At 67.4% G+C, this 113625-nt stretch carries 98 protein-coding genes and 2 tRNA genes (1 of these 100 only partly in view); 47 read left to right on the top strand and 53 right to left on the bottom strand.

Going from position 1 to position 113625, the window contains the following annotated elements:
* Together BDO18943_RS12140 and BDO18943_RS12135 are read left to right on the top strand one after the other, a co-directional pair.
* Window positions 1-854, top strand: the 3' end of a protein-coding gene (locus BDO18943_RS12140; RefSeq protein WP_175022473.1) for an autotransporter assembly complex protein TamA. The gene continues 961 nt to the left of window position 1, outside the view; 854 of the gene's 1815 nt are visible here — the last part of the coding sequence; its start codon lies off the left edge, out of view; it ends in the stop codon at window positions 852-854.
* A 25-nt stretch (window positions 855-879) separates the two neighbouring features.
* Window positions 880-4962 (top strand): translocation/assembly module TamB domain-containing protein, encoded by a 4083-nt coding sequence (locus tag BDO18943_RS12135; RefSeq protein ID WP_175022472.1) that lies wholly within the window; start codon window positions 880-882, stop codon window positions 4960-4962.
* 57 nt (window positions 4963-5019) lie between these two features.
* Here BDO18943_RS12135 and metG read toward each other — a convergent pair whose 3' ends face one another.
* Entirely contained in the window at window positions 5020-7176 is a 2157-nt protein-coding gene (gene metG, locus BDO18943_RS12130; protein ID WP_175022471.1) for a methionine--tRNA ligase, read from the bottom strand.
* A 375-nt stretch (window positions 7177-7551) separates the two neighbouring features.
* Window positions 7552-8196 carry an OmpA family protein gene (locus tag BDO18943_RS12125; RefSeq protein ID WP_043189806.1) on the bottom strand — a complete coding sequence of 215 codons (645 nt, stop codon included), beginning with the start codon at window positions 8194-8196 and terminating at the stop codon, window positions 7552-7554.
* 351 nt (window positions 8197-8547) lie between these two features.
* On the opposite strand from BDO18943_RS12125, the gene apbC reads away from it, so the two are divergent.
* The 5 genes from apbC to BDO18943_RS12100 all read left to right on the top strand — a co-directional run bounded on the left by apbC (window position 8548) and on the right by BDO18943_RS12100 (window position 14179).
* A complete protein-coding gene (apbC, locus tag BDO18943_RS12120; protein WP_043189804.1) occupies window positions 8548-9639 on the top strand; it encodes an iron-sulfur cluster carrier protein ApbC in 1092 nt (363 codons plus the stop codon).
* A 133-nt stretch (window positions 9640-9772) separates the two neighbouring features.
* On the top strand, window positions 9773-10309 hold the full coding sequence (gene sodC, locus BDO18943_RS12115; protein WP_175022470.1) for a superoxide dismutase [Cu-Zn]: 537 nt from the start codon (window positions 9773-9775) through the stop codon (window positions 10307-10309).
* A 112-nt stretch (window positions 10310-10421) separates the two neighbouring features.
* Window positions 10422-10991, top strand: coding sequence for a dCTP deaminase (gene dcd, locus BDO18943_RS12110; RefSeq protein WP_006398615.1), 570 nt, complete (start codon window positions 10422-10424; stop codon window positions 10989-10991).
* An 81-nt stretch (window positions 10992-11072) separates the two neighbouring features.
* A complete protein-coding gene (locus tag BDO18943_RS12105) occupies window positions 11073-13352 on the top strand; it encodes an arginine/lysine/ornithine decarboxylase (RefSeq protein WP_043189799.1) in 2280 nt (759 codons plus the stop codon).
* Window positions 13352-14179 (top strand): lysozyme inhibitor LprI family protein, encoded by an 828-nt coding sequence (locus BDO18943_RS12100; RefSeq protein WP_175022469.1) that lies wholly within the window; start codon window positions 13352-13354, stop codon window positions 14177-14179. The genes BDO18943_RS12105 and BDO18943_RS12100 overlap by 1 nt, the downstream gene beginning before the upstream one ends.
* 82 nt (window positions 14180-14261) lie before the next feature.
* Here BDO18943_RS12100 and BDO18943_RS12095 read toward each other — a convergent pair whose 3' ends face one another.
* The 3 genes from BDO18943_RS12095 to BDO18943_RS12085 all read right to left on the bottom strand — a co-directional run bounded on the left by BDO18943_RS12095 (window position 14262) and on the right by BDO18943_RS12085 (window position 17401).
* On the bottom strand, window positions 14262-14945 hold the full coding sequence (locus BDO18943_RS12095) for an HAD family hydrolase (RefSeq protein ID WP_175022468.1): 684 nt from the start codon (window positions 14943-14945) through the stop codon (window positions 14262-14264).
* Window positions 14946-15039: 94 nt separating this feature from the next.
* Window positions 15040-16449 carry an argininosuccinate lyase gene (gene argH, locus BDO18943_RS12090; protein ID WP_175022467.1) on the bottom strand — a complete coding sequence of 470 codons (1410 nt, stop codon included), beginning with the start codon at window positions 16447-16449 and terminating at the stop codon, window positions 15040-15042.
* A gap of 142 nt (window positions 16450-16591) precedes the next feature.
* Window positions 16592-17401 (bottom strand): helix-turn-helix transcriptional regulator, encoded by an 810-nt coding sequence (locus tag BDO18943_RS12085; protein ID WP_043189788.1) that lies wholly within the window; start codon window positions 17399-17401, stop codon window positions 16592-16594.
* A gap of 215 nt (window positions 17402-17616) precedes the next feature.
* Here BDO18943_RS12085 and BDO18943_RS12080 point away from each other — a divergent pair, with 215 nt between their 5' ends.
* The gene (locus BDO18943_RS12080; protein ID WP_175022466.1) at window positions 17617-18369 is read left to right on the top strand and encodes a class I SAM-dependent methyltransferase; all 753 of its coding nucleotides are present in this window, start codon (window positions 17617-17619) and stop codon (window positions 18367-18369) included.
* A gap of 127 nt (window positions 18370-18496) precedes the next feature.
* On the opposite strand, the gene ppc is transcribed toward BDO18943_RS12080, so the two are convergent.
* Entirely contained in the window at window positions 18497-21511 is a 3015-nt protein-coding gene (gene ppc / locus BDO18943_RS12075; protein ID WP_175022465.1) for a phosphoenolpyruvate carboxylase, read from the bottom strand.
* A 207-nt stretch (window positions 21512-21718) separates the two neighbouring features.
* Between ppc and hemC the strand changes: the two genes are divergently transcribed.
* Genes hemC through BDO18943_RS12060 form a run of 3 tightly spaced genes read left to right on the top strand, consistent with a single transcriptional unit; the run spans window position 21719 to window position 25883 of the window.
* Window positions 21719-22723, top strand: coding sequence for a hydroxymethylbilane synthase (gene hemC, locus BDO18943_RS12070; RefSeq protein WP_043189779.1), 1005 nt, complete (start codon window positions 21719-21721; stop codon window positions 22721-22723).
* A complete protein-coding gene (gene hemDX / locus BDO18943_RS12065; protein ID WP_175022464.1) occupies window positions 22723-24693 on the top strand; it encodes a fused uroporphyrinogen-III synthase HemD/membrane protein HemX in 1971 nt (656 codons plus the stop codon). Before hemC ends, hemDX begins: the two co-directional genes overlap by 1 nt.
* Before the next feature lie 2 nt (window positions 24694-24695).
* Entirely contained in the window at window positions 24696-25883 is a 1188-nt protein-coding gene (locus BDO18943_RS12060; protein WP_174941658.1) for a heme biosynthesis protein HemY, read from the top strand.
* 113 nt (window positions 25884-25996) lie between these two features.
* Here BDO18943_RS12060 and BDO18943_RS12055 read toward each other — a convergent pair whose 3' ends face one another.
* The 5 genes from BDO18943_RS12055 to BDO18943_RS12035 form a co-directional block, all read right to left on the bottom strand.
* Window positions 25997-27223, bottom strand: a complete 1227-nt coding sequence (locus tag BDO18943_RS12055; RefSeq protein ID WP_175022463.1) for an alpha/beta fold hydrolase — start codon at window positions 27221-27223, stop codon at window positions 25997-25999.
* A complete protein-coding gene (locus BDO18943_RS12050; RefSeq protein WP_175022462.1) occupies window positions 27220-27633 on the bottom strand; it encodes a helix-turn-helix domain-containing protein in 414 nt (137 codons plus the stop codon). The genes BDO18943_RS12055 and BDO18943_RS12050 overlap by 4 nt, the downstream gene beginning before the upstream one ends.
* A 218-nt stretch (window positions 27634-27851) precedes the next feature.
* Window positions 27852-29156 carry an MFS transporter gene (locus BDO18943_RS12045; protein ID WP_043189766.1) on the bottom strand — a complete coding sequence of 435 codons (1305 nt, stop codon included), beginning with the start codon at window positions 29154-29156 and terminating at the stop codon, window positions 27852-27854.
* 128 nt (window positions 29157-29284) lie between these two features.
* Window positions 29285-30043: an SDR family oxidoreductase gene (locus BDO18943_RS12040; RefSeq protein WP_043189764.1), complete on the bottom strand. Its 759-nt coding sequence runs from the start codon at window positions 30041-30043 to the stop codon at window positions 29285-29287.
* Window positions 30044-30135: 92 nt separating this feature from the next.
* Window positions 30136-31575: an aldehyde dehydrogenase family protein gene (locus tag BDO18943_RS12035; protein WP_175022461.1), complete on the bottom strand. Its 1440-nt coding sequence runs from the start codon at window positions 31573-31575 to the stop codon at window positions 30136-30138.
* A gap of 469 nt (window positions 31576-32044) precedes the next feature.
* On the opposite strand from BDO18943_RS12035, the gene ppa reads away from it, so the two are divergent.
* Window positions 32045-32572, top strand: a complete 528-nt coding sequence (ppa, locus tag BDO18943_RS12030) for an inorganic diphosphatase (RefSeq protein ID WP_011352863.1) — start codon at window positions 32045-32047, stop codon at window positions 32570-32572.
* 54 nt (window positions 32573-32626) lie between these two features.
* On the opposite strand, the gene BDO18943_RS12025 is transcribed toward ppa, so the two are convergent.
* Window positions 32627-33472 carry a GIY-YIG nuclease family protein gene (locus tag BDO18943_RS12025; protein WP_175022460.1) on the bottom strand — a complete coding sequence of 282 codons (846 nt, stop codon included), beginning with the start codon at window positions 33470-33472 and terminating at the stop codon, window positions 32627-32629.
* Between the two features lie 49 nt (window positions 33473-33521).
* Entirely contained in the window at window positions 33522-34556 is a 1035-nt protein-coding gene (locus BDO18943_RS12020) for a helix-turn-helix transcriptional regulator (protein ID WP_175022459.1), read from the bottom strand.
* A 151-nt stretch (window positions 34557-34707) separates the two neighbouring features.
* Between BDO18943_RS12020 and BDO18943_RS12015 the strand changes: the two genes are divergently transcribed.
* Entirely contained in the window at window positions 34708-36957 is a 2250-nt protein-coding gene (locus BDO18943_RS12015; RefSeq protein WP_175022458.1) for a glycoside hydrolase family 3 C-terminal domain-containing protein, read from the top strand.
* A 71-nt stretch (window positions 36958-37028) separates the two neighbouring features.
* Here BDO18943_RS12015 and BDO18943_RS12010 read toward each other — a convergent pair whose 3' ends face one another.
* Entirely contained in the window at window positions 37029-38207 is a 1179-nt protein-coding gene (locus BDO18943_RS12010; protein ID WP_175022457.1) for a GNAT family N-acetyltransferase, read from the bottom strand.
* Window positions 38208-38317: 110 nt separating this feature from the next.
* On the opposite strand from BDO18943_RS12010, the gene BDO18943_RS12005 reads away from it, so the two are divergent.
* Both BDO18943_RS12005 and BDO18943_RS12000 read left to right on the top strand, forming a co-directional pair.
* A complete protein-coding gene (locus BDO18943_RS12005; RefSeq protein WP_175022456.1) occupies window positions 38318-40024 on the top strand; it encodes an NAD+ synthase in 1707 nt (568 codons plus the stop codon).
* Window positions 40025-40107: 83 nt separating this feature from the next.
* Entirely contained in the window at window positions 40108-40446 is a 339-nt protein-coding gene (locus BDO18943_RS12000) for a P-II family nitrogen regulator (protein ID WP_006398637.1), read from the top strand.
* Window positions 40447-40582: 136 nt separating this feature from the next.
* Here BDO18943_RS12000 and BDO18943_RS11995 read toward each other — a convergent pair whose 3' ends face one another.
* Together BDO18943_RS11995 and BDO18943_RS11990 are read right to left on the bottom strand one after the other, a co-directional pair.
* Window positions 40583-41662, bottom strand: coding sequence for a porin (locus BDO18943_RS11995; protein ID WP_011352857.1), 1080 nt, complete (start codon window positions 41660-41662; stop codon window positions 40583-40585).
* Between the two features lie 563 nt (window positions 41663-42225).
* Window positions 42226-43152 carry a LysR family transcriptional regulator gene (locus BDO18943_RS11990; protein WP_175022499.1) on the bottom strand — a complete coding sequence of 309 codons (927 nt, stop codon included), beginning with the start codon at window positions 43150-43152 and terminating at the stop codon, window positions 42226-42228.
* A 133-nt stretch (window positions 43153-43285) separates the two neighbouring features.
* Between BDO18943_RS11990 and BDO18943_RS11985 the strand changes: the two genes are divergently transcribed.
* Window positions 43286-43783, top strand: coding sequence for a GNAT family N-acetyltransferase (locus BDO18943_RS11985; protein WP_043189745.1), 498 nt, complete (start codon window positions 43286-43288; stop codon window positions 43781-43783).
* Between the two features lie 87 nt (window positions 43784-43870).
* Here BDO18943_RS11985 and BDO18943_RS11980 read toward each other — a convergent pair whose 3' ends face one another.
* From BDO18943_RS11980 to BDO18943_RS11965, 4 genes are all read right to left on the bottom strand, one after another.
* Complete coding sequence (locus BDO18943_RS11980) at window positions 43871-44650, bottom strand: ABC transporter ATP-binding protein (RefSeq protein WP_043189742.1); 780 nt, start codon at window positions 44648-44650, stop codon at window positions 43871-43873.
* A gap of 18 nt (window positions 44651-44668) precedes the next feature.
* Window positions 44669-45382, bottom strand: a complete 714-nt coding sequence (locus BDO18943_RS11975; RefSeq protein WP_043189740.1) for an ABC transporter permease — start codon at window positions 45380-45382, stop codon at window positions 44669-44671.
* Window positions 45379-46068 carry an ABC transporter permease gene (locus BDO18943_RS11970; protein ID WP_175022455.1) on the bottom strand — a complete coding sequence of 230 codons (690 nt, stop codon included), beginning with the start codon at window positions 46066-46068 and terminating at the stop codon, window positions 45379-45381. The genes BDO18943_RS11975 and BDO18943_RS11970 overlap by 4 nt, the downstream gene beginning before the upstream one ends.
* Before the next feature lie 229 nt (window positions 46069-46297).
* Window positions 46298-47080 carry an ABC transporter substrate-binding protein gene (locus BDO18943_RS11965; protein WP_043189736.1) on the bottom strand — a complete coding sequence of 261 codons (783 nt, stop codon included), beginning with the start codon at window positions 47078-47080 and terminating at the stop codon, window positions 46298-46300.
* Between the two features lie 369 nt (window positions 47081-47449).
* On the opposite strand from BDO18943_RS11965, the gene BDO18943_RS11960 reads away from it, so the two are divergent.
* The gene (locus tag BDO18943_RS11960) at window positions 47450-48145 is read left to right on the top strand and encodes a pirin family protein (protein WP_175022454.1); all 696 of its coding nucleotides are present in this window, start codon (window positions 47450-47452) and stop codon (window positions 48143-48145) included.
* Between the two features lie 71 nt (window positions 48146-48216).
* Here the strand turns inward: BDO18943_RS11960 and BDO18943_RS11955 are convergent, their stop codons facing one another.
* Window positions 48217-48768, bottom strand: coding sequence for a periplasmic heavy metal sensor (locus BDO18943_RS11955; protein WP_175022453.1), 552 nt, complete (start codon window positions 48766-48768; stop codon window positions 48217-48219).
* A 224-nt stretch (window positions 48769-48992) separates the two neighbouring features.
* On the opposite strand from BDO18943_RS11955, the gene BDO18943_RS11950 reads away from it, so the two are divergent.
* Together BDO18943_RS11950 and BDO18943_RS11945 are read left to right on the top strand one after the other, a co-directional pair.
* The gene (locus tag BDO18943_RS11950) at window positions 48993-49718 is read left to right on the top strand and encodes a response regulator (protein ID WP_009693256.1); all 726 of its coding nucleotides are present in this window, start codon (window positions 48993-48995) and stop codon (window positions 49716-49718) included.
* Complete coding sequence (locus BDO18943_RS11945) at window positions 49702-51018, top strand: ATP-binding protein (protein ID WP_175022452.1); 1317 nt, start codon at window positions 49702-49704, stop codon at window positions 51016-51018. Before BDO18943_RS11950 ends, BDO18943_RS11945 begins: the two co-directional genes overlap by 17 nt.
* Window positions 51019-51060: 42 nt before the next feature.
* Here the strand turns inward: BDO18943_RS11945 and BDO18943_RS11940 are convergent, their stop codons facing one another.
* Window positions 51061-51324, bottom strand: coding sequence for a double-stranded DNA-specific endonuclease (locus tag BDO18943_RS11940; protein WP_011352846.1), 264 nt, complete (start codon window positions 51322-51324; stop codon window positions 51061-51063).
* A gap of 508 nt (window positions 51325-51832) precedes the next feature.
* On the opposite strand from BDO18943_RS11940, the gene BDO18943_RS11935 reads away from it, so the two are divergent.
* The 3 genes from BDO18943_RS11935 to BDO18943_RS11925 all read left to right on the top strand — a co-directional run bounded on the left by BDO18943_RS11935 (window position 51833) and on the right by BDO18943_RS11925 (window position 55698).
* A complete protein-coding gene (locus BDO18943_RS11935; RefSeq protein WP_175022451.1) occupies window positions 51833-53590 on the top strand; it encodes an ABC transporter permease in 1758 nt (585 codons plus the stop codon).
* 22 nt (window positions 53591-53612) lie between these two features.
* Window positions 53613-54950 carry an ABC transporter ATP-binding protein gene (locus BDO18943_RS11930; RefSeq protein ID WP_039368511.1) on the top strand — a complete coding sequence of 446 codons (1338 nt, stop codon included), beginning with the start codon at window positions 53613-53615 and terminating at the stop codon, window positions 54948-54950.
* A gap of 277 nt (window positions 54951-55227) precedes the next feature.
* Window positions 55228-55698 (top strand): hypothetical protein, encoded by a 471-nt coding sequence (locus tag BDO18943_RS11925; protein ID WP_175022450.1) that lies wholly within the window; start codon window positions 55228-55230, stop codon window positions 55696-55698.
* A gap of 98 nt (window positions 55699-55796) precedes the next feature.
* Here BDO18943_RS11925 and BDO18943_RS11920 read toward each other — a convergent pair whose 3' ends face one another.
* Both BDO18943_RS11920 and BDO18943_RS11915 read right to left on the bottom strand, forming a co-directional pair.
* On the bottom strand, window positions 55797-56291 hold the full coding sequence (locus tag BDO18943_RS11920) for a hypothetical protein (RefSeq protein WP_175022449.1): 495 nt from the start codon (window positions 56289-56291) through the stop codon (window positions 55797-55799).
* Window positions 56288-56839 (bottom strand): hypothetical protein, encoded by a 552-nt coding sequence (locus BDO18943_RS11915; RefSeq protein ID WP_043189694.1) that lies wholly within the window; start codon window positions 56837-56839, stop codon window positions 56288-56290. Before BDO18943_RS11915 ends, BDO18943_RS11920 begins: the two co-directional genes overlap by 4 nt.
* 288 nt (window positions 56840-57127) lie before the next feature.
* Between BDO18943_RS11915 and BDO18943_RS11910 the strand changes: the two genes are divergently transcribed.
* The 3 genes from BDO18943_RS11910 to BDO18943_RS11900 all read left to right on the top strand — a co-directional run bounded on the left by BDO18943_RS11910 (window position 57128) and on the right by BDO18943_RS11900 (window position 59477).
* Complete coding sequence (locus BDO18943_RS11910) at window positions 57128-57328, top strand: hypothetical protein (RefSeq protein ID WP_175022448.1); 201 nt, start codon at window positions 57128-57130, stop codon at window positions 57326-57328.
* Window positions 57329-57469: 141 nt separating this feature from the next.
* Window positions 57470-58891, top strand: a complete 1422-nt coding sequence (gene otsA, locus BDO18943_RS11905) for an alpha,alpha-trehalose-phosphate synthase (UDP-forming) (RefSeq protein WP_175022447.1) — start codon at window positions 57470-57472, stop codon at window positions 58889-58891.
* Entirely contained in the window at window positions 58884-59477 is a 594-nt protein-coding gene (locus BDO18943_RS11900) for an AAA family ATPase (RefSeq protein WP_175022446.1), read from the top strand. The genes otsA and BDO18943_RS11900 overlap by 8 nt, the downstream gene beginning before the upstream one ends.
* Before the next feature lie 31 nt (window positions 59478-59508).
* Here BDO18943_RS11900 and BDO18943_RS11895 read toward each other — a convergent pair whose 3' ends face one another.
* Together BDO18943_RS11895 and BDO18943_RS11890 are read right to left on the bottom strand one after the other, a co-directional pair.
* Entirely contained in the window at window positions 59509-60876 is a 1368-nt protein-coding gene (locus tag BDO18943_RS11895) for an MFS transporter (RefSeq protein WP_043189681.1), read from the bottom strand.
* Between the two features lie 159 nt (window positions 60877-61035).
* Window positions 61036-61416, bottom strand: coding sequence for a DUF5594 family protein (locus tag BDO18943_RS11890; protein ID WP_175022445.1), 381 nt, complete (start codon window positions 61414-61416; stop codon window positions 61036-61038).
* 117 nt (window positions 61417-61533) lie between these two features.
* Here BDO18943_RS11890 and BDO18943_RS11885 point away from each other — a divergent pair, with 117 nt between their 5' ends.
* On the top strand, window positions 61534-61935 hold the full coding sequence (locus tag BDO18943_RS11885; RefSeq protein WP_011352835.1) for a hypothetical protein: 402 nt from the start codon (window positions 61534-61536) through the stop codon (window positions 61933-61935).
* A gap of 194 nt (window positions 61936-62129) precedes the next feature.
* Here BDO18943_RS11885 and BDO18943_RS11880 read toward each other — a convergent pair whose 3' ends face one another.
* Window positions 62130-62462 carry a hypothetical protein gene (locus BDO18943_RS11880; protein WP_043189673.1) on the bottom strand — a complete coding sequence of 111 codons (333 nt, stop codon included), beginning with the start codon at window positions 62460-62462 and terminating at the stop codon, window positions 62130-62132.
* A 142-nt stretch (window positions 62463-62604) separates the two neighbouring features.
* Between BDO18943_RS11880 and eco the strand changes: the two genes are divergently transcribed.
* Window positions 62605-63105: a serine protease inhibitor ecotin gene (eco, locus tag BDO18943_RS11875; RefSeq protein WP_089451084.1), complete on the top strand. Its 501-nt coding sequence runs from the start codon at window positions 62605-62607 to the stop codon at window positions 63103-63105.
* Between the two features lie 33 nt (window positions 63106-63138).
* On the opposite strand, the gene BDO18943_RS11870 is transcribed toward eco, so the two are convergent.
* Window positions 63139-63762 (bottom strand): TetR/AcrR family transcriptional regulator, encoded by a 624-nt coding sequence (locus tag BDO18943_RS11870; RefSeq protein WP_175022444.1) that lies wholly within the window; start codon window positions 63760-63762, stop codon window positions 63139-63141.
* Window positions 63763-63877: 115 nt separating this feature from the next.
* Here BDO18943_RS11870 and BDO18943_RS11865 point away from each other — a divergent pair, with 115 nt between their 5' ends.
* A complete protein-coding gene (locus BDO18943_RS11865) occupies window positions 63878-64618 on the top strand; it encodes an SDR family NAD(P)-dependent oxidoreductase (RefSeq protein ID WP_175022443.1) in 741 nt (246 codons plus the stop codon).
* Window positions 64619-64669: 51 nt separating this feature from the next.
* Here the strand turns inward: BDO18943_RS11865 and BDO18943_RS11860 are convergent, their stop codons facing one another.
* Together BDO18943_RS11860 and BDO18943_RS11855 are read right to left on the bottom strand one after the other, a co-directional pair.
* Window positions 64670-64963, bottom strand: coding sequence for a hypothetical protein (locus BDO18943_RS11860; RefSeq protein WP_235995957.1), 294 nt, complete (start codon window positions 64961-64963; stop codon window positions 64670-64672).
* Between the two features lie 252 nt (window positions 64964-65215).
* Window positions 65216-65292, bottom strand: a tRNA-Met gene (locus BDO18943_RS11855).
* Window positions 65293-65533: 241 nt separating this feature from the next.
* On the opposite strand from BDO18943_RS11855, the gene BDO18943_RS11850 reads away from it, so the two are divergent.
* Window positions 65534-65869 (top strand): hypothetical protein, encoded by a 336-nt coding sequence (locus BDO18943_RS11850; protein WP_235995955.1) that lies wholly within the window; start codon window positions 65534-65536, stop codon window positions 65867-65869.
* A 273-nt stretch (window positions 65870-66142) separates the two neighbouring features.
* Here the strand turns inward: BDO18943_RS11850 and BDO18943_RS11845 are convergent.
* Both BDO18943_RS11845 and BDO18943_RS11840 read right to left on the bottom strand, forming a co-directional pair.
* A tRNA-Arg gene (locus BDO18943_RS11845) sits at window positions 66143-66217 on the bottom strand.
* Window positions 66218-66384: 167 nt separating this feature from the next.
* Window positions 66385-66567 carry a rubredoxin gene (locus tag BDO18943_RS11840; protein WP_011352822.1) on the bottom strand — a complete coding sequence of 61 codons (183 nt, stop codon included), beginning with the start codon at window positions 66565-66567 and terminating at the stop codon, window positions 66385-66387.
* 199 nt (window positions 66568-66766) lie between these two features.
* Here BDO18943_RS11840 and BDO18943_RS11835 point away from each other — a divergent pair, with 199 nt between their 5' ends.
* The 5 genes from BDO18943_RS11835 (at window position 66767) to BDO18943_RS11815 (ending at window position 74752) form a co-directional block, all read left to right on the top strand.
* Complete coding sequence (locus tag BDO18943_RS11835) at window positions 66767-67171, top strand: DUF4399 domain-containing protein (protein ID WP_175022441.1); 405 nt, start codon at window positions 66767-66769, stop codon at window positions 67169-67171.
* A 306-nt stretch (window positions 67172-67477) separates the two neighbouring features.
* Window positions 67478-69427: an ATP-binding cassette domain-containing protein gene (locus BDO18943_RS11830; protein ID WP_456151295.1), complete on the top strand. Its 1950-nt coding sequence runs from the start codon at window positions 67478-67480 to the stop codon at window positions 69425-69427.
* A gap of 241 nt (window positions 69428-69668) precedes the next feature.
* Window positions 69669-71651, top strand: a complete 1983-nt coding sequence (gene parE, locus BDO18943_RS11825) for a DNA topoisomerase IV subunit B (protein WP_175022439.1) — start codon at window positions 69669-69671, stop codon at window positions 71649-71651.
* 69 nt (window positions 71652-71720) lie between these two features.
* Complete coding sequence (gene parC / locus BDO18943_RS11820) at window positions 71721-74042, top strand: DNA topoisomerase IV subunit A (RefSeq protein WP_175022438.1); 2322 nt, start codon at window positions 71721-71723, stop codon at window positions 74040-74042.
* A gap of 251 nt (window positions 74043-74293) precedes the next feature.
* Window positions 74294-74752, top strand: a complete 459-nt coding sequence (locus BDO18943_RS11815; RefSeq protein ID WP_043189083.1) for a CopD family protein — start codon at window positions 74294-74296, stop codon at window positions 74750-74752.
* Window positions 74753-74803: 51 nt separating this feature from the next.
* On the opposite strand, the gene BDO18943_RS11810 is transcribed toward BDO18943_RS11815, so the two are convergent.
* Complete coding sequence (locus BDO18943_RS11810; protein ID WP_043189081.1) at window positions 74804-75688, bottom strand: LysR family transcriptional regulator; 885 nt, start codon at window positions 75686-75688, stop codon at window positions 74804-74806.
* Window positions 75689-75801: 113 nt separating this feature from the next.
* On the opposite strand from BDO18943_RS11810, the gene BDO18943_RS11805 reads away from it, so the two are divergent.
* Window positions 75802-76248 carry a multidrug/biocide efflux PACE transporter gene (locus BDO18943_RS11805; protein WP_175022437.1) on the top strand — a complete coding sequence of 149 codons (447 nt, stop codon included), beginning with the start codon at window positions 75802-75804 and terminating at the stop codon, window positions 76246-76248.
* Window positions 76249-76296: 48 nt separating this feature from the next.
* Here BDO18943_RS11805 and BDO18943_RS11800 read toward each other — a convergent pair whose 3' ends face one another.
* From BDO18943_RS11800 to BDO18943_RS11770, 7 genes are all read right to left on the bottom strand, one after another.
* Window positions 76297-77505 (bottom strand): chromate transporter, encoded by a 1209-nt coding sequence (locus BDO18943_RS11800; RefSeq protein WP_175022436.1) that lies wholly within the window; start codon window positions 77503-77505, stop codon window positions 76297-76299.
* A 196-nt stretch (window positions 77506-77701) separates the two neighbouring features.
* Window positions 77702-80041, bottom strand: a complete 2340-nt coding sequence (locus tag BDO18943_RS11795; protein WP_043189074.1) for a bifunctional diguanylate cyclase/phosphodiesterase — start codon at window positions 80039-80041, stop codon at window positions 77702-77704.
* Window positions 80042-80259: 218 nt separating this feature from the next.
* Window positions 80260-81141, bottom strand: a complete 882-nt coding sequence (locus BDO18943_RS11790) for a PhzF family phenazine biosynthesis protein (RefSeq protein WP_175022435.1) — start codon at window positions 81139-81141, stop codon at window positions 80260-80262.
* 13 nt (window positions 81142-81154) lie between these two features.
* Window positions 81155-81613, bottom strand: a complete 459-nt coding sequence (locus BDO18943_RS11785) for a RidA family protein (RefSeq protein ID WP_043189069.1) — start codon at window positions 81611-81613, stop codon at window positions 81155-81157.
* A 42-nt stretch (window positions 81614-81655) separates the two neighbouring features.
* Window positions 81656-82837: an aminotransferase-like domain-containing protein gene (locus tag BDO18943_RS11780; RefSeq protein WP_043189067.1), complete on the bottom strand. Its 1182-nt coding sequence runs from the start codon at window positions 82835-82837 to the stop codon at window positions 81656-81658.
* Between the two features lie 152 nt (window positions 82838-82989).
* Window positions 82990-83898 carry a DMT family transporter gene (locus BDO18943_RS11775; RefSeq protein ID WP_175022434.1) on the bottom strand — a complete coding sequence of 303 codons (909 nt, stop codon included), beginning with the start codon at window positions 83896-83898 and terminating at the stop codon, window positions 82990-82992.
* 55 nt (window positions 83899-83953) lie between these two features.
* Window positions 83954-84646, bottom strand: coding sequence for a VOC family protein (locus BDO18943_RS11770; RefSeq protein WP_175022433.1), 693 nt, complete (start codon window positions 84644-84646; stop codon window positions 83954-83956).
* A gap of 230 nt (window positions 84647-84876) precedes the next feature.
* Here BDO18943_RS11770 and BDO18943_RS11765 point away from each other — a divergent pair, with 230 nt between their 5' ends.
* The 4 genes from BDO18943_RS11765 (at window position 84877) to BDO18943_RS11750 (ending at window position 89475) form a co-directional block, all read left to right on the top strand.
* Window positions 84877-86337 carry an aminotransferase-like domain-containing protein gene (locus BDO18943_RS11765; RefSeq protein ID WP_043189062.1) on the top strand — a complete coding sequence of 487 codons (1461 nt, stop codon included), beginning with the start codon at window positions 84877-84879 and terminating at the stop codon, window positions 86335-86337.
* Window positions 86338-86495: 158 nt separating this feature from the next.
* Entirely contained in the window at window positions 86496-88394 is a 1899-nt protein-coding gene (gene htpG / locus BDO18943_RS11760; RefSeq protein WP_175022432.1) for a molecular chaperone HtpG, read from the top strand.
* A gap of 8 nt (window positions 88395-88402) precedes the next feature.
* The gene (locus tag BDO18943_RS11755; protein ID WP_175022497.1) at window positions 88403-88999 is read left to right on the top strand and encodes a chorismate--pyruvate lyase family protein; all 597 of its coding nucleotides are present in this window, start codon (window positions 88403-88405) and stop codon (window positions 88997-88999) included.
* Complete coding sequence (locus tag BDO18943_RS11750) at window positions 88999-89475, top strand: DNA-deoxyinosine glycosylase (RefSeq protein WP_175022431.1); 477 nt, start codon at window positions 88999-89001, stop codon at window positions 89473-89475. The genes BDO18943_RS11755 and BDO18943_RS11750 overlap by 1 nt, the downstream gene beginning before the upstream one ends.
* Before the next feature lie 19 nt (window positions 89476-89494).
* Here BDO18943_RS11750 and BDO18943_RS11745 read toward each other — a convergent pair whose 3' ends face one another.
* Together BDO18943_RS11745 and BDO18943_RS11740 are read right to left on the bottom strand one after the other, a co-directional pair.
* Window positions 89495-89749 (bottom strand): hypothetical protein, encoded by a 255-nt coding sequence (locus tag BDO18943_RS11745; RefSeq protein ID WP_175022430.1) that lies wholly within the window; start codon window positions 89747-89749, stop codon window positions 89495-89497.
* A gap of 163 nt (window positions 89750-89912) precedes the next feature.
* A complete protein-coding gene (locus tag BDO18943_RS11740; protein WP_175022429.1) occupies window positions 89913-90953 on the bottom strand; it encodes a hypothetical protein in 1041 nt (346 codons plus the stop codon).
* Window positions 90954-91328: 375 nt separating this feature from the next.
* Here BDO18943_RS11740 and BDO18943_RS11735 point away from each other — a divergent pair, with 375 nt between their 5' ends.
* The 3 genes from BDO18943_RS11735 (at window position 91329) to mctP (ending at window position 94234) form a co-directional block, all read left to right on the top strand.
* Entirely contained in the window at window positions 91329-92246 is a 918-nt protein-coding gene (locus BDO18943_RS11735) for a class I SAM-dependent methyltransferase (RefSeq protein WP_175022428.1), read from the top strand.
* A 198-nt stretch (window positions 92247-92444) separates the two neighbouring features.
* Complete coding sequence (locus BDO18943_RS11730; protein ID WP_175022427.1) at window positions 92445-92687, top strand: DUF3311 domain-containing protein; 243 nt, start codon at window positions 92445-92447, stop codon at window positions 92685-92687.
* A complete protein-coding gene (gene mctP, locus BDO18943_RS11725; protein WP_043189048.1) occupies window positions 92684-94234 on the top strand; it encodes a monocarboxylate uptake permease MctP in 1551 nt (516 codons plus the stop codon). The genes BDO18943_RS11730 and mctP overlap by 4 nt, the downstream gene beginning before the upstream one ends.
* 67 nt (window positions 94235-94301) lie before the next feature.
* Here the strand turns inward: mctP and BDO18943_RS11720 are convergent, their stop codons facing one another.
* From BDO18943_RS11720 to BDO18943_RS11700, 5 genes are all read right to left on the bottom strand, one after another.
* Window positions 94302-94757 carry a VOC family protein gene (locus BDO18943_RS11720; RefSeq protein ID WP_089450997.1) on the bottom strand — a complete coding sequence of 152 codons (456 nt, stop codon included), beginning with the start codon at window positions 94755-94757 and terminating at the stop codon, window positions 94302-94304.
* Window positions 94758-94997: 240 nt separating this feature from the next.
* A complete protein-coding gene (gene tal, locus BDO18943_RS11715; RefSeq protein WP_043189043.1) occupies window positions 94998-95951 on the bottom strand; it encodes a transaldolase in 954 nt (317 codons plus the stop codon).
* A gap of 168 nt (window positions 95952-96119) precedes the next feature.
* Window positions 96120-97331, bottom strand: a complete 1212-nt coding sequence (locus BDO18943_RS11710; RefSeq protein WP_175022426.1) for a benzoate/H(+) symporter BenE family transporter — start codon at window positions 97329-97331, stop codon at window positions 96120-96122.
* Between the two features lie 54 nt (window positions 97332-97385).
* The gene (locus tag BDO18943_RS11705; protein ID WP_175022425.1) at window positions 97386-98561 is read right to left on the bottom strand and encodes a vWA domain-containing protein; all 1176 of its coding nucleotides are present in this window, start codon (window positions 98559-98561) and stop codon (window positions 97386-97388) included.
* A gap of 28 nt (window positions 98562-98589) precedes the next feature.
* A complete protein-coding gene (locus BDO18943_RS11700; RefSeq protein WP_043189037.1) occupies window positions 98590-99432 on the bottom strand; it encodes an AAA family ATPase in 843 nt (280 codons plus the stop codon).
* Between the two features lie 245 nt (window positions 99433-99677).
* On the opposite strand from BDO18943_RS11700, the gene BDO18943_RS11695 reads away from it, so the two are divergent.
* Together BDO18943_RS11695 and BDO18943_RS11690 are read left to right on the top strand one after the other, a co-directional pair.
* The gene (locus tag BDO18943_RS11695) at window positions 99678-100037 is read left to right on the top strand and encodes a c-type cytochrome (RefSeq protein ID WP_043189035.1); all 360 of its coding nucleotides are present in this window, start codon (window positions 99678-99680) and stop codon (window positions 100035-100037) included.
* Window positions 100038-100076: 39 nt separating this feature from the next.
* Window positions 100077-100436, top strand: coding sequence for a c-type cytochrome (locus BDO18943_RS11690; RefSeq protein ID WP_011352792.1), 360 nt, complete (start codon window positions 100077-100079; stop codon window positions 100434-100436).
* A gap of 99 nt (window positions 100437-100535) precedes the next feature.
* On the opposite strand, the gene BDO18943_RS11685 is transcribed toward BDO18943_RS11690, so the two are convergent.
* The gene (locus BDO18943_RS11685) at window positions 100536-100970 is read right to left on the bottom strand and encodes a DUF1841 family protein (protein ID WP_175022424.1); all 435 of its coding nucleotides are present in this window, start codon (window positions 100968-100970) and stop codon (window positions 100536-100538) included.
* A 244-nt stretch (window positions 100971-101214) separates the two neighbouring features.
* Here BDO18943_RS11685 and BDO18943_RS11680 point away from each other — a divergent pair, with 244 nt between their 5' ends.
* Entirely contained in the window at window positions 101215-102144 is a 930-nt protein-coding gene (locus BDO18943_RS11680) for a DMT family transporter (RefSeq protein WP_175022423.1), read from the top strand.
* Window positions 102145-102294: 150 nt separating this feature from the next.
* Here BDO18943_RS11680 and nth read toward each other — a convergent pair whose 3' ends face one another.
* Complete coding sequence (gene nth / locus BDO18943_RS11675) at window positions 102295-102939, bottom strand: endonuclease III (RefSeq protein WP_011352789.1); 645 nt, start codon at window positions 102937-102939, stop codon at window positions 102295-102297.
* Window positions 102936-103844, bottom strand: coding sequence for an electron transport complex subunit RsxB (rsxB, locus tag BDO18943_RS11670; RefSeq protein WP_407649804.1), 909 nt, complete (start codon window positions 103842-103844; stop codon window positions 102936-102938). The genes nth and rsxB overlap by 4 nt, the downstream gene beginning before the upstream one ends.
* A 251-nt stretch (window positions 103845-104095) precedes the next feature.
* On the opposite strand from rsxB, the gene BDO18943_RS11665 reads away from it, so the two are divergent.
* Window positions 104096-104728 carry a TetR family transcriptional regulator gene (locus BDO18943_RS11665; RefSeq protein WP_175022421.1) on the top strand — a complete coding sequence of 211 codons (633 nt, stop codon included), beginning with the start codon at window positions 104096-104098 and terminating at the stop codon, window positions 104726-104728.
* A gap of 88 nt (window positions 104729-104816) precedes the next feature.
* Here the strand turns inward: BDO18943_RS11665 and BDO18943_RS11660 are convergent, their stop codons facing one another.
* Together BDO18943_RS11660 and BDO18943_RS11655 are read right to left on the bottom strand one after the other, a co-directional pair.
* Window positions 104817-106298, bottom strand: coding sequence for a polyhydroxyalkanoate depolymerase (locus tag BDO18943_RS11660; RefSeq protein ID WP_043189018.1), 1482 nt, complete (start codon window positions 106296-106298; stop codon window positions 104817-104819).
* Window positions 106299-106510: 212 nt separating this feature from the next.
* The gene (locus BDO18943_RS11655; protein ID WP_043189016.1) at window positions 106511-108340 is read right to left on the bottom strand and encodes a glycoside hydrolase family 15 protein; all 1830 of its coding nucleotides are present in this window, start codon (window positions 108338-108340) and stop codon (window positions 106511-106513) included.
* Window positions 108341-108506: 166 nt separating this feature from the next.
* Between BDO18943_RS11655 and BDO18943_RS11650 the strand changes: the two genes are divergently transcribed.
* Window positions 108507-109751 carry a lactonase family protein gene (locus BDO18943_RS11650; RefSeq protein WP_175022420.1) on the top strand — a complete coding sequence of 415 codons (1245 nt, stop codon included), beginning with the start codon at window positions 108507-108509 and terminating at the stop codon, window positions 109749-109751.
* A gap of 97 nt (window positions 109752-109848) precedes the next feature.
* On the opposite strand, the gene BDO18943_RS11645 is transcribed toward BDO18943_RS11650, so the two are convergent.
* On the bottom strand, window positions 109849-113625 hold a 3777-nt coding region (locus BDO18943_RS11645; RefSeq protein WP_235995953.1), incomplete at its 5' end, for a DNA translocase FtsK.

The raw sequence follows: 113625 nt of genomic DNA, 5'->3' as shown, positions 1-113625 counted from the left end.
TCGACACGTTCGGCGCCGCGTGGCCGCTCACCGTGTCGGGCCGGCTCGACCAGATCCAGCAATACGGGCAGGTCCAGCTGTCAATGCCGCCGGGCGAGAAGGGCTGGACCAACAGCGTGCTCGCGTCGTACACGAACACCAACGTGTCGGACACGCGCATCTACAGCGCGCGGGTCGGCGCGCAGCGCACGCGCACCGGCCAGTTCATCGACTATTCGTATTCGCTGATGTTCTACCAGGACCGGCTCGACCAGAACGGCGCGGGGCCGACCACGAGCCGCGCGCTGGTGCCGCAATGGGCGTGGACGCGCCGCAACGTCGACGATCCGTTGTTCCCGCGTTCCGGCAACCTGATCCACGCCGAGGCCGGCTTCGCGGTCAAGGGCGTGCTGACCGACCAGTCCTTCGTCCGCGGCTACGCGCGCGGCCAGCAGTACCTGCCGATCGGCAAGCGCGACCTGTTCGTGTTCCGCGCGGAGCTCGGCGGCGTATTCACGAGCGGCAGCTCGACCGGCGTGCCGGCGTCGCTGCTGTTCCGCGCGGGCGGCTCGAACTCGGTGCGCGGCTACGGTTACCAGAGCATCGGCAACAACGTCGACGGATCCGTGCTGCCGACCAAGTACCTGATGACGGGCACCGCCGAATACCAGCACTGGTTCAACCGCGACTGGGGCGCCGCGACGTTCTTCGACATCGGCACCGCCACCGATGCGTGGGGCGAGCGCGTGTTCTACCCGGGTGTCGGCGTCGGCGCGCGCTGGCGCAGCCCCGTCGGCCCGATCAACGTCGACCTCGCATACGGGTTGCGCAACCATAGCGTGCGCCCGTACCTGACGCTCGGCATCGCTTTCTGACCGTACCGCTTCATCGACAAACCGCATGACGAAGGACCCGAACGACACGCCGCCGCCTCACGATCCGGACTCGCCCGACGGCGCGCCCGACGCGCCGCCGCGCGTGCCGCGCAGCGGGCCCGTTGCGCGCATCGGGCGGTTCGTCGCGTGGACGCTCGCGACGGTCGTGCTGCTCGTCGTGCTGGCGGCCGGGCTCGTGCTGGCCGCGGTGACGACCGAGCACGGCACGCGGCTCGCGTGGCAGGTGGCCGAGCGCGTGCTCGGCGCGCGGCTCGCGGGCACGCTCGACGGCGGCTCGCTCGCGACCGGCGTGCGGTTGCGCGGGTTCGCGTGGACGAGCCCCGACGGCACCGGTACCGAAATCCGCATCGACCGGCTCGACGGCCGCTGGGCCCTGACCCGCGCGCCGTGGCGGCTGTCCATCGCCTATCTTCGCGCCGGCACGATCGACGTGCGGATCGCACCGGGGCCGCCGACACCGAGTGCGACGCCGCAGGACCTGAGCCTGCCGCTGCAGTTGCGGATCGACGACCTGCGCGTCGATCGCCTGGCGATCCACGACGGCGGCTCGACGACCCAGCTCGACCATCTCGCGCTGAACGGCCGCAGCGACGGCCGTCACCATGAACTTGTGCTCGACGGCGTCGATACGCCGTACGGCGCGCTGACCGCGCGCGCGAAGCTCGACGGCGTGAAGCCGTTCGCGCTGACGGGCGAAGCCACGTATGCGGGCAAGCTGTCCGACGAGCCGGTCGATGCGCGTGCGCGGGTGTCGGGCTCGCTCGAGGCGCTCGTCGCCGACGTCGACGCGAGCGGGATGAAGCTGAACGGGCGCGCGCACGTCGAGGCCGCGCCGTTTGGCGCGGTGCCGCTCACGCGCGCGTCGCTCGCGTTCGATCACGTGAACCCGCAGGCGCTCGCGCCCGGCGCACCGGCCGCCGATCTCGCGGTGCGCGCGGAACTCGCGCCCGTGACCGCGCCGGCCGGGTCCGCGCCCGCGAAGGGTTTCGCGGTGACGGGCCCGGTGTCGATCGTCAACGCGAAACCCGGCACGCTCGGCGACCATCTGCTGCCGGTGATCGACGCGCACGCGAACGTGCATCTCGACGCGCACGCGCAGCGGATCGACGCGCTCGCGCTGAAGCTGATCCGCGACGGCAGCGTGACGGGCAACGGCACGCTTGCGGGCGGCAAGGGCCGCTTCGACCTGAACGTCGCGAACCTCGACCTGAACGCGTTCGTCGCCGAGCTGCGGCCGATGCGCCTGGGTGGCCCGCTCGGCGTGACGCTCGCGGGCGACGTGACGACCGTCGACTTCAACCTGAACGACCCGAAGCTCGCGCTCGGCGCACGCGCGAAGGTCGCGCTGACGCCGCAGCAGACCGTGCTGACCGACGCACGCGTGACGGCGGGCAAGGGCCGGATCGACCTGACGGGCGTGTTCCGCCACGATGCGCATTCGAGCTACGACGCGAAGGCGACGCTGACCGCATTCGATCCGCTGCTGCTCGCCGCGATGAGCGCGCCGAAGGCGGGGGGCGGCAAGGCGCCCGCCAAGGTCGCGAAGGCGCCGGCCCAGCGCGGCGAGACGCGCGTGTCCGGCACGCTGACGGCGTCGGGCGCGTTCGCGCCGCAGGTATCGACGAAGGCGACCTTCAAGCTCGGCGACAGCCTGTACGACGGCGTGCCGCTGACCGGCGCCGGGGTCGTGCAGCTCGCCGGCTCGCGCATTCTGCCGAGCAACGCGAACCTGTCGATCGCGGGCAACCACGTCGACCTGCGCGGCAGCTTCGGCGCGCCCGGCGACCGGCTGCGCTTCGTCGTCGACGCGCCGCAGCTCGACCGGCTCGGTTTCGGCGTGGAAGGGCTCGTGCAGGCGCAGGGCGACCTGACCGGCAGCTTCGCGCACCCGAACGTGACGGCCACCTACAAGGCCGAGCACGTCGTCGTCGGCTCGAACCGGATCGGTACCGCGCAGGGGCGTGCGGACATCCGCGACGGCGCGCACGGCGCGCTCGTGTTCACGGCCGACGCGTCCGACATCGCGCTCGGCTCGCTGAAGCTGAAGTCGCTGCGCGCGAACCTCGACGGCACGCGCGCGAAGCACACGCTCGACGCGTCGGCGCTCGGGATGGCCGACGGCCGCGTGATCGACCTGACGCTCGCGGCGAACGGCGGCGTGGTCGAGAACCGCAACGGGATGCGCTGGGACGGCACGGTGACGCGTCTTGCGAACCGCGGCACGCCGGCCATTGCGCTGCAGTCGCCGCTGACCGTATCGGCCGGCGCCGGCCGCGTGACGCTCGGCGCGACGCGGCTCACGCTCGAAGGCGCGGCGATCGATCTGAAGTCGTTCGTGTTCGATCACGGCCAGATGCGCTCGGCGGGCTCCGTGAGCGGCGCGTCAGTCGCGCGTTTCCTCGAGGTCCGCCAGGAGCTGACGGGCCAGCGGCCGCCGGTGCGGACCGACGTCGTGCTCGATGCCGACTGGGATTTCTCGCTCGGCGCGAACGCGACGGGCTACGTGCAGGTGAAGCGTCGCGGCGGCGATGTGACGATCGAGAGCGGGCGCGGCATCGCATCGCTGGGGCTGACCGACCTGTCGGCGCGCGCGAGCTTCACACCGGGTAACCGGCTCAACGTGACGGCGCTCGCGAAGGCGAACCGGATCGGCACGCTCGACGCGAACGTCATCGTGCCGTTCGCGCTGCGCGACGGTATGTTCGGCGTGGTCAACGATGGCCCGCTGTCGGGCCGCATCGACGCCGACATCCCGGCGCTGAAGACGACTGGCAACCTGTTCGGGCCGAGCTACCTGCTCGGCGGGCGCGCGGCGCTGAAGCTGACGGTCGGCGGCACGCCGGTGAAGCCGAACCTGTCGGGGATGCTGACGGGCGACGATTTGTCCGCGACGCTCATCGACCAGGGCGTGCAGTTGAAGGACGGTATCGTGCGCATCAAGCTGTCGGACAACCTCGTCGAATTTCAGCAGGTCGAATTTCACGGCGGCGATGGCACGCTGCGCGCGCTTGGCCGTGTGCGCCTCGACGGCGAGGCGCCCGACCTGACCGCGAGCATCGTCGCCGACAAGCTCGAACTGTTCGCGGCGCCGGACCGCAAGCTGTCGCTGTCGGGCAAGGCAACCGTCGCGAACGACGGGCCACGCGGCGCGCTGTCGATCGACGGCAAGTTCGTCGTCGACCGCGCATTGTTCGACCTGCCCGAGGAATCGGCGCCGCACCTGTCGGACGACGTCGTGATCGTGCAGCCGGGCGGCACGGTGCGCGGCGAGACGCCGACCGGCACCGCGGTCGCGAAGCCGAAGCCGGCCGAGGACAAGCCGGCGCCGTCGCTCGCGCCGCGCGCGAACATCGACATCGGCCTCGGCAACAACTTCCGCTTCAAGGGCCACGGCGCGGATCTCGGGCTGCGCGGCACGATCACGGTGATGAGCGCGCCGGGCGTGCCGCTGCGAGCGGTCGGCAACGTGCGCGTGACCGAAGGATCGACGTATACGTCGTTCGGCCGCAAGCTCGCGATCGAGAACGGCTTCTTCACGTTCAACGGCCCCGTGTCTAACCCGGGCGTCAACATCCTCGCGATGCGGCGCAACCAGGAGGTCGAGGCCGGCGTGCAGGTGACGGGCACGATACAGTCGCTGACGGTCAAGCTCGTGTCGGAGCCGAACGTCACGGACAACGAAAAGCTGTCGTGGCTGCTGTTCGGGCACGGCACCGACCAGGGCAACAACGTGGGCCAGCAGGGGGCGATGACGGCAGCGCTCGGGCTGCTCGGCAGCGTGACCGGCAAGCGCGTCGCGCAGACCTTCGGTCTCGACGAGGTCTCGGTCGGCCGCAGCGAAGTCGGCCTGACCGATCCGCAGGTCGTGCTGGTGTCGAAGGCGATCAACGAGCGGTTCGTGCTCGGCTTCGAGCAGGGGCTGCAATCGGCGGCCAACGCGTTCAAGGCGACGATCAACCTGACGCGCTTCTGGTCGGTGTCCGCGTACGGCGGCACGTTCCAGGGCGTTGACCTGAACTACACGCGGCGCTTCGATCGCTGGTTCGGCAGTGACGCCGCGCGCGCGCGGCGCGCCGAACAGCCATGAAAAAAGCCCCGCACGGATCGTGCGGGGCTTTTTTTCGCAAGCGGCAGGGCGTGCGGCTTACTTCACGCGCATGCCGGGCTTCGCGCCGCTGTGCGGCTCGAGGATGTAGAGGCCCGGTTCCGCCTTCTCGTCGGTGGCCGACGCGGCAAGCACCATCCCTTCGGACAGGCCGAACTTCATCTTGCGCGGCGCGAGGTTCGCGACCATCACGGTCAGCTTGCCGACGAGCTGCTCGGGCTGGTACGCGGACTTGATGCCCGAGAACACGTTGCGGGTCTTTTCCTCGCCGACGTCGAGCGTGAGCTGCAGCAGCTTGTCCGAGCCCTCGACGGCCTGGCACGCGACGATCTTCGCGATGCGCAGGTCGATCTTCGCGAAATCGTCGATCGAAATCGGTGCGTCGTCCGCGCCGTTCACGACCGCATGCTTCGCATTCGCCTTCGCGTTGTTCTTCGCATCCTTCGCGGCATTCGCGCTCGCGGCGGCCGCGCCGGTGGCTTCGGCCTGCAGCGAATCGCGGTTCGCGGCGAGCAGCGCTTCGATCTGCTTCGGGTCGACGCGCGTCATCAGGTGCTGGTACGCCTTGATCGGCTGTGCCGACGACAGCGGCTTCGTGGCATCGGCCCAAGCGAGCGGCGCGATCCCGAAGAACGATTCGACGGCTTCGGCCACACGCGGCATCACCGGCTTCAGCGCGAGCGACAGCAGGCGGAAGGACTCGAGGCTCACGCTGCAGGTTTCGTGCAGCGCGACTGCGTTGGCCGGATCCTTCGCGAGATCCCACGGCTTCGCGCCGTCGACGTACGCGTTCACTTCGTCCGCGAGTTCCATCGTGTGGCGCAGCGCGCGGCCGTACTCGCGTGCTTCGTAGTGCGCGGCGATCTGCGGAATCGCATCGCGCAGCTTCGCGACGAGCGGATGGTTCATCGCGCTGTCCTGCACGCGGCCGTCGAAGCGCTTGATCAGGAAGCCTGCCGCGCGGCTCGCGATGTTCACGTACTTGCCGACGAGGTCGCTGTTCACGCGCGCCTGGAAGTCGTCGAGGTTCAGGTCGATGTCTTCCATCGTCGCGTTCAGCTTCGCGGCGAAGTAGTAGCGCAGCCATTCGGGGTTCAGGCCCGTGTCGATGTAGCTCTGCGCAGTGATGAACGTGCCGCGCGACTTCGACATCTTTGCGCCGTCGACCGTCAGGAAGCCGTGCGCGAACACGTTGGTCGGCGTGCGGTGGCCCGAGAACTCGAGCATCGCGGGCCAGAACAGCGTGTGGAAGTACAGGATGTCCTTGCCGATGAAGTGATACTGCTCGGTGGTCGAGCCCGGGCGGACCCACGCATCGAAGTCGATGCCGTTGCGGTCGCACAGGTTCTTGAAGCTCGCGTAGTAGCCGACCGGCGCGTCGAGCCACACGTAGAAATACTTGCCGGGCGCGCCCGGGATCTCGAAGCCGAAGTACGGCGCGTCACGCGAGATGTCCCAGTCGGCGAGCTTGGCTTCGCCAGCGTCGCCGAGCCATTCGCGCATTTTGTTGGTCGCTTCGGGTTGCGCGAGGCCGCTCACCCATTCGCGCAGGAACGTTTCGCAGCGCGGATCGGACAGGCGGAAGAAGTAGTGCTTCGACGTCTTGCGCACCGGCGTCGCGCCCGACACGACCGAATACGGGTTCAGCAGTTCGGTCGGCAGGTAGGTCGAGCCGCACACTTCGCAGTTGTCGCCGTACTGGTCCTTCGCGTGGCACTTCGGGCACTCGCCCTTGATGAAGCGATCCGGCAGGAACATCTCCTTGACGGGATCGTAGGCCTGCTCGATCTCGCGCTCGGCGATGAAGCCGGCTTCCTGCAGCGCGACGTAGATCTTCTCGCTCAGCACGCGGTTCTCGTCCGAATCGGTCGAGTAGAAGTTGTCGAACGACACGCCGAAGCTGTCGAAGTCGCGCTTGTGTTCGGCCCACACGCGATCGATCAGCTGCTTCGGGGTCAGGCCTTCCTTCTCCGCGCGCAGCATGATCGGCGTGCCGTGCGTATCGTCGGCACCGATGTAGTAGACCTCATGGCCATGCATTCGCAGCGTCCGCACCCAGATGTCGGTCTGGATGTACTCGACCATGTGGCCGATGTGGATCTGCCCGTTGGCATAGGGCAGTGCGGACGTAACGAGGATCTGGCGGCCACCTTGCGGCGCCGCAGCCTGCACGGAAGTGAGGTCGGATGCGGACATAGGGTCTGTAGAGGACGGCGGAAAAACGACGGGAAACTGCGATTCTAGCAGGGGCGCGCGTCAGCGACGCGGGCAGGCGCCCTCGAACGGGCGCCGAAACGGGCGGGGCCGCGCAAGCGGCGGGCCCGACGGTGATGTGCTGCGATGCAGCACGAATTCTGCGGGCAAAAAAAACCGGGGCGGATACGGCCCCGGAGCAACAACGACAAGAGGAGAATGGTGACGCGCCGGCAACACCAGCCGCGTACCGTAAATACTGACCACGGGCCGCGACAGAAGTTCGAAATTTTTTTCGATTTGTTACCGGCTCCGCCGGAAGCCTTGCCCGGCGGGGTGGCGCGAGCGGCGGGCCCGCGCCTTCTCCTCGTCGTGCGCTTACTGCGCCTGTGCTGCGCGCAGGTAGATTTCGACGCGGCGGTTCTGTGCGCGGCCGGCTTCGGTCGCGTTGTCCGCGATCGGGTTCGATGCGCCCATGCCTTGCGCCGACAGGCGGCCGCCGTTCACGCCGCGCTGTGCCAGTGCGTTCACGACGCTTTGCGCGCGGTTTTGCGACAGCGTCTGGTTCAGCTGGGCCGAGCCCGTGCTGTCCGTGTAGCCGACGATCGATGCCGTCACTTGCGGGTTCTGGTTCAGCGTCGTCGCCAGGTCGTTCAGCAGCGGCGTGAAGGCCGGCGTGATCGCGTACTGGTTCGTCGCGAACGTCACCGAGCTCGGCACGTTCAGCTTCAGCGAGCCGTCCGGCTGCTCGGTCACTTGCGTGCCCGTCTGCGCTGCCGACGGTGCGAGCTTGTTCTTGATCGCCTGCCAGTTGTAACCCGTCACGCCGCCGACCAGTGCGCCCACACCCGCGCCGATCGCCGCGCCCTTGCCGCCACCTGCCAGCGCGCCGATGCCTGCGCCCAGCGCCGCACCCGTGCCGGTACCGACGGCCGCGTTGTTGCCTTGCTGCGTGGCGCAGCCTGCCAGCAGTGCGCCGGCCAATGCGAAGACGGACAAGCGGGTCGCGATTTTCATGTTCATCTTGGATTCCTCTCTTGGTTGAACGAGTCGACAACGACGACAACAACAGTTACGGCTCCCAGTGCGGGCCGCCCGAAAAAGGAGGGCAGGCCTGCACTCGCGGCAGCCGCCGAGGTGGCCGCATGCCCTGTCCGTCAGCGTGGCTGTTGGGACAGTGCGACGCGTCAGCCTCTACAATATAGGCGGTAAGTGGCCGATTTGGCCCTATAGCATGCCGCACGCGAAGAGTGCGCCGGGTCGCGCGTTCGCGCAATGGCGTGCAACAGATTCTTTCACTTTTCCCGATTTTCGCAGCGTAATTTGATATTTTTTGACGTTTGCGCGCGAGAAAAACGTTTTCACGGAGTTTCGATGAGCATTGACCGGGCACAAGTCGACGCCGCTTTGGCGGCTGTCGTCGACCCCAATACCGGCCGCCCGTATGCGGCGAACAAGGGCGTGCGCAACGTCGCGATCGACGGCGACGTCGTGGCGCTCGACGTGGTGCTCGGTTATCCCGCGCGCAGCCAGCACGACGACGTGCGCGCACGCATCACCGCGGCGCTGCAGGCCGTGGCCGGCGTGCGCGATGCGCGCATCGCGGTGTCGCAGGAGATCGTCGCACATACGGTGCAGCGTGGCGTGAAACTGCTGCCGAACGTGAAAAACATCGTGGCGGTCGCGTCGGGCAAGGGCGGCGTCGGCAAGAGCACGACGGCCGTCAACCTCGCGCTCGCGCTTGCCGCGGAAGGCGCGTCGGTCGGCATCCTCGACGCCGACATCTACGGTCCGTCGCTGCCGACGATGCTCGGCATCCACGGCCAGCGTCCCGAGTCGCCCGACAACCAGTCGATGAACCCGCTCGTCGGCCACGGGCTGCAGGCAAACTCGATCGGCTTCCTGATCGAGGAAGACAACCCGATGGTGTGGCGCGGCCCGATGGCGACCTCCGCGCTCGAGCAACTGCTGCGCCAGACCAACTGGCGCGAGCTCGACTACCTGATCGTCGACATGCCGCCCGGCACCGGCGACATCCAGCTGACGCTCGCGCAGCGCGTGCCGGTCACGGGCGCGGTGATCGTCACGACGCCGCAGGACATCGCGCTGCTCGACGCGAAGAAGGGCCTGAAGATGTTCGAGAAGGTCGGGATTCCGATCCTCGGCATCGTCGAGAACATGAGCATCCATATCTGCTCGAACTGCGGCCACGAAGAGCACATCTTCGGCGCCGGCGGGGCCGAGCGGATGGCGAAGGACTACGGCGTGAACGTGCTCGGCAGCCTGCCGCTGGACATCGCGATCCGCGAGCGCGCCGACAGCGGCACGCCGACGGTCGTGGCGGATCCGGACGGCGCGCTGGCGCGCCGCTACCGCGAGATCGCGCGCGGGGTCGCGCTGGCAATTGCCGAGCGATCGCGCGACATGACGTCGAAGTTCCCGTCGATCGTTGTTCAAAATACGTAAAACCCTTGCGGGGCGGGGCCTCACGCTGTTTACGGCGCCGCGAGGCGCGGTATCATGGCGACTTTTCCCGGGTCCCTTTACCCGCCCGGCGCGGCCGTCGTGTCAAACGGCCGCCAGCCGGCATGAGGATCGAATGAAACAACGACATCACGGCGTGCGCGCCGGCCGCGTGCGGTGCGCGCTGCTGGCCACCGCCGCGCTGGGCCTGCTGGCCGGCTGCACCTCCTTTTCCTCGTCGCACGAAAAACGGGCCGACGCACAACTGCTGCCGACGGTCGGCTCGCAAGCGCGCGGCGCGGTGACCTTCGTCGAGCGTCCGGACGGCGTGCAGGTTACCTACAACCTGGCCGGCCTGCCACCGAACAGCGATCACGCTTTACAGGTACACGAACGCGGCGACTGCAACGCGGGCGACGGCTCGAGCGCCGGCCAGGTGTTCGCGCCGGCCGCCGACCGGCTGCGCGCGGGTGCCCGCGTCGCCGGCGATCTCGGCAACATCCACGCGGACGCGAATGGCGTCGCGGCCGGCTTCATCGTCGCGCCCGATCTGGCCCTCGATGGCGTGCGCTCGGCGATGAACCGCGCGGCGCTGGTGCACCGCGAAGCGAGCGATCCCGCGTTTCCGCAACATGGCGCGGGACCCGCGCTCGCTTGCGGCGTGATCCGTTGACGGGCGCCGCGTGCGCCGGTCGATGATCGCGTAAAATGTGCGCCTTTCCTGGCCGCCGCCTCGCGGGTCTGGCCCTCACCGACTGTCACGCAGCGTTTCCAGGCGCCCTGATATGAGCATCAAGTCCGACAAGTGGATTCGGCGCATGGCCGAAGAGCACAAGATGATCGAGCCGTTCGTGCCCGATCAGGTCCGCGCGTCCGAGGACGGTCGCCGGATCGTCAGCTACGGCACGTCGAGCTACGGCTACGACATCCGCTGTGCAGACGAATTCAAGATCTTCACGAACATCAACTCGACGATCGTCGATCCGAAGAACTTCGACGAGGGTTCGTTTGTCGATTTCAAGGGCGACGTGTGCATCATCCCGCCGAACTCGTTCGCGCTGGCCCGCACCGTCGAATATTTCCGCATCCCGCGCACCGTGCTGACGGTCTGCCTCGGCAAGTCGACCTATGCGCGCTGCGGGATCATCGTCAACGTGACGCCGTTCGAACCCGAGTGGGAAGGCTACGTCACGCTGGAATTCTCGAACACCACGCCGCTGCCCGCGAAGATCTACGCGAACGAAGGCGTCGCGCAGGTGCTCTTCTTCGAGAGCGACGAAGTGTGCGACGTGTCGTACGCGGATCGCGGCGGCAAGTATCAGGGGCAGCGCGGTGTCACGCTGCCGAAAACCTGATCTGGTTGCATAACGTCTCACCAGTTTCCGGGTGACCGCTGCGCGTGACGCGCCGCGGTCGTTCTTTTTGGAGAATCGCCCATGAAGTTTCGTTTCCCCGTCGTCATCATCGACGAAGATTTCCGCTCCGAGAACATCTCGGGCTCCGGCATCCGGGCGTTGGCCGAAGCGATCGAGAAGGAGGGTGTCGAAGTCCTCGGTCTCACGAGCTACGGTGATCTGACGTCGTTCGCGCAGCAATCGAGCCGTGCGTCGTGCTTCATCCTGTCGATCGACGACGACGAACTCATGCTCGGCGAGACCGGCCCGGACGGCGAACTGCCCGAGCTCGCGACCGCGATCATCGAGCTGCGCGCGTTCGTCACCGAAGTGCGCCGCCGCAACGCGGACATCCCGATCTTCCTGTATGGCGAGACGCGCACGTCGCGCCACCTGCCGAACGACATCCTGCGCGAGCTGCACGGCTTCATCCACATGTTCGAGGACACGCCGGAGTTCGTCGCGCGCCACATCATCCGCGAGGCGAAGGTCTATCTCGACTCGCTCGCGCCGCCGTTCTTCAAGGAACTCGTCAAGTACGCGGATGAAGGCTCGTACTCGTGGCACTGCCCGGGCCACTCGGGCGGCGTCGCGTTCCTGAAGAACCCGCTCGGCCAGATGTTCCACCAGTTCTTCGGCGAGAACATGCTGCGCGCGGACGTTTGCAACGCGGTGGACGAACTCGGCCAGCTGCTCGACCACACGGGCCCGGTCGCGGCGTCCGAGCGCAACGCGGCGCGCATCTTCAGCGCGGACCACCTGTTCTTCGTGACCAACGGCACGTCGACGTCGAACAAGATCGTCTGGCACGCGACGGTTGCACCGGGCGACATCGTGCTGGTCGACCGCAACTGCCACAAGTCGATCCTGCACGCGATCACGATGACGGGCGCGATCCCGGTGTTCCTGACGCCGACGCGCAACCACTTCGGGATCATCGGGCCGATCCCGCGCGACGAATTCAAGCCGGAGAACATCCGCAAGAAGATCGAGGCGAACCCGTTCGCGCGCGAAGCGATGCGCGAGAACCCGGACATGAAGCCGCGCATCCTGACGATCACGCAGAGCACGTACGACGGCGTCGTCTACAACGTCGAGATGATCAAGGACCTGCTCGGCGACCTGCTCGACACGCTGCACTTCGACGAAGCGTGGCTGCCGCACGCGACGTTCCACGACTTCTACCGCGACATGCACGCGATCGGCGACGGCCGTCCGCGTACCGGCGCGCTCGTGTTCGCGACGCACTCGACGCACAAGCTGCTCGCGGGCATCTCGCAGGCATCGCAGATCGTCGTGCAGGATTCGGAGAACCGCACGTTCGACAAGCACCGCTTCAACGAGGCGTACCTGATGCACACGTCGACGAGCCCGCAGTACGCGATCATCGCGTCGTGCGACGTCGCGGCCGCGATGATGGAGCCGCCGGGCGGCACCGCGCTCGTCGAGGAATCGATCGCCGAGGCGATCGACTTCCGCCGCGCGATGCGCAAGGTCGACGCCGAATACGGAGACGACTGGTTCTTCAGCGTGTGGGGCCCGGACAACCTGTCGGAAGAAGGCATCGGCTCGCGCGAAGACTGGATGCTGAAGCCAAACGACCACTGGCACGGCTTCGGCCCGCTGGCGGAAGGCTTCAACATGCTCGACCCGATCAAGGCGACGATCATCACGCCGGGGCTCGACGTCGACGGCGAGTTCGGCGAGACCGGCATTCCGGCCGCGATCGTCACGAAGTACCTGGCCGAGCACGGGATCATCGTCGAGAAGACCGGCCTGTACTCGTTCTTCATCATGTTCACGATCGGCATCACGAAGGGCCGCTGGAACTCGATGGTGACCGAGCTGCAGCAGTTCAAGGACGACTACGACAACAACCAGCCGCTGTGGCGCGTGCTGCCGGAATTCGTCGCGCAGCATCCGCGCTACGAGCGCGTCGGCCTGCGCGACCTGTGCGCGCAGATCCACGACGTGTACCGTGCGAACGACATCGCGCGCCTGACGACGGAGATGTACCTGTCGGACATGGAGCCGGCGATGAAGCCGTCGGACGCGTTCGCGAAGCTCGCGCACCGCAAGATCGACCGCGTGCCGCTCGACGAGCTCGAAGGCCGCGTGACGAGCATCCTGCTCACGCCGTACCCGCCGGGCATCCCGCTGCTGATCCCGGGCGAGCGCTTCAACAAGACGATCGTGAACTACCTGCGGTTCGCGCGCGACTTCAACGAGCGCTTCCCGGGCTTCCACACCGACATCCACGGCCTCGTCGCGGAAGAGGTGAACGGCCGTGTCGAGTACTTCGTCGACTGCGTGCGCGACTGATGGCGACGCACGGACGAATCCAGGCGATGCGCGCGGCGCTGGCCGCGCTCGTCGTCTGGACGGCAGGGTCGGCCGGGCTGGCGGGCGTGGGTGTCGCGCATGCGGAAGTCGCGGCGGCCGACCCGATCGACGTCGCGATGCGGCAATGCCTCGCGCGGCGCGACCGGTCTTCGCCGGCCGGCCAGATCCAGTGCATGGGCGAAACGCAGCAGCAGTGGCAGGCCGTGGTGGACGGCGCGTATCAGCGCCTGTTGAAGGATGCGCCGGCCGACGCGAAGCGTGGCTGGCAGGACAGCCAGCGCCATTGGCTCACGTGGCGCAAGGACGAAGTGCATCTGCTGAAGGCCGTGTATGACACGACGCGCGGCACGTCGTACGCGATGTCGAGTGCCGACCTGCAGCTGCAGCCCGTGCGCGATCGCGCGCTGGCGCTGCGCGCCGCGGCGGATCGCTATGCGCCGCCGCCCGCTGCCGTGCCGGTCGCTGCGACGAGCGGCGCGCAGGGCAGTCCGAGCGATGCCCCGAGCGCGGCCAAACCGAACGGCAAGCCGGCGAACGCCCCGCGCGATCCGGCCGTGCGCCGCGTGCGGCCGTGCGAACAGGACGCCGCATGCGAGCACGCGCTGTTCGACCTGAACCGCTATTACCAGAAGTTGCGCCGCAAGATGCCCGCGCATTCGGCCGCGACGCTCGTCCGCGCGCAGCGCGCGTGGGTCGGGTTCCGCGATGCGACGGCGCCGCTCGTCGGCGAAGAGGGCCGCGTCGACCTGATCGGCGCGCGCATCGCGACGATGAAGCGGCTGTCGGAAACGGCCGGCAACCAATAAGCGCAAGCGCGACGCCGATTGTGCGCCGATACGGCAAAACGGGCACCCTCGGGTGCCCGTTTTGCATTGAGCCGCAGGTGATCTACGCGGGCCGCTGCGTATCGTGCCCGCCGAACCACGACGGCACGAGCGCGACCGCATCGTCGAGCGAGGCGAGCACATGCAGGCTCAGCGCGACGATTTCGGGCGTCGGCGCCTTCAGGTCGGGCACGGTGACGACCGATGCGCCGGCACCGGCGGCCGACTGCGCGCCGAAGTCGCTGTCTTCGAATGCGACGCATGCGTGTGCCGGCACGCCGAGGCGTTCGGCCGCGAGCCGGTAGACCGCCGGGTCGGGCTTGCCGCGCGCGACTTCGTCACCGCCCGCGATTGCGCGGAAGAACGGCAGCACACCGACCGCGTCGAGCCGCGCGCGGATCACGTCGCACGCGGACGACGACGCGACCGCACACGGAATGCCGGCCTGCGCGAGTGCGTCGAGCAGCGCGAACGCACCGGGCTTCAGCGGAAACTTCGGATGCGGTTCGGGCGCCGCGAGCTGCTCGCGCACGCGGGTGCGCACCGCGTCGAACGTATCGGGGTTGCCGATCAGCCGCGCCAGGATGACCTGGCCCTCGGCGAACGAGCGGCCGACGATCTGCAGGTAGTCGGTGGTGGTCAGCGTGACGCCGTGTGTATTCGACACGTCGATCCACGTGTTCATGATGGTCCGCTCGGAATCGACGAGCAGGCCGTCCATGTCGAAGAGCGCGGCGGAAAAGGTCATCGGCGGCATTCGGGAAGCAGGGAAGGCGATGGGCGGCGCGACGGCCGCCCGAATGAAAAACGGACGCCGAAGGCGTCCGTCCGGAACAGCGGGCTTACTGGCCGAGCGCGGCGCGCGCAGCCTTGACCGCTGCACGTACCTGGTCGGGCGCGGTGCCACCCGGGTGGTTGCGGCTGGCGACCGAACCCTCGAGCGTCAGGTAGCTGAACACGTCTTCGCCGATCAGGTGCGCGACGTTCGGCAGATCCTGCTTCATCTCGTCGAGCGTCAGGTCGGCGAGATCGATGCCGCGGTCGTCGCAGATCTTCACGGCGTGCGCGACGGCTTCGTGCGCATCGCGGAACGGCAGGCCGCGCTTCACGAGGTAGTCGGCGAGGTCGGTGGCGGTCGAGAAGCCCTGCAGCGCGGCCGCGCGCATCGCGTCCGGCTTCACGGTGATGCCGGCAACCATCTCGGCGAAGATCCGCAGCGTGTCGGCGACGGTGTCGACCGTGTCGAACAGCGGTTCCTTGTCTTCCTGGTTGTCCTTGTTGTACGCGAGCGGCTGGCCCTTCATCAGCGTCAGCAGCGCCATCAGATGGCCGTTCACGCGGCCCGTCTTGCCGCGCGCGAGTTCAGGCACGTCCGGGTTCTTCTTCTGCGGCATGATCGAGCTGCCGGTGCAGAAGCGGTCGGCGATGTCGATGAAGCCGACACGCGGGCTCATCCACAGCACGAGTTCTTCGGAGAAACGCGATACGTGCGTCATCACGAGCGCGGAGGCGGCCGTGAATTCGATCGCGAAGTCGCGATCGGACACCGCGTCGAGCGAGTTCGCGCAGATACCGTCGAAGCCGAGCGTCTTCGCCACGGCGTGACGATCGATCGGGTAGCTCGTACCGGCGAGCGCGGCCGCGCCGAGCGGCAGGCGGTTCACGCGGGTGCGGCAGTCGCGCATGCGCTCCGCGTCGCGCGAGAACATCTCGACGTACGCGAGCAGGTGGTGGCCGAACGTGACGGGTTGCGCGACCTGCAGGTGCGTGAAGCCCGGCATGATCGTGTCGGCGTTCTGTTCCGCGAGGTCGAGCAGCGCGCCGCGCAGGTCGTTCAGCAGGCCGCCGATGCGGTCGATCTCGCCGCGCAGCCACAGGCGGATGTCGGTCGCGACCTGGTCGTTACGCGAGCGGCCCGTGTGCAGGCGCTTGCCGGCGTCGCCGATCAGCGCGGTCAGGCGCGCTTCGATGTTCAGGTGGACGTCTTCCAGGTCGAGCTGCCATTCGAATTCGCCGCGCTCGATTTCACCCTTGATCTGCGCCATCCCGCGTTCGATCGCGGCCAGGTCGTCGGCGCTGATGATCTTCTGCGCGGCGAGCATGTTCGCGTGCGCGAGCGAGCCGGCGATGTCGACGAGCGCGAGGCGCTTGTCGAAAAATACCGACGACGTGTAGCGCTTGACCAGCTCCGACATCGGTTCCGAGAAGCGGGCCGACCAGGCCTCGCCCTTTTTGTGCAGTTGGGACGTCATGGCGATTCTTCGAAGGGAGATTGAGCGGCGTGCGCCGCCGAGGGATCCCGCGATTCTAACATTCGCGGGCCTGCCCGCCGCGGCGCGCGGCCGTTCGCGGCGGCTTGCCGGCCGTGGCCGGCGCCGGCGCAGGCCGGCCCGTTCAGTCGCGCACCAGCACCACCAGCTTCAGGTCCTCGCGGTGCGCGGGCTTCAGCGTGATCTGCTGGTACACGAGGCGGCCGTCGGCCGGATGGTCGAATTCGCGCAGGCCGCCTTCGCGTTCGAACACGTCCTGCGATGCCCAGTACTGCGCGAAGGCGTCGCTGCCGGCGGTCAGCGCGTCGATCAGCGCGCGCGTGGGCGCATCGGTCAGGTGACGGATCGAATCGGCGCGGAATTCGGCCGCGAGCCGCCGCGCACGGGTTTCCCAGTCGACGATCAGCGTGCGCGCGGCCGGCGACATGAACGTGAAGCGCAGCAGGTTGCGGTCGTGCTCGCCATCGAGCCAGCCGGAGAACAATGCGGCGGCCGGTGCGTTCCATGCGAGGGCGTTCCATTGCCGGTCGAGCACGTACGCAGGTGTCGCGATTGCCGCGACGGTCGCGGCGAGCGTCGGCGGCAGGTCGCCGCCCGCGACGTCGGGCTCGGCCGGGTCGCGCTGCGCGGCCAGTTCGAACAGGTACGCGCGCTCGGCCTTCGACAGCTGCAGTGCGACGGCGATCCGCGCGAGCGCGTCGGCCGACGCGGACACGGGGCGGCCCTGTTCGATCCACGTGTACCAGGTCGGACTGACGCCGCACAGCTGCGCGACTTCCTCGCGCCGCAGCCCCGGCGTGCGGCGGCGCGGGCCGGGCGGCAGGCCGACGGCCTGCGGCGACAGCCGCTCGCGGTGGGCACGGATGAATTCGCCGAGCGCACGGGCGGGCGTGGCGTCGAGCGGCAGGACGGGGGCGGAGGACGGGTGGTTCATGCGGAAACGGCGAAAGGGAAGCGGGGATGCGGCAACGATCAGACAGGTGTATCGAATACCAGAATAACTGCTTAACTTGTACTGGTACAAACGCAGGCCTATTGTAGCGGCTCGCGCGCTGGCACGGCAGCGGGCGTCCCACAAAACGCGTTGCATGGGGCCGGAACAGGCACTGAGGCGTCTGTCGCACCGGCAACGGTACCAAGGAGAGAACGATGAAACACCACGACCAGGTCGCCGACGCATTCGGCACGACGGCCGCCGCCTATCTGACGAGCACGGTCCACGCGACGGGCGCCGATCTGCAGACGCTCGCCGACGCGGTGCGCGCGACGCCCGATGCCGCGGTGCTCGATCTTGGCTGCGGCGCCGGCCATGCGAGCTTCGCGGTCGCGCCGCACGTGCGCGACGTGGTCGCCTACGATCTCGCCGCGCAGATGCTCGCGACCGTCGACGCCGCTGCGCGCGAGCGCGGGCTCGCGAACATTCGTACGCAGCAGGGCCCGGCCGAGCAGCTGCCATTCGAGACGGCGACGTTCGACCGGGTCGTGAGCCGGATGAGCGCACACCACTGGCACGACATGCGCGCGGCGCTCGCCGAGGTACGCCGTGTGCTGAAACCGGGCGGTCGCGTGCTGATGATCGACATCGCCGGCAACGACCATCCGCTCCTCGATACGTACCTGCAGGCCGCGGAAGTGCTGCGCGACGCGTCGCACGTGCGCGACTACCGCGCGGACGAATGGCTCGCGATGTTCCGCGATGCCGGCTTCGACGCGCACGTGCACAGCCGCTGGCGCCTGCCGATCGATTTCGATACGTGGGTCGCGCGGATCCGCACGCCGGCCGACAGCGTCACCGGCATTCGCGCGCTGTGGGCGCATGCGCCGGACGAGGTGCGCGGCTACTACGCGGTGCAGCCCGACGGCTCGTTCGAACACGACGCGCTGCTGATCGACGCGCACTGAGCGCGCGGTGTGCCGCTACTGTTTCGCCGGCGCATGAAAAAAGCCGCGATACGCACCGTGGGTACGGTGGCGTATCGCGGCTTTCACGATGCCGGTTGGCGCCGAATCACGCCGCGCCGCATGCGGGTCAGCCCGTGTTGCGCAGGCCGGCCGCGATCCCGTTGATCGTCAGGTGAATCCCGCGGCGCAGCCGCGCGTTCGTGTCGCCCGCGCGGTGGCGCTTGATCAGCTCGACCTGCAGGTGGTTCAGCGGATCGAGATACGGGAAGCGGTTCTTGATCGAGCGCGCGAGCAGCGGGTTGGTCGCGAGGCGGCCTTCGTGCCCGGTGATTTCCGCCAGCGCCTGCGACGTGCGCTCCCATTCCGCGACGATCCGCTCGAACACGTGCTTGCGCAGCTTGCGGTCGGAAACGAGCTGCGCGTAGCGCGACGCGACCGCGAGGTCGGTCTTCGCGAGCACCATGTCCATGTTCGACAGCAGGTTCGCGAAGAACGGCCAGGTCTTGTTCATCTTCTTCAGCAACGCGACGCGCTTCGTGCGTTCGGCGTCGTCCTGCGCGCCGTCGAGATACGCGCTCACCGCGCTGCCGAAGCCGTACCAGCCGGTCAGCAGCAGCCGGCACTGGCCCCACGAGAAGCCCCACGGAATCGCGCGCAGGTCCTCGATCTTGCGCTGCTTCGGATCCTGCAGCTTGCGCGAAGCCGGGCGACTGCCGATGTTCAGCTCGGCGATCTCGGTGATCGGCGTCGACGAGAAGAAATAGTCGGTGAAGCCCGGGGTTTCATAGACGAGCGCGCGGTACGCGGCCATCGCCGAATCGGACAGCGTCTGCATCGCGGCCTCGAACGCCGGCAGTTGCGCGGGCGCGTTGTTCTGCGGCAGGAGCGTCGCCTCGAGCGTCGCGGCGACGACCGTCTCGAGGTTGCGGCGGCCGATCTCCGGGTTCGCGAACTTGCTCGCGATCACCTCGCCCTGTTCGGTCAGGCGGATCTGGCCGTTCACGGTGCCCGGCGGCTGCGACAGGATCGCCTGGTAGGTCGGGCCGCCGCCGCGGCCGACCGTGCCGCCGCGGCCGTGGAACAGGCGCAGCGTGATCTTGCGGTCGCGGAACAGGTCGACGAGCGCGAGTTCCGCGCGATACAGCTCCCAGTTCGACGTGAGGAAGCCGCCGTCCTTGTTGCTGTCCGAATAGCCGAGCATCACTTCCTGCTCGGCGCCCTGGTGCGCGATCAGCGCGTCGATGCCCGGCAGTGCGAAGTATTCGCGCATGATGCGCGCGGCGTCGCGCAGGTCGGGAATCGTCTCGAACAGCGGGATCACCATCAGGCTGTTCTTCGCATCGCTGCCCGGTACGCCGAGCGCGCCTTCGAGCAGGCCCGTCTCCTTCTGCAGCAACAGCACTTCGACGAGGTCGCTGACGGTTTCCGTATGCGAAATGATGTAGTTGCGTACCGCGCGTGCGCCGAATTGCGCGCGGACTTCGCGCGCTTTCTCGAACACGCCGAGCTCGCTCTGCGCGAGCGCCGAGTATTCGAAGTACGGCGAGCGCAGCGGACGCGGATCGGCAAGCGCGGCGAGCAGCACGCGCAGCTTGTCTTCCTCCGCGAGCGCCGCGTAGTCAGCCTCGACGCCCGCGCGCGCGAACAGTTCGGCGACCACGGCTTCGTGGACGTCGGAGCTCTGGCGCAGGTCGATGCTCGCGAGATGGAAGCCGAACACTTCGGCCGCGCGCACGAGCGGCGCGAGGCGCGGCGCGGCGAGCGACGTGCCGTGGTGTTCGTCGAGCGACGCGGTCAGCACCTTCAGGTCGGCGACGAACGCTTCGGAATCCGCATACGGGATCGCGCGCACCGGCGGCGCGCCGCGGCCCGCGCTGCGCACGGGCACCGTGCCTTCGCCGAGGCGCACACGCGCGCTGGCGGCGAGGCGCGTGTAGATGCCGATCAGCGCGCGGCGATACGGCTCGTCGACGCGGTGCGGCGACTGGTCGGGGGACGCTGCCGCGAGCGCCTTTACGGCGTCGTTCGCGCCGACGAGCAGGTTCGACACCGACAGCTCGGCGCCGAGCTTGTGCACCTGCTCCAGATAGTGCTCGAGGATCACCGCGGCCTGGCGGTTGATCGCCTCGTCGAGCGTCGGGGCCGTGACGTTCGGGTTGCCGTCGCGGTCGCCGCCGATCCAGCTGCCCATCTGGAAGAACGCCGGCACGCGCGCGGACAGGCCGTGCTCGGCGAGCGCGGCCTCGATGTCGCCGTACAGCGCGGGCAGTTCGTCGAGGAACGTCGCGCGGTAGTACGACAGCGCATTTTCGATTTCGTCGCCGACCGTCAGGCGCGCGTCGCGCAGCATGCGCGTCTGCCACAGCGTGGTGACGCGGGCGCGCAGCATCGACTCGTTGTACTGGCGCTCACGGCCGGTCAGCTCCTGGTCGCGCTCGGCGAGCAGGCGCGCGATGTCGTGCTGCGCATCGAGGATGCTCTTGCGCTGCACTTCGGTCGGGTGCGCGGTCAGCACCGGCACGATCAGGGCATCGTCGAAGAAGCGCTGCAGCAGGCGCTTCGACGCGTTGCCGGTCGTCTTCAGCTGTTCGAGCGCGTACGCGACCGTGCCGGGCTGCGATGCCGAGCCGGCCAGCGCGTGGATGCGGCGGCGGCGGTTGTGATGACGGTCTTCGGCGATGTTCGCGAGATGCGAGAAATAGCTGAACGCGCGCACGACGCTCACCGTCTGCTCCGGCGTCAGCTTGCGCAGCTTCTTCTCGAGCGTCTGCGCGGCTTCGCTGTCGTCCTCGCGGCGGAATTTGACCGCGGTCTGGCGAATCGTCTCGACGACGTCGAACACGGTGTCGCCTTCCTGCTCGCGCACGACGTCGCCGAGCAGGCGGCCGAGGAAGCGGATGTCGTCGAACAGCGGGCCGTCCTTGTCTTCGCGCGTGCGCGTGCCGGACTTCGTCGCACCGGCCGTGCGGGCCGCCGGGCCGGCGGTTTTCGCCGGGCGTTTTGTCTGACGTATCGGGTCTTTCGGTTTCGTTGCCGTTTTCGCACGGCCGTTCGCGGCGGTGGCGACGGTGTCCGTCGAGGCGTCGGAGGAGGACAGGGCAGCATTGCGGCGCGCCGTACGCGCCGATCCGGAAGACTTCACGATGGGTTTCCTTGGGAAAGCTCGAGTCAAAAGGAACTGCGGAAACTGCGAAACTGCGGTCAAGCAACCAGCTACGTGCGGCACATCCGCACATCGGCGCCGCGACCCGCTCGGCGGCAGGCCGGGCGCAGGCTCCGGGCCCGGGCGGGCAGGGGCGTGCGTGCTACCATTGTTCGATCTTCAATCCCGTTCTTCGATGTTCCAGCAATGAATTCCGAGACCCCTGCGGCCGGGCCGCAACAGGCACTGTCGCCCACGACGTTGACGATTGCTTCGCGCGAAAGCCGCCTGGCGATGTGGCAAGCCGAACATGTGCGTGATGCGCTGCGCAAATTATATCCAGCTTGTGACGTGAAAATCCTCGGGATGACGACGCGCGGCGACCAGATTCTCGATCGCACGCTGTCGAAGGTCGGCGGCAAGGGCCTGTTCGTGAAGGAACTGGAGGCCGCGCTGGCCGACGGCCGCGCCGATCTCGCCGTGCATTCGCTGAAGGACGTGCCGATGGCGCTGCCCGACGGTTTCTCGCTCGCCGCGATCATGGAGCGCGAAGATCCGCGCGATGCATTCGTGTCGAACGACTACGCGTCGCTCGACGCGCTGCCGGCCGGCGCCGTGGTCGGTACGTCGAGCCTGCGCCGCGAGGCGATGCTGCGCTCGCGCTACCCGCACCTGGACGTGCTGCCGCTGCGCGGCAACCTCGACACGCGCCTGTCGAAGCTCGATCGCGGCGACTACGCGGCGATCATCCTCGCGGCCGCCGGCCTGAAGCGCCTCGGCCTCGAAGCGCGGATTCGCGCGCTGCTCGACGTCGACGCGAGCCCGCCCGCCGCGGGCCAGGGCGCGCTCGGCATCGAGATCGCATCGCACCGCAGCGACGTCGCCGCGTGGCTCGCGCCGCTGCACGACCCGCAGACCGCGCTCGCGGTCGAGGCGGAGCGGATGGTGTCGCGCGCGCTTGGTGGCAGCTGCGAGGTGCCGCTCGCCGCGCACGCGGTGTGGCGTGCGGGCGAGCTGTACCTGACGGGCCGCGTGTCGACGACCGACGGCAAGCGCGTGCTGACGGCCGAGGAGTGCGGGGCCGTCGTGACCGTCGCCGATGCGCTCGCGCTCGGCCGCGCCGTGTCCGACGAACTCGAGGCGCAAGGCGCGCTCGACATCGTCCAGGCGCTGCTCGCGGGCTCGCCGGCCGCCGGCAAGGGCGACGCCTGATGGCGGGCGGCGCGCGCGCGTTCACCGCTGTCCTGACGCGCCCGGACGGCCAGTCCGGCGCGCTTGCGTCGCAACTGGCCGAGGCCGGCTGCGACGTGCTCGAATTTCCGTTGATCGACATTGCGCCGGTCGACGATCCGGCGCCGCTCGACGCGGCGTTCGCGGCGCTCGCCGACTACGCGCTGGTGATTTTCGTGTCGCCGAACGCGATCGACCGCGCGCTCGCGCAGTACGGCGCGATCTGGCCGAACGCGCTGCCGGTCGGCGTGGTCGGGCCCGGCAGCGTCGCGGCGCTCGAGCGGCACGGTATCGCGGCACCCGCGCATCGCGTGATCGCGCCGCAGGCGCCGGCCGACGGCGGCGTACCCCATTACGATTCGGAAAGCCTGTTCGCGTGCATCGAGGCCGCGTTCGGCGGCGCGCAGGCGCTGGCGGGCAAGCGCGTGCTGATCGTGCGCGGCGACGGCGGGCGCGAATGGCTCGCCGAGCGGCTGCGCGAGGCCGGTGCGGACGTCACGCTCGTCGCCGCGTACCGGCGCGTCGTGCCCGAGCCGCGCGTCGGCGCGTGGGAGCGCGTGCATGCGCTGCTCCACGGCGAACCGCATGCGTGGCTCGTCACGAGCTCGGAAGGCGTGCGCAACCTGCACGAACTTGCGCGGTCGCACCTGAACGATGCCGAGATCGATGCGCTGAAGCATGCGCCGCTCGTGACGCCGCATCCGCGGATCGAGCAGACCGCGCGTGCATTGGGTTTTGATAGGATTACGCTGACCGGCGCGGGCGATGAGCGCATCGTCCGCGCGTTTCGAACGATGGCCGACGAGGCCGTCCAACCGGCGACAGCCGCACCGGTGACTAAACGCATGACAGATACCAACGATTCCAAAAGCGTCGCTTCCCAGCCGGCCGCTGCATCCGCACCGCCGTCCCGTCCTGCCTATATGGCGTCCGAACCGCCTGCGCGCCGCGGCGGCAGCGCGGTGCTGTGGTTCTTCGTCGTCGTGCTCGGCTGCGCGGCGGGCGTCGGCGGCTACGCGCTGAACCGCAAGATCGACCGGCTCGACGGCACGTTCGTCGCGCGCCAGAAGGCGCTCGATGCGCAGACGGCCGAGACGCGCACGAAGACCGAGCAGGCGCTCGCGAGCGCGCATCAGGTCGACACGCAGCTCGCGCAGCTCGACGGCAAGCTTGCCGACGCACAGAGCGCGCAGCAGGCGCTGCAGCAGCAATACCAGGACCTGTCGCGTAACCGCGATGCGTGGATGCTCGAAGAAGTCGACCAGATGCTGTCGAGCGCGAGCCAGCAGCTTCAGCTGACCGGCAACACGCAGCTTGCGCTGATCGCGCTGCAGAATGCCGACGCACGCCTCGCGACGTCGCAGAGCGCGCAGGCCGTCACGGTGCGCAAGGCGCTCGCGCTGGACATCGAGAAGCTGAAGGCCGCACCGGCGGCCGATCTCACGGGTCTCGCGATCAAGCTCGACGACGCGATCGCGAAGATCGACGCGCTGCCGCTGTCCGGCGAGGCGATCGTCCCGCACGAAGCGCCGAAGGCCGCGCCGGCTGACGCCGCGTCGTCGGCCGTGGCCGGCGAGCCGCGCTGGAAGGTGTGGTGGCACGACTTCTCGGCCGGCCTCGGCCAGCAGTTGAAAGGGCTCGTGCAGGTGCGCCGGATCGACAACGCGGACGCGATGCTCGCGTCGCCCGACCAGGGCTACTTCGTGCGCGAGAACGTGAAGCTGCGCCTGCTGACCGCGCGCCTGTCGCTGCTCGCACGCAACGACGGCGCGATGAAGACCGACCTGCACGCCGCGCAGGCGTCGCTCGGGAAGTATTTCGACCAGGCATCGAAGGACACGCAGACCGTTGAGGATCTGCTCAAGCAGGTTGACGGTGCATCGCTGACGGTTGCGGTGCCGAACCTGAACACGAGCCTGAACGCCGTTCAGCAGTTCAAGAGCCGGGGGTAACGATGACGCTTCGAGGAATCGTCTGGCTCGCGGTCCTGTTCGCGATCGCCGCTGCGCTCGCCACCGTCGGCCGTTTCGACGCCGGGCAGGTGCTGCTTGTCTATCCGCCGTACCGGATCGACGTGTCGCTGAACCTGTTCGTGATCGCCATCGTCGTGCTGTTCATCGTTGTGTATGCGCTGCTGCGCATCGTGCGCAACATCTGGCGCATGCCGCAGCGGGTCGCCGCGTATCGGGCGCGTTCGCGCAACGAGAAGGCGCAGGCATCGCTGCGCGACGCGATCGCGAACCTGTACGCAGGCCGCTTCTCGCGCGCCGAGAAGGCCGCGCGTGAAGCGCTGTCGGTCGATGCGAACCAGGGCGCGGCGAGTCTCGTCGCGGCCACCGCCGCGCACCGGATGCACGAGTACACGCGCCGCGACGACTGGCTGTCGAAGGTCGACGCACCTGAGTGGCAGGATGCACGGCTGCTCGCCGCGGCGGACATGCGCGCGGATGCGCGCGATGCCGACGGCGCGCTCGCCGCGCTGGCCGACCTGCAGGCGGGCGGCAAGCGCATTCATGCGCAGCAGGTCGCACTGCGTGCGCAGCAGCAGCTGAAGAACTGGGCCGAGGTGCTGAAGCTCGCGAAGGCGCTCGAGAAGCGCGAGGCGCTGCATCCGGCCGCGGCCGTGCGGCTGCGCCAGCAGGCCGCGGAAAACCTGCTGCGCGAACGTCGGCACGACCCGGACGCGTTGCTCGAAGTGTGGCAGTCGCTGTCGCCGGTCGAGCGCCAGTCGCCGCGTCTCGCCGATCTCGCGGCCGATCTGCTCGTGCCGCTCGAACGTCGCAACGAAGCGCGCCGCATCGTCGAGGACGCGCTTGCGCACAACTGGGATGCCCGTCTGCTGCGCCGTTACCCGGACACGGCCGGCGCCGATGCGCTGCCGCTGATCCAGAAGGCGGAAGGGTGGAAGAAGGATCACCCGGAGGATGCCGATCTGCTGTTCGCGCTCGGCCGCCTGTGCCAGCAGCAGCAACTGTGGGGCAAGGCGCAGTCGTTCCTCGAATCGGCACTGAAGCTGGCCGACAACGAGGCGCTGAAGGTGCGTGCGCATCGCGCGCTCGCACGCCTGTTCGAGCATCTCGGTGAATCCGACAAGGCTGCGAAGCATTATCGCGAAAGCGCGCTCGCGATTACCGTGGTCTGATGCGGGCGATGTGGCTGCCTGCTGCAGGCGGCTCGCGCCACTCGCGCAAAAAAGCCCCGAATGCCGGAAGGCATTCGGGGCTTTTTTTCGTCCAGGGTGACCTGGACGACACGTCATGCACCGAGCTTGCGCAGCAGGTCGTCCTCGTTCGCGACGAACCACACCGATGCGCCGCGATTGGACTCGCGAACGAGCGCGCGAAGCGCTTCGCTGCGTGCAAGCCAGCGGTCGATATCACCGACCACACCGAGCCGGACGCCGTAGTTGACGAGTTTCTGCAGTACCGCGCCCGCCAGCCCGCTGTCGAGCCGGTAGAAATCGTCGTGCAGCGCGTCGGCGGGGAGCGCGATCCAGTCGGCTTCATGCTCGTGCGCGAGCGCGACGAGGTCGAGTGCATCGCTTTCGCGCTGGACGAGACTGGCGGCAGGATCTCGGACCAGCACGCGATGGCCGGCTGCCTGGACGATTCGGTGGTGCATGCAGGTTGGCTCCGTCGACATGAGAAATGCGAGCACGGTGTCGCGCTGCCCGCGGATGAAGTGGTATTGATCCGGAAGAAACCGGACCTGCGCGTGCGGCACGAGACGCATCAGGCGATCGCACGTATCGCGCGAATCGAGCATGACGTCGCGACCGCCGACGATCGCCAGCATCGGCGGGGACAGCGTGCGCAGCGCGCCGTCGCCGAACACCGGGATCGTTTCGAGGCGCGGCCGAAGGCCGCGATCCACGGCGCGCATGAGCGAGAATGCGTCGCGCTCGGCCGGCGTCGACGCGGGCGGCAGACGGCCGAGCACGCGCCGTCGTACGCACGCGCGTCCCGCATCGCCGAACAGCAACAGCGGCAGCGCCCACCACAGAAACGGCTTCTGTCTGCCGATGCCGGATGGGCAGAGCAGCGCAAGCCGCGTGACGCGCGCCGGCCGGCGCAACGCGAAATCGAGCGCGGTTCGCGCACCCAACGAGATGCCGACGAACGCGGCGCGCGACACGCCCAGGCCGTCGAGCACGTCGTCGAGCCATTGCGCGTACGCGTCGCTCGCGAGCGATGGTCGCGACGGGGCGCTGGGTCCTGCTTCACCGATCACGTCGATCGCGTAGAGCCGGAAGTGCGTCGACCATTCGGCCGCGAAGTGCTGCCAGCTTGCCGCTGTCGTCTGCGCGCCGTGGATCAGCACGACCGGCGGCGCGTGCTCGGGGCCGCAGGCGATCACGTGCGTTGCGCCATGGCGGGTCTGCACCGTGATGCGCCGATGCCCGGCCGGCCAGTGCGACAGCGCAGCCTCGTAAGCCGCGCGAATCGCGCGGGCGTGGCGGGTCGACCTGAAGATCGCGCTCATGTCCCGCTTTGCTGCAGCAAAGCGTCGACCGACGACATCAGCGCGGCCGTGTCGGCCGGCGTCGCGGCGACGATGATCTTGACCAGGCTCGCGGCGGGATCGAACGTGACGTCGATTCGCACCGGGTCGACGTACGACGTGCGGCCGGACGCCATCGCTTGCAGCGATCGCGACAGGTACTGGTGCAGCGATTGCGACGCGTCTGGAACGTCGACGATGCTGGTGACGCGCACCGCACGCGGCACGGGCGCGGCCGGCTTCGTTTGCGCGAACGCGGCGAGGTCGGTGTCGAGGATGCGGTATGCACGGCCGACCCGCGTGGCGTGCAGCTTGCCCTCGCGGATGAAGCGCAGGACGGTCTTCGGGTGGAGGCGCAGGTGTGCGGCGGACTCTTCGACGGTATGGAACATGATCGGCCAGTGGTGCTCAAAATGTTCCTTATTGTTCCATGATAAATGGATCAATAGGGAGTATTTTAAGAGAAGGGCATCACCATTGGCGAGTCACCGAACCGCATCGTCCGGGCGGCGTGCGTGGAAGCAGAAACGCCCCGCCGACCGGATCGGTTCCGGCCAGCGGGGTGTTTCAGGTGCCGGTCATCAACCGGCGGGCGCCCGTGCGCCCTGCGTTATTTGTCGACCAGCCGCTTCGGCACCGACAGCGCCAGCAGCCCGCCTAGCACGAGGAACCCGGCGAGCATGTACATGCCCGAATCGTTGGCCCCGGTTGCCTGCTTGAGCCAGCCCATCATGTACGGGCTGAGGAAGCCCGCGAGGTTGCCGATCGAGTTGATCATCGCGATGCCGGCTGCGGCTGCCGTGCCGCCGAGGAACGCGGTCGGCAGGCTCCAGAACAGCGGCAGCGTCGTCAGGATGCCGATCGTCGCGAGCGTGAGGCCGAGCATCGCGAGCGCGGTCTGGTGCGCCCAGATCACCGAAAGCACGAGCCCGAGCGCGCCGATCGCGGCCGGAATCGCGACGTGCCAGCGGCGTTCGCGGTGCTTGTCTGCGCTGCGTGCGATCAGGATCATCGCGACCACCGCCGCCGCATACGGAATCGCCGACAGCAGGCCGATCATGAACGTGTCGGTCACGCCGGTGGCCTTGATGATCGTCGGCAGCCAGAAGCCGACGCCGTAGAGCCCCATCACGAACGAGAAGTAGATCAGCGCCATCAGCCACACACGCGGGCTCGACATCACGGCGCCGAGCGGCAGATCTTCCTTGGTCGCTTCTTCCGCATCGACGTTGCGCGTGAGCAGCGCCTTTTCGTCGTCGGTCAGCCAGTTCGCCTTCGCGATCCGCTCGTCCAGCTTGAGGAACACGATCACGCCGACCAGCACCGACGGGATACCTTCGAGCAGGAACAGCCATTGCCAGCCGTGCCAGCCGCTCATGCCGTCGAACGCCTTCAGGATGAAGCCCGAGAGCGGCCCGCCGATCACGCCGGACAGTGCGACGGCCGTCATGAAGAATGTCGTCATCCGGCCGCGCCGGTGCGCGGGATACCAGTAGGTGAGATAGAGGATCACGCCGGGGAAGAAGCCCGCTTCGGCGACGCCGAGCAGGAAGCGCATCACGTAGAACATCGTGGGCGTCGTGACGAACATCGTCAGGATCGAGATCACGCCCCACGTCGCCATGATCCGCGCGATCCACACGCGCGCGCCGACCTTGTGCAGGATGATGTTGCTCGGCACTTCGAACAGGAAATAGCCGAAGAAGAAGATCCCGGCGCCGAGCCCGTAGACGGTGTCGCTCAGGTTCAGGTCGCTCGCCATCTGCAGCTTCGCGAAGCCGACGTTCACGCGGTCGAGATACGCGACCACGTAGCACAGCAGCAGGAGCGGCACGAGCCGCCACGACACCTTGCGGTAGGTTGCTTCCTCGAATGCGCCGGACGAACCCGGCAGCGACTGCGTCGATATTGCCATGTTGTCTCCTGTCCTTGTAATTGACCGGGGCAGGCGTATCGGCGCCAGGCCCGGTTTCGTGCGAAGCAATGCGTGGATGTCGAGCCGGCCGGTGAAACCCGGCACGGCGCGCGAACAGCACGGTGCGGCTAGATGCAGCGCCCGCCGTCGACTTCGAGGCAGACGCCCGTGATGAATTCAGCTTCGTCGGATGCGAGGTAAAGCGCCGCGTTCGCGATGTCCTGCGGCGTCGAGAAGCGGCCGAGCGGGATCGTCGCGAGGAAGCGGCTGCGGTTCTCGGGGGTATCCTCGCAGCCCATGAATTCGGTCATCAACGCCGTCTCGCCGAGCACGGGGTTGATGCAGTTCACGCGGATGCGGTCGGCGCCGAGTTCGGCCGCGAGCGACTTGCTCGCGGTGATCATCGCGCCTTTCGTGCTGTTGTACCAGACGAGGCCCGGCCGCGGCCGCACGCCGGCCGTCGATGCGACGTTCACGAACACGCCGCCGCCCTGTTCGCGGAAGTACGGCACGAAGGTTTGCACGCACCAGAACAGGCTCTTCATGTTGACCGCGTACACGCGGTCGAATTCGGCTTCCGTCACGTCGAGCACCGGCTTGTTGCGGTGCGTGGTGCCCGCGTTGTTCACGACGATCTGCACCGTATGGAAATCGTCGAGCGCGGCCTGCAGCAGCGCATGCCAGTCGTCCTCTTTCGATACGTCGCCGGCCACCGCGATCGCCTTGCCGCCCGCGAGCGCGATCTCGCTCGCGACGCGCTCGGCTGCCGCGCCGTTCAGGTCGTTGACGACGACGTTCGCGCCTTCGCGCGCATACGTCTTCGCGATGCCTTCGCCGAACCCCGAGCCGCCGCCCGTGACGATGGCTGTCTTGCCGCTCAACCGCATGATGTGTCTCCTCTGCTGGATATGAGTGTCGTCGTGCTTCGGCATGCGGCCGGGCGCTGCCGGCCGCGTGCCGCTTGCCGTTTTCCGCGCGTTCAGCCGTGCCGGATCGCGATCGTCTTCAGCGCGGTGAAGCCGTACAGTGCCTCGAAGCCTTTCTCGCGGCCATGCCCCGAGTGGCCCACGCCGCCGAACGGCAGCTCGACGCCGCCGCCCGCGCCATAGTTGTTGATGAACACCTGGCCTGCGCGCAGGCGTCGCGCAAGACGCATCTGGCGCGCGCCGTCGCGCGTCCAGATGCCCGCGACGAGGCCGTACGGCGTGCCGTTCGCGAGCGCGACGGCTTCGTCTTCGTCGACGAAACGCATCGCGGCGAGCACGGGGCCGAACACTTCCTCCTGCGCGAGCCGGTGTGACGGCGGCACGTCGCGCAACAGCGCGGGCGCCTGGTAGAAGCCGCTTTCGGGCGCGTCGGCGACGACCTGCCCATGCGCGGCCATCGGAATGCCGTCGTGCTGCGCGTCGGACAGGAAATCCCACACGCGCTGCTGCTGCTTCGCATTGATCAGTGGGCCGCAGTCGAGATCGGCGCGGCTCGGGCCGACGCGCAGCCCGTTGAACGCGGTGGCGAGCCGCTCGACAAGCGGCTCGTACACCGCGCGCTCGATCAGCACGCGGCTGCCGGCCGAGCAGGTCTGCCCGCCGTTCTGCACGATCGCCGACACGAGCACGGGCAGCGCCGCTTCGAGATCGGCATCGGCGAACACGATCTGCGGCGACTTGCCGCCGAGTTCGAGCGTGACGGGCACGTGGTTCTCGGCCGCCATCTGCGTGACCAGCTTGCCGGTGGCCGGCGAACCCGTGAACGAGATGTGGTCGATGCCGGGATGACGAGCGAGCGCGGCGCCCGCTTCATGGCCGTAGCCGGTGACGATGTTGAGCGCGCCGGCCGGCAGCCCGGCCTCGGCGGCCAGCTCGGCGACGCGCAGCAACGACAGGCACGCATCCTCGGCCGGCTTGACGACGCAGGCGTTGCCGGCCGCGAGCGCGGCGCCGACGCTGCGCCCGAAGATCTGCATCGGATAGTTCCACGGCACGATGTGGCCCGTGACGCCGTGCGGCTCGCGCACCGTCAGCACGGTATAGCCCGCTTGATAGGGGAGGGTTTCGCCGTGCAGCTTGTCGGCGGCGCCCGCGTAGAACTCGAAGTAGCGCGCGAGCGCGGCTGCGTCGGCGCGTGCCTGTTTCAGCGGCTTGCCGGTGTCGCGCGCCTCGATCGCGGCGAGTTCCTCGAGGGAATTAGCCACGCGCGCCGACAGTCGCATCAGCACGCGGCCGCGCTCGGCGGCGCTGGCGGCGCCCCACGGGCCCGCGAATGCGTCGCGGGCTGCGGCGACCGCACGCTCGATGTCGGGCGCGGTGCCGCGGGCGATCGCTGCGAATGGCTGGCCGTCGGATGGATCGACGACCGCGATGGTTTCCAGTTGTGCGGGCAACGTCCATTCGCCCGCGATGAAGTGCTTCGCCTCTTCCATGCCAGCTCCTGTCGACCCGAGTTAGCGCTTCAGCGCTTACTCGGGTCCCATGCTTTGCGGTCGACCCGAGTTGGCGCTTCGGCGCTTACGCGGGCCCCATGCTTTGCGGTCGCCCCGAGTTAGCGCTTCAGCACTTACGCGGGCCCCATGCTTTGCGGTCGCCCCGAGTCAGCGCTTCAGCACTTACTCGGGCCCCATGCTTCACGGTCGCTCCGAGTCAGCGCTTCAGCACGTACTCAAGCCCCATGCTTCACGATCGCCCGGCGACGGCGCATCGGCGCCGACGCCGATTCCATATAACGCGGCCAGTGGTTCGACGGCCGGGCATCCGGAACGATTATCGGCCGATCGTCATCCGGACGCCACCGGTCGATTGGCTATAATGGCGCATTCCTTTGCGGGACGCCTGCGGCGATGCATCGGCCGCGGCGCCCTGTCCCGAATTCCCATCGACCTACAGAGAGTGCTCATGAGCTTCAATCATGTTCCGGCCGGCAAGGACCTGCCGCAAGATTTCAACGTGATCATCGAGATTCCGGCGCAAAGCGATCCGGTGAAGTACGAGGCGGACAAGGAACTGGGCCTTCTCGTCGTCGACCGCTTCATCGGTACGGGCATGCGCTATCCGGTGAACTACGGCTACATCCCGCAGACGCTGTCGGGCGACGGCGATCCGGTCGACGTGCTGGTGATCACGCCGTTCCCGCTGCTGGCCGGCTCGATCGTGCGTTCGCGCGTGCTCGGCATGCTGCAGATGACCGACGAGTCGGGCGTGGATGCGAAGCTGGTCGCGGTGCCGCACGACAAGGTCTGCCCGATGACGGCAAACCTGAAGTCGATCGACGACGTGCCTGAATACCTGAAGGACCAGATCAAGCACTTCTTCGAGCAATACAAGGCGCTCGAGAAGGGCAAGTGGGTGAAGGTCGAAGGCTGGGCCGGCATCGAAGCCGCGCACAAGGAAATCACCGACGGCGCAGCGAACTACAAAAAGTAAGCGGCGTACCGGCCGACGGCCGGTTCGTGCGAAACGCAAACCGCGCGTGTCTCCTCAGGAGGCCGCGCGGTTTTGTTTTGTGCGCGGCGGGTGTTTGCGCGCGGCGGTGGGCACGGACGCTGGCGACGTGGCAGTGGACGGCGCGTCCTTCGTGCGCTTCGCGCGGCGAGGGGCAACGGAGGCCGCAATGGCCTCGGCGGCTTTGGTTGCTTTCGAGGCAGACGGGCGGCGGCGGGCCGGTGCGGGCGAGGCGCCTTCGCGTCCGTTCGTGGCGGGTTTGCCGCTGGCTGCCGATGTTTTTCCTTTCGACGAAGCGGGCACGGCCGGCTTGTACTTTTTTACCGGGGTGTCGCGCGATGCAGTCTTTCTTGCGACCGCATCGCTGTCCGGCTTCGTGCGCTTCGCGACCGGTGTGGCTTTTGTTGCCTTGGGAGGCTTGGCAGCTTTTCCGGACTTGTCGACCTTCTCGGCTTTCCCTGCCTTTCCGGCCTTCCTGGTGCCTTTGTCCGTCTTCGCCGTCTCAACCGTCTTCGCCGCGCGCTCGACGTTCTCCGCCTTCGCCTTCTTCCGCCCGCGCGCATCGACCTTCTTCAACCCGGCCGCATCGCCACTCGTATCGACGGCCACCACGGCAGGCAGCACCGACTCCAGCGTTCGCACCCCGGCGGCCAGTTCCCGCTTCTGCGCCGCCGTGAGCCGCTTCACCCAGTATTCGGCGCGCGACGCGCTCGACCGGTCGGGCAGCGGAAACGACGCGAGCACCGCACGCGGCTTGCGCGAGCGCGTGTAGCGCGCGCCCTTGCCGGATGCGTGCTCGTCGAAGCGCGCGGCGACGTCGGTCGTGATGCCCGTGTAGACGCTGTCGTCGGCGCATTCGATCAGATACAGAAACCAGGACATGGCAGGGCGGCGGGATGCGAAGCCGCCAGTGTCTCAGAAAAAGCGCCCGTCAACGCCACCGATCGCCGTGTCCGTCACGGAAGCGGCTCGGCGCCGCACCGAGTTCACGCGTGAAGAAGCGCGTGAACGCGCTCGTCGAGCGGAAGCCGACCCGCACGCCGATCTCGCCGATCGGCAGTTGCGTGTTCAGCAGCAGGTCGCGCGCTTCACCGAGCCGTGCCTGTGCGACGAGCGCATGAAATCCGACCGCTTCGCGATGCAGCCGCCGGCGCAGCGTCCAGCGCGACATCGCGAAGCGCGTGCAGACGTGCTCCATCAGCGTGTCGGCCGGCACGTCGACTTCGTCGGACGTGCGCAGCCAGTCGCGCACACATTGCTCGACCGACGAGCCGAATGTCGAGCGGGCGCGCACGCGCTCGCGTGCGGTGTCGGCCGCGTGACGCTGGATGCCGGCGAGCGGCGCGTTGTAGCGCTCGAACGGCGTGTCGAAGCGCGTGGAGCGCAGCACGAGGCGGTTGTGCGCGGCGTCGAACGACACCGGCGCACCGAGCATGTCGCGCAACACGGCGGCGGGCGCGAACGCGCGGCCGGCGAATGCGGCGTCGTCGATGCGCACGTGCGGATCGTATAGGCGCGCGAGCGCCGCAAGGATCGCGAGGTTGGCGAATGCGCTGCCGTCGTGCCGGCCGTCTCCTTCGTTCACGTATTCGAGTGCGATCGCGTCGCCGTTGTCGTGCGCGAAGACCCAGTCGACGTTGCCGATCAGTTCGCGATAGTGCAGGTAGCCGTACAACGCGTCGCGCAGCGTCGCCGCGTTGCACGTGACGCCCGCGAGTTCCGGGAACGGCACGAGCCACGGCACGGCCTGCGGCGGCGGGCGATGCCACGACAGCGGCCATTCGCTCGTCAACTGCATCGCGGCAACGTGCCGGTCGCCCGCGACGCGTCGCGTGTCGTCCGCCAGCTCGGCCGGGCCGATGCCGAGCGTCTCATAAAGCGGCGCGAGATCGATGCCGTTCGCGCGCGCGTCTTCGCACAGCCAGCGGTAGATCCGGACGGATACCGATTTCTGTCGCAACTCCATGTCTGTCTCCCTGTCGTCATGCCGTTCGGGTTTGTCCCCGCTGCGAGAGGTCAACGCATGCTCCTGCCGGCCAAGCATGGTGACCGGTCGATTTTTAGACTCGGACGCTGGAGTGTGGCGACAAGTACAACAGATCGATTCAGGAGGATCAATGAAAACTTCGCTGTTCCGGTGTTCGACGATTGCGTCCGCGTGCACGCTCACGGTGCTGCTCGCGTCGTGCGGCGGCGACGACATTCACGCAGGCCCGGCCGACCCCGATGCCGCGGCCGACCAGCGCGCAGCCGCGCTCGTCGCGCAACTGACGACCGACGAGAAGCTGCAGCTCGTACACGGCACGGGCATGCCCGCGCTCGACATGGGCGGCCCGTTTCCGGCCGACGCGCTGAACGGCGCGAGCTACATCCCGGGCGTGCCGCGGCTCGGCATTCCGGCCGTCAGCAGTGCCGATTCGGCAGGCGGCGTGAACGTGAAGAACGCGCGCGTGACCGCGCTGCCCGCGCCGGTCGCGCTCGCGGCGACGTGGGACCCGGCGCTGGCCGGCACCTACGGCACGCGCATCGCGCTCGAGTTGCGCGCGCTCGGCTTCGCGGAAGGGCTCGGCGGCGGCGTGAATCTCGCGCGCGAGCCGCGCAACGGCCGCACGTTCGAATACATGGGCGAGGATCCGGTGCTGGCAGGCACGCTGAGCGCCGCGCGCACGCAGGCGACGCAGGCGCAGAAGGTGATCGCGACGATCAAGCATTTCGCGTTCAACGACCAGGAAACCAACCGGATGACGATCGATTCGGTCGTCGACGAGCGAACCATGCGCGAGGCCGAACTGCTCGCGTTCGAGATCGGCGTGAAGGACGGCCAGCCGGGCAACGTGATGTGCTCGTACAACAAGCTGAACGGTGTGTATGCGTGCGAGAACCCGTATCTGCTGACCACGGTGCTGAAGAACGAATGGGGCTTCAAGGGCGTCGTGCAGTCGGACTGGGGTGCGACGCATTCGACGGTCGCGGCCGTGCAGGCGGGGCTCGACGAGGAAGAGCCGGGCGCGGCGGACGACAACAACGCGCCGCTCGGCTCGTTCTTCAACACGAAGCTGCGTGCCGCGCTGCAGGCGGGCAGCGTGTCGGCCGCGCGGCTGAACGACATGGTGCAGCGCAAGCTGCGCACGCTGATCCGCATCGGCGTGATGGACGCGCCGCCGAAGCCGGGCGGCGCGATCGACGAAGCGGCCGGCAACGCCGATGCGCTCGCGATCGCGCGGCAATCCGCGGTACTGCTGAAGAACGCGGCCGTGCCGGGCGATGCGCAGCCGGTGCTGCCGCTGGTGGCCGGCGCGCTGAAGTCGGTCGTCGTGATCGGCGGGCATGCGGACGCGGGCGTGCTGTCGGGCGGCGGCTCGGGCGCGGTGCCGGCGATCGACGGCAATGCGGTGACGACCTGCCAGCAACCGGCCGACATGCTGTTCGGCGGCTGTGCGACCTGGTACAAGTCCGCGCCGCTTGCGGCGATTCGCGCGAAGGCGCCGAACGCGTCGGTCAGCTATCTCGACGGGACCGACGCGAATGCCGCGGCGAGCGCGGCCGCGCAGGCCGATGTCGCGATCGTGTTCGCGACGCAGTGGCAGACGGAAGGGCTCGACCTCGCGAGCCTGTCGCTGCCTGATGCGAAGGCCGATCCGTACAACCAGCGGTACGACCAGAACGCGCTCATCGCGGCCGTCGCGGCGAAGGCGAAGCGCGTGATCGTCGTGCTCGAGAACGGCAGCCCCGTGCTGATGCCGTGGCTCGCGAACGTGCATGGTGTGCTCGAAGCGTGGTATCCGGGCGCGCAGGGCGGTCAGGCGATCGCCGACCTGTTGTTCGGCGATGCAAACCCGTCGGGCCGGCTGCCGCTGACGTTCCCGAAGCAGGAGGCCGACCTGCCGCAGGCGACGATCGATCCGGCGCGCACGCAGACCGTCTATGCGGAAGGGCTCGCGTACGGCTATCGCTGGTTCGACGCGAAGGCGATCGAGCCGTTGTTCCCGTTCGGCTACGGGCTGTCGTACACGACGTATGGTTTGTCGGCGATGTCCGCGCAGGCCGATGCAGCGGGCAACGTGACGGTCGGCGTGACGGTGAAGAATACGGGCGCGCGGGCCGGGGCGCAGACGGTGCAGATCTACGCGGCGCTGCCTGCGTCGCTCGGCGAGCCGCCGAAGCGGCTCGTCGGCTGGACCAAGGTTGCGCTGCAGCCGGGCGAGGCGCGTACCGTCAGCGTCGCGGTGCCGGCGCAGCGCTTTGCGGTCTGGGATGCGAATGCGCATGCGTGGCGGATCGCGGCGGGCAGCTACGGGCTGTCGGTGGCCGCTTCGTCGCGCGATCCGCAGGCGTTGTCGCAGACGGTGACGCTCGCTGCGCACTGACCCTGACGCGGCCGTATGGCTTGCGGCGAGGCCGATCGTGGTCTCGCCGCAAGCCGGTGGGCGTGATGACGCTACGCGGTGCCGCGCCGAAACGGATCGTGTTCGCGCAATTCGTCGACGTACGCGTGGATATGGTCGGTCTCGCGTTCGAGAAAGCGCGCGACGGCGTCCGAGAACGCCGGGTGCGCGAGCCAGTGCGCGGAGTGCGTGACGGTCGGCAGGAAGCCGCGCGCGAGCTTGTGTTCGCCCTGCGCGCCGCCTTCGAACGTGTCGAGCCCGGCCTCGATGCAGAATTCGAGCAACTGGTAATAGGCCGTTTCGAAATGCAGGCACGGCACCTGTTCGACCGCACCCCAGTAGCGGCCGTACAGCGTGCCGCCGCCGCGTTCGCCGCGCCGGTAGACGGCGAGCGCACTCGCGATCGGCTGGCCGCCGGCTTCCGCGATCACGAGCAGCAGGTTCTCGGGCATCGTCGCGCCGATCGTGCGGAAGAAATCGAGGTTCAGGTACGGGCTCGAATAGTGTTCGCGATAGGTCTGCCGGTAGCAGCGCGAGAAGAAGCGCCAGTCGGCGTCGGTGATCTGGTCGCCGGTCAGCCGGCGGAACGTCACGCCCGCGTCGTGCACCTTGCGCCGCTCCGCGCGGATGTTCTTGCGCTTCTTCTGCTCGAGCGTGCCGAGGAAATCGTCGAAGTGACGGTAGCCGTCGTTGATCCAGTGGAACTGCACACCTTCACGCAGCATCATCCCCATCGATTCGAGCAGCGCCGCTTCGTCGCCGGTCGGGAACAGCACGTGCAGCGACGACACGTCGCTCTGCTCGGCGAACGCGAGCAGCGTGGCCGCGAGCCGGCGGCGCGCGTCGTCGTCGGCCGCGAGCAGGCGCGTGCCCTGCACCGGCGTGAACGGCACCGCGCACAGCAGCTTCGGGTAGTAGGGCAGGTCGTTGCGCTGGTACGCGTCGGCCCAGGCCCAGTCGAACACGTATTCGCCGTACGAATGCTGCTTCGCGTAGACGGGTGCGGCAGCCGCGAGGCGGCCGGTGCGCTCGTCGGTCAGCGTGACGAAGTGCGGCGACCAGCCGGTATCGTCGACCGCGCAGCGCGCGATGTGCAGCGCGTCGAGGAATTCGTGGCGCAGGAAGGGCGTCGGCTGCGCGTCGCGGGCGAGCAGCGCGTTCCATTCGTCGGCCGGCACCTCCGCGGGGGACGACAGGATGCCCGTGCGATAATCGATGCGTTCGTGTTTCAAGCGTGAATCCGTACTGTTCTGTGTCACCGGATGCGACGGCCTGCGCGGCCCGCACCGGGACGATTTCGTCAGCCGTTCAGGGCGCGCCGCCAGGCTGCGCCGATCCCGCCATGAAGACCCGACTCGCTCTCGCCCAGATCAACGTCACCGTCGGCGATTTCGCCGGCAACATCGCGCGGATCGTCGCGGCCGCGCGCGCCGCGCACAACGATGGTGCGCAGCTGATGGTCGCACCCGAACTCGCGCTGTCCGGCTATCCGCCGGAAGACCTGCTGCTGCGGCCCGCGTTCTATGCGGCGGCGGCCTCGGCACTCGACGCGCTCGCCGATGCGCTGAAGGCGTTCGACGGGCTCGCGGTGCTGGTCGGCCATCCGCTGCGCGGCGCGGGCGACGGCGCGCACGCGTCAGCCGTCGATGGTAATGCAAACCGCCCGATCGAGCGCGGCGTGCCGCCCGTCGATACCTACAACGCGGTATCGCTGATCGTCGGCGGCAAGATCGTCGGCACCTACCGCAAGCAGGATCTCCCCAACGCCGAGGTCTTCGACGAGAAGCGCTATTTTGCGACGGACGCCGAGCCGCTCGTGTTCGAGCTGAACGGCGTGAAATACGGCGTGATCATCTGCGAGGACGCGTGGCACGCATCGGCCGCGCAGATCGCGAAGGCGGCCGGCGCGCAGGTGCTGCTGATTCCGAACGGCTCGCCGTACCACATGAACAAGGACGCGGTGCGCATCGACATCCTGCGCGCGCGGATTCGCGAAACCGCGCTGCCGATGGTGTACGTGAACCTCGTCGGCGGCCAGGACGAGCTCGTATTCGACGGCGGCTCGTTCGTGCTCGACGCGCAGGGCGCGCTCGTCGCAAAGATGCCGCAGTTCGACGAAGGGCACGCGATCGTCGAATTCGACGGCGCGCGGCCGCTGCCGGGTGCGATCGCGCCCGAGCTGTCGACGGACGCGCAGGTGTACCGCGCGCTCGTGACGGGCGTGCGCGACTACATCGGCAAGAACGGCTTTCCGGGCGTGCTGATCGGGCTGTCGGGCGGCGTCGATTCGGCGCTGGTGCTGGCCGTCGCATGCGATGCGCTCGGGCCCGAGCGCGTGCGCGCGGTGATGATGCCGTCGCGCTTCACGGCCGACATCTCGACCACCGACGCGGCGGAAATGGCGCGGCGCGTCGGCGTGCGCTACGACGAGATCGCGATCGCACCGATGTTCGATGCCTTCCGCGTATCGCTCGCGGGCGAGTTCGCGGGCCGCGCGGAAGACGCGACCGAGGAGAACATCCAGGCGCGCATCCGCGGCACGCTGCTGATGGCGCTGTCGAACAAGTTCGGCTCGATCGTGCTGACGACCGGCAACAAGAGCGAGATGGCGGTCGGCTACTGCACACTGTACGGCGACATGGCCGGCGGGTTCGCGGTGATCAAGGATCTCGCGAAGACGCTCGTGTACCGGCTTTGCCGCTATCGCAACGAAACGGCCGACTACCCGCTGTGCGACGTGATTCCCGAGCGGATCCTCACCCGCGCGCCGTCGGCCGAGCTGCGCGAGAACCAGACCGACCAGGACAGCCTGCCGCCGTACGACGTGCTCGACGCGATCATGCGGATGTACATGGAAGAGGACCGGCCGCTCGCCGAGATCGTCGCGGCCGGTTATGCGCAGGCCGACGTCGAACGCGTGACGCGGCTCATCAAGATCAACGAATACAAGCGCCGCCAGGCGCCGATCGGCATTCGCGTCACGCATCGCGCCTTCGGGCGCGACTGGCGCTACCCGATCACGTCACGTTTTACCGAACGTCTCGATTGAGCCGTGCTGGGCCGCATGCGGCTCGCAGGCTTACAATCGGGGTCGCGATTTTTCATCCAAACGAGCATTGGGGGACAACCACCATGAAACGCATCACTGCCATCATCAAGCCGTTCAAGCTGGACGAAGTCCGCGAAGCGCTCGCCGAAGTGGGTCTCACGGGCCTGACCGTGACGGAAGTGAAGGGCTTCGGCCGCCAGAAGGGCCATACCGAGCTGTATCGTGGCGCCGAATACGTCGTCGACTTCCTGCCGAAGATGAAGATCGAGGTGGTCGTCGCGGAAGCGCAGGTCGACCAGGTGATCGACGCGGTGATCGGCGCGGCGCGCACCGGCAAGATCGGTGACGGCAAGATCTTCGTGTCGGATGTCGAGCGCGTGATCCGCATCCGTACCGGCGAAGAGAACGAAGCGGCCGTCTGAGCACCGTATTCGTCGATGGGCCCTAGGCCCACCAATAAAAAACGGTGCGATACCCGGTTGGGTACCGCACCGATACGCGCCTCTCGCAGCAGCGTGGAAAACGTCGTTGAATCGATTCTTTGAGAACGGCGCCTGATCAGAACAGGTGCTGGATACCCGCGTAGACGCCGGTCTGGCTGCCGCCCGGATTCGGGTTGCCCGTCGACACGGCCGTACCGGCGCCGTTCGCGTTCAGGCCGAAGTTGGCGTTCTTGCTGTTGCGCACCGTCGCGACCTGCAGGTCGAACAGCGTGCGCTTCGAGATGTTGTACGAGCCGCCGACCGTGTAGATGTTCGCGTTGCCGCCGCCGTGGTTCGCGTTCACGTGATACACGGCCGCGATCAGCGCCGCTGCCGGCGTTGCCTGCCACGTCACGCCGCCCCAGACCTGCTGGGTGCCCGTCACGCCGGCGTTCACTGCCGGGCCGCCGCTGCCGTCCGCGCGCGATGCCTGGTAGGCCGCTTGCACCTTGAACTGGCCGAGGAACACGTTCACGCCCGCGAAGTATTCACGCGAGTAGTTGAACACGTCCGAGAAGCGGCCGTTGCTGTCGCGCGTTTCGTCGTAGATGCCGCGCAACTGGAACAGCGAATTCGTATAGGTGACCTGTGCGCCGGCTGCACGGCCCGGTTGGCCGGCCGTCGTGTTGCCGTTGAAGCTGGTCGAGTTCGAGAACGAGAACTGGCCGTAGAAGTCGAGGCCGTAGAACTGCGGCGACTGGTACGACACGTTGTTGCTGGTCTTGTTCCAGTTGCGGCCGCGAACCAGCGATGCCGTCGACCAGGCCGACTGGCCGAACGGGTCGAAGTCCCACACGCCGTTGGCGATCGCGAGCTCGCGACCCAACAGCAGCGTACCGTAGCGGTCGTTGGAGATGCCGACCGTCGCATAACGATCCCAGATCGAGCCGCTGAAGCCGCCCGTCATCGTGTTGAACGCGCCTTCGAGGTGGAACAGGACCTTGTTGCCGCCGCCGATGTCCTCGGTGCCCTTCAAGCCCCAGAGGCTCGTGCCCCAGTCGCCGCTTTCCGCGCGCACTTGGTGGCCGTTTTGCAGGCCGTTCATGTACTCGATGCCGGCATCCAGGCGGCCATACAGCGTGACGCTGCTCTGCGCGTGCGCCGTCACCACCCCAGCAGCCATCAGCGCGGCCGCGACCAAAGCTTTCTTCATCATCTCCTCCATACCCTGTCAAAAAGTCAACCCAGACTGCACGAGATGCCCGGAGCGCGAGCGCCGGGCAAAAGCGGGATAACCAGGGAGACCTCGTGCAGGGCCGGTAAGCGCAGCACGCGGGCAAGCGGACGGAAGACCGTTGAGCGGTCCCGCGCAGCCGGGTCGGCCTGCGGGGTCTCCTTGTAGTGTCGTGAAGCTAAACTACATTTCACGAACTTCGTTTTGCTACTTTGGTTACTAATTTAGCAAAAATACAATTTTGTGGCGATGGAAATCGTTGTTTGACTAACACCTGTCGTCAAATTGCCATGCAACACGGTGCGCAACAGGTGGGGCAAGGGTTTGCAATTAACGGAAAACCCTTGTCCCGCAAGGGAGACACGAATTTCACAAACAGGGGTCAAGGATTGCCACTATTGACGTTGCGGGGCGCGCGGGCGTAAGCGCCAAATGCGAGAAATTGGTAGGTATTTCGTAATGTCGGGGCGGCTGCCGGACGTCGCCGGCCGCTGCCTGTAGCGCTTGCCCGGCAACGCGCAGCGCGGTGTGCCAACGTGTGCCGGTCAGGCGGTGGCCGGCTTCGCGTCGAGCAACTGCGCGCGAATCCAGCGATGCGCATCGGTGCGCGCATGCTTCGCGTGCGAGTAGACCTTCACGGTGTAGCGGGGGATCTCGAACGGCGCGGGAAAGATGCGGATCGGCGTCGCGTGCCGCAGCGCCTGCGCGGCGCGGTTCGGCAGGGTCATCAGGAGTGCAGATTCGGCGATCACGAACGGCGCGGCCAGCACGCTCGGCAGCTGCACGGCGACCTGCCGCGCGAGGCCGAGCCGGTCGAGCACGTGGTCGACGACGCCGCGCGACTCGTTCCACGGCGTGACGACCACGTGGCGCGCCGCCAGGTACTGGTCGAGCGTCAGCCGCCGGTGGATGTCCGGATGCGTGGCGCTCGCGATCACGACGTAGTCGTCGGAGAACCAGTCGAAGTCCTCGATGCCCGGCGCGTCGGCCGCCGATTCCTCGTGATAGCCGAGCGCGAAATCGATGCGGCCGGCCGCGAGTTCGTCGACCGAGATCTTCCGGTCGGAATGCACGACGCGGATCCGCAACTGTGGCGCGACATGCTGGATACGCGCGAGAAATGCCGGCAGCACCGCGAACGCCGTGTAGTCGGTCGCTGCGAACACGAACGTGCGGTCGCTTTGCGCGGGATCGAAGCGGCGCGCGCGGGCGAGCCCCTTCGACATCGCGTCGAGCGCGTCGCCGGCCCAGGTGGCGATGTCGTCGGCGCGCACGGTCGGCTGCATCTCGTTGCCGAGGCGCACGAACAGCGCATCGCCGATCGCGTCGCGCAGCCGCGCGAGCGCGTGACTCAGGGCGGACGGGCTCAACGCGAGCTCGTGCGCGGCCGCGGCGACGGACCGGTGGCGGTACAGCGCGTCGAACACGAGCAGCAGGTTCAGGTCGAGGCGGCGCAGATCGGGATGCATCATGTTCAGGTCTGGATGAAGAAACTGCACTTCCTGCAGGAGCAGCATGAACGTAGCATGACGATCTGATTGGCGCCAGCGCGGGTGCGCGGCGCCGCTTTCCGTTTCAAGTCCGGGCCGTAGGAGGGCTCAAATCGTGCAAATCGACATCCGTTCCGCCACCGTCGCCGACGTGCCGCAGATCCTGCGTTTCATTACCGAGCTGGCCATCTACGAGAAGGCGGAACACGAGGTGATCGCGACGCCCGCGTCGCTCGAGCGCAGCCTGTTCGGCGAAGGCTCGCCGGCGCGCGCGCTGATCTGCGAGGTCGACGGCGAGCCGGCCGGCTTCGCCGTGTACTTCTTCTCGTATTCGACGTGGCTCGCCCGGCAGGGGCTGTATCTCGAGGATCTGTATGTATCGCCGCGTTTTCGCGGCGCGGGCGCAGGGCTGCGGCTCTTGAAGGCGCTCGCGCGGATCGCGGTGGAGTCGGGCTGCGGGCGTTTCGAGTGGAGCGTGCTCGACTGGAACGAGCCGGCGATCCGCTTCTACGAGAGCGTCGGTGCGGCGCCGCAGAGCGAATGGGTGCGTTACCGGCTCGCGGGCGACGAGTTGCGCGCGTTCGCCGACGCCGCACCGGTCGACGCCGCATAACGCCGCGTCAATGCAAAACGGGCGCCGCGCGGCGAACCGCGGGGCGCCCGTTCACGCGTCGCGACGCGTGGCGTGCTGCATGCGATGTTACTTGAGGCTGCCCGACAGGAACCCGCGCAGGCGCTCGCTCTTCGGGTTCGCGAACACCTCGGACGGCACGCCTTCTTCCTCGACGCGGCCCTGGTGCAGGAACATCACGTGGTTCGACACGTTGCGGGCAAAGCCCATCTCGTGCGTGACGACGATCATCGTGCGGCCTTCCTCGGCCAGCTTCTGCATCACCTTCAGCACTTCGCCCACCAGCTCCGGGTCGAGCGCGGAAGTCGGCTCGTCGAACAGCATCACGTCCGGATGCATCGCCAGCGCGCGTGCAATGGCCACGCGTTGCTGCTGGCCGCCCGACAGGTGCGACGGATACTGCTTCTCGACGCGCGGCGCGAGGCCGACTTTCTCGAGATACGTGCGCGCACGTTCCTCGGCTTCCTTCTTCGGGATGCCGAGCACGTTCACGGGCGCTTCCATCACGTTCTCGATCACGTTCATGTGCGACCAGAGATTGAAGTGCTGGAACACCATCGACAGCTTGGTGCGCACGCGCTGCAGCTGCTTCGGATCGGCCGCGCGCAGCGCGCCGGTCTTGTCCTTCGTGGTGCGCACTTCCTCGCCGTCGACGACGATGCGGCCCGCATTCGGCTGCTCGAGGAAGTTGATGCAGCGGAGCATCGTGCTCTTGCCGGAACCCGACGAGCCGATCACGCTGATCACGTCGCCCGAGTTCGCCTTCAGCGACACGCCCTTGAGCACCTCGTTGTCGCCGTACCGCTTGTGCAGATCGTCGACGAAAAGCTTCTGAGTCTGGGAATTCATCAATAGTCCTGCGAAAACTTACTTGCCTTGCGGGCGCAGATACGCGAGCCAGCGGCGCTCGGCCTGGCGGAACAGCCAGACGAGCGTGAACGAGATCACGAGATAGAGCAGGGCGGCAATGCCGAACGCATGGAACGACATGTAGGTCGCCGAGTTCACGTCGCGGGCGATCTTCAGGATGTCCGGCACGGTCGCCGTGAACGCGACGGTGGTCGCGTGCAGCATCAGGATCACTTCGTTGCTGTACAGCGGCAGCGCGCGGCGCAGCGCCGACGGCAGGATCACGCGGCGGTACATCGTGAAGGAGGACATCCCGTACGCGCGCGCGGCTTCGATCTCGCCGTAGGAGGTCGCCTTGATCGCGCCTGCGAAGATCTCGGTGGTGTACGCGCAGGTGTTCAGCGTGAACGCGAGCAGCGTGCAGTGCATCCCGTCGCGGAAGAACGCGTCGAGCATCGGCGTGCCGCGCACGACCTGCAGGCTGTAGAGGCCCGTGTAGCAGAGCAGCAGCTGCACGTAGAGCGGCGTGCCGCGGAACACGTACGTATAGAGCCACACGGCGCCCGACAGCCACTTCTTCTTCGACACGCGCGCGACCGCGAGCGGCACCGACAGGCAGAAGCCGAGGCCGATCGACACGACCAGCAGCCACAGCGTGATCGCGACACCGGTGATGCGGTAGCCGTCGGTGAAGAGGTAGTTGCGCCAGTATTCTTGGATGAGGTCGATCATAGGTCAGCCTTGCGGACGCCGGTCGAGTAGCGCTTTTCGAGCCACATCAGCACGAAGTTCGAGATCGTCGTGATCGCGAGGTAGACGGCCCCCGCGATCAGCGTGAAGAAGAAGAACCGCAGCGTGCCCTTGCCGGCGTCCTGCGACGCCTTCACGACGTCGGCCAGGCCGATGATCGACACGAGCGCGGTCGACTTCACGAGCACCTGCCAGTTGTTGCCGATCCCCGGCAGCGCGAAGCGCATCATCTGCGGGAACATGACCCGCGTGAACACCTGCCAGTTCGTCATCCCGTACGCGCTGCCGGCTTCGAGCTGGCCGCGCGGCACCGACAGGAACGCGCCGCGGAACGTCTCGGTGAAATACGCGCCGTAGATGAAGCCGAGCACGAGCACGCCGGCGAGGAACGGGTCGATGTCGATCTGGTCCCAGCCGAGCGCGTCGGTCGCCATGTTCAGCCAGATCTGCAGGCTGTAGAACAGCAGCAGCATCAGCACGAGGTCGGGCACGCCGCGGATCAGCGTCGTGTAGACGGTGCCGACACCGCTCGTGAAGCGGTTGCGCGACAGCTTCGCGCCCGCGCCGAGCAGGCCCAGCAGGAACGACAGCGCAAGCGAAAGCACCGCCAGTTTGACGGTTTGCCAGGTGCCAGCGAGGATCAGCGGGCCGTAACCTTGTAGAAACATATGTGGTCCCTGGTGTGGTCCTTTAGGGCGCACGCGGTGCGCCGCGAAAGACGCGCCCGCCAAGCTGCGCGGAACGCCCCGTACGTATCATGACCGTCCGCCCCGGCGTCGGTGCCGGGCCCGCCCGTCGCGCGAGCGGCGGGCAAGGGGGCGGGCGGCGCGTGGTTGACTGTCTGTACTGCGCGGATACGGGGCCGCCCCCGCATCCGTTGTCTCTTCTTTTCGTTGCTCAGCGGGCCGAAGCCGAATAGACGCTGAACGCGAAATACTTGTGCGACAGCCGGTCGTACGTGCCGTCCTTGTGCATGTCGGCCAGCGCCTTGTTGATCTTGAGCTTCAGGTCCGTATCTTCCTTGCGCAGGCCGATCGCGGTGCCGTCGCCGATCGTCTTCGGATCCTTCACTTCCGGCCCGGCAAACGCGAAACCCTTGCCGCGCGGCGTGCGCAGGAAGCCGTAGTCGGCCTGCAACTCGTCCTGCAGCGTCGCGTCGAGGCGGCCCGAGCCGAGATCGGCGTAGACCTGGTCCTGGTTCTGGTAAGGAATGATCGTCACGCCCTGCGGCTCCCAGTAGGTCTTCGCGTAGGTTTCCTGCGTCGAGCCCTGCTCGACGCCCACGCGCTTGCCCTTCAGCGAGGCGATCGTCGGCAGCAACGGCGAGCCGGTCTTCGCGATCATCCGCGCCGGCGCGTCATAGACCTTGTCGGAGAAGTCGATCTGTTCGCGGCGCTTGTCCGTGACGGTCAGCGACGACACGATGACGTCGTACTTCTTCGCCTTCAGCGCCGGGATGACTCCGTCGAGATCCTGCGCCACCCACACGCATTTCACGTTGATCCGCTTGCAGATTTCCTTGGTGAGATCGACGTCGAAACCGACGATCTCGCCGCTCGGCGCGGTCGACTCGAACGGCGGGTAGCTGGCGTCGACGCCGATCCGCACGGTCTTCCACTCCTTCGCGAAGGCGCTGCCCGCCATGAGGGCGAGGGCGGCGCACAGGGCGGCCTTCTTCATTTCCATCCTTCTGTTGCTGACTTTTCGGGAGCGCTCGCGGCCGGTCGAACCGGGCGCCGCGGCGTATTCTAGACGGCCAAAATTCGCCGATCGGCGCTCTGGCGATGGCGGCCGCCGGAACGGCGAACGCCAAAAGGGCGGTATTTTACCCGAACGCGATACCCGCAAACCGGCAATCCGGGCCGACCGGTCGATTCTTCGACGCATTGATCCGGTTGTTGCGACAATCATTGTATTTGCAATGGACATTGCATTGATTGCATTCGCAGGTGCAACGATGCGGTGCGCAGGCGGCGGATTGTGGCGCGATTGGCACACTCATACAGTGGCGGCATGCCACAACAACGCATCTCACGGAGTGTCCGTCCCATGTTTCAGATTCGCCGCGCCGCCGATCGCGACCAGCGTAGCCAGGGTTGGCACGAATTCCATCACAGCTTTCCTTGTGGGGCCGGCCGGGGCGGTTCGCCGGTCTTCGGCGCGTTGCGTGAACTGAACGAGGAATGCATCGCGCCGACCCGCGGCTACGGGATGCGGCCGTACCGGGACGCGGAAATCGTCACCTACGTGCTCGACGGCGCGCTCGCGCATCGCGACAGCCTCGGCAACGGCGCGATCGTCCGCGCGGGCGGCGTGCAGCGCATGAGCGCCGGCTCCGGCGTGATGCTGAGCGAAACCAATGCATCGTGTGACGAGCCGTTGCACCTGCTGCGGATCTGGCTTGCGCCAGCCGGGGCGGGCGGCCGGCCCGGCTACGTGCAGACGCGCTTCGCCGACGACGAGAAACGCGGCCGGCTGCGGCTCGTCGCGGCGCCGGATGGTGGCGACGGCGCGCTGCCGATGTGTGCGGACGCACGCATCTTTACGGGGCTGATCGACGGCGACGAGGCGACGGCGTTCGACGTACCGGCCGGACGCCGCGCCTATGTGCATGTGGTGCGCGGCGACGTCGAGGTGAACGGTCGCGCGCTGGCTGCGGGCGACGGCGCGCGGATCGGAGGCGTGGACGCGGTGGCGTTCGCGCGCGGCCGGGCGGCCGAGGTGCTGCTGTTCGACGTCGCCTGAAACGCAAAAAAGGGGACGCGGGCCGGTGCCCGCGTCCCCTTCGATGCCGCTCCGCGGAGCGGCCCGCAGGCTTACTGCGCCGGCGCCGACGCGGCCTTGGCCGCACGATGCTGCTCCCAGCGCTCCTTCATCTTCTCGTGGCGCTGCTCCATCTTCGCGAACTGCTGCTTGAGCGCCGTGCTGACCGTGGTCTTCTGCTGGTCGTTCAGCCCGTTGTAGAACGCGAGCCATGCGGCGGACGTCTGCTCGCGCAGCTGCGCGTTCTGCTGCTCGGCCTGCTGGCGGGCGGTGTGCATCGCGTTCAAGTCGAGAATCGGCTGGTTCTGCTGCGCCTTGAACTGCTCGCGCATCTGCTCGTGGCTCTTGCGCATCGCATCACGGTTCTGCTTCATCGTGTTGATGGCCGTCTGCCATTGTTGTTCCTGCGACGCGTTGAGCTTCAGCTGGTCGTGCAGTTTCATGATCACGCCGAACGGGCCGCCGTCGTGCCCGCCGTGCATCTGGTGGGCGCCAGGGCCGCCCGGAGGCGGCATGTCGTTGGGCTGCGCGGCGTGTGCGGTGCCGAATGCGAGAGCGAGCACGGTGGCGGCCGCGATGGCCACGCGGGAAGTCTTCTTATACATTTCAGAAACTCCTTGTATCCAAAGGGTCCGGCGATGCGGTACCGGGCAAGCCGTGTACCGCATCCGGTAAGACGCAGGTTAGCGATGCGGACCCCGGCTGGTGTTACGTGGGGCGGTGGCCGGGTTACCGCGCATTACAGTTCCCTTGCGCCGTAACCCGCAGTAACCCTTTCGTCCCTTTGTTTCGTTCTTTGACTCCGCCCTCGCGCGGTAAACTTCGAGCCATGACTACCCAGATCCTCATCGTCGACGACGACCAAGAACTCCGAGACCTGCTGCGCGACTACCTCGTGCGCCAGGGGATGGAAGTGTCCGTGCTGCACGACGCGGCCACGCTCGAGAAGCGCCTTGAGCGCGAGCGGCCCGACCTGATCGTGCTGGACCTGATGATGCCGGGCGTCGACGGCCTGACCGCGCTGCGCCAGCTGCGCGCGGCCGGCGACGATATCCCCGTGATCATGCTGACCGCGCGTGCGGACGACGTCGACCGCATCGTCGGGCTCGAGCTCGGCGCGGACGACTACCTCGGCAAGCCGTTCAACCCGCGCGAGCTGCTCGCGCGCGTGCAGGCCGTGCTGCGCCGCCGCCGCGCGACGCCGTCGGCGGCGGCACCCGAACAGCGCGAGCCGTTCGCGTTCGGCCGCTTCGTGCTCGACTTCCAGGCGCGCACGCTGTCGGTCGACGGCAAGCCCGCCACGCTGTCGAGCAGCGAATTCGCGCTGCTGAAGATCTTCGTGAACCATGCGCTGCGCACGCTCACGCGCGAGCGGCTGCTCGAGCTGCTGCACGGGCCCGAGTACGACGGCACCGACCGCGGCATCGACGTCCAGGTATGGCGTCTGCGCCGCATCCTCGAAACGGATCCGTCGACGCCGCGCTTCATCCAGACGGTCCGCGGGCGCGGCTATGTGTTCGTGCCCGACGGCGAGGCCCATGCGCAAACCCATTGATTCACTGTTCGGGCGGCTGGCGCTGCTCGTCATCGGTGTCCTGCTCCTGTCGCACTTCGCGTGGTTTTTCGCGATGCGGCTCGAGCGCAGCCAGATGCAGACGCGCTACGCGGTCGAAGAGGCCGCGTTCCTGGTCGACGCGGTGCGCCAGCACGTCGAGCGCACGCCCGACCAGCCGTTGCCATCGCGTGTGCGGCTCGTGACACCGGGCAGCGCCGACGTGCCGAATGGCGATCCGTCGAGCCTGCCGGCGGCGCTCAAGCGGTTCCGCGACGACGTGAGCGAGCGGATGCCGCCCGGCACGCGCGTCGAGATCGGTGCGCCCGGCCATCCGCCCGTGCTGTGGGTGAAGGAGCCGACCGACCGCAACTGGATCGTGGTGCCGGTGCAACCGCTGCGGCCGCCGCGCTCGCTCGACCGGATGCTGCTGTGGCTCGGCACGATCTTCTCGGCCGGCGTGATCGCCGCGCTGTTCGCGGCGTGGCAACTGCAGCAGCCGCTGCGGTCGCTCGCACGTGCGGTTGCGCGCTTCGGCCGCGGCCAGCCGGTGCCGCCGCTGCGCGAGCGCGGCCCGCGCGAGCTGCGCCAGCTCACGCATGGCTTCAACCAGATGGTGGAGCAGGTGTCGCAGGCCGAGAGCGACCGGGCAGTGATGCTGGCCGGCGTGGCGCACGACCTGCGCACGCCGCTTGCGCGGATGCGGCTGCGGGCGGAAATGATGGACGACGTCCGGTTGCGCGACGGGGTGGTGCGCGACGTCGATTCGATGTCGCATATCGTCGATCAATTCCTGGTGTTTGCACACGGCGGCTCCGATCGCAGCGAACCGGTGCCGGTCGATCAGGCGTGCGAGCGGATCGCGCGCAGCTACCGTGCGGTCGCGCCGAACGCGCCGACGGTCCAGACCCGGCTCGACGCCGACCCGGGCTTCCGGCTGCCGACGGCGACGCTCGACCGGATCCTGTCGAACCTGCTGGACAACGCGCATGCGTACGGTGCGCCGCCCGTGCTGGTGGAGACGGCGCGCACGCCGGCCGGCTACGTGCTGTCGGTCAGCGACAGCGGCGGCGGGATCGCGCCGCGCGACCTCGCGGCGGCGACGCGGCCGTTCGTGCGGCTCGACCCCGCGCGCGGCGGGAACGGCCACAGCGGGCTCGGGCTCGCGATCGTCGAGCGGCTCGTACTCAGGCTGGGTGGGGCGTGCGACATCGGCAACCGCCCCGAAGGCGGCCTGCGCGTCTCGATGACATTCCCGTTCGAGGTCGTGCCGAAGGACGAGCCCCACGCACAGGCCGCATAAGCGGCTGCGGCGCCAACCCGGCCGGGCTGGCGCCGCGCGGCATCATTCGAACAGCGTGCCGAGCGTTTCGGCCGCGTTGCTGTCGATGGTGTTGTAGGTCACGGTGGTGGCCTCGAAGATATAGACGGTCGTGTACCGGCCGAGGCGCTCCAGGATTTCCTCCTGCAGCGATTCAGGCACGACGTTCATGTTCAGGTACCACGCCGTCGACGACAGCCGCGTCTGGAACGACCCGTACTCCTGCATCAGTTCGTAGAACGCGTCGGCATCCTGATCGCGGCAGACGATCACCAAGTTTCCTGCCATTCCCTTTCCTCCCGCTCGTCGATCGATCCCCAGGGCCTGTTGACAGAAGGAACGCGCATGCGTTGCCATCAGAACGGCCGCCACCGACCCCAAGGGCCAGCCCCGATCATACCCGCATAGTCATATCCGGCTGGTGACGCTGGACAGGGTTTGTGCGCGCGTGCGGCTGGCGGGTTCCCGGCCGGGCCGGATCACGGCATAATTCGGGCCTGCATGCCGGCCGAAGGACTGCGGCCGGGCTGCTCGAACCGCGCATCCGCCATCCGCCCGCGCGCCAGGCACGATCCGTGCGCCGCCTGCGCCGTTCCCGGACGGTTGTACCTGAAATACAGGTTGGTGTAGTGTCGTGCCGTCGCGGGCCGACTCGTCGGGGCGCGGCAGCGCACGCACGCAAGGCGCCTCGCGCTCGCGCGCGATCGTCAGTCAATCGAATTACCGCATCCGTGCGCTTTGCCATGAATCAACATCGACTGCCGGCTTCGTTCGGCCTTACCGGGGAGGGCGCCTGATGGACGTCGGATTCTTCAATCCGAACCGGACCGCCAACGCGTCCGCGTGGCGCGTTCTGCCGAACCGGTGGGACTTCATCGCGTTTCCGCTGATCATCTGCCTGATCGCGATGGCGGTCGTCGGTTTCCACGAAACGATGGCGCCGATCGGCACCCTGCAGACGCAGAAGATCTCGCTCGACCCGTCGAACCTGCCCGAATACGCGTTGCGCACCACGCTGCGGATGCTTGCCGCGATGGTCGCGTCGCTCGTGTTCACGCTCGTGTACGGCACGCTCGCGGCCAAGAGCCGGCGTGCGGGCATGGTGCTGATCCCGATCCTCGACATCCTGCAGTCGGTGCCGGTGCTCGGCTTCATCTCGTTCACCGTCACGTTCTTCCTCGCGCTGTTCCCGAGCCGCGTGCTCGGCGCCGAGCTCGCGGCGATCTTCGCGATCTTCACGAGCCAGGCGTGGAACATGACGTTCAGCTTCTACCAGTCGCTGCGCACCGTGCCGCGCGACCTCGACGAAGTGTCGCGCGGTTTCCACCTGACGTCGTGGCAGCGCTTCTGGAAGCTCGAGGTGCCGTTTTCGATGCCGGGCCTGATCTGGAACATGATGATGTCGATGTCGGGCGGCTGGTTCTTCGTCGTCGCGTCGGAGGCGATCACCGTCGGCAACCAGACCATCACGCTGCCGGGCGTCGGCGCGTATCTCGCGCAGGCGATCTCGGACAAGAACCTCGGTGCGATCGGCTGGGTGATCCTCACGATGACGGTCGTGATCGTCGCGTACGACCAACTGCTGTTCCGCCCGCTGATCGCGTGGGCCGACAAGTTCCGGATGGAGAACACCGCGTCGGGCGATGCGCCGCAATCCTGGCTGCTCGACCTCGTGCGCCGCACGCGCCTGATTCATCAGCTGCTCGTGCCGGCCGGCTGGTTCTTCGCGAAGGCCGCGCGGATTCCGCTGCGCTTGCCGCTGTCGGGTGCGATGCGCTTCTCGCTGCCGAAAGTCGAGAGGAAGGCATCACGCACGGTCGACATCGCGTGGGCGATCCTCGTGCTGATCGGCACGGCCTATATCGTGTGGCGCGTCATCAGCTTCGTGTCGACCGGCGTGACGATGGCCGAGGTCGGCCATGTGCTCGTGCTCGGGCTCGTCACGCTGCTGCGCGTGGTCGTGCTGATCGCGATCGCGTCGGTGATCTGGGTGCCGATCGGCGTGTGGATCGGGCTGCGCCCGCGGCTCGCCGAGAAGCTGCAGCCGCTTGCGCAGTTCCTCGCCGCGTTCCCGGCCAACCTGCTGTTCCCGGCGTTCGTGATCGTGATCGCGCGTTTCCACCTGAACGCCGATATCTGGCTGTCGCCGCTGATCGTGCTCGGCACGCAGTGGTATATCCTGTTCAACGTGATCGCCGGCGCAACGTCCTACCCGAACGACTATCGCGAAGCGGCGACGAACTTCCGCATCCGTGGCTGGCAATGGTGGCGGCAGGCGATCCTGCCCGGCATCTTCCCGTACTACGTGACCGGCGCGATCACCGCATCGGGCGGCGCGTGGAACGCGAGCATCGTGTCGGAAGCCGTGCAGTGGGGCAATACCAAGATCGAGGCGCACGGCCTCGGTGCCTATATCGCGCAGACCACCGCCACCGGCGATTTTCCGAAGATCATCCTGGGCATCGCCGTGATGTCCCTGTTCGTCACCCTGTTCAACCGCCTGCTGTGGCGTCCGCTGTATGCCTTCGCGGAAGCGAAGCTGCGGCTCGACTGAGACCGATTGAGAGCGAAACGCGATGCACAATCCGAATGCTGTAAACGCCCCCGTCCAGACGAACCAGCCGCCGCGCCTCGGTGAGGAAATCCTGCGCGTCGATCACGTCTGTCGCGGCTTCAACAAGACGCAGGGCGAACTGCTCGTGCTCGATGATGCGAACCTGTCGCTGCGCGAAGGCGAGATCGTCGGCCTGCTTGGCCGCTCCGGCTCGGGCAAGTCGACGCTGCTGCGGATCATCGCCGGGCTCATCGAGCCGACCGGTGGTGAAGTGACCTATCTCGGCAAGCCGCTGACCGGCCCGGCCGAAGGCGTCGCGATGGTGTTCCAGACCTTCGCGCTGTTCCCGTGGCTCACTGTGCTGCAGAACGTGGAAGCCGGTCTCGAGGCGCTCGGCGTCGGCGCGCGCGAGCGGCGCGAGCGTGCGCTTGCTGCGATCGATCTGATCGGTCTCGACGGCTTCGAAAACGCGTACCCGCGCGAGCTGTCGGGCGGCATGCGCCAGCGCGTGGGCTTCGCGCGCGCGCTCGTCGTCGATCCGACGATCCTGCTGATGGACGAGCCGTTCTCGGCACTCGACGTGCTGACCGCCGAGACGCTGCGTACCGACCTGCTTGACCTGTGGACGCAGGGCCGGATGCCGATCAAGTCGGTGCTGATCGTCACGCACAACATCGAGGAAGCGGTGTTCATGTGCGACCGGATCCTCGTGCTGTCGTCGAACCCGGGCCGCGTGATCGCCGAGATCAAGGTGCCGTTCAAGCATCCGCGCAACCGGCTCGACCCGGCGTTCCGCAAGCTGGTCGACGACATCTACGCGAAGATGACCGCCCGCCAGACCGGCGAGGCGACGAAGAAGGGGCTGGAACTCGGCAGCTGGCTGCCGCAGGTGTCGACCAACCTGATGGCCGGTCTGATCGAGACGCTCGCGATGGCGCCGTACCATGGCCGCGCTGACATGCCGGAAATCGCGCGCACGCTGCATCTGGAGGTCGACGACCTGTTCCCGATCGCGGAAGTGCTGCAGTACCTCGGTTTCGCGGACGTGCGGGAAGGCGACGTGTTCCTGACGCCGCCGGGACGTGTGTTCGCGGAATTTGGCACGCAGGAGCGCAAGCTGATGTTCGCGGATCACCTGTTGAAGCACGTGCCGCTTGCGGCGCGGATCAAGAAGGTGCTGAACGAGCGCCCGGGGCATCGTGCGCCGCGCGTGCGCTTCGAGCAGGAGCTGGAGGATTTCCTGTCGGACGGCGCCGCCGAGGAGACGCTCGACGCGGTGATCGACTGGGGCCGTTACGGCGAGATCTTCTCGTACAACGACCAGACGGAGATTTTCAGTCTCGAGGACGTCGAGTCCTGAAGTCGGCGGGGCATTCGGGCGCATGTCGCCTGAATGCCGGTTTTGCGGTTTCGCGGTTTCATTCGACCGCTTCGAGTCAATGCGAACGCGGCTTATCCGTGGCGCCGGGTTCGCCGGCGTAGCAGGACGCTGCGTGCGTTGCGGCCGGGACATCTGCCGGAGATGCGCATCGCTGATGCGCTGACGGGAAAGAGGCCGGAGGCTCGCGCGATGAATCCCTGCGATTGCGTCGTTGATTCGATGCCTTCGTGCCTCGTCAACGATCCCAACGGCACCCATGAACGAGAAGCAGGGGCTTTATACCGTCGCGGCGGAAACGTTCGATCTGGTGCTCATAGCCGTTCTCGATTCTCCGCGCCCGCAAGTTTTTCGTGCGAAGGTCGAGCGCATCTATTCCACTGGAAAGTGCATCACACAGGACCATCTCGGGGCAGAGATCGAGTTCGTCGGCGGTCCACCGACTTGGGGTAACGTACCGCTGCAAGTCGGGGAGCGTGCCCTCATGTTCGTCCGAGCGCTATCCGGTTCGTTCCACGAATATCCGCGGTGCGGACACATGGTTCTGGAGGAAATCGCGGGCGGAACCTACACCAGGCTGCACGTTCCGGAGATGTGGCTGAGGGATGATTTGCCGGTCGACGTCAGGGCCGCGGCGAGTCCGCATCCGACGTGGCGGAATGCGTCGATCGTCCGGTTCAGCGTGCTGGAGCGCTATCTGAGCGATCTGATCGGGAAAGCCGTCCGCTGAGCCGGATCGATTGTCCGGAATCCGGACGATGCATTGTCTGCCGGAATCGAGGGCAGGGTGACGGGGGCTCGCGCGAAGTCCGGGGCAGCGGGGGCTGCTTACTGCAGATTCCCCCACCGATCGACCGCCGGTTCCACCGACGCCCACTTCCAGTGCGTGCCTTGCTGGCAGGCATTCGCGAAATACCAGTCGGCCTTGTTGCCGTCCTTCACCGAGAACGCGAATTCCTTGCACAGCGCGAGCGGCGTCGAGTAAGCGCGCGCGACGCGCACCTCGCCTTCGCCGTTTTCCAGCGGCAGCGTGTTCTTCACCTTCCACGGCTTCACTTCGCCGACGGCCAGGCTGCCGACCACCTTCGCGATCGCGTCTTGCTGGTTCTGATGGAGCTGCTTCATTGTGCGGTTGACGGCTTCGTCGGTCGCGGCCTGCACGGCAATGCCGACACCGACGCCGACCGCCGGATTCGCGGTGACGAGGCCCGTCGCCGCGCCGGCGAGTGCGCCGCTCGCTGCACCGACCGACCCGCAGCCCGACAGCGTGGCCGTCGCCGCGCACAGCGCGCCGATGGCCGCGATACGGAGCGCGACGCTCATTGCAGCGCGCCCCAGCGTTCGGTCGCCGGTTCGGCCGACGCCCATTTCCACACGGGGCCGTCGCGGCAGATCGTGGCGACGTAGAACGCCGATTGCGCGGCCTTGTCGGGTTTCGCGGGCGTGTCGACCGCGAACACGATTTCCTTGCAGTCGAGCGGGCCGACACTGATCATCCGGCTGACCGTCACGCGACCCTGCTCGTCGTCCTCGATCGGGAACGAGTGGTGCGTCGACCACGGCGCGACGCCGCCCACGTCGAGCGGGCCGGCGGCCTTCGCGATCTGTTCCTGTGTGTAACGGTGTGCGACGCGCTGCGTGTACTGGACACCCGCACGCGCACCGGCGACGGCGCCGAGACCGATGCCCGTCGCGACGGCGGCGTTGTTGGTGACCTTGGAGGCGATCGCGGCGCCCGCGATACCGGCGCCGGCTGTCGCGCCCTCGCTGTACAGCGAGTTGCAGCCGGACAGCAGTGCGGCCGTGGCGATCGCGGCCAGCACGACGCGCGCCGGCATGGCCCGGCGCGGCGATTCGAAACGAATGTTCATCCCTGAGTGCAAGTCCTGTCTGGGTGAGCGGCAACGCGTGCGCGCCCTCATGCCGCGTCATTGTTTCGCAATTGTCATAGGAAAACTGCAAAGCTTTGACAAATCGCCGGACGGCATGCCGCGCGCGTGCGCGCGGCGCTATTGTCGGATAGATGAATCGTGAGGGGTCGAAACGTTACAAATTGAAGGCAATTGTTACTCTGACGTGCAAGGAAGCGACCTAGACTGTTCAGTTATGGAATGTTTCTACGACGGCCTCGGGCCGCGCCGCACATGAGACACCCAGCCATGCGCCGTTCGAAACGGTTTTCGCCTCGGCCGCCCGATGCTGGGGCGGACCGGCCGCGTCCGCAGACCGACGCGCCGTCGGCACCGCCTGCCGGCGCGCCCGGCGAGACGCCGCCGTCCGACGGCGATCACAACCAGGGCGGCGCCCGCCCGGAAGGGCTCGACTATCAGCGCGATCTCGGCCAGGAGCAGGACGCCTGATGCCGTTGCCGCCGAATTCCGCCGCTGCCTTTCACACCTGCATTGCTCACAACTGAATCGCCGCATGGCCGCCTTCGGGCAGCCGTGTCCGCCTTGGCGCGCGCCGCGCGCCAGCCAATCGAATCGAGGAGGGGAAGCCGCATGAGCAGATTGATCGTGGTATCGAACCGTGTCGCCGCCGGCGAGGACACGCGCCCGAGCGCGGGCGGCCTGGCGGTCGGCGTGATGGACGCGCTGAAGGAAACGGGCGGCGTCTGGTTCGGCTGGAACGGCGAGATCGTCGGCGCCCCTGACACCGAGCCCGCGATCCAGCGGGACGGCAACGTCACCTATGCGACGGTCGGGCTGACCCGGCGCGACTACGACCAGTATTACCGCGGTTTCTCGAACGCGACGTTGTGGCCGGTGTTCCATTACCGCGGCGATCTCGCGCGCTTCGATCGCCAGGAGTACGCGGGCTATTTGCGCGTGAACGCGATGCTCGCGAAGCAGCTCGCCGCCTTGCTGCGTCCCGACGACCTGATCTGGGTGCACGACTATCACCTGTTGCCGTTCGCGCATTACCTGCGCGAGCTCGGCGTGAAGAACCCGATCGGCTTTTTCCTGCACATTCCGTTTCCGTCGCCCGACATGCTGCGTCTCGTGCCGCCGCACGAGGAGCTCGTGAAGTTCATGTGCGCGTACGACGTGGCCGGCTTCCAGACCGAGGCCGACAAGCAGGCGTTCACCGACTACATCGAGCGGCGCGGGATCGGCGCGGCGAGCGACGACGGGATGCTGCATGCGCACGGTCGCGTCGTGAAGGTCGCCGCCTATCCGATCGGCGTGCATCCCGACGCGATCGCGCAGGCGGCCGTCCAGTACGGCACGCGCAAGCCGGTGAAGATGCTGCGCGAGGCGCTCGACGGCCGCAAGCTGGTGATGAGCGTCGACCGCCTCGATTATTCGAAGGGGCTCGTCGAACGCTTCCAGTCGTTCGAGCGGATGCTCGCGAACGCGCCGGGCTGGCAGGGGCGCGTGTCGCTCCTGCAGATCGCGCCGCCGACGCGTTCCGACGTGAAGACGTATCAGGACATTCGCGAAACGCTCGAAGGCGAGGCCGGTCGCATCAACGGTCGCTTCTCGCAGCTCGACTGGACGCCGATCCAGTACCTGAACCGCAAGTACGAGCGCAACCTGCTGATGGCGTTCTTCCGGATGTCGCAGGTCGGCTACGTGACGCCGTTGCGCGACGGGATGAATCTCGTTGCGAAGGAGTACGTCGCGTCGCAGGATCCGGCCGATCCGGGCGTACTCGTGCTGTCGGAGTTCGCGGGCGCGGCGGCTGAGCTGACCGGCGCGCTCCTCGTCAATCCGTACGACCTGTCGCAGATGGCCGAGGCACTCGAGCGCGCGCTGTCGATGCCGCTCGCGGAGCGGCAGGCGCGCCACGAGGAGAACCTCGCGCGGCTGCGCGGGAACGACCTGTCGGTCTGGCGCGATACGTTCGTCGCCGACTTGCGCAGTGTCGCAGCCGCCGCGTCGGTCACGCGGCGCGCGGGCCGGCGGATCGTGCATGCGTGAGTTCGTGCAGGCGCCCGGCGGCGCCGACGACGCGACCGACGACGCCACCCGCCGCTTTTTCGTCGTGACCGGTGGCCCGGGATCGGGCAAGAGCACGTTGCTCGACGCGCTTGAGCACGCCAGCTTCGCGCGCTCGCAGGAAGCCGGGCGCGGCGTGATCCGCGACCAGATGGCGATCGACGGTCAGGCGTTGCCGTGGCGCGACCCGGCTGCGTTCGCCGAACTGATGCTGAGCTGGGAGATGCGCTCGTATGATCTCGCGCACCACGCGCGCGGGCCCGTGTTCTTCGATCGTGGCGTGCCGGACGTGGTCGGCTACCTGCGGCTGACGGGTCTGGCGGTACCCGCGCATGCGGAAGCCGCCGCCCGCCGTTTCCGCTATCACGGGCGCGTGTTCATCGCGCCACCGTGGCCGGACATCTATGCGCAGGATACCGAGCGCCGCCAGGATTTCGCGGAAGCCGTGCGCACCTACGACGCGATGGTCGAGTGCTACACGTCATATGGCTACCGGCTGATCGAACTGCCGCGCGAGAGCGTGCAGGCGCGCGTGCGTTTCGTGATGGACGCGCTCGACGCCGAATGACGCGCGGATCGGCGGGCGGTGTGCGGCGGTGTCAGGTCGCGGCGTCCGGCCGTGGCGACGCGATGCGCAGCATGCTGACGACCGCGGCCACTGCCGCGAATGCCGCGGCGACATAGAGCGCAATCGTCGGCCCGCGATCGGGCACGAGCCCGAAAATCAATGCAACGAGCGCGGCGCCAAGCGTCTGCCCGGTCAGCCGCGCGGTGCTCAGCATGCCACCCGCGCCACCGCTGCGTTCGCGCGGCGCCGACGACAGCATCGCGCGGTTGTTCGGCGACTGGAACAACCCGAAGCCCGCACCGCACAGCGCCATCCGCCACACGATGTCGACGGTGCCCGGATGCGCGCCGATCGTCGCGAGCGACAGCAGCCCGGCTGCGAACAGCGCGAGCCCGATCCCGCCGAGGATGCCGGCCGAATAGCGATCCGACAGCACGCCCGCGAGCGGCGCGGCGAACACGATCACGAGCGGCCACGGCGTCATGTAGAGGCCCGTCTCGACCTGCGAGAAGCCGAGCGAGTTCTGCAGCCAGAACGGCAGCGCGACGAACGCGAGCATTTGCGACGTGAACGACGCCATCGACGTATAGACCGACAGCGCGAACATCGGGATGCGCATCAGGTCGACGGGCAGCAGCGGCGCCGGCTGAGACAGCTGGCGCTTCACGAAGAAGTAGCCGACGACGAACGCGACGGCCAGCTCGGCCGCGACGTACGCATGGCCTTCGCCGTGACCGAGTCCGTCCACGGCCGTGATCAGCAGGCCGAACACGCATGCGTTCATCAGCGCGCTCGCGAAATCGTATGGCGCATCGTGCAGCGTGTTGGCCGGTAGCGCGCGCAGGCTACCGAATACCGCGGCGATGCCGATCGGCACGTTGACGGCGAAGAGCCACGGCCACGACGCGAACGACAGGATCGCGGACGCGACCGTCGGCCCGATCGCCGACGACAGCGCCACCACCATCGCGTTGATCGACAGCCCGCGCCCGAGCATCGACGACGGGTAGATCATCCGCACGAGCGCCGCGTTGACGCTCATGATGCCGGCCGCGCCGAAACCCTGGATCACGCGCATCACGGCCAGCATCGGCAGCGAGCCGGCAAGCGCGCAGCCGAGCGACGCCGCGGTGAACAGCGCGAGCCCGGCGATGTAGACGCGGCGATAGCCGATGCGTTCGCCGAGCGACGCGAGCGGCAGCAGCGTGATCGTGACCGCGAGTTGATACGCGTTGACGATCCAGATCGATGCGGCGTCGGATGCGTGCAGGTCGCGCGCGATGGTCGGCAGCGCGACGTTCGCGATGGCGCCGTCGAGCACGGCGAGCGTGATGCCCAGTGCGACGCAGAGGATTGCCCAGTAGCGTTGCGGAAGCGGCAGGCCGGTATCGGCGTTCATGGCGGGAGCAAATGCGTGGTTGTCCGCGCGCCCGGTTGCCGGTTGCGTGCGCAACCATGCGGAAGGGTGGAGGCGGCGATGAGCGGCCCGGCCGGCGCAACGGCACCGGAGCGGGGCCGGTCGAGTGTATCACCGGGCCGCATTGCGCGACGCCGGCACTCAGCCTTCGAAGTCGAGGCCGCCGAGCCGCACGAGCGGGTCGGCCTGCGTGCGCGACAGGAGATCGATGTCGCGTGCGCCCTGCCACGCGCCCAGTTTTTTCGGCAGTGCGGCCAGGTAGTGCTCGAAGCGCTGCGGGCCGTCCGGATCCATCAGCCGCTCGATTTCGTCGGTGTCCCAGGTCAGCTCGAGGTTCAGCGGATGCTCGAAGCCGCTGACATGCTCATGCGGCGCGCTGCGGATCTGCACGCGCGTCGGGTGCCCGTGGCCGCCATACGGGACGACGTCGGTCAGCACGTGTTCGGCGAAGAAGGCGGCGATCGCCTGCGCGATGCGCGGGGCGAATTCGGTATCGAAACGGCGGGCGGTTTCGGGCTGCATGAAGGCGTCTCCTGTATGCCGAAAATCGTAGCACGGCGGCGGCGCGTTTCGGTGTGCGTGATACCGGTAATCGCGCGTTACCACTTGCTGCATCTATTACGGCCGCGTGCCGCCACAATGCATCGCATCCAGTACCACTTCGCGTGGGAGTCCATCATGAAAAAAATTGCCGCAGTGTGTGTCCTCGCCGGTTCGCTTGCCGTGGCAGGCCCGGCGTCCGCGCATGGCCGCGACGGCGGCGCCGTCATCGGCGCATTGATCGGCGGCGCGGTGCTGGGCGCGATCGTGACGTCCGCGATGAATCCGCCCGTCGCGTATCAGGCACCCGCGTACCAGGCACCGGCCTATCAGCCGCCGACGTACTACCAGGCGCCCGCGTACCAGCAGCCCGCCTATCCGACCTACCAGCAGGCGCAGTACCAGGACGACGGCCCGAACTATTGCTACGACCGCTACCAGCGCGCGTATGTGTGCGGCGCGCCCGTGTCGGGCGGCTACGCGCAGCCGGCCGGCTGGTAAGCAGGCGGACGCGCGGTGCGTGTGCGGTCGGCGTCGGACGTCCGACACCGCCGACGGTCACTTCTCCGCAGCGGACGACAGAAGGCCCTCGCTTGACGCGAGGGCCTTGGTCTTTTGCGCAGCCGTTCGTTCGCCTGCATGACGTGTCGGCCGTCGGCGGCCCGTGCACGGATACAAACGGTTGCAAATGTGCGTCAGTGGCGATGGCCGCCGCCTCCGCCGCCATCGTTCCAGTCGCCGCGGCGCCCGTCGCCGTGCCCCCAGCCGTTGCCGCGATTGCCGCGGTCGCCATGATCGCCACGGTTGCCGCGATCACCGTCCCAGCGATGGTAATCGCGCCGGCCGCGATCCCAGTCGCGTCCGCCGCCACCGCCCCAGATATTGACCGTGCCGTACACGGGCGACGGCGCGTACCCGTAGCCGGGATCGGAATAGTAGGGCTGCCCGTAGCCGTATCCGGCGTCCGGGGCGACGACGCAGCCGGCCAGCAGGGTCGCTACGCCGGCGGCAGCAATGAGCTTCAGCATGATGTTCTCCGTTGGTTCCCCTATAAATACCGCGCAAGGGAATTGCCAGCTGTTTGCAATTGTGTCTTCAAATTACAGCGTCGTAAGGTCGTGCGGCGAAAGTGTTAGCATCCGGGACTCATTTGTTTTCAGGAGTACATCGATGAAATTCGCGATCCGGGCCGCGCTGGCCGCCTTCTGCGTGACGACTGCCGCCGCCTGCGTGGCCGGGCCTGCATCGGCGCCCGCCGTGCCGGCCGAGTCGATCAAGATGTTTCCGCAGGCAGCGGCCGGCCAGCAGCGCGTCGTGATCGCGCTGCCCGCGCTCGAGAACGAAGGCGATGCGCGCGTCGAGCTGATGATCGGCAAGACGCTGCAGACCGACTGCAACCAGCAGTGGTTCGGCGGCGAGTTGACCGCAGAGGACGTGAAGGGCTGGGGCTATACGTACTACCAGCTCACCGACGTGAAGGGGCCTGCATCGACGCTGATGGCGTGCCCGGGCCAGGCGCCGCAGCAACGGTTCGTGCAGGTGCGTGGTGACGGCCAGCTGCTGCGCTACAACAGCCGCCTGCCGCTCGTCGTCTATGTGCCGGATGGCTTCGAGGTGCGCTATCGCGTGTGGCATGCGTCGAAGGACGTGCAGCACGCGGCAAAGCAGTAACGTGCCGACGCGGCGCGCGGCGGCGTCCTGCCGTTACGCGCCGCCTGCGCCACCCGTGCCGACGAGTGCCGGCCAGGCGGCCAGTGCGGCTTGCGCGACGGCCTCCAGATCGCGACGGCTCGCACCGTCGCGAGCCTGAATCGACATCCCCTGCTGGACCGTCACGTAGTACCGCGCGATCGCGTCGAGGTTCGCTTGCGCCGCAATCTCACCGGTCGCGACACCTTGCGCGAGGCGTTCGCGCAGATTCTCGACCGTACGCTCGCGCATCGCGATCAGCGTTTGCCGGACCGTGTCGGAGTGTTCGGCCGGGTGCAGCGCCGACAGTACGATCAGGCAGCCTGCCGGCTTCGACCGCCGCGTGAACACGCGTGCGGTATCCATCAGGTAGTTCCGCACGGCGTCGTGCGCGCTGCCGGCCTGTTCGACGCCCCCCCAGATTTCCCGCCCTTCCGTTGCGCCGTAGTGCTCGAGCGCTTGCCGGAACAGCGCTTCCTTGCTGCCGAACGCCGCATACAGGCTCGGTGACGCGATGCCCATCGCGGCCGTCAGGTCGGTCATCGACGCGCCTTCGTAGCCGAGGCGCCAGAACACCTCCATCGCGCGCTCCAGCGCCGCTTCCTTGTCGAAGCTTCTCGGTCGGCCTCGCTCAGCCATTGCGTCCGTTCCTTCATCGATATCTGTATCGATCGATAAATTAAATCAATTGACTGTGCCGCGCAACTTGCCACATTCTGTGTCGGTCGTTACATAAATTAGGAAAGGAACCGACATGAACCGACTTCAGGGCAAGCGTGTACTCATCACGGGCGGCAGCCGCGGCATCGGTGCGGCGATCGCGAAACGGCTGGCGGCCGATGGCGCGGACGTCGCGATTACCTACGAGAAATCGGCCGAGCGGGCGCTGGCCGTCGTCGCCGGCATCGAGGCGCTGGGCCGCCGCGCCGTCGCGATCCAGGCCGACAGCGCCGATCCGGTGGCCGTGCGCGACGCGGTCGATCGTGCCGCGGAGGCGTTCGGCGGTCTCGACATCCTCGTCAACAACGCGGGGATTTTCCGGGCCGGGGCGCTGGACGACCTCACGCTCGACGATATCGACGCGACGCTGAACGTGAACGTGCGCGCGGTGATCGTCGCGTCGCAGGCGGCAGCGCGGCATCTCGGGGAGGGCGGGCGCATCGTGTCGACCGGCAGTAGCCTCGCCACGCGCGTGCCCGATGCGGGGATGAGCCTCTACGCGGCGAGCAAGGCCGCGCTGATCGGCTGGACGCAGGGGCTCGCGCGCGATCTGGGCCCGCGTGGCATCACGGTCAATATCGTGCATCCGGGGTCGACGGATACCGACATGAATCCGGCTGACGGCGAACATGCCAGCGCGCAGCGTTCGCGGATGGCGATTCCGCAGTACGGCAAGGCAGACGACGTGGCGGCACTCGTCGCGTTCGTGGTCGGGCCGGAAGGGCGGTCGATCAACGGGACCGGGTTGACGATCGATGGCGGCGCGAACGCGTGAAGGCGTGAATGCCGACGCCCGGCGTGAAATGACCGGGCGGCGTTGCGTTCGTTATCGGCAGCCGAGCCGGTGATGCTCGGTTTCGAGATCGGCGCGCTTGTCGTAAGCGCGCAGTTCGTTACGCGGCTTGCCGTCCGGGCCCATCCCGCGCACGACTTTTTGGCCGCGGTCGGGGGTGTGCTTGACTGCGTCGATACCGGCGGCCAGTTCACGGCAGTGTGAGTTGGAAGAGAGGTGTTCCGCGCGCGGTGCCGCTGCGCCCGTGACGTTGGCGATGCCGGGGCTGACATAGCGCGGCTTCGCAGGCGCGATGATGGTATCGGCGGCAGCAGCCGTGCCGGCCATCGCTGAAAGCGCGGCGAGTGCCGCGATCGCTCGAATCATTGCGTGAGCCCGGATGGCTGAAGAAGGTTCGGAATTCTACACAATGTGCGGTGTGAGGCCGTGGCGATCGGACGGGTTGCGATCGTGTGTCGCAGGGGATGCCGGCGGTTGATTGTGCGTCGATTCGTATGCGCGGCTGCCAGGCAGTGCGCACGCAGCACTGCATGCGGAAAGCAAGAAGCCCGCTTGCTTTCGCAGAGCGGGCTTCGGTATTGGTTGCGGGGGTAGGATTTGAACCTACGACCTTCGGGTTATGAGCCCGACGAGCTGCCAGACTGCTCCACCCCGCGGCGCGTAGTGTACTGGGGCTGATGTTGAGAGTCAATCGATCTTTGATTTGCGTCGAAGAGAAGCCGCAGTTCACCAGCAGGCTCGGCACGCTTCGTGAAGGCCGCGCAGAAGGGTGAACTGCCCACGAAAGGCCAAACCTGGCCGATCAACAACGGTCAGTAGATCGTCGAAGATCACGATTCGCTCCGCACACCGTGAAGAGCCAGTGTTTGAATGAGAAAAATAACGGAGCAAGTTCGAATGAGCTTTCACACTCAGGTTTCGGTTCATCCGTTCGATGGTGAGCCGCTGAATGTTGCCAGTGTCCGTGAGGAACTCTTGAGGTTTCTTGACGAATATTCGCTAAGCCACGACGTATTGACCAACCTCACCGAAGCATGTGGTTCGGCGCTACCGACTTCAACGCTCTTCTTTCTGAACAGCGTGGCGATCGTCATGCTGTTCGACAAGCTGGCTTCATGCCTACCGAATGCGTCGTTCGCAGTAAAGGGCTCTGGCGAGGATCACCGCGATATATGGGTGCGAGAGTATGCCGACGGAGTGGCCACCTTCGAAGCCGGGCCGTTCGACGAGTAAGCTGGCGGCAGTTCAACATCGTCGCGCCCTGTCTGTCGCCGGCGGTGGGGCGGAAAGGGCGCGTTGGCGTGGCCAATGTTGATGCGTTACCGAGCTGATGCGATTTCTGTGTGTCAGTGATAGGCAATGTTGGTATCTGCTGATACCAACGACAATCTCAACACCTTCTCCGACCGTTACTACAGTCTCGGGTAAGGCTGGGAGCTAGAGAAGCACCAGACGGGGCGAAGTAAGGAGATTCTTGTGAATCTAGGGGATGGCTGAGAGCTTGGCTGGTCCCCCCGACAGGAATCGAACCTGTATCTAGCGCTTAGGAGGCGCTTGTTCTATCCATTGAACTACGGGGAGAGCCATGTCCGGGTGAAACGCGCAAAAAACGCGAACCGGACGGCGGTGTGGACAGCGCGCAGAGTATAGCAAACGCGCGGCGCATCGGCGGGGCGGAATGCACGCCGACGCGCGCGATCGCGCAATCAGCCGCGATCGGAAAACCAGGGAATCAGCGAGTCAGCGAATCAGAAATCGACGACGACAAAATCTTCCTTGCCCACATCGCACAGCGGGCAGCGCCAGTCGGCGGGGATGTCGGCGAAACGGGTGCCGGGCGCGAGGCCTTCGTCGGGCAGCCCTTCCGCTTCGTTGTAGACCCACCCGCAAATCAGGCAGACCCAGCTCTGGTATTCGGTTACTTCGCTCATGTAGCGCTCGGGAAAAGGGAAATTCGGTGATGCCGTCCGCAGCGTCGCCGGCGGACGAAAGGCGCAATGGTACCGGAATTTCGCCGAACGGCTCCGCAACGTCGTCTTAAACGTACGCATCGCGAACAATTCAACCGAAACACGGTTGCCGTTCGCGAGGTGTATGCTTCCGGGGCTGTCCAATCATAAGGAGAATGCGATGCTGAACAGAAAGTGGATCGCAGGTGCGGTATGCGTGGCGGCAATGGCCGTGTCGACGGTCGCACGGGCCGAGGCGCGCGTGTATTTCGAAGCGCCGAGCGACGGCGCGACGGTGTCGAATCCGGTGCACGTGAAGTTCGGGCTCGAAGGGATGGAGCTTCGGCCCGCCGGCGACATGACGCCGAATACCGGCCATCATCACCTGCTGATCGACGGCCGGCCGATTCCGAAGGGCGACGTGATTCCCGCAAGCGAGCGCTCGCTGCACTTCGGCAAGGCGCAGACCGAAACCGAAATCAAGCTGCCGCCCGGCCAGCACACGCTGACGCTGCAGTTCGGCGACGGCATCCACCGGTCGTACGGCCCCGAAATGAGCTCGACGATCACGGTCAACGTGAAGTAATCACGCGTGCCGCGTACGGGCGCCCGAGGCGTCCGGCGCGGGATGGTCGATCGGCCGGCCACAGGCATCCGGCCGACGTTGGCTTTCGCTCAGAACCCGCGGCGCGGCTCCGCTACCGAAAGCCGGGTGCACCCGTCGCGCCATCGCATCGCGTCGCTGCGCGTCGATGGCCGCTGCCTGCCGTCAAAAGCGCGTTCCAACCTGCCTCTCAACCCGTTTACCGGCCTAGTCCGTCCAGCCATAGCGGTGGCGGCGCCCGCGACCGGTACAATGGGCGCTTCCGATTTCTCTCTTCGCCGTCTCCCCATGTCGCTCTATTCCATTTCCGGCGCGCAGCTCGCGTTCGGTCACGTCGCGTTGCTCGATCACGCGGATTTCTCGCTGGAAGCCGGCGAGCGCGTCGGCCTGATCGGCCGCAACGGCGCGGGTAAGTCGTCGCTGCTGAAGATCGTCGCCGGGCTCGCGAAGCCCGACGACGGGCTGGTCACGCGCCAGCAGGAACTCGTGACCGTCTATGTGCCGCAGGAGCCTGAATTCGAGCCGGGCGCGACGGTGTTCGATGCAGTCGCGTCGGGGCTCGCGCACACGCGTGAACTGCTCGAAGAATACGATTCGATCGCGCACCGCCTCGCGGATATCCCCGAAGGCGCCGAACACGATGCGCTGCTCGCGCGCATGAACGCGCTGCAGTCGTCGCTCGATGCGCACGATGCGTGGAGCTGGCGCACGCGTGTGTCGATGACGCTCGCGCAGATCGGCCTGGCGGACGTCGACGCACCCGTCGACGCGCTGTCGGGCGGGATGCAGAAGCGCGTCGCGCTGGCGCGCGCGCTGGTGCTGCAGCCCGACGTGCTGCTGCTCGACGAACCGACCAACCACCTCGACTTCGACGGCATCCGCTGGCTGGAAGAGCTGCTGGTCGCGCAGCGCGCCGGCCTGCTGTTCATCACGCACGATCGCGCGTTCCTCGACCGCGTCGCAACGCGCATCGTCGATCTCGACCGCGGCCGGCTGCTGTCGTACCCGGGCAATTTCTCCGTATACCAGACGCGCAAGGCGCAGCAACTCGAAATCGAGCGCGTGGAAAACGAGAAGTTTGACAAGCTGCTCGCGCAGGAAGAAGTGTGGATCCGCAAGGGCGTCGAAGCGCGCCGCACGCGCAGCGTCGGCCGCATCGCGCGGCTCGTGCAGATGCGCAACGAGCGCGCGGAGCGCCGCAACTCGCTGGGCAACGTGAAGCTCGACGTCGCGCAGGGCGAGAAGTCCGGCAAGATCGTCGCGGAGCTGACCGACGTGACGAAGCGCTATGGCGGCCGCGCGGTCGTCGATCGCTTCTCGACGACGGTGATGCGCGGCGACAAGATCGGCTTCATCGGCCCGAACGGCGCCGGCAAGACGACGCTGCTCAAGCTGATTCTCGGCGAACTGAAGCCCGACGAAGGCACGGTGCGCATCGGCACCAACCTGCAGGTCGCGTATTTCGACCAGATGCGTGCGCAGCTCGACCAGGAAAAGAGCCTCGCGGATACGATCAGCCCCGGCAGCGAATGGGTCGAGATCGGCGGCGTGCGCAAGCACGTGATGAGCTATCTCGGCGATTTCCTGTTCGCGCCGGAGCGTGCGCGTTCGCCGGTGAAGTCGCTGTCGGGCGGCGAGCGCAACCGGCTGCTGCTCGCGCGCCTGTTCGCGCGTCCGGCCAACGTGCTGGTGCTCGACGAACCGACCAACGACCTCGACATCCAGACGCTCGAACTGCTCGAGGAGCTGCTGGCCGACTACGACGGCACGGTGCTGCTCGTCAGCCATGATCGTGCGTTCCTCGACAACGTCGTGACGTCGGTGATCGCGGCCGAGGGTGACGGCAAGTGGCGCGAGTATGTCGGCGGCTTCAGCGACTGGCAGATCCAGAGCGCGCGCGCGGATCAGCTCGCGCAGCAGGAAGCCGCGAAGCGTGCGGTCAAGGATGCGGCACCCGTCAAGGAAGACGCGGCGAAAAGCGCCGCGGGCCGCAACGCGCAACGCACGGTGAAGCTGTCGTTCAACGAGCAGCGCGAGCTTGATTCGCTGCCGGAGAAGATCGCCGCGCTCGAAGAGGAGCAGAAGACCATCAACGCCAGGCTCGAAGACGGCTCGATTTTCGCGAAGGATCCGCAGGAAGGCACGCGCCTGACCGAGCGGTTCGCGGCGATCGACGACGAATTGCTCGCCGCGCTCGAACGGTGGGAAACGCTCGAGGCGAAGCGCAAGCCCGCGTAATACGCAGACGCGTCGCGCGGCCGGTGGCCGCTGCGCGCGATTCCGCGATTGGCGTGCCACGCGGAACCAGTAAAATACCGCGCGTCCCGGGCAGCGCAGCGCACGCCGCGCGCCCGCTTTCGGAGCAGTCCAAGCACACCGTTGTTTCGATTCGCTTTTTTACGGAACTCAACGTTTTGTCCACGACGTTATCCACACGAGGTGTGGACAACGTCCCGATGAATGACGAAATTCAGCGCCTATGTCAACGAAGAAACCCAGCGCGGCCTATAGCGAAGCATCGATCAAGGTGCTCAAGGGTCTCGAGCCGGTCAAGCAGCGGCCCGGCATGTACACCCGTACCGAGAATCCGCTGCACATCATCCAGGAAGTCATCGACAACGCGTCCGACGAGGCGCTCGGCGGATACGGCAAGCAGATCACGGTTACGCTGCACGCCGACCAGTCGGTCTCCGTCGAAGACGACGGCCGCGGCATCCCGTTCGGCATGCACCCGGAAGAGGGTGTGCCGGTCGTCGAGATCGTATTCACGCGCCTGCACGCGGGCGGCAAGTTCGACAAGGCCGCCGGTGGCGCCTACACGTTCTCCGGCGGCCTGCACGGCGTCGGCGTGTCGGTGACGAACGCGCTGGCCACGCGCCTCGATGTGACGGTCTGGCGCGACGGCAAGATCGCGGAACTCGGCTTCGCCGAAGGCGATGTCGTGAAGCCGCTCTCGACGCAGGGCGCAGGCCGCGGCGAGAAGAAATCCGGCACGCGCGTGCAGGTGTGGCCGAACCCGAAGTACTTCGATTCGCCGAACCTGCCGCTCGGCGAACTGCAGCGCCTGCTGCGCTCGAAGGCCGTGCTGCTGCCGGGCGTCGAGGTCGTGTTCGTCAACGAGAAGAGCGGCGAGCGCCAGACGTGGAAGTATGAAGACGGCCTGCGCGGCTACCTGCTCGACGAAATGAACGGCAGCGAGCTGCTGATCCCGCTGTTCGAAGGCGAGCGTTTCGCCGATTCGCGTTCGGGCGACGACACCTTCGCCGAAGGCGAGGGCGCGTCGTGGGTCGTCGCATGGAGCGAGGAAGGCTCGCTCGTGCGCGAGTCGTACGTGAACCTGATCCCGACGCCGGCCGGCGGCACGCATGAATCCGGCCTGCGCGACGGTCTCTACCAGGCGGTGAAAAGCTTCGTCGAGCTGCACAACCTGCAGCCAAAGGGCGTGAAGCTGCTCGCGGAAGACGTGTTCGCGCGCGTGTCGTTCGTGCTGTCCGCGAAGGTGCTCGATCCGCAGTTCCAGGGGCAGATCAAGGAACGCCTGAACAGCCGCGACGCGGTGAAGCTCGTGTCGTCGTTCTCGCGTCCTGCGCTGGAGCTGTGGCTGAACCAGCACGTCGAGCACGGCAAGAAGCTCGCCGAACTCGTGATCAAGCAGGCGCAGGCGCGCACGCGCGCCGGCCAGAAGGTCGAGAAGCGCAAGAGCTCGGGCGTCGCGGTGCTGCCCGGCAAGCTGACCGACTGCGAGACGGAAGATATCGCGCGCAACGAACTGTTCCTCGTCGAGGGCGATTCGGCGGGCGGCTCCGCGAAGATGGGCCGCGACAAGGAATACCAGGCGATCCTGCCGCTGCGCGGCAAGGTGCTGAACACGTGGGAAACCGAGCGCGACCGCCTGTTCGCGAACAACGAGGTGCACGACATCTCGGTCGCGATCGGCGTCGATCCGCACAGCCCCGATGAAAGCGTCGACCTGTCGAACCTGCGCTACGGCAAGATCTGCATCCTGTCGGACGCGGACGTCGACGGCTCGCACATCCAGGTGCTGCTGCTCACGCTGTTCTTCAAGCATTTCCCGCAACTGATCGAGCGCGGCCATGTGTGCGTTGCGCGCCCGCCGCTGTTCCGCGTCGACGCGCCCGCGCGCGGCAAGAAGGCCGCGCAGAAGCTCTATGCGCTCGACGACGGCGAGCTCGAAGCGATCCTCGACAAGCTGCGCAAGGACGGCGTGCGCGAGACGCAATGGAGCATCAGCCGCTTCAAGGGTCTCGGCGAAATGAGCGCCGAGCAGCTGTGGGATACCACGATGAACCCCGACACGCGCCGCCTGATGCCGGTGAAGCTCGGCGAGCTCGACTACGAGGCGACCGTCGCGCGCATGACGATGCTGATGGGCAAGGGCGAGGCAGCCGCGCGGCGCGGCTGGCTCGAGGAAAAGGGCAACGACGTCGAAGCGGACATCTAAGCCGAGCACCTGCGCGGCCGGGCATGACACCCGGCCCGGCCTCACGCCACTTACGAATACGGAATTCAGATGGACGACAACACTTCCGATCTCTTCGCCGGCCCCGATGCACCGGATGCCGAAGCGCTGACGCTCGGCAACTACGCGGAGCAGGCGTATCTCAGCTACGCGGTCAGCGTCGTGAAGAGCCGCGCGCTGCCCGACGTGTGCGACGGCCAGAAGCCGGTGCAGCGCCGGATCCTGTTCGCGATGAACGAAATGGGCCTCGGCCCCGACGCGAAGCCGGTGAAATCGGCACGCGTGGTCGGCGACGTGCTCGGTAAATACCACCCGCACGGCGACCAGTCGGCGTACGACGCACTGGTGCGTCTCGCGCAGGATTTCTCGCTGCGCTACCCGCTGATCGACGGGCAGGGCAATTTCGGCTCGCGCGACGGCGACGGCGCGGCGGCGATGCGATACACCGAAGCACGTCTCACGCCGATCGCGAAGCTGCTGCTCGACGAGATCGACCAGGGTACGGTCGACTTCATGCCGAACTACGACGGCTCGTTCGAAGAGCCGAAGACGCTGCCGAGCCGCATGCCGTTCGTGCTGCTGAACGGCGCGTCGGGCATCGCGGTCGGTCTCGCGACCGAAATCCCGTCGCACAACCTGCGTGAAGTCGCAGCGGCGGCGGTCTCGCTGATCCGCAATCCGAAGCTCACGCACGCAGAGCTGATGAACCTGATCCCCGGCCCGGATTTCCCGGGCGGCGGCCAGATCATCTCGAGCGACGCGGAAATCGCGGCGGCCTACGAAACGGGCCGCGGCAGCCTCAAGGTGCGCGCGCGCTGGAAGATCGAGGATCTCGCGCGCGGCCAGTGGCAACTGGTCGTCACCGAGCTGCCGCCGAGTACGTCGGGCCAGAAGGTGCTCGAGGAAATCGAGGAGCTGACGAACCCGAAGCTCAAGCTCGGCAAGAAGACGCTGACGCCCGAGCAGCTCAACACGAAGAAGGCGATGCTCGACCTGCTCGACGCGGTGCGCGACGAGTCGGGCAAGGAAGCGGCGGTGCGGCTCGTGTTCGAGCCGAAGTCGCGCACGATCGACCAGACGGAATTCGTGAACACGCTGCTCGCGTACACGAGCCTCGAATCGAACGCGACGCTGAACCTCGTGATGATCGGCGCCGACGGCCGGCCGGGCCAGAAGGGCCTGCTGACGATCCTCGACGAATGGGTGAAGTTCCGCCAGCTGACGATGACGCGCCGGTGCCGCCATCGTCTCGCGAAGGTCGACGACCGCATCCACATCCTCGAAGGGCGGATGATCGTTTTCCTGAACATCGACGAGGTGATCCGCATCATCCGCGAGTCGGACGAGCCGAAGGCCGCGCTGATGAGCGCGTTCGGCCTCAGCGAACGGCAGGCGGAAGACATTCTCGAAATCCGGCTGCGTCAGCTCGCGCGGCTCGAGAAGATCAAGATCGAGAAGGAACTCGAAGCGCTGCGCGACGAAAAGGCGAAGCTCGAGGAACTGCTCGCAAACGAAAGCGCGATGAAGCGGCTGATGATCAAGGAGATCGAGGCCGACGCGAAGCAGTACGGCGACGAGCGCCGCACGCTGATCCAGCAGGAAAAGCGCGCGACCTTCGAGGCGAAGGTGGTCGACGAGCCGGTGACGGTGGTCGTGTCGCAGAAGGGCTGGGTGCGTGCGCTGAAGGGCCACGGGCTCGACCCGGCCAGCTTCTCGTTCAAGGCCGGCGACCATCTGTACGCGGCGTTCCAGTGCCGCACGCCGGATCGTCTGATCGCGTGGGGCAGCAGCGGCCGCGTGTACTCGGTCGACGTGTCGGTGCTGCCGGGCGGGCGCGGTGACGGCGTGCCGGTCACGTCGCTGATCGAGCTCGAATCGGGCTCGCACCTGATGCACTACTACGCGGCGCCGGCCGACCAGCAACTGCTGCTCGCGTCGAGCAACGGCTTCGGCTTCCTCGCGAAGGTCGGCGACATGGTGAGCCGCGTGAAGGCCGGCAAGGCGTTCATGACGATCGACGCAGGCGCGGTGCCGCTCGCGCCGATGCCCGTGCTGCCGAACGCGAAGCAGGTTGCCTGCCTGTCGAGCGGCGGCCGCCTGCTGGTGTTCGGCATGGACGAGATGAAGACGCTGTCCGGCGGCGGTCGCGGCGTGATCCTGATGGCGCTCGACGACAAGGAAACGCTCGTGCAGGCGCTCGCGATCGATCCGGCCGGCGTCGTGCTGATCGGCACGGGCCGTGGCGGCAAGGCGATGGACGAGACGCTGTCGTACGCGGCGCTCGCGCCGCACGTCGGCAAGCGCGCGCGCAAGGGCCGCGCGCCGGAGACGAAGCTCAAGGTCGTCAGCGAGCTGCGTCCGCTGCTCGGCTGACGCGACGCACGATCGATCGTCCGGTTCGGCCGCGATCGAAGGCCGCACCTCCGCTTCGGCGGACGTGCGGCCTTTTCTTTTGGGCGTGGGGATTCGGGTAAGCAAGCGTGGCGCTGTCACGCGGAACTTGCAAAATAGTGTGAAATCGCGCCTGGGGTCTGAACCGCGCAGCGACAATCCGGTCGAACGTCGCTCGATGCCGCGTGCGACGCGGCCGTTCGCCGCACCCAACTCCTCACAGGATTGCCGTCATGTCCCATGCTGTCGCCGTCGCGCTGTTTCTTCATCTGCTGGCCGTCGCCGTGTGGGTGGGCGGGATGGTCTTCGCCAACTTCTGCCTGCGCCCGGCGCTGTCCGACCTGTCGCCGCAGCTTCGGTTGCCGCTGATCGAAGGCGTGTTCGGCCGCTTCTTCAACTGGGTATCGGGTTCCGTGATCGTGATCCTGCTGTCCGGCGGCTTCCTGCTCATGGAATTCGGTGGCGCGCACGCGACGTGGTCGCTGCACGCGATGGCCGGGCTCGGCGTCGTGATGATGCTGATCTTCGGGCATATCCGGTTCGCGCTGTTCCCGCGCATCCGCCGCGCGGTGCAGGCGCAAAAGTGGCCGGACGGCGCACGCGCGGTGAACACGGTGCGCCTGCTCGTCGTCGTGAACCTCGTGCTCGGCGTCGTCACGATCGGCGCGGCGGTGCTGTCTCGCGGTTTCTGATTGACCGGAGCGGTCGGCCGGCGTGCAGCCGCCGGTGCGCTGCAAGCGCCGCTACGCGGCCAGCATCGCGTCGAGCAGCCATGAGCCGGCCGGGCCGAGCGGCCGGTTGCGCGACCAGACCGCATCGACCCGCACGCGGCGCGGCCAGCCGCGCGCACGCAGTTCGCACAGCCGATCGTGCGCAAAGTGGTCGACCATCCAGCGCGGCAGTTCGGCCCAGCCGAACCCCAGCACGGCCATCTCCAGCAGCATCAGGTAGCTCGGTGCCAGCCAGTGCTGCGTGCCGACGACGATCCGGTCGTCGGCGCTGCGGCCTTCCGTCTTCACGTAGGTATTGAGGCGCAGTTCGCGCACGTCGCGCAGCGCGGTGTGCGGCACGTCGGCGTCGCCGTATTCGGCGAGCGGGTGCGTGCGGCCGACGAATAGCCCGATCTCCGATTCCTCCGCGATCGTCGCCGCGCCGATATCGGCCGGATAGGCCGCGCGCGCGGCCATCAGCCCGAGCTGCGCGCGCCCTTGCTGGATCAGGTCGAGCACGTCCTCGTGCTCGGCGATCTGGCATTCGAGCTCAAGCGCCGGAAAGCGCCGTTCGAGTGCCATCAACGTTTCCTCGTAGCGCTTCGACTGGTACGTGTCGGACACGACGAGCGTCAGCCGTGCTTCCTCGCCACGCGCGAGCCGCGCGGCCATGCGGTCGATCGCCGCGCCGGCCTCGAGCGCGCGCTGCACCTGCGGCAGCAGCGCGCGCCCGGCATCGGTCAGCGTCGGCGCGCGCGTCGAGCGGTCGAACAACTGCACGCCGAGATCGATCTCGAGGTTCGCGATCGCCTCCGACACGGTCGACTGGCGCTTGCCGAGCTTGCGCGCGGCGGCCGTGAACGAGCCGAGCAGCGCGGCTTCGGCGAATGCGAGCAGGGCTTCGGGGGCGTGGCGCATGCAGCACTCCTGGCGGCGTTATATCGGTAAAACCGATGATATCAAACTGGATTCATACGGTTGTGCCGATCAAAATGGCTGCCATGAACGAAGTAGACGAATCGGAGGGAATCATGAAACAGATCAACAAAACAGTGACGGAACGGCTGCTGCATGCACTGACATTCGAGCTGATCGCGATCGCGCTGTGCGCGCCGATCGGCGCGTGGCTGCTCGACATGCCGGTGTCGCACGTCGGCGTGCTGACGGTGATGGTGTCGCTGATCGCGATGGCGTGGAACATGGCGTTCAACACGCTGTTCGACCGCTTCGAGCGGCGGGCAGGCTTGAAGCGCACGCTCGGCATGCGGATCGCGCATGCGATCATGTTCGAGCTCGGTCTCGTCGCGATGGTGGTGCCGGTTGCCGCGTGGTGGCTGAACGTGAGCCTCGTCGAGGCGCTGCTGCTCGACCTCGGCATCGTGCTGTTCTTCCTGCCTTACACGTTCTGCTTCAACCTCGCATACGACGCGCTGCGCGCTCGCTGGATGGAGCGCCGGGTTGCGGTGCAGGCAGGTTGAGGACGAGCGAGACCGGCGAATGCCGGCAGAGGCCGGCGGCCGTCGCCGTCAGCGCGCGGCGGCCCACAGCCACACGCCGCACGCAGCCGCGACGGTGCCGTACACGGCATAGACGGGCACTTTGAAGCGCGCGAAGCACAGCGTCGCGAAGGCGCCCGTCAGCCAGTAAACGGGGTCGGCCGGCTCGCGGTGCAGGATCTTCACGACGGCGACGACGAGAAAACCCGTGGTCGCCGCGCGCAACAGGCGCATCCCGTGTTCGAAGCGCGAATGGCGCTTGAGCCGGAACAGGTGGTTCTGCGCGAACACGACGAGGCAGCCCGACGGAATGAACAGCGCGGCCGTCGCGGCCAGCGCGCCGACCCAGCCGTCGGTCAGGTAGCCGAGAAACGGCACGACATTCAGCAGCGGCCCCGGTGCGACGGGCGACAACGCGAACGCAAGCGTGAAGTCGTGATCGGAGATGCCCGTTGCCGGCGTGACGAACAGCGTCTTGAGCACGGGCAGCGCGGAGAAGCCGCCGCCGAACAGTGTCATGCCGGCGCCGGCGAGGCGCGGCCACAGCAGCGTCGCCTGATAGTCGCCGGGCAGCGGCATCGCGAACAGCGTGACGAGCACGCCGAGCAGCACGAGCAGGTTGCGGTCGCGGGCCGACAGCGTGACATCGACCGCGTCGCGTTGCGGTGGCCCCGTCAGCCAGCCCGCCGCGAACGCGGCGAAAAGAATCCCGACGAAGGCGGCCGGATTATGCGCAAAACCGAGCAGAATCGTCGACAGCGCGGCGATCAGCTGTTCGCGCCGCGTGCGCGCGAGCGAGCGCAACTGCTTGACCCACGTGACGCCGATCAGCGCGGCGAGCACCATCCCGAAGTGATTGATCAGCATCGGCGCGGCCAGCGAGCGCACGAGTGGCGTGCGATAGAAGATCGCGAACAGCGTCATCAGGATGGAGAACGGCAGCACGCTCGCGAGGCCGGCGACCCATGCGCCGATGCGGCCGTGCAGGATCTGGCCGACCTGTACCGCCACGTTGCAGCCGACGGGGCCTGGCACGAGCCAGGCCAGCGCGACGAGATCGCCGAATACGTGAGGCTCGATGCGCCGCAGCCGTTCCACGTAGTGGCGTTCGAGCTGCGCCATCATCGACAGTCCGCCCCACGAGACCGCCGAAATGCTCGCAACGACTTTGAACAGGTTCCACAGGGAAGCCTGCGCCTGTTCGACATCAGCAGTCGCTTCGATTTCGACGGTTGTCATGTTGGTAGGGTGGGCCGGAGGCCCGATCTCTCGTGTATAGCCATGCCGGCGGCCCGCCGACACGTTGGCCCTCCCAATTGTCCGCCGCGCACCGTGACACTGCCATGCGCGGAAACGCTAGTTCATGAACTAAACAATCAGATCGGAAAACGAAACAATGATGGTACGCGCAAGGCCCGCCACGGCTGCGGTGCGCTCACGCGCCCGTGCTGCCGGTCGCGCGATGCGCGATCACGTTCGGCGGTTCGGCGCGCACGCCGAAGCGTGCGATCAGCGCGGGAATCGCGTCGGCCGGCACCGGTCGCGAGAACAGGAAGCCCTGCGCTTCGATCTCGCCGAGCGCGGACAGCCACGTGATCTGCTCCTCGGTTTCCGTGCCTTCGACGACGACGGTCAGGCCCAGCGAGCGCGCGAGATGCACGATCGACGACACCATCACGCACACGCTGCGATCGTTCGGGATCGCCTGCACGAACGAGCGGTCGACCTTCAGCGTGTCGACGGAGAAGCGGTGCAGGTACGACAGCGACGAATAGCCGGTGCCGAAATCGTCGAGCGCGATCCGGATGCCGAGCTTCTTCAGCGCGACGATCTTCTCGGACACGAGTTCCGGATACTCCATCATCGCGGTTTCGGTGATCTCGATTTCGAGGCGGTTCGCGTCGATGCCGGTTTCCTGCAGCGTGCGCGAGATCGTCTCGATCAGGTCGCCGCGCCAGAACTGCACCGGCGAGATGTTGACCGCGAGCGTCAGCGTGTCGTGGCCCTCGTCGCGCCAGCGTGCGATCTGCTCGCACGCGGTGCGGATCACGAAGTCGCCGATCGGCACGATCAGGCCGGTCGATTCGGCGATCGAAATGAATTCGTTCGCGGAGATGATCCCGTGTTCGGGGTGGTCCCAGCGCGCGAGCGCCTCGAAGCCGGTGATGGTGCGGTGGGTGAGGTCGATCTTCGGCTGGTATGCGAGGAACAGCTGCCCCTCGGCGAGCGCGACGCGCAATTGCTGTTCCCAGCGCATCAGGTGGTCGGCGCGGTGCGACAGGTGCGGCGCGTAGAACTGGTAGCAGTTCTTGCCGGCGTCCTTCGCGCTGTACATCGCGAGATCGGCCTTCTTCAGCAGGTCGATCTCGCTTTCGTTCGCGACGGTGTGCAGCGCGATGCCGATGCTCGCATGCAGCACGAACGAACTGCCGCGCACGTCGAACGGCTCGCCGAACATCCGGATGATCGCTTCCGCGAGCCGCACCGCGCGCCGCTCGACGTCGTCGCCCTTCATCACCACGACGAACTCGTCGCCGCCGATGCGCGCAAGCGAGCCTTCGTCGCCGACCGCATCGGACAGGCGCGACGCGGTCATCTGCAGCACGATGTCGCCGGCGTTGTGGCCGAGCGTGTCGTTGACGGTCTTGAAGTTGTCGAGATCGATGAACAGCAGCCCGAGCCGCGACAGGCTCGTCGGCATCGACACGTCGTTACGCAGCCCGCGCAGCGTCGCGTAGCGGTTCGCGAGGCCGGTGAGCAGGTCGTATTCGGCGAGCTGCGTCATTTCGCGCTCGCGGCCGAGCAGCTTGCCGATCAGGCCCGTCGCGACGCCGAAGAACGCGAGCATCGCGAGCGTGATGAAGCTCGTCATCAGCAGGTAGACGTTGCGCGTATGGTAGTAGTCCGCAAATTCCTCGGTTTGCGACAGCCCGACCATCACCGCGAGCGGGTAGCCGTCGAGGTGGCGGTACGACACGATGCGCGTCACGCCGTCGATCGGGTCGATGATCGTGCCCGTCACGCGCTCGGCGATCGGGTAGACGCCCGACGCCGAAAACGCGCCCGGCGCGTTGCTGACCGAGCCCGTGCGCCGCGCGAGAACGGCACCCGTATCGGACACGACCGCGATCACGCCTTCCTTGCCGATCGCCGCGTTGTTGTAGAAGTCGTTCGTGAAGTAGCTCGGGTCTTCCGACACGACGACGATGCCCGCGAAGCTGCCGTCCGGGTTGTTCAGGCGCCGCGTCATCTGCAGCGTCCAGTGGCTCGACACGCGGCCGAGGACGGGCTTGCTGATGAACAGGCGGTCGTCGTTGTGCGCGAGGTGGACCTTGAAGTGCTCGCGGTCGGACAGGTTGATCGGCTGCGGATGCAGCTCGGCGGTGTTCGCGAACAGGATGCCCTTCGCGTTGACGAGCGACACCTGGATCAGCGTGTCGCTCGGCACGACGCCTTTCTCGACGGCGCTGGCGAGGTTGAAGCGCGCGGGCGACTTCTCGAATTCGAACTTGACGAAGCGGGTGATCTGGTCGACCTGATGGATCGCCTTGACCGTGTGCTGCTCGAGTGCGGAGGAGAGGATCGCGGCGGAAGCCGCCGCTTCCTTGTACGCGCTGTCCTTTTCCACCGACAGACGCGCGATGATCACGGCCCACAGCAGCGCAAGCGCCAGCATCCCGAGCAGCGGGATCGCAAATAGCGCACGCCGGCGCGATTTGCGCGGCGCGCGTAGCGGCCGGGTCGGCGGCGTGTGGTTGGACCGGGCGGAGCTCATCGAAGAGGGTGGCGTCCTGCTCGCGTGCGCCATCCGTCTGGATGGCCGTCTAGGGTTCGGGTTGTCCCGACGTCTGTTCGTTCGCGGGACACGCAACCATGGACAGACCTCCGAAACAACGGATTAGGCCCGATATTACTGGCTGGAACGCTTTTGCGATAGTTGGGCGAATCGTAGGGGGCGCCGGACGGGCCGGCGCCATCGCACATCGCGAAATGTTACGCGGGGGACAGGAAGGTGCCGTCGACGACCGTGACGACCTGGCCGCCGATCCACGCGGTGCCGTCTTCGTCGTAGCGGACGAAGATGCGGCCCTCACGGCCGATCGCCGTCCCCTGGCGGGCCGTATACGACTGGCCGGGGCGGCGTTCCTGCCGCGTCAGCAGCCCGGCGAGCGCCGCGTTTGCACTGCCGGTGACGGGATCCTCGCCGAAGCCGAAGTTGCCGCCCGTCATCAGGCAGCGGATTTCGAACGTCGCGGGGCCGCTGTCGGCGTGCGGCGCGTAGACCGCGAGGCCGTCCATGCCGTAGCGGTGCGTGAGCGCCGCCAGCGCGACCGGATCGGGCGACAGGCCGATGCACGCATCGGCCGACTTCAGCCGCACGACCAGCCACGGCGCACCGTTGTCGACCGCGCACGGCTCGGCCTCCAGGTCGATCGCGTTGCTGCGCAACGCGGCAGCCAGCGCCGCGTAGTCCGAACGGTCGAGCGGCGTGACGCGTGCCGGCGGCGCGGCAAATGCCCAGCCGTCGGCCTGCTCGCGCAGCGCGACCCGGCCGACCCCGCACTGCTGGATCAGCCGGCCCGGCGTGCGCGGCTGCGCGCCGCTTTCCAGGAACGCATGCGCGGTGCCCAGCGTCGGGTGGCCGGCGAACGGCAGTTCGCCCTCCGTCGTGAAGATCCGGACGCGGTAGTCGGCTTCCGGATCGGTCGGCGTGCAGACGAACGTCGTTTCCGACAGGTTCGTCCAGCGGGCGATCGCGAGCATGTCGTCGTCGCCGAGCGAATCGGCGTCGAACACCACGGCGAGCGCGTTGCCCTTGAACGGCACCGACGTGAACACGTCGACCTGCTTGAAACGGACCCGATGGTCGGACATCGCGATGCGCTCGTTACGCCACTTCGGCGATCAGCTCGATCTCGACGCACGCGCCGAGCGGGATCTGCGCAACGCCGAAGGCCGAGCGCGCGTGCTTGCCGGCGTCGCCGAACACTTCCGCGATCAGTTCCGACGCGCCGTTCGTCACGACGTGCTGTTCGGTGAAGTCGAGCGTCGAGTTGACGAGGCTCATCAGCTTGACGACGCGCGTGACCTTGTTCAGGTCGCCGGTGTGCGCGTGCAGCGTCGCGAGCAGGTCGATCGCGATCGAGCGGGCAGCGGCCTTGCCGTCTTCCGTCGTGAGATCGGCGCCGAGCTTGCCGGCCCAGACCTTGCCGTCCTTCTTCGCGATGTGGCCCGACAGGAAGACCGTGTTGCCGGTTTGCGCGCTCATCACGTAGGCGGCGGCCGGTGCGCCGGCGGTCGGGAGCTCGATACCGAGCGACTTGAGTTTGTCGTAGACGTTAGCCATGTATTCGATTCCTCGTTGAGAGTCGTGACAGGAAAAAGGGGATCAGAGGCGCTCGCGCAGCAGCTTGCCGAGGCGCGCGACGCCTTCCTCGATCTTTTCGGGCGGCACCGTCACGAACGACAGGCGCAGCGTGTTCTGCTGCGCGTTGTCCGCGAAGAACGGTGCGCCCGGCACGAAGGCGACGTGGTTGTCGACGGCCGTGGCGAGCAGTTTCATGCTGTCGATCTGCGCGGGCAGGTTCACCCAGATGAACATCCCGCCTTCCGGCCGGTTCCACGTGACGCCTTCCGGCATGTGGCGCTCGAGCGCACTGAGCATCGCGTCGCACTGCGCGCTGTACAGCTCGCGGATCGTCGGGATGTGCTCGTCGAGGAACCCGTCCTTGATCACTTCGTGCGCGATGCGCTGCGTGAGCGTCGGCGTGTGCAGGTCGGTGGCCTGCTTGGCCTGCACGAGCTTGAAGTGGAGTTCCTCGGGCGCAATGATGTAGCCGATCCGCAGGCCCGGCGCGAGCACCTTCGAGAAGGTGCCGAGGTGCACGATGTGATCGGGCGCCATCGACAGCATCGTCGGCAGCGGCTCGCCGCGGTAGTTCAGCGCGCCGTACGGATCGTCTTCCAGCACCGGGAACGGGCTCGACTGCGCGAACGCGGCGAGCGCGCGGCGGCGCTCGACGGGCAGGCGGCGGCCGGTCGGGTTCTGGAAGTTCGGCTGCGCGTACAAGAGGCGCGCGCCTTGCGTGAGTTCGGGCGTGAGGCCTTCCGGCAGCAGGCCCTGCTCGTCGGTCGGCACCTGCACGTAGCGCGGCTCGTACAGCGAGAACGACTGCAGCGCGCCGAGGTAGGTCGGGGTTTCGACGAGGATCGGGCTGCCCGGATCGACGAGCGCCTTGCCGAGCAGGTCGAGTGCCTGCTGCGAGCCGGTCGTGATCAGCACCTGCGACACGCGCACGCTGTAGCGCTCGGCGATCCATTCGCGCAGCGGCAGGTAGCCTTCGGTCGCGCTGTACTGGAGCGCGGCGGCCGGCGCGTCGCGCAGCACGCGATCGGCGGCGGCGCGCATGCGCTCGGCCGGGAACGTCGCGGGGGCGGGCAGGCCGCCGGCGAACGAGATGACCTCGGGGCGTTCCGTGACCTTCAGGATCTCGCGGATTGCAGAGCTCGTCAGCTTGCGTGCGCGTTCGGAAAGCTGCCAGTGCGGCGGATGCAGGTCGCTCGGATTCATAGTCTCCTCGTTCGGATATCGTGGTCAGTCAAGAAAGGTCGTTCGGGCAAATCGCTTCGACGCTGCCGGGTGGGCAGGCACGAGCGCGATCGAGCCTTCGCGGCCGGGTGGGCAAAACCGATCAGGCAAAACGTCCATTATGGCGCAGCTGTTCAGCCGGCGCGAGCCGGTTGCGCGGCGGTGGCGACCGCCGAGCGGCGCCCGAGCACCACGGTGGCGATCACCGCGGCCGCGAACAGCCACGTCGACGGCGTGACCGTTTCGCCGAACAGCAGCGCGGAAAAGGCAATCGTGAAGAAAATCTGCAGCAGTTGCACCTGGCCGACGCGCGCGATGCCGCCCATCGCGAGCCCCGCATACCACGCGAAAAAGCCGATGAACTGCGAAAAGAGGGTCACGTAGCCGAACGCGAGCCACGTGCGCAGCGCGAGCGGGCCCGGATGCGCGGCATGCTGCATCCAGGCGAGCCAGCCGACCGGCAACACGAGGAACGGCGCCGACACGACGAGCGCCCAGCAGATCACCTGCCAGCCGCCGATCTGGCGCGCGAGGCGCGCGCCTTCCGCATAGCCGAGCGCGCCGATGCCGACAGCGACGAGCATCAGCGCATCGCCGGCCTGCACGGTGCCGCCGCCGTCGCGCAGCGCGAACGCGATCACCAGCGCGCTGCCGGCCACCGCGCTGACCCAGAACGCCTTCGACGGCCGCTCGTGCGACAGCCATGCCGCGTACAGCGCGACGAACAGCGGCTGCAGGCCGTTGACCACCGCGCCGTGCGACGCCGGTACCGATTTCATCGCCCAGGCGGAGAACACCGGATACGCGATGATCACGCCGAGCGACGTGATCGCGAGGCTTTTCAGTTGCGCGCGGGTCGGCAGCGGCTCGCGGCGCCACCACAACAGCAGGCCGGCCGGCACCGCGGCGGCGAGCGCGCGGCCGAGCCCGTTGAGCAGCGGATGGAGTTCGGAGACGACGATACGCGTCATCGGCAGCGTCAGGCTGAAGATCATCACGCCGATGAGGCCGAGCAGCATGCCCCGGGTTTCGCGCGAATTCATGTGAGGGGTGTCTCCGTGTTGCCGGTATTGGTGTCGTTGAGGGGGAGGAGGGCGTTCAGCGCAATGTGCGCGCGCCCTGCGGCGTGTCGAATTCGGCGACGAGCGCGGGCGGGCCGTCGGCGGCTTCGAGGTCGAGCAGGTGCGCGGCGCCGAGCCAGTCGAGCTGCTCGCGAAGCACGTCTGCGCGCGGGTGGACGCCCTTGAGCGCCTTCAGCGCGACGCCGTCGCCCGGCAGCGATTCGGCCGGGTGGTGCGCGCTGTCCCACTGGATCAGCGACGGCAGCAGGCCGTCGCCCGCGCCTTGCCACGCGGGGAACGCGCCGTCGTCGGGCACCGTGAGGCCCCAGCTCAGGTCGCCGCGCCGCATCGCGACGACCGGCGGGATGCGCGCCGGGTACTGGCTCTGCCACAGCGCGAGCTGGCGCGGACGGTCGACGCGCGCGACCCAGTGCGCGAGAAACGGACCTTGTGCGAGCCGCGCATGCATGGCCGGATCGTCGAGGCCGAACAGCCGCGCGCGCGGCGGCTTGGCGCCGTCGTCTTGCGCCGGCGCGTCGGGGTCGATCGCGATCACTTCGAGGTAGAGCCCGCCCCACGCGCCGAACAGCGCATTGTGGGTCCGCATCAGCGGGTGGCGGCCGCCGCCGGCCGGTTCGATACCGAGCGCGCCGGCAACGTGGCGGACGCCTTCGTCGAGCGTGCGCGCGGCGATCACGAGATGGTCGAGTGTCAGGGAGCGGGCTGGCATGAACGTCGGTCGGGAAGCGAAAGTGTCATGGTGGGCAGGCGATGCGCCGGGCGGTGGCCGGACCGGCCGGCGTACCGGCCGCGATGCAGGCCGGTGGGCGCGGTACCCGGTGCGGCGGGGCCAAAGCGGCGGCCGCAGGGTCGCCATGCCGGTCAACTGTAATCGTCGCTACCGGCACAGTAACGGTACAATCGGCGCGATAGCCTTCGGTACAGTTGGAGCCGCCGCCCATGTCCACCGTCCCACTCGCCCAGATTCCCGTGCCGCACGACACGGCCACGCTCACGCTCGTCGACCAGCTGGTCCAGTGGGCGCGGCGGCGCATCGACGAACGCGTGTTCCGTCCCGGCATGCGGATGCCGTCGATCCGCAAGCTCGCGCTCGACAAGAGCGTGTCGCGCTTCACCGTCGTCGAGGCGTACGAGCGGCTCGTCGCGCAGGGCTACCTCGACTCGCGGCGCGGCTCGGGCTTCTACGTGCGCGAGCGCACGGCCGCCGGCCCGCAACCGGCCGACAGCGTCGCACGCGTGGCCGAGGCCGCGCCGGTGCACAACACGATCGACGTCGTCTGGCTGCTGCGCAACATGCTGCACACCGTCAGCCCGGAAAAGGGGCCGGGTCTCGGCTATCTGCCGGGCCGCTGGCTCGACGGCGAACTGATCACCGGCGCGCTGCGCGCGCTCGGGCGCCAGTCCGGCGCGCAGATGCTCGGCTTCGGCACCGCGCAGGGTTTCCTGCCGCTGCGCCAGCAACTGCAGACGCGTCTCGCCGAAGTGGAGATCGGCGCGAAGCCCGAACAGATCGTGCTGGTGTCGGGGATCACGCAGGCGATCGACCTGATCTCGCGGATCTACGTGAAGCCCGGCGATGCGGTGATCGTCGGCGATCCGGCCTGGTTCCAGATGTTCGGCCGCTTCGCGGCGCAGGGCGCGCAGCTCGTCGGGATGCCGTACACGCCGGACGGCCCCGATCTCGACGCGCTCGAGACGCTCGTGCAGATGTGGCGGCCGAAGATGCTCGTGATCAATTCGGTGTTGCAGAACCCGACCGGCACGTCGCTGTCGGCCGCGCAGGCGTTCCGGATCCTGAAGCTCGCGGAGGCGTACGACTTCCTCGTCGTCGAGGACGACGTGTACGGCGACCTGTGCCCGCCGAGCTATCCGGCCACGCGCCTCGCGAGCCTCGACCAGTTGAAGCGCGTGATCTACCTCGGCAGCTATTCGAAGACGCTCGCGGCGAACCTGCGGGTCGGCTATGTCGCCTGCGCGCCGGAGATCGCGAAGGCGGTCACCGACCAGAAGATGCTGGTCGGGATGACGACGCCCGAGCTGAACGAGCGCGTGCTTTACAAGATCCTGACCGAAGGGCACTACCGTCGCCACGTCGAGCGGCTGCGCGCGCGGCTCGACGGCGTGCGCGACAAGACCGCGCGGATGCTCGAGCGCACGGGGCTCGGCCTCTTCACGATGCCGGCGGCCGGGATGTTCCTGTGGGCCGACACGGGCGTCGATTCGGACGCGCTCGCGGCGGTCGCGCACGAGGCCGGCTTTCTGCTGACGCCGGGCAGCCTGTTCTCGCCGCAGCAATCGCCGTCGACGTGGATGCGCTTCAACGTCGCGAATTGCGGCGATCCGGCGCTGCCGGGGCTGCTGTCACGTTATATCGATTCGGCCGCGCGCCGCGCGTCGTGACCCTGGGCGGCACGCCGGCCCTTGAAATCGGGCGTGCCGTCCCCAGATACCCGCGCAAACCGCTTGCGCCAGGCGGCAGCCTTTCACGGGCCGGCCGGCATCGCGCGCCGGACGCCTGCGCCACACCATTCAAGTTCAAGTAAGAGGAAACAGCATCCATGGCACATGAAACGATGAGCTTTCAGGCAGAGGTCAAGCAACTCCTCCACCTGATGATCCATTCGCTCTACAGCAACAAGGAAATTTTCCTGCGCGAACTGGTGTCGAACGCGTCCGACGCGGCCGACAAGCTGCGTTTCGAAGGGCTCGCGGACAACGCGCTGTACGAAAACGATCCGAACCTGCGCATCCGCATCGGCTACGACAAGGCCGCGCGCACGATCACGATCGACGACAACGGCATCGGCATGAGCCGCGACGAGGCGATCGCGAACCTCGGCACGATCGCGCGTTCGGGCACCAAGGAATTCTTCACGAAGCTGTCCGGCGACCAGCAGAAGGATGCGGCGCTGATCGGCCAGTTCGGCGTCGGTTTCTACTCGGGCTTCATCGTTGCCGACAAGATCACCGTCGAGACGCGTCGCGCGGGCCTGCCGGCAAGCGAAGCCGTGCGCTGGGAAAGCGCGGGCGAGGGCGATTTCACGATCGACGCGATCGAGCGCGCGCAGCGCGGCACGACGATCACGCTGCACCTGCGCGAAGGCGAGGACGAGCTGCTGTCGTCGCACCGCCTGCAGTCGATCATCCAGAAGTATTCCGACCACATCGCGCTGCCGATCCTGATGCAGAAGGAAGAGTGGGATCAGGAAAAGGGCGAGATGGTCCTGAAGGACGAGGACGAGACCGTCAACCAGGCGAGCGCGCTGTGGACGCGTTCGAAGAGCGACGTCACCGACGAGCAGTACACGCAGTTCTACCAGCACATCGCGCACGACCACCAGGATCCGCTCACGTGGACGCATAACCGCGTCGAGGGCCGCAGCGAATACACGCAACTGCTGTTCGTGCCGGCGCACGCGCCGTTCGACATGTGGAACCGCGACTATCGCGGCGGCCTGAAGCTGTACGTGAAGCGCGTGTTCATCATGGACGACGCCGAGCAGCTGCTGCCGCAATACCTGCGTTTCGTGAAGGGCGTCGTCGATTCGGCCGACCTGCCGCTGAACGTGTCGCGCGAGATCCTGCAGGAAAGCCGCGACGTGAAGGCGATCCGCGAAGGCGTGACGAAGCGCGCGCTGTCGATGCTCGAAGAGCTCGCGAACGCGGAAGACGATGCCGGCAAGGAGAAGTACAAGACCTTCTGGGGCGCGTTCGGCCAGGTGCTGAAGGAAGGCCTCGGCGAGGATCACGCGAACCGCGAACGCATCGCGAAGCTGCTGCGCTTCGCGTCGACGCACGGCGACACCGACGCGCAGGACGTGTCGCTCGCCGACTACGTGTCGCGCATGAAGCCCGAGCAGAGCAAGATCTACTACGTGACGGCCGACGCATGGCAGGCGGCGAAGAACAGCCCGCATCTCGAAGTGTTCCGCAAGAAGGGCGTCGAGGTGCTGCTGCTGACCGATCGCGTCGACGAATGGATGCTGTCGTTCCTGCAGGAATTCGACGGCAAGCCGCTCGCGAGCGTGGCACGTGGCGACCTCGATCTCGGCGAGCTGAACGACGAAGAGAAGAAGGCGCAGGAGCAGGCAGGCGAGGCGATCAAGCCCGTCGTCGAGAAGATGAAGGAAGCGCTCGGCGACAAGGTGAAGGAAGTGCGCGTCACGTTCCGCCTGACCGATTCGCCGTCGTGCCTCGTCGCCGACGACAACGACATGAGCGGCTACCTGCAGCGGATGCTGAAGGCGGCAGGCCAGAACGCGCCGGCGATGCAGCCGATCCTCGAGATCAATCCGGAGCACGCGCTCGTGAAGCAGTTGAAGGCCGACAGCGCCGATTTCGGCGACTGGTGCCACCTGCTGTTCGATCAGGCGCTGCTGGCCGAAGGCGGCATGCTCGACGATCCGGCGAGCTTCGTGAAGCGGACCAACGCGCTGCTGCTGTCGCGCGCCGCGTGAACACGCGCCTGCGATTCGACGGCGGGCAGGCCGGCTGGCGCGAGACGCCGCGGCCTGGCTGCACGCTCGACCAGCGCGACTGGCTGACGCGCGGCGGATCGCTGACCGCGCACCTTGCAAGGCTTGGCCGCGTGAACGTGCGCGTGACGCGTGAGGCTGTCGACTGTCCGTGGTTCGACGAGCCGGACGCGGTCGCCAGTGCACCGCGCGCGCCGATGTGGGTGCGCGAGGTGATCCTGTCGGTCGACGGCACGCCGTACGTCGCCGCGCACAGCATCGCGCCGCTCGCGGCCAGCAAGGGCGTGTGGCAGGCCATGCGGCGGCTGCGCACGCGGCCGCTGGCGGAACTGCTGTACAGCGATCCGCAGGTCGAGCGTTCAGCGCTCGTCAGCCGGCGCGTGATCGCGGGCCATCCGCTGTTTGCGCTGGCGACCCATGCGCTCGACGGTGCGCGAGCACCGCACGCGTTCGCCGCGCGGCGCTCGGTGTTCCAGCGTCACGGCAAGCCGTTGATGGTCACCGAGTGCATGCTGCCGGCGCTGTGGCGCCATCTCGATGCGCACGGCGACGGGCCGCGCTCGGGCGGGCCCGGCGGAGGCGCGTGATGCTGCGGGGGTTCCCGCCGGTCGTCGCGGCGAATACGCATACGATGATCCTCGGCAGCTTTCCGGGGGAGGCGTCGCTCGATGCCGCGCAGTACTACGCGCATCCGCGCAACCAGTTCTGGCGGCTGCTCGGCACGGTGCTCGGCGAGCCCGGGCTGCACGAGCTCGCGTACGACGCGCGGCTCGAACGCGTGCTGATGCACGGGATCGGGATCTGGGACGTGCTGGCCGCGTGCCATCGCGAGGGCAGCCTCGATTCGGCGATCCGGCATGCGAAGCCGAACGATTTCGATGCGTTGAGGGAACATGCGCCGTTGCTGAAGCGTGTGTGTTTCAACGGCAAGACGGCAGGGCGGTTTGCAGAGGTGATTGGCGCGGCGGGGTACGACACGCTCGTGCTGCCTTCGTCGAGCCCGGCGAATGCAATGCTGTCGTTCGAGCAGAAGCTCGCGCAGTGGCAGGGGATTCGTGCCTGACGATTCGACGGATCGTCGCTTACTCGTCCTTGCCCCAGCGCCACTTCGGCTTTTCGCCTTTCAGCCAGCACACGACCGTGAACGCGGCGACCAACGCGACGATGCAAGCCGCGAACGCCAGCGGCGACCGGGCGGGCGACACGCGCGTCGCAACCACCACGATCCCGATCACAAAGAGCAGCAGGACGGCCCAGCCTTGCCACGCGACCGGTAACCCCCATCCCCAGCCGTAGCGTTTCGCCGGAAACCAGATCTTCTTGTCGGTCGACTCCATGGGACCTCCTCCTCGCCAGGCGGGCACCTGATCGTATTGTGCGCCGCTATTCGATCCCGGTACGGCGCGCCGGCGGCCATGCCTGCGCCCCTTCATGCGAGCGGCGACGAATCGTCCGCCGCCGTTTGCATCGACGCCCGCGCGCCCGGAACACGACGCTGCGTCAGAACGTGATCGCGGCCTTCACGGACTGGACCGCCGCGCCGTTCAACAGGATGTAGAAGTTCTGCGGCGCCGTGCTGCCGGCGGGCGCGATCGCGAGCGTCGTGCCGTCGCGGATCACGGTCCCGATGTCGATCTGCCCGTTGTTCTGATAGAAGACCCGGTACTCTGTCGTCGGCGCATTGAGTGCCGCGTTGGCGACCCATGCACGGACGCCCGCGAGCGTGACGATCTGGCCGTCGCTCAGATTGTAGGTCTTGTTGTCGGCCGTGCTCGTGTACGGAAAGAAAGTTTCCAGCGTCGATGCCGTCGTGCTGCACGGCGTCGGGGTCGTGCCGGTCGTCTGCGGTGCGGCGCAGTCGCCGGTCAGCACCGTGTCGCCAACCACCTGGCGCGTGACCTTCAGGTAGGCGGCGCCCGATTGCCACGTCGCCTGCTTGTTGTACAGCGACGTGCCGTTGATCGTGTTCGTGATGGCGCCGAGCGCGCTGTCGTCGAACAGTTCGGCTGGCGAGCCGGCGATCGCGCCGGACAGCGGCACGATCGTGTAGTTCGTGCCGAGAACCGTCATCGCGGCGGTATGACCGTCGGCGGCGAGGTCCGTCAGCTGCACGTTCGCGCCGCTGTAGCTGACCTGTTCCTGCGTGCTCGTCACGACAGCGCCGTTGACGACATAACGCTGGTCGGCCAGCGTCGGCACGGGCAGCGACGCAGAGACCGACGACAGGCCTTTCGTCAACAGCTGAGGTCCGCCGGACGGACTTTGCGTGAGGCTTTGATCTTCCGCATAGAAATAGCTGCCCTGACCGATGCTCACCGATCCGCTGCTCGACGTGGAGATCGACAGTTGCGCGTGCAGGTAGTGCAGCCCGCCATTGGCGGCCAGCGCGAAGCTTTCGTAGTTCTGCTGGGCGGCGCTGAGGTTGCTGGCGGGCGTACTCGATGCGTTGCTGTCGCCGCCGCCACCGCATGCGGCGAGCAGCAGGGTGCTGGTCAAGGCGGCTGCGTAGCCGGCGTGTGCCAGACGTGCTTTCTGTGTCATGAGGTCTCTCATTTTTGTTTGTAATCCGTAATATTTAAAGCGCTGCGGCACGTGGCCGACGCGGGAGCATAGCGTGTCGCGGGCGCAGCGACGAGCGACAGGCGGGTCGTTTGAGGCGGCCGCCGGCATGCGCTGATTACGGAATATTTCCGGAGCGGTGCGAACCGGTCCGTACGTTGGCGTGACGAACGGTGCGTGCGAAGGAATCGGCCCGGCGGCGAGGCTTTTTTCGCACCATCGAGCAGCGCGATTCCGACGAAGTGGCACGACGGCAATGGCACCGACGAGCCGGACGCGTGTCCGTCCGCCGGCGGAATCCCCGCCAATGCTATCCTCTCGTCCGCTAAAACCAGCTTCACCCAGCGAGATTCACACATGACCCGACTGATCAAGCGCGCGTCCGCCGAGGCGCGCGCGTCCAAGCGCAGCAAGCCGTCCGCCTACAACGGCTCCGAAAAACTCCAGCCGCCGCGCCTGAAGCGCCGCCCGGAAATCGACGAACACGACGACGTGCCGGTGCTCGAAGCGCCGCGCAAGCCGCGCTTCGCGCCCGTCACGTTCTCGGAAGAGGGCGGCGTGCGCTTCCTGCACTTCGGCACCGAATGGGTGCAGGGCGCGATGCGGATCTCGAAGCCGCTGCATATCGAGCTCGAATACGCGCAGCAGATGATGGCGTGGCTGCTGTTCCTCGAAACGCCCGAGCGGATCGTCCAGCTCGGGCTCGGCACCGGCGCGCTGACCAAGTTCTCGCACCGTTTCCTGCCGCACGCGAAGGTCGAGGCCGTCGAGCTGAACCCGGCCGTGATCGTCGCTGCGCGCACGATGTTCGCGCTGCCGCCCGACGACGCACGTCTCGCCGTGCACGAAGCCGACGCATGGGATTTCGTCAACGATCCGGCCAACCGCGGCACGACGGGCGCGATCCAGATCGACCTGTACGACGCGACCGCGCGCGGCCCCGTGCTCGACAGCGTCGCGTTCTACCGCGCGGTGCGCGGCTGCCTCGCCGATGCGGGCATCGCGACCATCAACCTGTTCGGCGATCATCCGAGCTTCGTGCGCAACATGAAGCACCTGAACGCGGCGTTCGATCACCGCGTGATCGCGCTGCCCGAAGTGCACGACGGCAACCGGATCGCGATCGCGTTCTCGGGCCCCGCGCTCGACGTGTCGTTCGCGCAGCTCGACGCACGTGCGAAGCTGATCGAGGACACGCTGAAGCTGCCCGCACGCAAGTGGGTGAAAGCTTTGAAAGAAACGACCGGCGCACGCGACACCGTGTTCGCGATCTGACGTTTCATGCACCGGCGGCATGCCGGTGCAACCGCACGACAAGGGGCGGATCACCTCGGGTTCGCCCCCGCTTGACCGCGTGCCCGCGGCTCCTATACTGGCGCGAAGCCAGGGGAGCCGCAGCCTACCCGTTTTGCGCTCCTCTCGGCGCCGTACCCGCTCAACAAGATCGATAACCGGGAAAGATGAGGAGACGTCATGGCTCACGATGCCGACGCCAACCGGGCCGCCAAGCGCTGGCTCTGGCTGCTGGTCCTGCCGCTGATCGCGATGGTGTGGGTACCGTCGTACAGCAAGATCGAACCGCAATGGTTCGGTTTTCCGTTCTTCTACTGGTACCAGCTGCTGTGGGTCTTCATTAGCGCGGTGATCACCGCGTTCGTCTATTTCAAGACCAAGAACGCGTGGAAGGCGAGCGGTTCGCAGGGAGATGCGCGATGAATCTCGGCGCAACCTTCGTCTTCGTCCTGCTGTTCATCGGCGTCACGATCATCGGTTTCCTGGCCGCGAACTGGCGGCGCGGCGATCTCGCCCATCTCGATGAATGGGGCCTCGGCGGACGCCGCTTCGGCACGATCGTCACGTGGTTCCTGCTCGGCGGCGACCTCTACACGGCTTACACGTTCGTCGCGGTCCCCGCGCTCGTGTTCGGTGCCGGCGCGATGGGGTTCTTCGCGCTGCCTTATACGATCCTGATCTATCCGTTCGCGTTCGTCGTGTTCCCGAAGCTGTGGAGCATCGCGAAGCGGCACGGCTATGTGACGGCCGCCGACTTCGTCAATGCGCGCTACGGTAGCCGGATGCTCGCGCTCGCGATCGCGGTGACGGGCATCCTCGCGACGATGCCGTACATCGCGCTGCAGCTCGTCGGCATCGAAGTGGTGATCGGCGCGCTCGGCTTCGACACGACCGGCTTCGTCGGCGACCTGCCGCTGATCATCGCGTTCGCGATCCTCGCCGCGTACACGTACACGTCGGGGCTGCGCGCGCCGGCGATGATCGCGATCGTCAAGGACATCCTGATCTACATCACGATCGCCGCGGCGGTCATCGTGATCCCGGCGAAGCTCGGCGGCTTCGGGCACATCTTCGCGAGCGTGCCGCCCGCGAAGCTGCTGCTGAAGGCGCCCGACGCGATGAGCCTGAATGGCTACAGCGCGTATGCGACGCTCGCGATCGGCTCGGCGCTTGCGCTGTTCCTGTATCCGCACTCCGTGACGGCCATCCTGTCGTCGTCGTCCGGCAACTCGATCCGCCGCAACATGGCGATGCTGCCCGCATACTCGTTCGTGCTCGGCCTGCTCGCGCTGCTCGGCTACATGGCGCTCGCGTCGGGCGTAAAGGACATGCCGCAGTACGCGCCGTACTTCAAGGCATTCGGCCCGAACTTCGCGGTGCCCGCGCTGTTCCTCGAGTATTTCCCGTCGTGGTTCGTGGGCGTCGCGTTCGCGGCGATCGGCATCGGCGCGCTGGTGCCGGCGGCCATCATGTCGATCGCGGCCGCGAACCTGTACACGCGCAACATTCACCGCGAGTTCGTGAACCGCAACATGTCGCACGACCAGGAAACGCACGTCGCGAAGCTCGTGTCGCTGATCGTGAAGGTCGGCGCGGTCGCGTTCATCCTCGGGCTGCCGCTGACTTACGCGATCCAGCTGCAGCTGCTCGGCGGGATCTGGATCATCCAGACACTGCCCGCGATCGTGCTCGGCCTGTACACGCGCATGCTCGACCATCGCGGCCTGCTGGCCGGCTGGGCCGCCGGCATCGTGTGCGGCACGTGGATGGCGATCTCGCTGAAGCTGGCCGGATCGATCTTCACGATCCACCTGTTCGGTCTGGCGATTCCCGGCTACGCGGCCGTGTGGTCGCTGATCGTGAACCTGGTGGTGGCGGTGGTGGTGAGCGTGCTGGTGCGCGTGATGGGCATGGCGCATGCGGAGGACCGCACGCGGCCGGAGGACTATTTCGACGTCGTCGAGGGCTGACGCGGATCGCGTGGCCGCGCAATAAAAAAGCCCGCCACCGGCAAGGTGGCGGGCTTTGTCTTTCGTGTCATCCCTGCGCGCGTTTCGCGAGGTCCTCGCGTTGCGACAGGTCTTCGACGTTGACCATCCAGTGCACGCCGAAACGATCCTTCGCCATCCCGAAGCCGAGCGCCCAGAACGTCTTGCCGAACGGCATCGTCACTTCGCCGCCGTCGGCGAGCGCATTGAACAGCTTCTGGCCCTCTTCGACCGTCGCCGGATTCAGCGACAGCGAATAGCCGGCGTGCATGCCGCCGCCGGGCTGGCTGCAGTCGCCGTCCGAGCACATGATCATCGAGTCGCCGATCGTGAAGCTCGCGTGCATTACCTTGTCGCCCATCTCCGGCGTCAGCGGGTAATCGGGATTCGGCGGCGCGTCCTTGAAGTGCATCTTGAACATCGTCTTCGCACCGAGTGCCTTTTCGTAGAACTGAAGGGCTTCGTCGGCGCGACCGTAGAACGTCAGGTACGGTTGAACTTGCATCGCTGTCTCCTGTAATGGGCCGGCCTGCGCATCCGCGCGGGTTCGGCACCGTGCAAGACTGACTGGGAAAGGGGGCATCGGGAGGCGGCCGGCGCACCCGTGACGTGGATTGTAGTGCGCGTGCTTGACGATGGAATGAAAAATAAAAACGGCCGCGAACATGACGTTCGCGGCCGTGTGCGGCGTGCGTGCTGACGGCTGTTGTCAATGTTGCTGACAGCCGCTGACGCGTGTGGCGGCTCAGCGCAGCGAGTCGATCAGCTTCTCGAGCTTCACCGCATCTGCGGCGAATACGCGGATGCCTTCAGCGAGCTTTTCGGTCGCCATCGCGTCGTCGTTCAGCTGGAAGCGGAACGCTGCCTCGTCGATTGCGACGCGCGCGGCCGGCTTGTCCTGCAGCGCTTCCGGCGACAGCTTGCGCGTGACCGTGTCGTTGCTGTCCTGCAGCTTCTGCAGCAAATCGGGACTGATCGTCAGCAGGTCGCAGCCGGCGAGTTCGGTGATCTGGCTGGTCGTGCGGAAGCTCGCGCCCATCACTTCGGTCGTGTAGCCGAACGTCTTGTAGTACGTGTAGATGCGGCGCACCGACTGCACGCCCGGATCGTTCGCGCCACCATCCTTTTCTTCATTCCACTCTGCGCCGGCCTGCTTCTTGTACCAGTCGTAGATCCGGCCGACGAACGGCGAGATCAGCTGCGCGCCGGCTTCCGCGCATGCAGCGGCCTGCACGAGCGAGAAAAGCAGGGTCATGTTGCACTTGATCCCTTCCTTCTGCAGCACTTCGGCCGCGCGGATGCCTTCCCACGTCGACGCGAGCTTGATCAGGATGCGCTCGCGGCCGATGCCGGCGGCCTCGTACAGCTTGATGAGCTCGCGGCCCTTGTCGATCGAGCGCTGCGTGTCGAACGACAGGCGCGCGTCGACCTCGGTCGACACGCGGCCCGGGATCAGCTTCAGGATCTCGGTGCCGAATGCGATCAGCAGGCGGTCGATGATGAAATCGGTGCTTTCGTTGCGATGATCGCGGACGGTTTTCTCGAGGATCGGCTTGTACGCATCCTTCTGGACGGCCTTCAGGATCAGCGACGGGTTCGTGGTCGCGTCCCGCGGCTGGTATTGCGCAAGCTGCTGGAAATCGCCCGTGTCGGCGACGACGGTCGTGTACTGCTTCAGCTGGTCGAGTGCGGTAGTCATGGCGATTCGGAAGAAGGGCGCAAGGCGCCGGGTTCTCACGGGCCGCGCGAGCGCGGCGGCGAAGCGAAGCGGCGCCGGGCGCCGCCTCCGATCCGCTATTCTAGGCCCGATTCGTGTCGGGCACGTTCTGGCGTGTCCGATGGCCGCAGCGGCGGGCGCCGCGCCGCGTCACGCCGGGCGACGCGCGTTCAGGATCACCTGCGTGACGATCCCCGCGACGAGCCCCCAGAACGCCGAGCCGATCGACAGCAGCGTGAGGCCCGATGCGGTGACCATGAACGTGACGAGCGCGGCCTCGCGCTGCTTCACGTCCTGCATCGCGTTCGCGAGCCCGCTCATGATCGAGCCGAACAGCGCGAGCGCGGCGACCGACACGACGAGCGCTTTCGGCAGCGCCGCGAACAGCGCGGCGATGGTCGCGCCGAAGATCCCCGCGATCAGGTAGAACGTGCCGCACCACACGGCGGCCGTGTAGCGCTTCGTGCGATCCTCGTGCGCTTCCGGGCCCGTGCAGATCGCGGCCGTGATCGCCGCGAGGTTGACGCCGTGCGAGCCGAACGGCGCGAGCAGCAGCGACGCGAGGCCGGTGGTCGCGATCAGCGGCGACGACGGGGTCTGATAACCGTCCGCGCGCAGTACCGCGATGCCCGGCACGTTCTGCGACGCCATCGCGACGACGAACAGCGGAATGCCGATGCTGACGATCGCCGCGATCGAGAAGGCCGGCATCGTGAACACGGGTTGCGCGAACGCGATATGAAAGCCGCTGAAGTCGAGCAGGCCGAGACCGCCGGCGACCGCCGTGCCGACGATCAGCGTCGTCACGATCGCATAGCGCGGCGCGAGCCGCTTGACGATCAGGTACGTGAAGAACATCGCGAGTACGAGTGCGGTCTGGAACTGCGCGGCGCGGAAGATCTCGATGCCGATCTCGAACAGGATGCCCGCGAGCAGCGCGGCGGCGATGCCGGCCGGAATCTTGCGCATCAGCGTGTCGAACAGCCCGCTCACGCCGACGGCCGTCAGCAGCACCGCGCAGACGACGAACGCACCGATCGCCTCGGGGTAGGGCACGCCGGGCAGCGACGCGATCAGCAGCGCGGCGCCGGGCGTCGACCATGCGACGACGACGGGCGCGCGAAAGCGCAGCGACAGGCCGATCGTCGTCAGCGCCATGCCGATCGACAGCGCCCAGATCCACGACGAGATCTGCGCATCGGTGAGGTGGGCGGCGCGGCCGGCCTGGAACATCAGCACGAGCGAGCTCGTATAGCCCGTCATCATCGCGACGAAGCCGGCGACGAGTGCCGAGACGGAGGTATCGGCAAAAAAACGGCGGCCGCCGGCGCGGCTGGCGCTCGCGGTGGGCGAGGGGTTCATGCTATCTCCGGGAGAGGCCGCTCGGACGCGGCCTTCGTGTCTTGGTGGGTGTCGTTACTTGCTGAGTGCGCGCATCGCGGTTTCGAGGCCCGCGAGCGTGAGCGGATACATGCGATGGCCGAGCAGGTCGCGGATCACCGCGACCGACTGCCGGTATTCCCATAGCCGCTCGGGCTCCGGGTTCAGCCATGCATGATGGGGGAACTGGTCGGCGAGGCGGCGCAGCCACACGGCGCCGGCTTCCGGGTTGTTGTATTCGACCGAGCCGCCGGGCTGCAGCACTTCGTACGGGCTCATCGTCGCGTCGCCGACGAAGATCAGCTTGTAGTCGGGCGTGAACTTGTGCAGCACGTCCCACGTCGCGGTGCGTTCCGAGTGGCGGCGGCGGTTGTTCTTCCACAGGTGGTCGTACACGCAGTTGTGGAAGTAGAAGAATTCCAGGTGCTTGAACTCGGCCTTCGCGGCCGAGAACAGCTCTTCGGTGCGCTTGATGTGGTCGTCCATCGAGCCGCCGACATCGAGCAGCATCAGCACCTTCACGTTGTTGTGGCGCTCGGGCACCATCCGCAGGTCGAGCCAGCCCGCGTTCGCGGCAGTGCTGCGGATCGTGCCGGGCAGGTCGAGCTCCTCGGCGGCGCCTTCGCGCGCGAAGCGGCGCAGCCGTCGCAGCGCGACCTTGATGTTGCGCGTGCCGATCTCGACGGAATCGTCGTAGTCGCGATACGCGCGCGCCTCCCACACCTTCACCGCGGTGCGGTTGCCATTCGACGGGCCGCCGATGCGCACGCCTTCCGGGTTGTAGCCGCCGTGCCCGAACGGCGACGTGCCGCCGGTGCCGATCCACTTGTTGCCGCCTTCGTGGCGTTCCTTCTGCTCGTCGAGCAGTTCCTTCAGGCGCTCCATCAGCTTGTCGAGCCCGCCCATCGCCTCGATCTGCGCCTTCTCCTCCGGCGACAGCTCGCGCTCGAGGCGCTTTTCGAGCCAGTCGAGCGGAATGTCGAATGCTTCGGACGGCAGGGACGACACGCCGTGGAAATACGCGCCGAACGCCTGGTCGAACTTGTCGAAGTACTGCTCGTCCTTGACGAGTGTCATCCGCGCGAGGAAGTAGAACGCGTCGATCGACGGCGAGATCAGCCCGGCCTTCAGCGATTCGAGCAGCGTCAGGTATTCCTTCACCGAGACGGGCAGCTTGGCTGCGCGCAGCGCGTAGAAGAAATTGAGCAACATGGCCGGGCCTTCGCGGATGGGGGGAGGATTACCGGTTGTGCCGGTTCATGTAGACGAGCCGTTCGAGCAGGCTCAGGTCCTGCTCGTTCTTCAGCAGCGCGCCCGCGAGCGGCGGCACGATCTGCTTCGCGTCCACGCCGCGCAGCGCGTCGGCCGGGATGTTCTCGGCGAGCAGCAGCTTCAGCCAGTCGAGCAGCTCGGACGTCGACGGCTTCTTCTTCAGGCCCGACACGCCGCGCAACTCGAAGAAACTCTCGAGCGCCGCGCGCAGCAGCTCCTCGCGGATGTCCGGGAAATGAACCGCGACGATCTTCTGCATCGTCGCGGGGTCGGGAAACTGGATGTAGTGGAAGAAGCAGCGGCGCAGGAACGCGTCGGGCAGTTCCTTCTCGTTGTTCGACGTGATGATGACGAGCGGGCGGTGCTTCGCGCGCACCGTTTCGCGCGTCTCGTACACGTGGAATTCCATCCGGTCGAGCTCGCGCAGCAGGTCGTTCGGGAATTCGATGTCGGCCTTGTCGATCTCGTCGATCAGCAGCACGGTCGGGCGCTCGGCGTCGAACGCCTGCCACAGCACGCCCTTGACGATGTAGTTCGAGATGTCCTTCACGCGCTCGTCGCCGAGCTGGGAGTCGCGCAGCCGCGACACGGCGTCGTATTCGTACAGGCCCTGCTGCGCTTTCGTGGTCGACTTGATGTGCCACTGCAGCAGCGGCATCTCGAGGGCCGCCGCGACTTCCTCGGCGAGCATGGTCTTGCCGGTGCCGGGCTCGCCCTTGATCAGCAGCGGGCGTTGCAGCGTCAGCGCGGCATTGACCGCGAGCTTCAGATCGTCGGTGGCGACGTAGTGCGAGGACCCTTCGAAACGCATGGCGGCGCTCTTCTCAATCGGGAAAAAAACCCAGTATAAGTCAGAAGGGCTGTGCGGTTGGGCCGCGCCCGCGTATCGTTGCGGGACTGCGGCGGGGCGAAGCGGGGCGCCTTATGGACGCGTTCCCCGCCGACGCGGTACAATCTGGCCGTTTTTTTTGGCCTGCGTGGCGATCCAATAAGCAAAACGGCGCGGGCCGTTGCCGCTTTGGCGCCAGTTTCCCCTCAAGCTAGGTTACAAGAGCTATGAACAAATTCGTCGGCAAACACGTCGTTGTCGCAGCGCTCGTGGCGCTCGCGGGCAGCGCGCAGGCGGCCGGTGTGGTCGGCAACCCGAAGGACGGGGCGAGCAAGGCCGCCATGTGCATCGGTTGCCACGGCATCCAGGACTACCGCGCGGCGTACCCGGAGGTCTACCGGGTGCCTGTCCTCGGCGGCCAGAACCAGCAATACCTCGAGAACGCGCTGAAGGCCTACCGCAAGAAGGATCGTCACTTCCCGTCGATGAATGCGATCGCCGGTTCGCTGACGGACCAGGACATCGCGGATCTGTCGGCGTACTACGCCGCCCAGAAGGCCGACTCGAAGGACAACCCCTACAAGTAAGCGCGCGCCGCCGATCTCTCCGGCGGGACAGGAGCATTCATGAACAACGCATTCAAGACGGCGGCGGTTGCACTGGCGGCCGGCCTCGCGATCGGTACCGCGCACGCGGCGGACACCACGAAGGGCAAGGAACTGGTCGAATCGCACAACTGCGCGGCCTGCCACGGCGCGCAGATGAACAAGCCGATCAACGCCGAATATCCGCGCCTCGCCGGCCAGCATGCCGACTACCTCGTGTGGGCGATGCGCCAGTACCAGATGGGCCTGACGAATCCGCTGCTCGGTCGCAACAACGCGATCATGCAGGCACAGGTGCAGAGCCTGTCGGTCAGCGACATGAAGGACATCGCGGCCTACATCGAGTCGCTGAAAGAAACCGATCTCGTGTTCAAGAAGTAAGCGCGACGGGCCCGACGGGCTCGCGCAGCAAAAATACCCCGCCTCTGCGGGGTATTTTTTTGTCCGCGATCCGGCGCCCGTGGGCCGGTGCCGCGGCGCTCAGTCGCGCGATGCGCGGCGCAGGATGCGCTGCAGATACGCGTCGGTATCGGGCGGCGTGCCGGTGCGCTGCGCTTCCCAGATCGTCTCGCCGAGGCATTCCATGATCGAATGCTGTGCTTCGTGGGCCGAGTCGAGCTTTGCCGCCAGCTTGTCGTGCGCGGCGCGGATGCCGGGCGGCTGGTCGATCGACAGCTGCTCGCTGATCGCGAGGTGCATCGACAGGTGCAGGAACGGGTTCGTGCGGCCTTCCTCGGGCGTGTACTCGCGCGCGGTCGCGCCATCGGCGTCGGCGAGGTCGTCGTGGTATTCGGGATGCTCGACGATCCAGTCGGCTGCGATCGCTTCCAGCGGCGTCAGGATCTCGCCGGCGCGCTGCTTGCGCCAGGTCTCGGTGAAAAAGCGACGCACATCGTCGCGGCTTGGATTGAACATGGTGGGGAAACGTCGTGATTCGGACGGCGTGATGCCGCGTCGCGCATTGTACGCCGGGTCGGCGGACGGTGCTGGCGGCGGGCGCGGAGCGGGGTGTGCGGCCGGCAGTGGCGGTCGCCCGCGGGCCGGTTGTTGGCGCCCGCCACCGGCGCCGGGGAACGGGTAAGCGCGGGCTAGGCTCGCTGCCGCCGCGCCGTTACACTGCGACGATTTCCGTCGCCACGCCGTTCGCGCCCGTTCCGTCATGACCGCCACCGCCCGCCCGTCGTCCACCGCCCTGCAGGGCACGCTCTACGTCGCGATGTCCGCCGCCGCGTTCGGCGCGATGGCGATCTTCGGCCGCTACGCGTATGCGGCCGGTGTCGATGTGCTCGGGCTGCTGATCGTGCGCTTCGCGATCGGCGGCGCGGTGCTTGCCGCGATCGCACGGCATCGCCGCGTCGCGTGGCCGCGCGGGCGCGCGCTCGCGCCGCTCGTGGCGATGGGCGCGCTCGGCTACGTCGGGCAGTCGTTCTGCTATTTCAGCGCGCTGCAACACGCGCAGGCGAGCCTCGTCGCGCTGCTGCTGTACCTGTATCCGGCCTTCGTCACGCTGCTGGCCGCGTGGTGGCTCGGCGAGCGCCTCACGCGCGCGAAGGCCGTCGCGCTCGTGCTGTGCATCGCGGGTTCGGCGCTGATGGTCGGCGGCGGGCATGGCGAGCCGCTCGGGATCGCGCTCGCGCTGGCCGCCGCAGTGATCTATTCGCTGTACATCGTCGGCGGCACGAAGGCGACGCGCGGCGTCGATCCGCTCGCGACTACCGCGATCATCTGCCTGTCGGCGACCGCGACGCTCGTGGCGATCGCCGTCGTGCGGACCGCGGCGTTCGGTGCGCCGCCGCGCTGGCCCGCGACGGCCGGAGGCTGGGCGTCGATGCTCGCGATCGCGCTCGTGTCGACGGTCGCCGCGATGCTCGCGTTCTTTGCCGGGCTCGAACGGCTCGGGGCCGCACGCACGTCGATGCTGTCGACGCTCGAACCGGTCGTGACGGTCGCGCTCGCGGCGCTGCTGTTCGGCGAAGCGCTGTCGCCGCTGCAGTGGGCGGGCGGGGGCGCGATCCTTGCGGCCGTGCTGGCGCTGGTACGCGCGGGCGGTGCGGCGGCCGACGATGCGACTGCGACGTCCAACGCGTAGTCGCGAAGGGGGAAAGCGGGGCGGCGGCGCGGGTGACTACGCGCGGTCGCGGCTGCGGCTTGCAGGCGGAACCACGCCCGATAGGGTGTGCATCGAGTGTCCGGCCGCATGGCGCCGGGCGGTCTGCGACACGTCAGCCGCAGTTGCGCATCACTCGTTCGGCGGCGGCGTCTTCGGCCTGAATTCGCACAGCGGCTCGATCACGCAGTGCCAGCATTCGGGCTTGCGGGCCTTGCACACGTAGCGCCCGTGCAGGATCAGCCAGTGGTGCGCGTCCTGCAGGAATTCCTTCGGCGTGAACTTCTCGAGCGCGGCCTCGACGGCCCGCACGTCCTTGCCCGGCGCGAGCCCCGTGCGGTTCGCGACGCGGAAGATATGCGTGTCAACCGCGATCGTCGGCTGGCCGAACGCGGTGTTCAGCACGACGTTCGCGGTCTTGCGGCCGACGCCCGGCAGCCCTTCGAGCGCTTCGCGATCGGCCGGCACCTCGCCGTCGTAGCGGTCGAGCAGGATCCGGCATGTCGCGACCACGTTCTTCGCCTTGGTCCGGTACAGGCCGATCGTCTTGATGTACTCGGTGACGCCTTCTTCCCCGAGTGCGACGATTTGTCGCGGGGTGTTTGCGACCGGAAACATCTTCCGCATCGCCTTGTTGACCGATACGTCGGTCGCCTGCGCGGACAGCATCACGGCGATCAGCAACTCGAACGGCGTCGAGTATTCGAGCTCGGTGGTCGGATGCGGATTGAGGCTCTGCAGCGTTTCGTAGATCGCGCGTCGTTTGCTGGCGTTCATGGAGCGTTCTGGTCGGGCGGTGCGGACGGGCCGCCGGGGCCGTCGTTGCCTGCGTCGTTCTCTTCGTCGTTGCCGCTCGCGGCCGCCGCTTTGGCGTCGCGTTGGGCCTGCTGTTCGGCGAGCCGTTGGCGGCGCGCCTCGGCCGCGTCGATCTGCGCCTGGACGGCTGCGCTCACGCCTTCGGTGTTCTTCGGCCCGGCGCCTTGCCCGGACAGTTCTTCCTTCTTCTTGCGTGCGCGTTCGAGCGCGGCGGCGATGATCGCGCGCTTCTTCGCTTCGGCGTCGTCTGCGGCCGGTGCGGCGGCCGGCATGGCGGAGGGCGTTTCCGCTGGTGCCGCAGCCGGCTTCGCGGCACTGGCCGCGCGGCGTGCGGCCGCGCGCGCTTCGGCGGCCTCGCGTTCGCGGCGCTGGCGCGCAAGCCGCAGGTCATGGTGCGCGCGGGCGGCGTCGGCCTGTTCCTGCGACCACGCGTCCCAGCCGGTGCGATCGCCGGTCACCGGCAGCATCGCGATGCAGTCGACCGGGCAGGGGGGCACGCACAGGTCGCAGCCGGTGCACAGCGACTCGATGATCGTGTGCATCTGCTTCGGCGCGCCGATGATCGCATCGACCGGGCACGCCTGCATGCATAGCGTGCAGCCGATGCACAGGCTTTCGTCGATGAAGGCGACCGCGCGCGGATGCTCGCTGCCGTTGACGGGGTTCAGCGGAATCACGGGTTTGCCGAGCAGGTTCGACAGGCGCGCGATGCCCTCGGCGCCGCCGGGCGGGCACTGGTTGTAGTTCGCGTCGCCGGCGGCGATTGCCTCGGCGTACGGGCGGCAGCCGTTATAGCCGCACTTCGTGCATTGCGTCTGGGGAAGCAGATCTTCGATGCGATCCGCGAGTGTTTTGGAGTCGGTCACGGTGACAACGGGCGCAGCGGCGCCGAATGGCTCGCGGCCACGTCGGGCGCGGCCGGAAAGGTTTGCCAAAGCTTGATTATCGCCGATTTCCCGCATTGCGCTGGACGCCGTCTGTGCGCATAATCGAACCGCTTTTTTGCAGGGGCTCAGCAGGAGGGCGGCCGCCCACGGCGCGCCCGTTCCAGGGCGGCCGGCGCCGAGGCGGTGGGGGTGCCGGTCCGGATCACGCGGCTCACATAGCAAAACGCCACATGAATCAGCCAAAAATCAAAAGAGATCCTGAAGGTACGCGCCGCCGCATCCTGATGGCGGCAGCCGAAGAGTTCGCGAGTGGAGGGCTGTTCGGCGCACGCGTCGACCAGATCGCGCGCCGGGCCGAAACCAACGAGCGCATGCTCTATTACTACTTCGGCAGCAAGGAGCAACTGTTCACGGCCGTGCTCGAACACGCGTTCTCCGCGCTGACCGAGGCCGAGCGCGAGCTCGATCTCGACGGCGTCGCGCCGGTCGAAGCCGTCACGCGGCTCGCGCATTTCGTTTGGGACTACTACCGCGACCATCCGGAGCTGCTCAGGCTCATCAACAACGAGAACCTGCACGAAGCGCGCTACCTGCACAAGTCGACGCGGATCCGCGAGATGATGTCGCCGATTGTCGCGAAGCTCGGCAACGTGCTGATGCGTGGCCAGAAGGCCGGGCTGTTCCGTACCGATGTCGATCCGCTGCGCTTCTACGTGACGCTGTCGGGGCTCGGCTACTACATCGTGTCGAACCGCTTCACGCTCGCCGCGACGCTCGGCCGTGACTTCACCGACACCGACGAGCGCGCCGAGATGGTCCGGATGAATACCGAGGTGCTGCTCGCGTATCTGTTGCGGCGCTGATGGGCTGACCGGGCCGTAGCGGCCGCCGGATGTAAAAACGCCGCCGTGCGCAGGCAACGGCGGCGTTTTTTCGTCGGAACGCGGTGCGTCAGGCGGCCTTGCGCGTGCGCACGGTCTTGGCGCGCGGGCTGCCGGCGGCGGCGCGTTTCGCGGCCGGTGCGGCCTTGGCGGGAACCGGTGCGGCGGCCTTGGCCGGCGCCTTCGCGCGCGTGCGCTTCGCCGCGGTGGCGCGCGTCGTTTCGGCTGGCGCGTCGCCGGCCGGCACGGCCGAGAGTGTCGTGGCCGCCGGTGCCTCCGGGACATCCTTCGTCGCGCCGTGCTTCGGCTCCGGCGCATGCTCGCGGATGAAGTCGCGCAGTTGCGGATAGATGATCGTGCGCCAGCGGCGGCCCGAGAAAATCCCGTAGTGGCCGCACTTCTCGGCGGTCAGGCTGCGGCGATCATCCTGCGGGATGCCCGTGCACAGTTCGTGCGCGACGTGCGTCTGGCCGCTGCCGGAGATGTCGTCGAGCTCGCCCTCGATCGTCATCAGCGCGGTGCGCTTGATGTCCTGCGGACGCACGCGCTCGCCTTCGACATCCCACGTGCCTTCGGCCAGCCGGAACTCCTGGAACACGACGCGGATCGTCTCGAGGTAATACTCGGCGGCCATGTCGAGCACCGCGTTGTATTCGTCGTAGAAGCGGCGGTGCGCTTCGGCGTCGTCCTCGTCGCCGCGCAGCAGGCTCTGGTAGAAATCCCAGTGCGATTGCGCGTGCCGCTCCGGGTTCATCGCGACGAAGCCCGTGTGCTGCAGGAAGCCCGGATACACCTGGCGGCCTTCGCCCGGATAGTTCGCCGGCACCGTGTGGATCACGTTGTTCTCGAACCACGCGGTCGAGTGCTGCGTCGCGAGCGAGTTCACCGACGTCGGGCTGCGGCGCGCGTCGATCGGGCCGCCCATCATCGTCATCGTGAGCGGCGTGTCCTCGCCGCGGCTCGCCATCAGCGAGATCGCCGCGAGCACCGGTACCGTCGGCTGGCATACCGAGATTACGTGCAGGTTGCGCGCGCCGATATGGCGGATGAATTCCTGGATGTACGCGATGTAGTCGTGCAGGTGGAACGGGCCAGTCTCGACCGGCACCATCCGCGCGTCGATCCAGTCGGTGATGTACACCTTGTGATCCTGCAGCAGCGTGCGCACGGTGTCGCGCAGCAGCGTCGAGTGGTGGCCCGACAGCGGCGCGCAGACCAGCACGACCGGCTCGTCCTTCAACTGCGTGACGGCATCGGCGTCGTCCGAATAGCGCTTGAAGCGCAGCAGCCGGCAGAACGGCTTCTCGACGATCGTCTGCTCGACGATCGGGATGTTGTGGCCGTCCTTGACGATCTGATGAATGTTGAATTCGGGCTTCTCGTAATCCTTGCCGAGCCGGTACATCAGTTCGTACGCGGCGGCCATCCGCGTCGCGCCGGGCATCAGCGAGAACGGGCTGGACGGATTGGCGAACGACTTGGACGCGGCCTGGGCCCAGGCCGTCAGCGGGCTCAGCATGGCGCGCTGGAATTCGTGCAGTTGGTAAAGCATGCAGACTACTCCCGCGTGGGGGACGGTGCGCAAGGGCGGCGTGGGGCGTCGCGGCGTGCCGTGTGGGTCAGCGGCCGGCCATGTTGCACTGCGGCCGGACAATCGCGTCGATCATATCGGACAACGATGGGTGGTGCAATGCAACATTTCCCCGATTTTTCATCAAAGTTTTGCGATTTGACGTTCTCTGACCAAGCCGCCCGCGCCCCCGTTCAGCGCCCCGTGGCGACGGCCGGCGCGGGCTGGCCGGCTGCGCGTGCCATTGCATCTTCGTGGTGCATCAGGTTCATCGCGGTATGCACGAGCGCCACGTGGGAGAACGCCTGCGGGAAGTTGCCGACGAGCCGCCCGGCCACCGGGTCGTACTCCTCCGCGAGCAGTCCGAGGTCGTTCGACAGCGCGAGCAGCCGGCTGAACAGGCGGTGCGCATCGTCGATCCGGCCGAGCAGCGCATAGTTGTCGACCAGCCAGAAGCTGCAAGCGAGAAACGTGCCTTCGCCGGGCGGCAGGCCGTCGTCATAGTCGGTCGTGCGGTAGCGCATCACGAGCCCGTCGTGCAGCAATTCGCGCTCGATCGCTTCGACCGTGCCGACGATGCGCGAATCTTCCGGCGGCAGGAAGCCGAGCAGCGGCATCAGCAGCACGCTCGCGTCGAGCTCGTCGCTGCCGTAGCTCTGCGCGAACGCCTGCTTGCCTTCGTGCCACGCGTTGTTGCATACGTCGGCGTGGATCTGCTCGCGCAGCGCGCGCCAGCGGTCGAGCGAGCCGGGCAGCCGGAACATTTCCGCCGACTTGATCGCGCGGTCGAACGCGACCCACGCCATCACCTTCGAGAACGTGAAATGGAGGCGGCCGCCGCGCGTTTCCCAGATGCCTTCGTCGGGTTCCTGCCAGATCTTCTCGAGATGGTCGAGCAGCGCGCACTGCACCGACCAGACTGTGTCGTCGGCTTGCAGGCCGCCCACCCGCGCGAGGTGCAGCGCCGCCATCACCTCGCCGAACACGTCGAGCTGGAGCTGGTTCGCGGCGCCGTTGCCGACCCGCACCGGCTTCGAGTCCTGATAGCCGGGCAGCCAGTCGAGTTCCATTTCCGGCAGCCGGCGTTCGCCGGCGATCCCGTACATGATCTGGATCTGCTCGGGCGAGCCGGCCATCACGCGGCCGAGCCACGTGCGCCACGCGCGCGCCTCGTCGTAGTAGCCGCCGCGCATCAGCGCGAGCAGCGTGATCGTCGCGTCGCGCAGCCAGCAGTAGCGGTAGTCCCAGTTGCGGTTGCCGCCGATCTTCTCGGGCAGCGACGTGGTCGGCGCGGCGACGATGCCGCCGGTCGGCTCGTACGCGAGCGCCTTCAGCGTGATCAGCGAGCGGCGCACGGCGGCCGCATAGCGGCCCTGCACCTGGCAGCGGCCCGACCATTCGAGCCAGTAGTTCTCGGTGCGCGCGAGCATCGACAGCGGGTCGCGCGCGGGCGGCAGCCGCAGGTGCGACGCCGCATAGCTGAGCGAGAACGGCACGCGCTCGTCGGCGCTCACCGTGAATTCCGCGAGCGTATGGAGGTTTTCGCCGGTGAGCGGCACCGGGGTGCGCAGCACGACGGTGTCGGGGCCCGCGATCGCCTTCATGCCGTCCTCGCGGGTCAGCTGCGTGACCCACGGGATCGAGAAGCCGTAGTCGAAGCGCAACACGAGCTCCATGCGCATCTTCATCGTGCCGTGGCGGCCGACCACGATCCGCACCAGTTCGGACCAGCCGTTGCCGGGCGGCATGAAGTCGATCACGGTGACGGCGCCGTCGGCGCTTTCGTAGTCGGTTTCGAGAATCAGCGTGTCGCCGCGATAGCGGCGCGTCGTGTGCGTGATCGCGGCGTCGGCGGCCGGCGCGAGCAGCCAGCGGCCGTGCTCGGGCGTGCCGAGAAGCGCCGCGAAGCAGGCGCCCGAATCGAAGCGGGGCCAGCACAGCCAGTCGACGGAGCCGTCTTTGGCGATCAGCGCGGCCGTGTGGCCGTCGCCGACGAGGGCGTAGTCTTCGATCAGGGCGGGCATGGGCAGGCGATCCTTGGGTATTCGAGTTCACAATGCGGACGGCGGTGGCCAGGGCTTCACGCCTTGGCACCGCGCCCCGTATACTCGGCCGGGCGGCGGAGCGCATGAACGGCCGGCGTTTCGTCCTATCTCAACACTTGAAGCGACTCGATGCAAGGAGGATTCAATGCCCAACCGTTTACGCGAGCGTGACGCACGCGCTTCGACACGAGGGTTCCCGCTTAGGCTCGCTCACTGGATGAAAGGTTTCGCGATCGTGCTCTCCTTGTCCGCGACCCACGCATTTGCGCAGCAATCACCCGCCCCGGCCGACGGCGTCTACAACCTGCTCGTCGGCACCTACACGGGCGGCGGCAGCGACGGGATCTATGTGTACCGCTTCGATACGAAATCCGGCAGCGTGGCGCCGGTGTCGTCGGCGAAGACCGTGAATCCGTCCTACCTGTTGCCGAGCCGCGACGGCCGCACCGTCTACGCGGTCAACGAACTGCCCGGCGACGACGGGCCGGCGACGCAGCGCGGCGGCGTCAGCGCATTCCGCTTCGACGCGAAGACGGGCGCGCTGAGCTTCATCGACCGCGTGTCGTCGGAAGGGAACGATCCTTGCTATCTCGCGCTGTCGCCGGACGGCAAGTACCTCGTGACCGCCAACTACTCGGTCGCGAAGGATCCGGGCGGCAGCTTCGCGGTGTTTCCGCTGCGCGACGACGGCGCGGTCGGCCAGTCCGTGCTGACCGTGCACCATGAAGGCACCGGTCCCGTGAAGGGCCGCCAGGACGGCGCGCACGTGCATTCGACGGTGTTTTCGCCGGATGGCCGTTACCTGTTCGTGCAGGATCTCGGCGCGGACAAGATCTACGGCTACCGCTACACGGTGGACGGCAGCCGCGGGCTGATCAGCCCGACCGACACCCGCTACACGCCGGTGAAGGCGGGCTCGGGCCCGCGTCACATGGTGTTCAGCGCCGACGGCCGGTACGTGTACGTGACGAGTGAGCTCAACGCGTCGGTCGAGGTGTTCGGCTACCACGACGGCAAGCTGACGCCGGTCGAGACCGTGTCGATGACGGCGCCGGGCTTCAAGGGCAAGGTCGGCGGCGGCGCGATCCATCTGTCGCCGGACGGCCGCTTCCTGTACGTGAGCAACCGCGGCGACGCGAACGACCTCGTGATCTACGCGGTGAACCAGGCCGACGGCCGGTTGAAGCAGGTCGGCCGCCAGTCGAGCCTCGGCAAGACGCCGCGCGAGTTCCTGATCGATCCGACCGGCAAGTGGCTGATCGTCGGCAACCAGGACAGCGATACGTTCTACGTGTTCAGCCGCAATGTCGAAACGGGGCAGCTCGGCCCGAATCCGCAGAAGGTGGCGGTCGGCAAGCCGGTCGACTTCAAGCTGGTGCCGGTGCAGTAAATGAAAAAGGGCGCTGCCGATGCAGCGCCCTTCGTTTTTCAGGGGCCGCCGGTTTCCCGGTGCACCCCTGTCGGTTGCCGGCGGCCAGCCGCCGCGCTCAGTCGGCCGCGGCCGGCACGAGCACCTCGCGGCTGCCGTTGATGCCCATCGGCGACACGAGCCCGGCCGCTTCCATCTGCTCGACGAGGCGTGCGGCGCGGTTGTAGCCGATGCGCAACTGCCGCTGCACCGACGAGATCGACGCGCGCCGCGTGCGCACGACGAACGCGACGGCTTCGTCGTACAGCGGATCGGCTTCCGCGTCCGGCGCTTCGCCGAACAGGTCCTGCGTTGCGCCGTCGGCGGCCGGGCCGTCGAGGATCCCTTCCTCGTACTGCGGCTCGCCGAACTGCTTCAGGTACTCGACGATCCGGTGCACTTCCTCGTCGGCGACGAACGCGCCGTGCACGCGCTGCGGATAACCGGTGCCCGGCGGCAGGAACAGCATGTCGCCCATCCCGAGCAGCGATTCCGCGCCCATCTGGTCGAGAATCGTGCGCGAGTCGATCTTCGACGACACCTGGAACGCGACGCGCGTCGGGATGTTCGCCTTGATCAGGCCGGTGATCACGTCGACCGACGGACGCTGCGTCGCGAGGATCAGGTGGATGCCGGCCGCGCGCGCCTTCTGCGCGAGGCGCGCGATCAGCTCTTCGATCTTCTTGCCGGCGACCATCATCAGGTCGGCCAGCTCGTCGATCACGACGACGATCAGCGGCAGCGTCGACAGCGGCTCGGGATCCTCGGGCGTCAGCGAGAACGGGTTGCCGATCTTCTTTTCCTTCGCTTCGGCGTCGCGGATCTTCTGGTTGAAGCCCGCGAGGTTGCGCACGCCGACGGCCGACATCAGCCGGTAGCGCTTCTCCATCTCGCCGACGCACCAGTTCAGCGCATTCGCCGCGAGCTTCATGTCGGTGACGACCGGTGCGAGCAGGTGCGGGATGCCTTCGTAGACCGACAGCTCCAGCATCTTCGGGTCGATCATGATCAGCCGCACGTCCTCGGGTGTCGCCTTGTACAGCAGCGACAGGATCATCGCGTTGATCGCGACCGACTTGCCCGAGCCCGTCGTGCCCGCGACCAGCATGTGCGGCGCCTTCGCGAGATCGGTGACGACCGGGTGGCCGGTGATGTCCTTGCCCATCGCGATCGTCAGCTGCGAGGCCGAGTGCTGGTACTGGCGCGATTCGAGGATTTCCGACAGGCGGATCATCTGGCGCTTCGCGTTCGGCAGTTCGAGGCCCATGCAGGTCTTGCCGGGAATCGTCTCGACGACACGGATCGACGTGAGGCCGAGGCCGCGCGACAGGTCCTTCATCAGCCCGACGATCTGGCTGCCGCGCACGCCGAGCGCGGGTTCGATCTCGAAGCGCGTGATCACGGGGCCGGCCGACGCGCCGACCACCGTCACCGGCACCTTGAATTCCTGCAGCCGCTGTTCGATCACCTGCGCCGTCTGCGCGAGGTGTTCTTCGGTGATCGTTTCGATGTCGCCGGATGCGGGTTCGAGCAGGTCGAGCGTCGGCAGTTCGACGTTGAACGACGCGGGCGCGTGGAATTCGAACGCGTTCGGGCGCGGCTGGCGAGCGGGGGTGTCGGGGGGCGGCGGCGATGCGGCTTCGATCGGCGCGGCCGGTTCGGTCGCCGCGGCGGTGGCTGCTTCGGCCGGCGGGGCAACGGGGATCGCCGGTGCGGACAAATTATTCGCGCCGGGGAGTGTCGCGGCGGGTTGCGGCGGTGCCACGGTCGATGCGGCTGCCGGTGTTGCGGCGACATTCGACACGGACCAGCTGGCCGGCGACGAGGCCGGGGCGGGTTGGGGGGCGAACGTCGTGGCTCCGATTGCTACGGGGACGGAAGCGATCGACGGAGCCTGTGTCGCGGCGGTTGCGCCGAACGACATCAGCGAGCCGGCCGGCGTGACGGGCGAGCCGGCGATCGGTTGCGCCGGAGTGGCCGCGGCCGTGGCCGTGGCGATCGGTGCGACTGCGCCGGAGGGACTAAATGTGCCGAATGTCGTACCCGTCGACGAGGTTGCCGGGCTGACCGGAGGTGTCGGGGCAGGGGCGGAAGACGGTGCAGTGATCGAGTCGGACGCGACATTTACGGGCGTCGCGGTGCCGATTGCCGACGAGGCAACCGGTGCGGGCGCCGGTGCGTTCGAACCGGATGTCGAAGCCGACGGGCCGACCGTCGACGGCGTCACGGTGGGCGCAACGTTCGGTGCGGGTGTCGATGCGCGGGAGAGCGAACCGTAAACCGTGCCCGTCTCGCTGATCGGCGCAACAGATGCAACGGTCGATGCCGAAGCGGCGGGCTGCGAAAGCGAAGCCGACGCAGCGCCGGTCACACCGATCGGGGATGCCGGCGTGACGGATGCAACGGTCGATGCCGACGCGGCGGGCTGCGAAAGCGCAGCCGACGCAGCGCCGGTCATGCCGATGGGAGATGCCGGCGTGACGGTTGCAACGGTCGATGCCGAAGCGGCGGGCTGCGAAAGCGCAGCCGACGCAGCGCCGGTCATGCCATTCGATGAAGCGGCAGCGGTGACCGGCGCAACGGGCGATGCTGGTGCTTGCGCGGTCGAACCGTGGGTGGTGCCAACGAGCGGCGACGCAGCCGTTGCCGAAGCCGTTTGCGCGGCGGCAAACGGTTGAGCGGCGACCGGAGATTTCGGCAATTCAGCGGCAACGGGCGGATTCGTCGTGGCAGGTTGTGCCGTCGACGGCGTCCACGTCCATGCCGCTGTCGGGGCGGCGCCCTGAGCGACTCCCGACGGCCGTGCCGCAGATTCCACGGTGTCCGGCTTGGCGGCTTCCGGTGCGGCCGGTGTCGGCGCTGCCGCAAACGGCCTGGCTTCGGTGCTTGCGCGCGACGGCGTTTCGGCGATCGGCGAAGAGGGGAGGGCCGCGAACGGTGCGATGTTCCCGGCGGGCTTCACGTCGGCGATGCCCTGCGGCACGCGGGCCGATGCCGTGCGATCGATTGCGGGAGCCGGTTGCGCCGTGTCCTCGTCGTCGGTATCGAACGATGCCGACGGGTCGCTTGCGGCGATGTCGTGAACCGCCTCGGTCGAGGGTTGTGCGGCGGGAGCATGAGCCGCTTCCGATCCCGTCGTGTCCGTCGATGATTCGGCGACCGGATTCCAGCCCGATGCGTCGAACGCGGAAGCCGGCTGGATGGCGAGATCTTCCCACGGCGCGAGGTCGATGGGTGCGTCGAACGACGGCGCGGGCGTGATTCCCGATGCCGGCGCGGCGGGCGCATCGTCGGCGAATCGGATCGCATCGTCGGCGCGATCCGGGAACGCGGCATCGTCGATGCCGGTATCCGGCAGCGCGTGCGGTGCCGTAGCGTCGAACGTCACGGCGCCTGCATCGCTAACCGGTGCATGGACAGCGGGCGCTGCCGGCATGAACGCGTCGAGCACGATCGGTGCGTTGTCGTCGTACGCCGGCGCCGCATCGTGTGCGAGCGGAACAGGGGCGTCATGCGCCGCGAGGCCGTGGGTCGCGGACGCGATCCCGGTCGGCACGGCCGCTGCTGCTGGCGCTGCCATGCCGGCTGCTGCCGCAGCCACACCAGCCACGGTTGCGGCTGCCGCCGTCGCGTGCCCTGCGTCGGCCGACGGCGCACTGCCCAGCGTCGCCCACTGTGCGGTGCTGGCCTCGATCGAGCGCAGCGTGTCGTGCACGCTCGGCGCCGGCGTGATCGCCGCGGCGGGTCTTTCCGTCCAGGCATAGAGCGGCGCGCGCGCCGGCGTTGGCGGCGCCGGGCGACGTCGTGCCGCATCCGACGGCAGGCCGGCCGAACCGGCTCCTGCGGCGGGGCGCAC

It is taken from the genome of Burkholderia aenigmatica, assembly GCF_902499175.1.
Lineage (GTDB): Bacteria > Pseudomonadota > Gammaproteobacteria > Burkholderiales > Burkholderiaceae > Burkholderia > Burkholderia aenigmatica.
The sequence above is the reverse complement of the archived record's forward strand: the minus strand, read 5'-3'. Positions and strand labels throughout refer to the sequence as shown.

Coding starts and splice junctions, on each gene's coding strand:
- BDO18943_RS11730 (WP_175022427.1), top strand. CDS start 92,445: ATGGCTCACGATGCCGACGCCAACCGGGCCGCCAAGCGCTGGCTCTGG.
- nth (WP_011352789.1), bottom strand. CDS start 102,939: ATGAACGCCAGCAAACGACGCGCGATCTACGAAACGCTGCAGAGCCTC.
- BDO18943_RS12045 (WP_043189766.1), bottom strand. CDS start 29,156: ATGGCAATATCGACGCAGTCGCTGCCGGGTTCGTCCGGCGCATTCGAG.
- BDO18943_RS11750 (WP_175022431.1), top strand. CDS start 88,999: ATGCTGCGGGGGTTCCCGCCGGTCGTCGCGGCGAATACGCATACGATG.
- BDO18943_RS12035 (WP_175022461.1), bottom strand. CDS start 31,575: ATGGAAGAGGCGAAGCACTTCATCGCGGGCGAATGGACGTTGCCCGCA.
- BDO18943_RS11790 (WP_175022435.1), bottom strand. CDS start 81,141: ATGTCCGACCATCGGGTCCGTTTCAAGCAGGTCGACGTGTTCACGTCG.
- BDO18943_RS11680 (WP_175022423.1), top strand. CDS start 101,215: ATGACCGCCACCGCCCGCCCGTCGTCCACCGCCCTGCAGGGCACGCTC.
- tal (WP_043189043.1), bottom strand. CDS start 95,951: ATGACTACCGCACTCGACCAGCTGAAGCAGTACACGACCGTCGTCGCC.
- parC (WP_175022438.1), top strand. CDS start 71,721: ATGGACGACAACACTTCCGATCTCTTCGCCGGCCCCGATGCACCGGAT.
- BDO18943_RS11940 (WP_011352846.1), bottom strand. CDS start 51,324: ATGGCAGGAAACTTGGTGATCGTCTGCCGCGATCAGGATGCCGACGCG.
- BDO18943_RS11980 (WP_043189742.1), bottom strand. CDS start 44,650: ATGAATTCCCAGACTCAGAAGCTTTTCGTCGACGATCTGCACAAGCGG.
- BDO18943_RS11785 (WP_043189069.1), bottom strand. CDS start 81,613: ATGGCTAACGTCTACGACAAACTCAAGTCGCTCGGTATCGAGCTCCCG.
- BDO18943_RS12135 (WP_175022472.1), top strand. CDS start 880: ATGACGAAGGACCCGAACGACACGCCGCCGCCTCACGATCCGGACTCG.
- hemDX (WP_175022464.1), top strand. CDS start 22,723: ATGGCGGGCGGCGCGCGCGCGTTCACCGCTGTCCTGACGCGCCCGGAC.
- BDO18943_RS11970 (WP_175022455.1), bottom strand. CDS start 46,068: ATGTTTCTACAAGGTTACGGCCCGCTGATCCTCGCTGGCACCTGGCAA.
- BDO18943_RS12015 (WP_175022458.1), top strand. CDS start 34,708: ATGAAAACTTCGCTGTTCCGGTGTTCGACGATTGCGTCCGCGTGCACG.
- BDO18943_RS12050 (WP_175022462.1), bottom strand. CDS start 27,633: ATGTTCCATACCGTCGAAGAGTCCGCCGCACACCTGCGCCTCCACCCG.
- apbC (WP_043189804.1), top strand. CDS start 8,548: ATGAGCATTGACCGGGCACAAGTCGACGCCGCTTTGGCGGCTGTCGTC.
- BDO18943_RS11695 (WP_043189035.1), top strand. CDS start 99,678: ATGAACAAATTCGTCGGCAAACACGTCGTTGTCGCAGCGCTCGTGGCG.
- BDO18943_RS11960 (WP_175022454.1), top strand. CDS start 47,450: ATGTTTCAGATTCGCCGCGCCGCCGATCGCGACCAGCGTAGCCAGGGT.
- BDO18943_RS11745 (WP_175022430.1), bottom strand. CDS start 89,749: ATGGAGTCGACCGACAAGAAGATCTGGTTTCCGGCGAAACGCTACGGC.
- BDO18943_RS11925 (WP_175022450.1), top strand. CDS start 55,228: ATGAACGAGAAGCAGGGGCTTTATACCGTCGCGGCGGAAACGTTCGAT.
- mctP (WP_043189048.1), top strand. CDS start 92,684: ATGAATCTCGGCGCAACCTTCGTCTTCGTCCTGCTGTTCATCGGCGTC.
- BDO18943_RS11650 (WP_175022420.1), top strand. CDS start 108,507: ATGCCCAACCGTTTACGCGAGCGTGACGCACGCGCTTCGACACGAGGG.
- BDO18943_RS11865 (WP_175022443.1), top strand. CDS start 63,878: ATGAACCGACTTCAGGGCAAGCGTGTACTCATCACGGGCGGCAGCCGC.
- sodC (WP_175022470.1), top strand. CDS start 9,773: ATGAAACAACGACATCACGGCGTGCGCGCCGGCCGCGTGCGGTGCGCG.
- BDO18943_RS11735 (WP_175022428.1), top strand. CDS start 91,329: ATGACCCGACTGATCAAGCGCGCGTCCGCCGAGGCGCGCGCGTCCAAG.
- BDO18943_RS12055 (WP_175022463.1), bottom strand. CDS start 27,223: ATGAGCGCGATCTTCAGGTCGACCCGCCACGCCCGCGCGATTCGCGCG.
- argH (WP_175022467.1), bottom strand. CDS start 16,449: ATGACGTCCCAACTGCACAAAAAGGGCGAGGCCTGGTCGGCCCGCTTC.
- eco (WP_089451084.1), top strand. CDS start 62,605: ATGAAATTCGCGATCCGGGCCGCGCTGGCCGCCTTCTGCGTGACGACT.
- BDO18943_RS11805 (WP_175022437.1), top strand. CDS start 75,802: ATGAAACAGATCAACAAAACAGTGACGGAACGGCTGCTGCATGCACTG.
- BDO18943_RS11810 (WP_043189081.1), bottom strand. CDS start 75,688: ATGCGCCACGCCCCCGAAGCCCTGCTCGCATTCGCCGAAGCCGCGCTG.
- BDO18943_RS11835 (WP_175022441.1), top strand. CDS start 66,767: ATGCTGAACAGAAAGTGGATCGCAGGTGCGGTATGCGTGGCGGCAATG.
- BDO18943_RS12105 (WP_043189799.1), top strand. CDS start 11,073: ATGAAGTTTCGTTTCCCCGTCGTCATCATCGACGAAGATTTCCGCTCC.
- dcd (WP_006398615.1), top strand. CDS start 10,422: ATGAGCATCAAGTCCGACAAGTGGATTCGGCGCATGGCCGAAGAGCAC.
- BDO18943_RS11665 (WP_175022421.1), top strand. CDS start 104,096: ATGAATCAGCCAAAAATCAAAAGAGATCCTGAAGGTACGCGCCGCCGC.
- BDO18943_RS11950 (WP_009693256.1), top strand. CDS start 48,993: ATGACTACCCAGATCCTCATCGTCGACGACGACCAAGAACTCCGAGAC.
- BDO18943_RS12060 (WP_174941658.1), top strand. CDS start 24,696: ATGACGCTTCGAGGAATCGTCTGGCTCGCGGTCCTGTTCGCGATCGCC.
- BDO18943_RS11685 (WP_175022424.1), bottom strand. CDS start 100,970: ATGTTCAATCCAAGCCGCGACGATGTGCGTCGCTTTTTCACCGAGACC.
- BDO18943_RS11870 (WP_175022444.1), bottom strand. CDS start 63,762: ATGGCTGAGCGAGGCCGACCGAGAAGCTTCGACAAGGAAGCGGCGCTG.
- BDO18943_RS11830 (WP_456151295.1), top strand. CDS start 67,478: ATGTCGCTCTATTCCATTTCCGGCGCGCAGCTCGCGTTCGGTCACGTC.
- BDO18943_RS11900 (WP_175022446.1), top strand. CDS start 58,884: ATGCGTGAGTTCGTGCAGGCGCCCGGCGGCGCCGACGACGCGACCGAC.
- BDO18943_RS11795 (WP_043189074.1), bottom strand. CDS start 80,041: ATGAGCTCCGCCCGGTCCAACCACACGCCGCCGACCCGGCCGCTACGC.
- BDO18943_RS12020 (WP_175022459.1), bottom strand. CDS start 34,556: ATGGAGTTGCGACAGAAATCGGTATCCGTCCGGATCTACCGCTGGCTG.
- BDO18943_RS11910 (WP_175022448.1), top strand. CDS start 57,128: ATGCGCCGTTCGAAACGGTTTTCGCCTCGGCCGCCCGATGCTGGGGCG.
- BDO18943_RS11765 (WP_043189062.1), top strand. CDS start 84,877: ATGTCCACCGTCCCACTCGCCCAGATTCCCGTGCCGCACGACACGGCC.
- BDO18943_RS11920 (WP_175022449.1), bottom strand. CDS start 56,291: ATGAGCGTCGCGCTCCGTATCGCGGCCATCGGCGCGCTGTGCGCGGCG.
- BDO18943_RS11800 (WP_175022436.1), bottom strand. CDS start 77,505: ATGACAACCGTCGAAATCGAAGCGACTGCTGATGTCGAACAGGCGCAG.
- metG (WP_175022471.1), bottom strand. CDS start 7,176: ATGTCCGCATCCGACCTCACTTCCGTGCAGGCTGCGGCGCCGCAAGGT.
- parE (WP_175022439.1), top strand. CDS start 69,669: ATGTCAACGAAGAAACCCAGCGCGGCCTATAGCGAAGCATCGATCAAG.
- BDO18943_RS11935 (WP_175022451.1), top strand. CDS start 51,833: ATGGACGTCGGATTCTTCAATCCGAACCGGACCGCCAACGCGTCCGCG.
- BDO18943_RS11740 (WP_175022429.1), bottom strand. CDS start 90,953: ATGACACAGAAAGCACGTCTGGCACACGCCGGCTACGCAGCCGCCTTG.
- BDO18943_RS11975 (WP_043189740.1), bottom strand. CDS start 45,382: ATGATCGACCTCATCCAAGAATACTGGCGCAACTACCTCTTCACCGAC.
- BDO18943_RS11945 (WP_175022452.1), top strand. CDS start 49,702: ATGCGCAAACCCATTGATTCACTGTTCGGGCGGCTGGCGCTGCTCGTC.
- BDO18943_RS11700 (WP_043189037.1), bottom strand. CDS start 99,432: ATGCGTTTCGAAGGGTCCTCGCACTACGTCGCCACCGACGATCTGAAG.
- BDO18943_RS11660 (WP_043189018.1), bottom strand. CDS start 106,298: ATGCTTTACCAACTGCACGAATTCCAGCGCGCCATGCTGAGCCCGCTG.
- BDO18943_RS12040 (WP_043189764.1), bottom strand. CDS start 30,043: ATGCGGTTGAGCGGCAAGACAGCCATCGTCACGGGCGGCGGCTCGGGG.
- BDO18943_RS12025 (WP_175022460.1), bottom strand. CDS start 33,472: ATGTCCTGGTTTCTGTATCTGATCGAATGCGCCGACGACAGCGTCTAC.
- BDO18943_RS11655 (WP_043189016.1), bottom strand. CDS start 108,340: ATGCCCGCCCTGATCGAAGACTACGCCCTCGTCGGCGACGGCCACACG.
- BDO18943_RS11990 (WP_175022499.1), bottom strand. CDS start 43,152: ATGATGCATCCCGATCTGCGCCGCCTCGACCTGAACCTGCTGCTCGTG.
- BDO18943_RS12125 (WP_043189806.1), bottom strand. CDS start 8,196: ATGAACATGAAAATCGCGACCCGCTTGTCCGTCTTCGCATTGGCCGGC.
- BDO18943_RS11705 (WP_175022425.1), bottom strand. CDS start 98,561: ATGTTGCTCAATTTCTTCTACGCGCTGCGCGCAGCCAAGCTGCCCGTC.
- BDO18943_RS11955 (WP_175022453.1), bottom strand. CDS start 48,768: ATGTATAAGAAGACTTCCCGCGTGGCCATCGCGGCCGCCACCGTGCTC.
- BDO18943_RS12080 (WP_175022466.1), top strand. CDS start 17,617: ATGAAACACCACGACCAGGTCGCCGACGCATTCGGCACGACGGCCGCC.
- ppa (WP_011352863.1), top strand. CDS start 32,045: ATGAGCTTCAATCATGTTCCGGCCGGCAAGGACCTGCCGCAAGATTTC.
- BDO18943_RS11995 (WP_011352857.1), bottom strand. CDS start 41,662: ATGATGAAGAAAGCTTTGGTCGCGGCCGCGCTGATGGCTGCTGGGGTG.
- BDO18943_RS12095 (WP_175022468.1), bottom strand. CDS start 14,945: ATGACCTTTTCCGCCGCGCTCTTCGACATGGACGGCCTGCTCGTCGAT.
- BDO18943_RS11720 (WP_089450997.1), bottom strand. CDS start 94,757: ATGCAAGTTCAACCGTACCTGACGTTCTACGGTCGCGCCGACGAAGCC.
- BDO18943_RS11860 (WP_235995957.1), bottom strand. CDS start 64,963: ATGGCCGGCACGGCTGCTGCCGCCGATACCATCATCGCGCCTGCGAAG.
- hemC (WP_043189779.1), top strand. CDS start 21,719: ATGAATTCCGAGACCCCTGCGGCCGGGCCGCAACAGGCACTGTCGCCC.
- BDO18943_RS11780 (WP_043189067.1), bottom strand. CDS start 82,837: ATGAATCCGAGCGACCTGCATCCGCCGCACTGGCAGCTTTCCGAACGC.
- BDO18943_RS12005 (WP_175022456.1), top strand. CDS start 38,318: ATGAAGACCCGACTCGCTCTCGCCCAGATCAACGTCACCGTCGGCGAT.
- BDO18943_RS12100 (WP_175022469.1), top strand. CDS start 13,352: ATGGCGACGCACGGACGAATCCAGGCGATGCGCGCGGCGCTGGCCGCG.
- BDO18943_RS11890 (WP_175022445.1), bottom strand. CDS start 61,416: ATGCAGCCCGAAACCGCCCGCCGTTTCGATACCGAATTCGCCCCGCGC.
- BDO18943_RS11880 (WP_043189673.1), bottom strand. CDS start 62,462: ATGCTGAAGCTCATTGCTGCCGCCGGCGTAGCGACCCTGCTGGCCGGC.
- BDO18943_RS11815 (WP_043189083.1), top strand. CDS start 74,294: ATGTCCCATGCTGTCGCCGTCGCGCTGTTTCTTCATCTGCTGGCCGTC.
- htpG (WP_175022432.1), top strand. CDS start 86,496: ATGGCACATGAAACGATGAGCTTTCAGGCAGAGGTCAAGCAACTCCTC.
- BDO18943_RS11775 (WP_175022434.1), bottom strand. CDS start 83,898: ATGAATTCGCGCGAAACCCGGGGCATGCTGCTCGGCCTCATCGGCGTG.
- BDO18943_RS11710 (WP_175022426.1), bottom strand. CDS start 97,331: ATGAACCCCTCGCCCACCGCGAGCGCCAGCCGCGCCGGCGGCCGCCGT.
- BDO18943_RS11885 (WP_011352835.1), top strand. CDS start 61,534: ATGCATCGCATCCAGTACCACTTCGCGTGGGAGTCCATCATGAAAAAA.
- BDO18943_RS11840 (WP_011352822.1), bottom strand. CDS start 66,567: ATGAGCGAAGTAACCGAATACCAGAGCTGGGTCTGCCTGATTTGCGGG.
- BDO18943_RS11915 (WP_043189694.1), bottom strand. CDS start 56,839: ATGAACATTCGTTTCGAATCGCCGCGCCGGGCCATGCCGGCGCGCGTC.
- BDO18943_RS11965 (WP_043189736.1), bottom strand. CDS start 47,080: ATGAAGAAGGCCGCCCTGTGCGCCGCCCTCGCCCTCATGGCGGGCAGC.
- BDO18943_RS11770 (WP_175022433.1), bottom strand. CDS start 84,646: ATGCCAGCCCGCTCCCTGACACTCGACCATCTCGTGATCGCCGCGCGC.
- BDO18943_RS11690 (WP_011352792.1), top strand. CDS start 100,077: ATGAACAACGCATTCAAGACGGCGGCGGTTGCACTGGCGGCCGGCCTC.
- otsA (WP_175022447.1), top strand. CDS start 57,470: ATGAGCAGATTGATCGTGGTATCGAACCGTGTCGCCGCCGGCGAGGAC.
- BDO18943_RS11850 (WP_235995955.1), top strand. CDS start 65,534: ATGAGCTTTCACACTCAGGTTTCGGTTCATCCGTTCGATGGTGAGCCG.
- BDO18943_RS11930 (WP_039368511.1), top strand. CDS start 53,613: ATGCACAATCCGAATGCTGTAAACGCCCCCGTCCAGACGAACCAGCCG.
- BDO18943_RS12000 (WP_006398637.1), top strand. CDS start 40,108: ATGAAACGCATCACTGCCATCATCAAGCCGTTCAAGCTGGACGAAGTC.
- BDO18943_RS11895 (WP_043189681.1), bottom strand. CDS start 60,876: ATGAACGCCGATACCGGCCTGCCGCTTCCGCAACGCTACTGGGCAATC.
- BDO18943_RS12085 (WP_043189788.1), bottom strand. CDS start 17,401: ATGAACCACCCGTCCTCCGCCCCCGTCCTGCCGCTCGACGCCACGCCC.